Annotated in this window: 77 protein-coding genes and 2 tRNA genes; 18 read left to right on the top strand and 61 right to left on the bottom strand. The window is 69.9% G+C overall.

Annotation, left to right across the window (positions count from 1 at the left end; all coding sequences use genetic code 11):
- Nucleotides 1-143 precede the first annotated feature (143 nt).
- Nucleotides 144-413, bottom strand: coding sequence for a DUF6243 family protein (locus ACFVYE_RS26120; RefSeq protein WP_383971266.1), 270 nt, complete (start codon nucleotides 411-413; stop codon nucleotides 144-146).
- Nucleotides 414-704: 291 nt separating this feature from the next.
- Between ACFVYE_RS26120 and ACFVYE_RS26115 the strand changes: the two genes are divergently transcribed.
- Entirely contained in the window at nucleotides 705-851 is a 147-nt protein-coding gene (locus ACFVYE_RS26115) for a hypothetical protein (protein WP_383971263.1), read from the top strand.
- A 40-nt stretch (nucleotides 852-891) separates the two neighbouring features.
- Here ACFVYE_RS26115 and ACFVYE_RS26110 read toward each other — a convergent pair whose 3' ends face one another.
- Nucleotides 892-1095 (bottom strand): hypothetical protein, encoded by a 204-nt coding sequence (locus ACFVYE_RS26110; RefSeq protein WP_030921017.1) that lies wholly within the window; start codon nucleotides 1093-1095, stop codon nucleotides 892-894.
- Between the two features lie 117 nt (nucleotides 1096-1212).
- A complete protein-coding gene (locus ACFVYE_RS26105) occupies nucleotides 1213-2595 on the bottom strand; it encodes a glycine--tRNA ligase (RefSeq protein ID WP_383971260.1) in 1383 nt (460 codons plus the stop codon).
- A 209-nt stretch (nucleotides 2596-2804) separates the two neighbouring features.
- Here ACFVYE_RS26105 and ACFVYE_RS26100 point away from each other — a divergent pair, with 209 nt between their 5' ends.
- The 4 genes from ACFVYE_RS26100 (at nucleotide 2805) to ACFVYE_RS26085 (ending at nucleotide 5975) form a co-directional block, all read left to right on the top strand.
- Nucleotides 2805-3758, top strand: a complete 954-nt coding sequence (locus ACFVYE_RS26100) for a metal ABC transporter substrate-binding protein (RefSeq protein WP_383971257.1) — start codon at nucleotides 2805-2807, stop codon at nucleotides 3756-3758.
- A gap of 38 nt (nucleotides 3759-3796) precedes the next feature.
- Complete coding sequence (locus tag ACFVYE_RS26095; protein ID WP_383971254.1) at nucleotides 3797-4579, top strand: metal ABC transporter ATP-binding protein; 783 nt, start codon at nucleotides 3797-3799, stop codon at nucleotides 4577-4579.
- 2 nt (nucleotides 4580-4581) lie between these two features.
- The gene (locus tag ACFVYE_RS26090) at nucleotides 4582-5475 is read left to right on the top strand and encodes a metal ABC transporter permease (RefSeq protein ID WP_383971251.1); all 894 of its coding nucleotides are present in this window, start codon (nucleotides 4582-4584) and stop codon (nucleotides 5473-5475) included.
- 65 nt (nucleotides 5476-5540) lie between these two features.
- On the top strand, nucleotides 5541-5975 hold the full coding sequence (locus tag ACFVYE_RS26085; RefSeq protein WP_383971248.1) for a Fur family transcriptional regulator: 435 nt from the start codon (nucleotides 5541-5543) through the stop codon (nucleotides 5973-5975).
- Nucleotides 5976-6009: 34 nt separating this feature from the next.
- Here the strand turns inward: ACFVYE_RS26085 and ACFVYE_RS26080 are convergent, their stop codons facing one another.
- The 7 genes from ACFVYE_RS26080 to leuA all read right to left on the bottom strand — a co-directional run bounded on the left by ACFVYE_RS26080 (nucleotide 6010) and on the right by leuA (nucleotide 14565).
- A complete protein-coding gene (locus ACFVYE_RS26080) occupies nucleotides 6010-6831 on the bottom strand; it encodes an isoprenyl transferase (RefSeq protein ID WP_383971245.1) in 822 nt (273 codons plus the stop codon).
- Between the two features lie 35 nt (nucleotides 6832-6866).
- Nucleotides 6867-7613: a DNA repair protein RecO gene (gene recO, locus ACFVYE_RS26075; RefSeq protein WP_093897111.1), complete on the bottom strand. Its 747-nt coding sequence runs from the start codon at nucleotides 7611-7613 to the stop codon at nucleotides 6867-6869.
- A gap of 58 nt (nucleotides 7614-7671) precedes the next feature.
- Complete coding sequence (locus ACFVYE_RS26070) at nucleotides 7672-8355, bottom strand: response regulator (protein WP_383971242.1); 684 nt, start codon at nucleotides 8353-8355, stop codon at nucleotides 7672-7674.
- Complete coding sequence (locus ACFVYE_RS26065) at nucleotides 8352-9596, bottom strand: sensor histidine kinase (protein ID WP_383971240.1); 1245 nt, start codon at nucleotides 9594-9596, stop codon at nucleotides 8352-8354. Before ACFVYE_RS26065 ends, ACFVYE_RS26070 begins: the two co-directional genes overlap by 4 nt.
- 24 nt (nucleotides 9597-9620) lie before the next feature.
- Entirely contained in the window at nucleotides 9621-11723 is a 2103-nt protein-coding gene (locus ACFVYE_RS26060; RefSeq protein ID WP_389607480.1) for an MMPL family transporter, read from the bottom strand.
- A 161-nt stretch (nucleotides 11724-11884) separates the two neighbouring features.
- Nucleotides 11885-12562, bottom strand: coding sequence for a TerB family tellurite resistance protein (locus tag ACFVYE_RS26055; RefSeq protein WP_383971278.1), 678 nt, complete (start codon nucleotides 12560-12562; stop codon nucleotides 11885-11887).
- Nucleotides 12563-12768: 206 nt separating this feature from the next.
- Entirely contained in the window at nucleotides 12769-14565 is a 1797-nt protein-coding gene (leuA, locus tag ACFVYE_RS26050) for a 2-isopropylmalate synthase (RefSeq protein ID WP_389607479.1), read from the bottom strand.
- A gap of 295 nt (nucleotides 14566-14860) precedes the next feature.
- On the opposite strand from leuA, the gene ACFVYE_RS26045 reads away from it, so the two are divergent.
- The gene (locus ACFVYE_RS26045) at nucleotides 14861-15937 is read left to right on the top strand and encodes a M4 family metallopeptidase (RefSeq protein ID WP_383971232.1); all 1077 of its coding nucleotides are present in this window, start codon (nucleotides 14861-14863) and stop codon (nucleotides 15935-15937) included.
- 36 nt (nucleotides 15938-15973) lie between these two features.
- Nucleotides 15974-16240: a protealysin inhibitor emfourin gene (locus ACFVYE_RS26040; RefSeq protein ID WP_383070294.1), complete on the top strand. Its 267-nt coding sequence runs from the start codon at nucleotides 15974-15976 to the stop codon at nucleotides 16238-16240.
- 163 nt (nucleotides 16241-16403) lie between these two features.
- On the opposite strand, the gene era is transcribed toward ACFVYE_RS26040, so the two are convergent.
- The 9 genes from era to ACFVYE_RS25995 form a co-directional block, all read right to left on the bottom strand.
- Nucleotides 16404-17369 (bottom strand): GTPase Era, encoded by a 966-nt coding sequence (gene era / locus ACFVYE_RS26035; RefSeq protein ID WP_383971228.1) that lies wholly within the window; start codon nucleotides 17367-17369, stop codon nucleotides 16404-16406.
- 70 nt (nucleotides 17370-17439) lie between these two features.
- Nucleotides 17440-18384 (bottom strand): WxL protein peptidoglycan domain-containing protein, encoded by a 945-nt coding sequence (locus ACFVYE_RS26030; protein WP_389607478.1) that lies wholly within the window; start codon nucleotides 18382-18384, stop codon nucleotides 17440-17442.
- Nucleotides 18385-18476: 92 nt separating this feature from the next.
- Nucleotides 18477-19859 (bottom strand): beta-xylosidase, encoded by a 1383-nt coding sequence (locus ACFVYE_RS26025; RefSeq protein WP_389607477.1) that lies wholly within the window; start codon nucleotides 19857-19859, stop codon nucleotides 18477-18479.
- A 216-nt stretch (nucleotides 19860-20075) separates the two neighbouring features.
- Nucleotides 20076-20429: a cytidine deaminase gene (locus ACFVYE_RS26020; protein WP_351198198.1), complete on the bottom strand. Its 354-nt coding sequence runs from the start codon at nucleotides 20427-20429 to the stop codon at nucleotides 20076-20078.
- 57 nt (nucleotides 20430-20486) lie between these two features.
- Nucleotides 20487-20840, bottom strand: coding sequence for an MmcQ/YjbR family DNA-binding protein (locus tag ACFVYE_RS26015; protein ID WP_383967632.1), 354 nt, complete (start codon nucleotides 20838-20840; stop codon nucleotides 20487-20489).
- Entirely contained in the window at nucleotides 20837-22129 is a 1293-nt protein-coding gene (locus tag ACFVYE_RS26010) for a hemolysin family protein (protein ID WP_383967634.1), read from the bottom strand. The genes ACFVYE_RS26015 and ACFVYE_RS26010 overlap by 4 nt, the downstream gene beginning before the upstream one ends.
- Nucleotides 22126-22623 carry an rRNA maturation RNase YbeY gene (ybeY, locus tag ACFVYE_RS26005; protein ID WP_030921061.1) on the bottom strand — a complete coding sequence of 166 codons (498 nt, stop codon included), beginning with the start codon at nucleotides 22621-22623 and terminating at the stop codon, nucleotides 22126-22128. The genes ACFVYE_RS26010 and ybeY overlap by 4 nt, the downstream gene beginning before the upstream one ends.
- A gap of 12 nt (nucleotides 22624-22635) precedes the next feature.
- Nucleotides 22636-23664, bottom strand: coding sequence for a PhoH family protein (locus tag ACFVYE_RS26000; protein WP_383967637.1), 1029 nt, complete (start codon nucleotides 23662-23664; stop codon nucleotides 22636-22638).
- A gap of 139 nt (nucleotides 23665-23803) precedes the next feature.
- Nucleotides 23804-24928, bottom strand: coding sequence for a carbohydrate kinase family protein (locus ACFVYE_RS25995; RefSeq protein WP_383967639.1), 1125 nt, complete (start codon nucleotides 24926-24928; stop codon nucleotides 23804-23806).
- Nucleotides 24929-25265: 337 nt separating this feature from the next.
- Between ACFVYE_RS25995 and ACFVYE_RS25990 the strand changes: the two genes are divergently transcribed.
- Nucleotides 25266-26624, top strand: coding sequence for an MFS transporter (locus ACFVYE_RS25990; RefSeq protein ID WP_383967642.1), 1359 nt, complete (start codon nucleotides 25266-25268; stop codon nucleotides 26622-26624).
- Here the strand turns inward: ACFVYE_RS25990 and ACFVYE_RS25985 are convergent.
- From ACFVYE_RS25985 to hrcA, 9 genes are all read right to left on the bottom strand, one after another.
- Nucleotides 26588-27580 carry an adenosine deaminase gene (locus ACFVYE_RS25985; protein WP_383967645.1) on the bottom strand — a complete coding sequence of 331 codons (993 nt, stop codon included), beginning with the start codon at nucleotides 27578-27580 and terminating at the stop codon, nucleotides 26588-26590. The genes ACFVYE_RS25990 and ACFVYE_RS25985 overlap by 37 nt on opposite strands.
- Nucleotides 27581-27618: 38 nt before the next feature.
- On the bottom strand, nucleotides 27619-28527 hold the full coding sequence (locus tag ACFVYE_RS25980; protein WP_383967648.1) for a ribonuclease Z: 909 nt from the start codon (nucleotides 28525-28527) through the stop codon (nucleotides 27619-27621).
- An 18-nt stretch (nucleotides 28528-28545) separates the two neighbouring features.
- Nucleotides 28546-28905 (bottom strand): histidine triad nucleotide-binding protein, encoded by a 360-nt coding sequence (locus ACFVYE_RS25975; protein WP_383967651.1) that lies wholly within the window; start codon nucleotides 28903-28905, stop codon nucleotides 28546-28548.
- 108 nt (nucleotides 28906-29013) lie between these two features.
- The gene (locus ACFVYE_RS25970; protein ID WP_389607476.1) at nucleotides 29014-32250 is read right to left on the bottom strand and encodes a S41 family peptidase; all 3237 of its coding nucleotides are present in this window, start codon (nucleotides 32248-32250) and stop codon (nucleotides 29014-29016) included.
- An 80-nt stretch (nucleotides 32251-32330) separates the two neighbouring features.
- Nucleotides 32331-32864, bottom strand: a complete 534-nt coding sequence (locus ACFVYE_RS25965; protein ID WP_389607475.1) for a hypothetical protein — start codon at nucleotides 32862-32864, stop codon at nucleotides 32331-32333.
- 83 nt (nucleotides 32865-32947) lie between these two features.
- Nucleotides 32948-33694, bottom strand: coding sequence for a 16S rRNA (uracil(1498)-N(3))-methyltransferase (locus tag ACFVYE_RS25960; protein ID WP_383967659.1), 747 nt, complete (start codon nucleotides 33692-33694; stop codon nucleotides 32948-32950).
- Nucleotides 33691-34767, bottom strand: coding sequence for a nitronate monooxygenase (locus ACFVYE_RS25955; protein ID WP_383967663.1), 1077 nt, complete (start codon nucleotides 34765-34767; stop codon nucleotides 33691-33693). The genes ACFVYE_RS25960 and ACFVYE_RS25955 overlap by 4 nt, the downstream gene beginning before the upstream one ends.
- 124 nt (nucleotides 34768-34891) lie before the next feature.
- On the bottom strand, nucleotides 34892-36028 hold the full coding sequence (dnaJ, locus tag ACFVYE_RS25950; RefSeq protein ID WP_383967666.1) for a molecular chaperone DnaJ: 1137 nt from the start codon (nucleotides 36026-36028) through the stop codon (nucleotides 34892-34894).
- Complete coding sequence (gene hrcA, locus ACFVYE_RS25945; RefSeq protein WP_383967669.1) at nucleotides 36029-37045, bottom strand: heat-inducible transcriptional repressor HrcA; 1017 nt, start codon at nucleotides 37043-37045, stop codon at nucleotides 36029-36031.
- A 197-nt stretch (nucleotides 37046-37242) separates the two neighbouring features.
- Between hrcA and ACFVYE_RS25940 the strand changes: the two genes are divergently transcribed.
- Nucleotides 37243-37965: an MBL fold metallo-hydrolase gene (locus ACFVYE_RS25940; RefSeq protein WP_389607474.1), complete on the top strand. Its 723-nt coding sequence runs from the start codon at nucleotides 37243-37245 to the stop codon at nucleotides 37963-37965.
- Between the two features lie 25 nt (nucleotides 37966-37990).
- A complete protein-coding gene (locus ACFVYE_RS25935) occupies nucleotides 37991-38812 on the top strand; it encodes a DUF3097 domain-containing protein (RefSeq protein WP_114244438.1) in 822 nt (273 codons plus the stop codon).
- 156 nt (nucleotides 38813-38968) lie between these two features.
- On the opposite strand, the gene hemW is transcribed toward ACFVYE_RS25935, so the two are convergent.
- The 4 genes from hemW to lepA form a co-directional block, all read right to left on the bottom strand.
- Nucleotides 38969-40210: a radical SAM family heme chaperone HemW gene (gene hemW, locus ACFVYE_RS25930; protein WP_383967674.1), complete on the bottom strand. Its 1242-nt coding sequence runs from the start codon at nucleotides 40208-40210 to the stop codon at nucleotides 38969-38971.
- Between the two features lie 117 nt (nucleotides 40211-40327).
- Nucleotides 40328-42262 (bottom strand): SpoIIE family protein phosphatase, encoded by a 1935-nt coding sequence (locus tag ACFVYE_RS25925; RefSeq protein WP_383967710.1) that lies wholly within the window; start codon nucleotides 42260-42262, stop codon nucleotides 40328-40330.
- Between the two features lie 206 nt (nucleotides 42263-42468).
- Nucleotides 42469-44358 carry an AMP-dependent synthetase/ligase gene (locus ACFVYE_RS25920; protein WP_383967677.1) on the bottom strand — a complete coding sequence of 630 codons (1890 nt, stop codon included), beginning with the start codon at nucleotides 44356-44358 and terminating at the stop codon, nucleotides 42469-42471.
- 349 nt (nucleotides 44359-44707) lie between these two features.
- Nucleotides 44708-46582 (bottom strand): translation elongation factor 4, encoded by a 1875-nt coding sequence (lepA, locus tag ACFVYE_RS25915; RefSeq protein ID WP_383967680.1) that lies wholly within the window; start codon nucleotides 46580-46582, stop codon nucleotides 44708-44710.
- Nucleotides 46583-46797: 215 nt separating this feature from the next.
- Between lepA and rpsT the strand changes: the two genes are divergently transcribed.
- A complete protein-coding gene (gene rpsT / locus ACFVYE_RS25910) occupies nucleotides 46798-47064 on the top strand; it encodes a 30S ribosomal protein S20 (RefSeq protein ID WP_389607473.1) in 267 nt (88 codons plus the stop codon).
- A gap of 276 nt (nucleotides 47065-47340) precedes the next feature.
- Here the strand turns inward: rpsT and holA are convergent, their stop codons facing one another.
- Nucleotides 47341-48327 (bottom strand): DNA polymerase III subunit delta, encoded by a 987-nt coding sequence (gene holA / locus ACFVYE_RS25905; RefSeq protein ID WP_389607472.1) that lies wholly within the window; start codon nucleotides 48325-48327, stop codon nucleotides 47341-47343.
- Nucleotides 48328-48404: 77 nt separating this feature from the next.
- On the opposite strand from holA, the gene ACFVYE_RS25900 reads away from it, so the two are divergent.
- Nucleotides 48405-48650, top strand: a complete 246-nt coding sequence (locus ACFVYE_RS25900; RefSeq protein ID WP_383967686.1) for a hypothetical protein — start codon at nucleotides 48405-48407, stop codon at nucleotides 48648-48650.
- A 24-nt stretch (nucleotides 48651-48674) separates the two neighbouring features.
- On the opposite strand, the gene ACFVYE_RS25895 is transcribed toward ACFVYE_RS25900, so the two are convergent.
- From ACFVYE_RS25895 to leuS, 6 genes are all read right to left on the bottom strand, one after another.
- Nucleotides 48675-49559, bottom strand: a complete 885-nt coding sequence (locus ACFVYE_RS25895; RefSeq protein WP_383967688.1) for a YceI family protein — start codon at nucleotides 49557-49559, stop codon at nucleotides 48675-48677.
- Nucleotides 49560-49783: 224 nt separating this feature from the next.
- Nucleotides 49784-52357, bottom strand: a complete 2574-nt coding sequence (locus ACFVYE_RS25890) for a ComEC/Rec2 family competence protein (RefSeq protein WP_389607471.1) — start codon at nucleotides 52355-52357, stop codon at nucleotides 49784-49786.
- On the bottom strand, nucleotides 52354-53004 hold the full coding sequence (locus ACFVYE_RS25885; protein WP_389607470.1) for a helix-hairpin-helix domain-containing protein: 651 nt from the start codon (nucleotides 53002-53004) through the stop codon (nucleotides 52354-52356). The genes ACFVYE_RS25890 and ACFVYE_RS25885 overlap by 4 nt, the downstream gene beginning before the upstream one ends.
- Before the next feature lie 554 nt (nucleotides 53005-53558).
- A complete protein-coding gene (locus ACFVYE_RS25880) occupies nucleotides 53559-54404 on the bottom strand; it encodes a DegV family protein (RefSeq protein ID WP_383967700.1) in 846 nt (281 codons plus the stop codon).
- A 130-nt stretch (nucleotides 54405-54534) separates the two neighbouring features.
- On the bottom strand, nucleotides 54535-55260 hold the full coding sequence (locus ACFVYE_RS25875; protein ID WP_383967703.1) for a hypothetical protein: 726 nt from the start codon (nucleotides 55258-55260) through the stop codon (nucleotides 54535-54537).
- Between the two features lie 198 nt (nucleotides 55261-55458).
- Complete coding sequence (gene leuS / locus ACFVYE_RS25870; RefSeq protein WP_383967705.1) at nucleotides 55459-58332, bottom strand: leucine--tRNA ligase; 2874 nt, start codon at nucleotides 58330-58332, stop codon at nucleotides 55459-55461.
- 442 nt (nucleotides 58333-58774) lie between these two features.
- Between leuS and ACFVYE_RS25865 the strand changes: the two genes are divergently transcribed.
- Together ACFVYE_RS25865 and ACFVYE_RS25860 are read left to right on the top strand one after the other, a co-directional pair.
- Nucleotides 58775-60001, top strand: a complete 1227-nt coding sequence (locus ACFVYE_RS25865; RefSeq protein WP_383967708.1) for a hypothetical protein — start codon at nucleotides 58775-58777, stop codon at nucleotides 59999-60001.
- Nucleotides 59998-61575: an NADH-ubiquinone oxidoreductase-F iron-sulfur binding region domain-containing protein gene (locus ACFVYE_RS25860; protein ID WP_389607469.1), complete on the top strand. Its 1578-nt coding sequence runs from the start codon at nucleotides 59998-60000 to the stop codon at nucleotides 61573-61575. The genes ACFVYE_RS25865 and ACFVYE_RS25860 overlap by 4 nt, the downstream gene beginning before the upstream one ends.
- 59 nt (nucleotides 61576-61634) lie before the next feature.
- Here ACFVYE_RS25860 and ACFVYE_RS25855 read toward each other — a convergent pair.
- The 3 genes from ACFVYE_RS25855 to ACFVYE_RS25845 form a co-directional block, all read right to left on the bottom strand.
- Nucleotides 61635-61707: transfer RNA gene (locus ACFVYE_RS25855), tRNA-Ala, on the bottom strand.
- A 135-nt stretch (nucleotides 61708-61842) separates the two neighbouring features.
- Complete coding sequence (locus tag ACFVYE_RS25850; protein ID WP_015608461.1) at nucleotides 61843-62076, bottom strand: hypothetical protein; 234 nt, start codon at nucleotides 62074-62076, stop codon at nucleotides 61843-61845.
- A 259-nt stretch (nucleotides 62077-62335) separates the two neighbouring features.
- Nucleotides 62336-63787 carry an MFS transporter gene (locus ACFVYE_RS25845; RefSeq protein WP_389607468.1) on the bottom strand — a complete coding sequence of 484 codons (1452 nt, stop codon included), beginning with the start codon at nucleotides 63785-63787 and terminating at the stop codon, nucleotides 62336-62338.
- A 108-nt stretch (nucleotides 63788-63895) separates the two neighbouring features.
- On the opposite strand from ACFVYE_RS25845, the gene ACFVYE_RS25840 reads away from it, so the two are divergent.
- Complete coding sequence (locus ACFVYE_RS25840) at nucleotides 63896-64753, top strand: helix-turn-helix transcriptional regulator (protein WP_389607467.1); 858 nt, start codon at nucleotides 63896-63898, stop codon at nucleotides 64751-64753.
- A gap of 105 nt (nucleotides 64754-64858) precedes the next feature.
- Here ACFVYE_RS25840 and ACFVYE_RS25835 read toward each other — a convergent pair.
- From ACFVYE_RS25835 to ACFVYE_RS25805, 7 genes are all read right to left on the bottom strand, one after another.
- Nucleotides 64859-64931, bottom strand: a tRNA-Ala gene (locus ACFVYE_RS25835).
- A 166-nt stretch (nucleotides 64932-65097) separates the two neighbouring features.
- A complete protein-coding gene (locus ACFVYE_RS25830) occupies nucleotides 65098-65751 on the bottom strand; it encodes a histidine phosphatase family protein (protein WP_383970917.1) in 654 nt (217 codons plus the stop codon).
- Nucleotides 65748-66179, bottom strand: a complete 432-nt coding sequence (rsfS, locus tag ACFVYE_RS25825; protein WP_266361561.1) for a ribosome silencing factor — start codon at nucleotides 66177-66179, stop codon at nucleotides 65748-65750. The genes ACFVYE_RS25830 and rsfS overlap by 4 nt, the downstream gene beginning before the upstream one ends.
- Before the next feature lie 114 nt (nucleotides 66180-66293).
- Nucleotides 66294-68012: an LCP family protein gene (locus tag ACFVYE_RS25820; RefSeq protein ID WP_389607466.1), complete on the bottom strand. Its 1719-nt coding sequence runs from the start codon at nucleotides 68010-68012 to the stop codon at nucleotides 66294-66296.
- A gap of 19 nt (nucleotides 68013-68031) precedes the next feature.
- Entirely contained in the window at nucleotides 68032-68649 is a 618-nt protein-coding gene (gene nadD / locus ACFVYE_RS25815) for a nicotinate-nucleotide adenylyltransferase (RefSeq protein ID WP_383970873.1), read from the bottom strand.
- Between the two features lie 38 nt (nucleotides 68650-68687).
- Complete coding sequence (locus tag ACFVYE_RS25810; protein WP_093897070.1) at nucleotides 68688-68852, bottom strand: hypothetical protein; 165 nt, start codon at nucleotides 68850-68852, stop codon at nucleotides 68688-68690.
- An 84-nt stretch (nucleotides 68853-68936) separates the two neighbouring features.
- Nucleotides 68937-69089, bottom strand: a complete 153-nt coding sequence (locus tag ACFVYE_RS25805; protein WP_176740246.1) for a hypothetical protein — start codon at nucleotides 69087-69089, stop codon at nucleotides 68937-68939.
- A gap of 110 nt (nucleotides 69090-69199) precedes the next feature.
- On the opposite strand from ACFVYE_RS25805, the gene ACFVYE_RS25800 reads away from it, so the two are divergent.
- Nucleotides 69200-70336, top strand: coding sequence for a M48 family metallopeptidase (locus ACFVYE_RS25800; protein ID WP_383970876.1), 1137 nt, complete (start codon nucleotides 69200-69202; stop codon nucleotides 70334-70336).
- Here the strand turns inward: ACFVYE_RS25800 and ACFVYE_RS25795 are convergent.
- The 5 genes from ACFVYE_RS25795 to proB all read right to left on the bottom strand — a co-directional run bounded on the left by ACFVYE_RS25795 (nucleotide 70260) and on the right by proB (nucleotide 75408).
- A complete protein-coding gene (locus ACFVYE_RS25795) occupies nucleotides 70260-71390 on the bottom strand; it encodes a hypothetical protein (RefSeq protein WP_383970879.1) in 1131 nt (376 codons plus the stop codon). The genes ACFVYE_RS25800 and ACFVYE_RS25795 overlap by 77 nt on opposite strands.
- Nucleotides 71391-71640: 250 nt before the next feature.
- On the bottom strand, nucleotides 71641-72246 hold the full coding sequence (locus ACFVYE_RS25790) for a hypothetical protein (RefSeq protein ID WP_383970881.1): 606 nt from the start codon (nucleotides 72244-72246) through the stop codon (nucleotides 71641-71643).
- A gap of 67 nt (nucleotides 72247-72313) precedes the next feature.
- The gene (locus tag ACFVYE_RS25785; protein ID WP_389607465.1) at nucleotides 72314-73597 is read right to left on the bottom strand and encodes a glutamate-5-semialdehyde dehydrogenase; all 1284 of its coding nucleotides are present in this window, start codon (nucleotides 73595-73597) and stop codon (nucleotides 72314-72316) included.
- Between the two features lie 80 nt (nucleotides 73598-73677).
- Nucleotides 73678-74178, bottom strand: a complete 501-nt coding sequence (locus ACFVYE_RS25780) for a hypothetical protein (RefSeq protein ID WP_383970887.1) — start codon at nucleotides 74176-74178, stop codon at nucleotides 73678-73680.
- A gap of 144 nt (nucleotides 74179-74322) precedes the next feature.
- Nucleotides 74323-75408, bottom strand: a complete 1086-nt coding sequence (proB, locus tag ACFVYE_RS25775) for a glutamate 5-kinase (protein WP_229845750.1) — start codon at nucleotides 75406-75408, stop codon at nucleotides 74323-74325.
- 427 nt (nucleotides 75409-75835) lie between these two features.
- Between proB and ACFVYE_RS25770 the strand changes: the two genes are divergently transcribed.
- A complete protein-coding gene (locus tag ACFVYE_RS25770; RefSeq protein WP_389607464.1) occupies nucleotides 75836-77875 on the top strand; it encodes a glycosyltransferase family 2 protein in 2040 nt (679 codons plus the stop codon).
- Between the two features lie 59 nt (nucleotides 77876-77934).
- Entirely contained in the window at nucleotides 77935-78534 is a 600-nt protein-coding gene (gene rfbC, locus ACFVYE_RS25765) for a dTDP-4-dehydrorhamnose 3,5-epimerase (RefSeq protein WP_389607463.1), read from the top strand.
- A gap of 69 nt (nucleotides 78535-78603) precedes the next feature.
- Here rfbC and ACFVYE_RS25760 read toward each other — a convergent pair whose 3' ends face one another.
- The 7 genes from ACFVYE_RS25760 to ACFVYE_RS25730 all read right to left on the bottom strand — a co-directional run bounded on the left by ACFVYE_RS25760 (nucleotide 78604) and on the right by ACFVYE_RS25730 (nucleotide 87686).
- Nucleotides 78604-79398 (bottom strand): class I SAM-dependent methyltransferase, encoded by a 795-nt coding sequence (locus ACFVYE_RS25760; protein WP_383970895.1) that lies wholly within the window; start codon nucleotides 79396-79398, stop codon nucleotides 78604-78606.
- Between the two features lie 156 nt (nucleotides 79399-79554).
- The gene (gene rfbD, locus ACFVYE_RS25755; RefSeq protein ID WP_383970898.1) at nucleotides 79555-80439 is read right to left on the bottom strand and encodes a dTDP-4-dehydrorhamnose reductase; all 885 of its coding nucleotides are present in this window, start codon (nucleotides 80437-80439) and stop codon (nucleotides 79555-79557) included.
- Nucleotides 80436-81422: a dTDP-glucose 4,6-dehydratase gene (rfbB, locus tag ACFVYE_RS25750; protein WP_383970900.1), complete on the bottom strand. Its 987-nt coding sequence runs from the start codon at nucleotides 81420-81422 to the stop codon at nucleotides 80436-80438. Before rfbB ends, rfbD begins: the two co-directional genes overlap by 4 nt.
- Complete coding sequence (locus tag ACFVYE_RS25745; RefSeq protein WP_383970903.1) at nucleotides 81419-82489, bottom strand: glucose-1-phosphate thymidylyltransferase; 1071 nt, start codon at nucleotides 82487-82489, stop codon at nucleotides 81419-81421. The genes rfbB and ACFVYE_RS25745 overlap by 4 nt, the downstream gene beginning before the upstream one ends.
- Nucleotides 82490-82638: 149 nt before the next feature.
- Nucleotides 82639-83865 (bottom strand): glycosyltransferase family 2 protein, encoded by a 1227-nt coding sequence (locus ACFVYE_RS25740; protein WP_383970906.1) that lies wholly within the window; start codon nucleotides 83863-83865, stop codon nucleotides 82639-82641.
- 143 nt (nucleotides 83866-84008) lie between these two features.
- Entirely contained in the window at nucleotides 84009-86033 is a 2025-nt protein-coding gene (locus ACFVYE_RS25735; RefSeq protein WP_383970909.1) for a hypothetical protein, read from the bottom strand.
- A gap of 153 nt (nucleotides 86034-86186) precedes the next feature.
- Nucleotides 86187-87686 (bottom strand): D-ribitol-5-phosphate cytidylyltransferase, encoded by a 1500-nt coding sequence (locus ACFVYE_RS25730; protein ID WP_383970912.1) that lies wholly within the window; start codon nucleotides 87684-87686, stop codon nucleotides 86187-86189.
- Nucleotides 87687-88036 lie beyond the last annotated feature (350 nt).

The following is an 88036-nucleotide window of genomic DNA, read 5'->3' as shown; positions in this document are numbered from 1 at the left end:
CGCGGCGCGCGGTGGGCCGCCCTTCGCCGCGCCGGCCGCCCCCGTTGCCTGTCCCGCGGCAGCGCAAGGGCCACCGTAAACGGGGGGGGGCCCGGATCACTCCAGGTGATCCGGGCCCACGGTCGTACGGGTGATGAGGGGCGTCAGCTCTGTGCCGAGGTGTCCTGCTCGGACGTACTCGGCTGCGCGGAGTCGTCCGACGACGGCCCGGTCTGCGTGGCGGACTCGGCCGACTGGGCGGAGTCCGGTCCCGACTGCGCGCGCTCACGCATCTTGCGCAGCAGTTCCTGCTTCTGGTCGGCAGCCGTCTTGCGGTCGGCATTGCGCGCAGGGCCCGCGCCCTGCTGCTCGGCGCGGGACAGCTTCTTGCGCTGTCCGCCCACACCGAGGAGGTTGTTGCGGCTCTTGGCCACGGCGTTCTCCGATTCGTGGTGAGAAGTGAGGTCTGAAACGACCTGGAATCGATCCGATGGGCGACGGGTGGTCGGACCCGCCGCGCTCTCACTCGTAGATCTGGAAGAACGAAGACATGCCGGAACCGTACCCCGGCCCTGTCGGCCACCGCACCCGGTTTTCGGCGCGGCCGGGTGAAGCGTCGCGATAGACGGCTGACAGATCACGAAGGCCACCCTGCGCGAGGCCGTGACCGGCCGCTGCCGGCTGCGGGAGATCGTCGAGGAGGGCGTGCGCGGCGGCAGTTCGCCGTGGACGATTCGGCGGCCGCCGCGCACGCGGTCCTCGACGCGACGGCACGCTTCCACGACCCGGCGTACGCGGCAAAGTGGCAGAGCCCTGCCGTCACGGCCGGGTTCACCGCTGTGTCGGACCTGCTGCGCGGTCTGCGCGCGTAACGGCACCGCGCACGACGGGGGTGGGCACGGGGCGGCCCGCTCAGGCGGTCGGGTCGACCGTCGCCTGGTGGGCCTCGGCGAGGTGTTCCTCGGCCTTGAGCCACGGCAGGAACTGCACACCCTTGCGCCAGTCGCAGGTGTCGCAGCTCAGCTGCCGCTGGATCCCCGACTTCCGTACATGGACGACATGTTCACGGCCGTGCTGATCCCATCTGCTGACCTTGCTGGTGGTCATGGACGGCATCCGAGCCTCCTGTTGACGCATTGACGCGTTGACGCAACTGCTCAGCGTGGACAGTGTGCAACGAAGCCCCCGGTTCCGTACCAGGAACCGGGGGCTTCGCCGGGAAACCGTGGTGCGTCAGCAGCCCAGCAGTCGAGCGCCGAGGTAGGCCTGGATCTGGTCCAGGGAGACGCGCTCCTGCTTCATGGTGTCGCGCTCGCGCACGGTCACCGCGTTGTCGTCGAGGGTGTCGAAGTCGACGGTGACGCAGAACGGCGTACCGATCTCGTCCTGACGGCGGTAGCGGCGGCCGATGGCGCCCGCGTCGTCGAACTCGATGTTCCAGTTCTTCCGCAGGTCGGTGGCGAGGCCCTTGGCCTTCGGCGACAGCTGCGGGTTGCGGGACAGCGGCAGGACGGCGACCTTGACCGGCGCGAGGCGCGGGTCGAGGCGCATCACGGTGCGCTTCTCCATGACGCCCTTGGCGTTGGGCGCCTCGTCCTCGATGTAGGCGTCGAGGAGGAAGGCCAGCATCGAACGGCCGACACCGGCTGCGGGCTCGATGACGTACGGAGTCCAGCGCTCGCCGGCCTCCTGGTCGAAGAACGACAGGTCCGTGCCGGAAGCGGCGGAGTGGGCCTTGAGGTCGTAGTCCGTGCGGTTGGCGACACCCTCCAGCTCGCCCCACTCGCTGCCGCCGAAGCGGAAGCGGTACTCGATGTCAGCGGTGCGCTTGGAGTAGTGGGAGAGCTTCTCCTTCGGGTGCTCGAACCACCGCATGTTCTCCTCGCGCAGGCCCAGGTCCGTGTACCAGTTCCAGCGCTGCTCCATCCAGTACTCCTGCCACTGCTCGTCCTCGCCCGGCTTGACGAAGAACTCCATCTCCATCTGCTCGAACTCGCGGGTGCGGAAGATGAAGTTGCCCGGAGTGATCTCGTTCCGGAAGGACTTGCCCATCTGGGCGATACCGAACGGCGGCTTCTTGCGCGAGGTCTGCTGCACCTGGCCGAAGTTGGTGAAGATGCCCTGGGCGGTCTCGGGACGCAGGTAGGCGACCGAGCCGGAGTCCTGGGTCGGGCCGAGGTGGGTGGAGAGCAGACCCGAGAACTGCTTGGGCTCGGTGAAGGTACCCTTGTTGCCGCAGTTGGGGCAGTTGAGCTCGGTCAGGCCGTTCGCGGGCGCGTGGCCGTGCTTCTCCTCGTACGCCTCCTCCAGGTGGTCGGCGCGGAAGCGCTTGTGACAGGAGGTGCACTCGGTCAGCGGGTCGGTGAACGTGGCGACATGGCCGGAGGCAACCCAGACCTCGGGGGCCAGGATGACCGACGAGTCGAGTCCGACCACGTCCTCGCGCGAGGTGACCATGTAGCGCCACCACTGGCGCTTGAGGTTCTCCTTCAGCTCGACGCCCAGCGGCCCGTAGTCCCAGGCGGCGCGCTGACCACCGTAGATCTCACTGCAGGGATAGACGAAGCCACGGCGCTTGCTCAGGCTGACGATGGAGTCGATCTTGTCGGCGGCCACGGTGCTCTCTTCATTACGACGACGAAATTGGACAGGGGCGGCGCGAAGCGCCTCGGTGGGGGGTGGTGGTCGGGAGACGGGCGGGCGAATGCTTCAGATTACCGGCGGGCACGCCCCTTGGATCAAATCGGTATCGGCGCAGTCGGCCGAGGGGGTCATCTCATCAGCCTTGTTGACAATCGTTTCCAGTTTTGTTGAAAATGACTGTCATGAACGTAAGCCGCCTCATACCCACCGCCGCCGTCGCCGGAGCAGTCGTCCTCGGCCTCACCGCCCTCACGGCCTGCTCCGCCTCGGACGCCGCCGACCACAAGAACGGCGACAAGCTGAACGTGGTGGCCTCGTTCTATCCGATGCAGTTCCTGGCCGAGCAGATCGGCGGGAAGCACGTCTCCGTCAGCACGCTGACCAAACCGGGCGCCGAGCCGCACGATCTCGAGCTCACCCCGCGGCAGATCGGCGGACTCGGCGACGCCGACTACATCCTGTACCTCAAGGGCGTCCAGCCCGCTGTCGACGACGCCATCAAGCAGTCCGGCTCGAAGGACAGCGTCGACGCCTCGACGCTCACCCGGCTGGAAGACCACGGCACCGAGACCGGCGGCGACGAGCACGGTCATGAGCACCACGGCGACGAGGCCGGAGCCGACCCCCACATCTGGCTGGACCCGGTGAAGTACGCCGAGGTCGCCAAGGGCGTCGGTAAGTCCCTGGAGAAGACCGACCCGGACCACGCCGCGGACTACCGCAAGAACACGGACGCGCTGGTAGACAAGCTCGACGCACTGAACACGGCGTACGAGACAGGCCTGAAGGACACCGCGACCAAGACCTTCATCACCACCCACTCCGCCTTCGGGTACCTCGCCGAGCGCTACGGCCTGACCCAGGAGGGCATCGCCGGCATCGACCCCGAGGCCGAGCCCACCCCCGCCCGGATCAGCGAGATTCACACCGTCGCGAAGAAGAACAAGGTCACCACCGTATTCTTCGAGACGCTCGCCAGCGACAAGACCGCGAAGACCCTCGCCAAGGACACCGGACTGAAGACCGGCGTCCTGGACCCGCTGGAGGGAATCACGGACAAGTCCAAGGGCGATGACTACTTCGAAGTCATGCAGTCCAATCTCGCCGCCCTGCAGAAGGCGCTCGGCGCGAAGTGACCCACGCAACACCCGCCACAGCAGCATCGGAGGCGCTCATGTCCGAGCCCGGGAGCACCACGACCGAACCCGTGATAGCCCTGCGCGGCGCCACGGCCACGCTCGGCGCGCGTCCGGTGCTGCGCGGCATCGACCTGACCGTGCACCGCGGCGAGGTCGTCGCCCTGCTCGGCGCCAACGGCTCGGGCAAGTCGACCGCCGTACGCTCCGTCATCGGCCAGGTCCCGCTCACCGGCGGCTCCATCGAGCTGTTCGGCACCCCGCTGCGCCGCTTCCGCGCCTGGGCGCGCATCGGTTACGTACCCCAGCGCACCACGGCGGCCGGCGGCGTCCCCGCCACGATCCGCGAGGTCGTCTCCTCCGGACGTCTCTCCCGTACGAAGCTGGGCCTGCTCCGCAAGGCCGACCGGGCCGCCGTCGACCGGGCCATCGACCTCGTGGGCCTCGCCGACCGGGCCAAGGACTCGGTGAACGCGCTCTCCGGCGGGCAGCACCAGCGGGTGCTGATCGCCCGGGCGCTGGCCGCCGAACCGGAGCTGCTGATCATGGACGAGCCGATGGCCGGCGTCGACCTGGCCAGCCAGGAGATCCTCGCCGCGACGCTCCGCGAACAGGTCGCGGCCGGCACGACGGTGCTGCTCGTGCTGCATGAGCTCGGCCCGCTGGAACCGCTGATCGACCGCGCGATCGTGCTGCGCGACGGCTGTGTGATGCACGACGGGCCGCCCCCGAAGGCACTGGGCCAGCACGCCCTGCCCGGACACGACCATGTACACCCCCACGCGGCCTCCGAGCCCGTCCGGACGGGACTGCTGAGCTGATCATGGAATTCCTCGAACCTCCGTTCATGCAGCGGGCACTGCTCGCCGCCGTACTGGTCGGCGTCATCGCGCCCGCCGTCGGCATCTACCTCGTCCAGCGCCGCCAGGCCCTGATGGGCGACGGCATCGGCCATATCGCGATGACCGGTGTCGGCCTCGGCTTCCTGCTCTCCACCAGCCCGGTGTGGATGGCCACGGCGGTCGCCGTCGTCGGCGCCGTCACGATGGAGCTGATCCGCTGGTACGGACGCACCCGCGGCGACATCGCGCTGGCCATGCTGTTCTACGGCGGTATGGCGGGTGGTGTCCTGCTGATCAGCCTCTCCGACACCGGCTCCAACGCCAACCTCACCTCGTATCTCTTCGGCTCCCTCTCCACGGTCTCCACCGAGGACATCACCGCGATCTGTCTGCTGGCCGCCTTCGTGCTGCTGGTGACGCTGGGGCTGCGCCGGCAGCTGTTCGCGGTCAGCCAGGACGAGGAGTTCGCCCGGGTCACCGGGCTGCCGGTGCGCGCGCTGAATCTGCTGGTCGCCGTGACGGCGGCGGTGACGGTCACCGTGGCGATGCGGGTCGTCGGGCTGCTGCTGGTCAGCGCGCTGATGGTGGTGCCGGTCGCGGCCGCGCAGCAGATCTCCAGGTCCTTCAGGGTGACGTTCGTGCTGTCGGTCGTCATCGGTACGGCGGTGACCCTGGCCGGCACGGTGACCTCGTACTACCGGGACGTCCCGCCCGGCGCGACGATCGTGCTGCTGGCCATCGCGGTCTTCATCGGCATGACGCTGCTCGCGACCCCGCTGGCCAGGAGGCGCGCCCGCCGGAGCGAAGCGGCGTCCGAGGAGTGCACTCTTGAGGTACCGGCCTCCCGCCCGGCCACGGACGAACTCCGGGTTTGACCGTGATGCCCGGACGGGCTGGCACAATGGCCCGACACAAGTACGGGCGACACGAGGAGGCTGCTGTGGCGACGGCGCCGATCAGTGGAACGAACGCGGCCCCGGTACGCGGCCGGTCGACCCGGCAGCGGGCGGCGGTGGCGGCGGCGCTCGACGAGGTGGATGAGTTCCGCAGCGCCCAGGAACTGCACGATGTGCTCAAGCACCGCGGCGACTCGGTCGGACTGACCACCGTCTACCGCACGCTTCAGTCCCTCGCCGATGCGGGCGAGGTCGATGTGCTGCGCACCACGGACGGCGAGTCCGTGTACCGGCGCTGCTCGACCGGCGACCACCACCACCATCTGGTGTGCCGGATGTGCGGCAAGGCCGTGGAGGTCGAGGGGCCCGCGGTGGAGCAGTGGGCGGAGACGATCGCCGCGCAGCACGGGTATGTGAACGTGGCCCACACGGTGGAGATCTTCGGAACGTGCGCGGAGTGCGCGAGCACGAAGGGATGACGGTCCGGGGGCGGCGCCCCCGGACACCCCTTCCTCAGCCCTTCGGCTCCTGGGCCGCCTCCACCGCACCGCCGAAGCGCCGGTCCCGCTGGGCGAACTCCAGGCATGCCCGCCACAGGTCGCGGCGGTCGAAGTCCGGCCAGAGCACGTCCTGGAAGACCATCTCGGCGTATGCGCTCTGCCAGATCAGGTAGTTGGACGTGCGCTGCTCGCCGCTGGGGCGGACGAAGAGGTCGACGTCCGGCATGTCCGGGTAGTAGATGTACTTCGCGAACGTCTTCTCATTGACCTTGGACGGGTCCAGCTTCCCGGCCGCGACGTCCTGCGCGATGCGCTGCGCGGCGTCGGCGATCTCGGCCCGGCCGCCGTAGTTGACGCAGAAGTACAGCGTCATCCTGTCGTTGTCCTTCGTCTGCTCCTGGGCGACCTGGAGCTCCTGGACGACGGACTTCCACAGCTTCGGCATGCGCCCCACCCAGCGGATGCGGATGCCCAGTTCGTCCATCTCGTCGCGGCGGCGGCGGATGACGTCCCGGTTGAAGTTCATCAGGAACTTCACTTCCTCCGGGGACCGCTTCCAGTTCTCGGTGGAGAACGCGTACAGCGAGAGGTTCTTGACGCCCATCTCGATGCAGCCCTTGAGGACGTCCATGACGACGCCCTCGCCGACCTTGTGGCCCTCGGTGCGCGGGAGGCCGCGCTCCTTGGCCCAGCGGCCGTTGCCGTCCATCACGACGGCGACGTGCTTGGGCACCAGCTCGCCGGGAATCTTCGGGGGCGTGGCACCGGAGGGGTGCGGCTCCGGGGTCTTGTAGTCGCGCCGGTTACGGCCGCCGAGAATCCCGCGTACTGCCATGAACTGTCTCGCTCCCTGTGCCTGATCTGCCTGTGTCACTTCTCTACGTACCGCAGTGAGCGCAGTCCGCGCTCCAGATGCCAGTGCAGGTAGGCGGACACCAGTCCGCTGCCCTCCCTGACATGACGCGCCTCGCACGCGTCCGCCGTCTCCCAGTCGCCGGTGAGCAGCGCGCTCAGCAGGGTGACGGCCTCAGCCGAGGGTACGACGCTGCCGGGTACCCGGCAGTCGCCGCATATGACGCCGCCTGCCGCGACGGAGAAGAACCGGTTCGGTCCGGGCATTCCGCACTTCGCGCAGTCCTCGAAGCTGGGTGCGTAGCCGTTGACGGCGAGCGAACGCAGCAGGAAGGCGTCGAGGACGAGATGCGGCTCGTGTTCGCCGCGGGCGAGGGTGCGCAGCCCTCCGACGAGCAGCAGGTACTGCTGGACCGCGGGCTCGCCCTCGTGGTCGGTGAACCGCTCGGCGGTCTCCAGCATCGCGGTGCCCGCGGTGTAGCGGGCGTAATCGGTGACGATGCCGCCGCCGTACGGGGCGATCGTCTCGCTCTGGGTGCAGAGCGGCAGACCGCGGCCGATCAGCTCGCTGCCCCGGGCGAAGAACTGCACATCGACGTGGGAGAAAGGTTCCAGCCGTGCCCCGAACTTGGACTTCGTACGCCGCACGCCGCGCGCGACGGCCCGCACCCGGCCGTGGCCGCGGGTCAGGATCGTGATGATCCGGTCGGCCTCGCCCAGCTTCTGCGTGCGCAGCACCACGCCGTCGTCCCGGAACAAGCTCATGCGTCCATTGTCCGGTACGGGAACGGCTCTTCGGGCCCGCCCCCGTGACCGGTGCCGCTCACTTTCCGTCCGCCCCACCGACGGCCGGTACGACCAGCCCCGATTCGTACGCGACGATCACCAGCTGGGCCCGGTCGCGGGCGCCGACCTTGCCCATGATCCGGCTGACATGGGTCTTCGCGGTGAGCGGGCTCAGGCCGAGGGTCTCGGCGATCTCGGCGTTGTTCAGCCCGCGGCCGACGAGGCGGAGCACCTGACGCTCCCGTTCGGAGAGGCGGTCCGGACCGCCCTGCACTCCGGCGGGCGGGGTCCGGGGGCTGCTCAGCACCCTGGCGATGAGCCGGGCGGTCGGCCCGGGCGAGAGCAGGGACTCGCCCGCCGCCACGGTCCTGATGGCGGCCAGGAGCTCGGCGGGCCTGGTGTCCTTGACCAGAAAGCCGCAGGCGCCCGCGCGCAGTGCGTCGACGATGTGTTCATCGGTGTCGTACGTGGTCAGGACCAGCACCTTCACTCCGGCGAGGTGTTCGTCGGCTGCGATGCGGCGGGTCGCCTCGATGCCGTCGAGCTCGGGCATCCGGATGTCCATGACGACGAGGTCGGGCCGCTGCGCGCGGGTCAGCTCGACGGCTTCGAGACCGTTGCCCGCCTGGCCGACGACCTCCATGTCCCGGTCGGACTCGACGAGCATCGCGAAGGCCGCCCGTACCAGGGTCTGGTCGTCGGCGAGCAGTACACGGATCATGGTGCGGCCTCCACCTCCTGGAACGGCAGCAGCGCCGAGACCTCGAAGCCGCCGCCGGGGCGGGGTCCCGCGTCCAGCGTGCCGCCCGTGCTGCGGGCCCGTTCCCGCATGCCCACAATGCCGAACCCTGGTGCGGAACCGTCCTTCGGGGGTCCTGTGCCGTCGTCGGTGACGGTGACCCGCAGCGCGTTGCCGCCGTCCGGTGCCACGGCGACCCTGACCTGAACACCGGCTCCCGCGTGCCGTACCGCGTTGGTCAGCGACTCCTGCACGATGCGGTACGCGGCCGCGCCGGTCGCCGGGGCGAGCCGGCCGGCCGGGGCGCGTACCGCGAGGTCGACGTGTGCCCCGGCTGCCTCGGCGGCCCGTACGAGACCGGGCAGCGCCGCCAGATCGGGCAGCGGGCCTTCCGCATCGTGCCGGCCATGACTGTCGTGCCGGCCGTCGCGCAAGACCTCCAGGGTGGTGCGCAGCTCGGCCCGGGCCTCCCGGCAGGTGTCGGCGATGTCCTCCAGCGATGCGGCGATCGCGCGCCGGTCGAGCCGGTCCGGGTCGACCGTCAGGATGTGCGACGCCACCGAGGTCTGGACGCCGATGAGGGTGATGCTGTGGGCCAGCAGATCGTGCAGATCGCGGGCGATCCGCAGCCGTTCCTCGGCGACCCGCCGCCGGGCCTCCTCCTCACGGGTGCGCTCGGCGCGTTCGGCGCGTTCCAGTACGGAGGCCATGTACTGGCGGTAGACGCGCATGTCGACGCCGCAGAACAGCACGGCGACGATCCAGCCCGAGATGCGCAGCAGCTGCATGCCCTCATGGGTGTTGATGGTGAGCACCACCGTCACCATGACGGACAGGACGCCGATCCCGGTCAGCACCGTGCGCAGCGGACGGCCGGTCACCGCCACGGTGTAGAGGGCGATCCAGGTCTGCGGCATCGGCGCCGTGTGGGCATTGTCGAGCGCGTGGTATGGGATGAGGAGCGGAATCATGGCGAGCAGCGCGAGCAGCGGGTTGCGCCGCCGCCAGACGATCGGCACGGCGCTCGCGATGAGCAGCACCCAGCCGAGTGCGTCGGGCGACCGGGCGGTGTCGGTGAGAAGGGCGAGTACGGCAGAGAGCGCACCGGCGCCCCCGGCTATGAGGGCGTCGGTGCGCGTCTTGTGCGGTGCTTCCATGGGGTCGCGGTTGACGACGGCCAGGATGCGCTCACGACGGCGCGCGGTTCGGGACACGCTTGCCATCCTCCGGTACGGGTGCGGAATCCGTCAGGCGGTTGTGAGGAGTTCGGGTTCGCGGGGGCCGTCCGGTGCGGCGGGGGTCCGGCTGAGCGCGCCCGGCCACCACATCTTCCGCTGGAGCGCCACACTCGCCGAGGTCACCAGATAGGTGCGGACGAGGAAGGTGTCGAGGAGTACGCCGACGGCGATGACGAAGCCCATCTGGACAAGGCTCACCATCGGCATGTTCATCAGGACCGCGAAGGTGGCCGCGAGCACCAGGCCCGCCGAGGCGATCACCCCGCCCGTGGTGCGCAGTGCGGTGAGTGCGGCGGCTGTCGGTGCGGCGCCGGAGAGGGTCTCCTCGCGGACCCGGTGCATCAGGAAGATGCCGTAGTCGACGCCGAGTGCCACCAGGAAGACGAAGGACAGCAGCGGCAGCCCGGGGTCGGTGCCCTTCATTCCGAGGAGCGGTTCGAAGACGAGTCCGCCGATGCCGAGCGAGGCGCCCCACACCGCGACGACGGCGACGACCAGCAGCAGCGGAGCGACGAGGCTGCGCAGCAGTGCGATCAGGATCAGCAGGACGGAGATCAGGACGAGCGGGACGACGATCCTGAGATCCCGGGCGTTGGCCGCCTCCACGTCCATCTGCTGGGCGCTGGGCCCGCCGACGTGGCTGCCGTCCAGGGAGTCACGCAGGGCCTCGATGGTCGCCCGCTCCCCCGCGGACTCGGGCCGGCCGGCGGCGACGACGGACAGTTCGGTCCAGCCGCCGCCGCTGCGGCCGCGCTCGACGGCGGCGACGCCCTCGGTGGCGCGGGCCTTCGCCAGAGCCGCTCCGGCCCGTTCGGTGCGGGTGATCACGGTGATCGGCTGGGTGGAGCGTCCCGGGTAGGCGGCGGCGAGGGTCTCCATGGCCACGATCGAGTCCGGCTTGCTGGAGAAGGAGTCCTCCTGCTTGAGATCGTCGGGCAGATTGAACGCACCGAGCGCCAGCGCGCCCAGCAGCACGCCCCCGCAGGCGAGCACGGCCGGCGGCCTGCGCCCGGCCGAGCCGCCCATCGCGGCGAACAGCGAACGACGCTGCTTGGGAGGGCTGCCGTACTCGGGGACGAGCGGCCAGAACACCCGGCGGCCGAGCAGCACCAGTAGCGCCGGAAGCAGCGTCGTCATGGCGAGCAGTGCGCAGAGCACCCCGACGGCGGCGATGGGGCCCATGCCCCGGCTGCTGGTCAGGTCGGCGGCGAGGAGGCACAGCAGACCGGCGGCGACGGTGCCGGAGGAGGCGATCACTGCGGGCCCGCAGCCGCGCAGGGCGGCCACCATGGCGTCGTGCGGCCGGTCGATGCGGGTCAGTTCCTCCCTGTAGCGGGAGACGAGCAGCAGCGCGTAGTCGGTGCCCGCGCCGAAGACGAGGATGGTCATCACGGCGGAGCTCTGACCGGTGACGGTGATGTCGAAGCCTCGGTTGAGTCCGTACACGACGGCCATGGACAGGGCATCGGCGACGCCCGCGACGACGAGCGGCACCAGCCACAGCAGCGGGCTGCGGTAGATGAGGATCAGCAGGATCGCCACGACGGCGACGGTCGTGTAGAGCAACGGGCCGCCGAGGGACTCGTAGACCTTCTGCGCATCGGCGTTCAGCGCCCCGGGGCCGCCGACGTCGACGCTCAGTCCGCCGCCGCCCTCGGCGACCGCGCGCACCTCGTCGACGAAGGCGGTCCTGGCGTCGTCGTCCTGTCCCGGCTCGGTGGAGGAGACCGGGTACATCAGGGTCGCGCCGTCCTCGGACGGGACGGGGCTCGGTGTCCTGGTGAGTGCGTGACCGCGGGCGACCTCGGCGGTCTGCTCGGCGGCCAGGGTGCGGTCGGCGGCGGTCAGTCCGCCGTCGCGGTGGTAGACGAGGACGAGTTCGGTGGCCTCGCCGCCGGGCAGCGCGTCCTGGATCTTCGCCACCTGGGTGGAGTCGGCGCTCGCCGGAAGGTAGTCGACGGCGCGGTTGGTCTGTTCACCGCCGAGCCTGGCCGCCGACGGCCCGGCGAGCGCGATCGCGGCGACCCAGAGGGCAAGGATCGCCCAGGGCAGCACGCGCCGCCGGTTGCGTGGCCGCGACCGCGTGCCACTTGGTTTCACTGCGGCCCTCATGACGGGCCCCCCTTTCCGCCGGGTGTCTGGTTCCTCTCCAGACTCCCGGCGGAAAGCGGACGGTACGTCGCGCCCGGGGCCGACTTCGCAGCTACTGCCGCAGTGGGCGAACGGGCCCGATTACTCCCGCGGGAGTACGCGCCCGGTGCAGACGGGGCCGTTCAGGAGGGGGTACGTGCCGCTGCGGCGAGCAGCCGGGCCGTGTCCTCGGCGCAGAGCTGCAGCGCCGCACCGACCGTGGTCAGCACCTCGCGCTCCGCCTGCCCGTACGGGCCGTCGGCGAGCGCGATCCTGGCGCCCTGCAGCAGGATCGACTCGCGTCCGGCGGGGGCCAGATGCGGGGCGAGGGGTTCCAGCGCCTCGTGCAGTTCGATGGCGAGGGCCGCTCCGCAGGCCTCGGCCGCCGGGTCGAAGGCGGAGCCGTTGCCGATGTCGGCGGAGAGGACCTCGACGACGGTGGAGAGCTGTTCCTCCGTGCAGTCGTCGAATCCGGCGTCGCGCACGGTGGCGGCCGCGGTCTCCAGAACCGTACGGGAGGTGGTGCCGCCGGCCGCGAGGACGCCGAGCGCGACCGTGTGGACGGCGTCCCGGAGCATGGCGGAGAACCGGGTGGTGGTGGGGTGGTCGAGCACATCGGTGTCGAAGTGCGCCCGGCAGGCGGCGCATTCGACGACGGGGCCCGCGGTGCCGCGCCGCAGCACCGGCACACCGAGCACCACGAAGCGGCGACGGCCGGTGAGCCGGCGGTAGTTGCGGTCGCCGCCGCAACCGGGGCAGAAGAACTCGCCGTCACCGACGGTGTCCCAGATGGTGCGGATGCCGCAGATACGCAGCTTCATGGCGCGTTGTCCCAGGGCTGACCGCACGTCGCACACCTCCGTAACGCTCCGGCAACATTGCCGTGTGGACGTGATGTTAACCACAGTCACGATGTGACGTCAGCACCTCGATCGTCACAACCGCCGGAGATGGCCGAACCCCGCCCCCCTGATACGGGTGGACGGGGTCTTCGGCCGTGCGACTTCATGCCCTTTCGGGCGCCGGGTCAGCGGGTGGCGCGGTTGACGGCGGAGACGACCGCCTTCAGCGAGGCACGCGTGGTGTTGGCGTCGATGCCGATGCCCCACAGGACCTTTCCGTCGATCGCGCACTCGATGTACGAGGCGGCCTGGGAGCTGGCGCCCTCGCTCATGGTGTGCTCGGTGTAGTCCAGCAGACGGGCATCGATGCCGATGGCCTGCAGCGCTTCGAAGAACGCGGAGATCGGGCCGTTGCCGGTACCGGTCAGTACGGTGTCCGTGCCGTCCACCGTCGCCTCGACGGTGATGGTGTCCTGGCCGTCGGAGCCGGTCGTGGTCTGGCCGGAGCGGATCTGTACGCGACCCCACTGGGCCGCGGCGTCGTCCGGGTTCGGCAGGTACTCGTCCTGGAACGTGGACCAGATCTGCGTCGGCGTGACCTCGCCGCCCTCGGCATCGGTCTTGGCCTGAATGATCCGGGAGAACTCGATCTGCATCCGGCGCGGCAGGTCCAGCTTGTGGTCGTTCTTCAGGACGTAGGCGATTCCGCCCTTGCCGGACTGCGAGTTGACCCGGATGACGGCCTCGTACGAGCGGCCGACGTCCTTCGGGTCGATCGGCAGGTACGGCACCGCCCACTCGATGTCGTCGACCGTCTTGCCCTGGGCGGCCGCGTCGGCCTCCATGGCGTCGAAGCCCTTCTTGATGGCGTCCTGGTGGGAGCCGGAGAAGGCGGTGTAGACCAGGTCGCCCGCGTAGGGGTGGCGCGGGTGGACCTCCATCTGATTGCAGTACTCGCTGGTGCGGCGGATCTCGTCGATCTGCGAGAAGTCGATCTGCGGGTCGACACCCTGCGAGAACAGGTTCATGCCCAGGGTGACCAGGTCGACGTTGCCGGTGCGCTCGCCCTGACCGAACAGGCAGCCCTCGATCCGGTCCGCACCGGCCATGATGGCCAGTTCGGCGGCGGCGACGGCGGTGCCTCGGTCGTTGTGCGGGTGGACCGACAGACAGACGAACTCGCGGCGCGACAGGTTGCGTGACATCCACTCGAACCGGTCCGCGTGCGTGGACGGGGTCGAACGCTCCACGGTGGCGGGCAGGTTGAGGATGATCTCGCGGCCCGCCTCCGGCTGCCAGACGTCACAGACCGCCTCGCAGACCTCCAGGGCGAAGTCCAGCTCGGTGTCGGTGAAGATCTCGGGGCTGTACTGGTAGCCGAAGACCGTCTCCGGGCCCAGCAGCTTCTCCGCGTACTCCATGACCAGCCGGGTGCCGTCCACGGCGATCTGCTTGATGTCGTCCTTCGAGCCGCGGAAGACGACCCTGCGGAAGGTGGGTGCCGTCGCGTTGTACAGGTGCACGGTCGCGCGGCGGGCGCCGACGATGGATTCGACGGTCCGCTCGATCAGGTCCTCGCGGGCCTGCGTCAGTACGGAGATCGTCACGTCCTCGGGGATCGCGCCCTCTTCGATGATGGAGCGGACGAACGCGAAGTCGGTCTCACCGGAGGACGGGAAGCCGACCTCGATCTCCTTGTAGCCCATGCGTACGAGCAGATCGAACATCTCGCGCTTGCGGGCCGGCGACATCGGGTCGATCAGCGCCTGGTTGCCGTCGCGCAGATCGGTCGACAGCCAGCGGGGCGCGACGGTGATCCGGTTGTCCGGCCAGGTGCGGTCGGGGATCTCGACGGCCTCGTAGCGGCCGTACTTGTGGATCGGCATCCCGGACGGCTTCTGCAGCTGAGTCGCGTTGGTGATCGGCGTGGGGCGGCCGACGGCGTTCTCGACTGGGCTCTGAGCGGGATTTGCGGCGGTCATGGCGTACGGCTCCTCGGGGGTCCAACCAATGGGACGGCCGACTGTGTCGCTGCAACACCAGACTCCGCGGGGAGGGGGTCGGCCTACGACTACAGGCCCTCGCCGCGGCAGCTAAGAAGAAGCAGCCCGAAACGCATGATGCGACGAGAGTAGCCGAGAGGCGCCTGATGCGTCCGTCCCGTATCAGTATGCGGGACCGAACGCCGGAAACGCCCAAGAGTGACCGATCACTCCATTTCGTCAATCCTGGTCGCAACCAGTGACATCGCGGTTACCCGGTGCCACAGTCGGCTCCATGCAGCCTCAGTCTCAGCACGGGTTCCATCCCGTCTTCTGCACCATCGTGCCGCCCCATGTCCTCGACAAGCTGTCGCAGTCCGACAACCCCGATCTCGCGGGCCCCGCCCGCCGCACCCTGGAGAGCGACGCCGCCCGCCGCACCCGCCGCCAGATGGCAACGGTCGTCACCGTGCCTGTCGCCCCCGCGAGCGAGGGGGAGACGTCCGACAAGCCCGACCGGACGCTGTACGACTGCCGTCACCGCACCCAGCTGCCCGGCACCGAGGTCCGCGCCGAGGGCCAGGAACCGACGAAGGACGCAAGCGTCAACCGCGCGTACGCGGGACTCGGCGCCACTTTCGAACTGCTGCTCAAGGCGTACGGCCGCCGTTCGATCGACGGCAACGGGCTGCCACTGATCGGCTCCGTGCACTACGATGAGAAGTACAACAACGCCTTCTTCGACGGCGAGCAGATGGTCTTCGGCGACGGGGACGGGGAGATCTTCCTGGACTTCACCGTCGCCATCGATGTGATCGCCCATGAGCTGGCGCACGGCCTGACCCAGTACACCGCCAATCTGAGCTACTACGGCCAGTCCGGCGCACTCAACGAATCGGTGTCCGACGTCTTCGGCTCCCTGGTCAAGCAGTACTCGCTGGGCCAGAGCGCCGACCAGGCGGACTGGCTGATCGGCGCCGGGCTGCTGGCGCCCCGGGTCCAGGGCGACGCCCTGCGCTCGATGAAGGCGCCGGGAACCGCGTACGACGACGATGTACTCGGCAAGGACCCGCAGCCCGCGTCGATGGAGGACTACGTCCACACCAGCGAGGACAACGGCGGAGTGCACCTCAACTCGGGCATCCCGAACCGCGCGTTCTATCTGCTGGCGACGGCACTCGGCGGCAATGCGTGGGAGCGGGCCGGGCAGCTCTGGTTCGATGTGCTCACAGGTGGTCAACTGGCCGTGGACGCGGACTTCGCGTCCTTCGCCCGGCTGACGGTGGCTGCGGCCCGCAGCCGCTTCGGGGAGGGCGACGAGGCGGAGGCGGTCCTGAAGGCATGGTCGGAGGTGGGCGTCCCGACCGCGTAGAACAGTTCCGGCCCGTCCGGCGATGGAGGACACCGTATGCGGATTCAGGTCAGCAGGACCGGCGGCTTCGCCGGCATCGCACGCCACCGCGAGGTCGACACCACCGGACGGGCCGACGCCTCGGAGTGGGAGGCCCTGGCCGAATCGGCGCTCGCCGCGGGCCACCACACCCCGCCCCAGGGCGTACCGGACGGCTTCCGCTACCGGATCACGGTCGGCGACCGGACGGTCCACTGCGCGGACCCGAGACTGACCGAAGCCCAGCGCGCACTGATCTCACGCGTCCTGAAGGAGGGCGCGTGAGACGGGCGTACCGCTGAATCCACCGGGGCGGCGGTCAGAACCCCAGCTTCCGCAGCTGCTTCGGGCCCCATCCACACGGCCGCCCTCGCACCCCTCGGCCCCGGGGGGCCTCAGCGGCTTCGGGCAGCTGCGGCGGCCTCCGGCCGCCGGACTCGGGCGGCGGTCAGAACCCCAGCTTCCGCAGCTGCTTCGGATCGCGCTGCCAGTCCTTGGCGACCTTCACATGCAGGTCCAGGAAGACGGGCGTGCCGAGCAGTGCCTCGATGTGCTTGCGCGACTTCGTTCCGACGTCCTTCAGCCGCTTGCCCTTCGGGCCGATGATGATGCCCTTCTGGCTGGGGCGCTCGATGTAGACGTTGGCGTGGATGTCGAGCAGCGGCTTGTCCGCCGGGCGATCCTCGCGCGGCAGCATCTCCTCGACGACGACCGCGATGGAGTGCGGCAGCTCGTCCCGTACGCCTTCGAGCGCGGCCTCGCGGATCAGCTCCGCGACCATGACCATCTCGGGCTCGTCGGTGAGGTCGCCCTCCGGGTAGAGCGGCGGGCTCTCCGGGAGCAGGGGGGCGATCAGATCGGCCAGCAGGCTGACCTGCGTGTCCTTGACCGCGGAGACCGGAATGATCTCGGCCCACTCGAAGCCGAGCTCCTCACCCAGGCGGGAGACGGCGAGCAGCTGTTCGGCGAGCTGCTTGGAGTCGACCAGGTCGGTCTTGGTGATGACGGCGATCTTCGGGGTCTTCTTGATGCCCGCGAGTTCCTTGACGATGTACTTGTCGCCGGGGCCGAGCTTCTGGTCGGCGGGCAGGCAGAAGCCGATGACGTCGACCTCGGCCCAGGTGGTCCGCACGACGTCGTTGAGACGCTCGCCCAGCAGCGTGCGCGGCTTGTGGAGGCCGGGGGTGTCGACGAGGATCAGCTGCGCGTCCTCGCGGTGCACGATGCCGCGCACGGTGTGCCGGGTGGTCTGGGGCCGGTTGGAGGTGATCGCCACCTTCTGGCCGACCAGAGCGTTCGTGAGGGTGGACTTGCCCGCGTTGGGGCGGCCCACGAAGCAGGCGAAGCCGGCCCGGTGGGGGGCGTTGTTCGCAGCCTGCTGTGCAGCGGCTTCTGTGTCAGGTCGAACGCTCATGGCGCCTATTGTCCCCGATCCTGGCGGCCCCGCCGTACCAAGGGCCACGGCGAGGCCTGTCGCGCCCGTCTCAGGCCCTGCGGCTACGGCTCCGCCGGGCCCGGATCCACAGCCCCGTACCCCCGCCGACGATCACCAGCAGGACCCCGGCCACCAGCCAGGGCAGTGCGAAATAGGAGACGGCGGCGGACTCGTGGGTGCCGCGGGCGCTCGCGGTCAGTTCGATCTCGCCCCATTCCAGCTGGGGCGCGTCGGTCCACTGTTCGGTCAGCCTGACCTGCTGGCGGGGCAGCAGTTCGGACGGGATCTTCTTGAGATCCCGGGCGAGCAGGGTGCGGCCGAAGAGGCCCTCGGCCTTGAGAGCGACCTTGGGGTTGAGGGTGACATTGCCCCGGTTGTGGAGCGTGTACGAGATGACGGCCCGGCTCCTGCCGGTGCCCGGGACCAGTGGCTGGGTGTGCTCGACCTCGATGTCGTCGACGGAGAGCGCCGGCATGGTCGGTCCGTTGATCCGCAGATAGATCCGGGCGCCGACCGCCTTCTGGATGCCGACGGCGACGGCTCCCGCGTCGGCGGGGTCGATGCGTTCGTCGAGGGCGACGAGTGCGCCGGGGTGATCGCCCGGCTCGGCGTCCTTCGGGACGGTGATGGTGACCGGGACGGTGACCGAGCCGTGCGGGCGGACCGTGACCCGTTCGCGGTCGGTCCTCGCCCAGGCGCCGACCGAGCGCTGTCTCTCGTTCTGGGCGCGGACGGCGAATCCGCCGTCGCGTGCGGTGTTGTAGGCGTCGGCCGCGTACAGCCGGAAGGTCTGCGGCCGGTCCGTCCTGTTGGTGACGGTGACCTTGTCGTCGAGCGTGGCGCCGGGGTCGGCGGAGAGGTAGAAGTACGGGCGCTGACCGGTCTGTGTGGCGGCCGGGTAGACCGACCAACTGCCGTTGTCCGCGGCGTGGACCGCAGGGGCTCCGATCAGCATGAGGGCGCCGGCCACGAGGAGTACGTACAGCTTGCGCACGGTGCAAGGCCTCCGGGTCGGTCGGTCGGTCTGGCTTCGGAGCGGTCCGGGCGGGTGCGCGCCCGGTCCACCGGTTGATCGGGGCTGCTCGGTCACGTGAGGGTGAGGGTGAGCACGCCGGAGTACGCGCCGGGGGCGGTGTACGCCGGTACGTTCAGCGCGAGCCGGGCGTCGACGGTGAACTCGCCGCCGGTGAAGTTCCCGTTCGGCGTGGACGCCAGCGTGGCGCCTGCGCTGCCGACCGGTCCGTCGGACCCGGCCGCGCAGGTGCTGGGGCTGCCGGCCTTCGTCGCGCAGACCGGGGTCCAGCCGAGTGCGGATGCGCCGATCGTCGCGCCGCCGGGACCCTTGAAGTCGGTGACCTTTCCGGTCAGGGACCAGCCTGCGGGGCCGCCGCGGTAGTCCTCGACCGTCACCGTCTGCAGGGAGCCGCGGGAGGCGCCGCCCCTCCCGAAGTCGACCGCCGACATCTCGACGGTGTCTCCGGCCTGGACCATGGACAGCGTGCCCGCCTTGACGGACGAGTTGAGCTGCTGGCTGCCGTCCGGGATCTCGCCGCCGCCACCGGTGACGGTGTAGGCCTGCGGGCCCGCGCCCTTGGCCGCGTCCCAGCTGCCGCCCTCGTAGGCGACGATGCCGGTGGTCGCCGGATCGTTGACGGTGAGCCGGCCGCTGAAGCCGCCGGAGCCGTCCGCCTTCACGGTGGCCGTGTCGGCGGTCTGGGTGTCACCGGCCCGGCCCGCGAGCGTGATGTCCGCACCCGCGGTGAACTTCGCCCCGGTCACGGTGACCGGGTCGCCCGCCTTGCCGGATGCGGTCCCGAGCTGGATGGCACGCTCGTTTACCTGGCCGCCGCCGTCCGTCGCGATGATCGTCTCGGAGACGGGGGCGGGCGGGTTCGTCACCGTGCAGGGGGTGTCCAGCTCCATGATGTAGCTGGTGTGGATGTTGTAGTCGCCGGGCGACAGCGTGATCTGACCGGGTGCGGTGACCGTGAAGGTGCCGGTCATCGAGAACGACGGGAAGTCGCCCTTGCCGGGTACGGGGTCGTTCTTCTTCGGGCCCGCGACGGTGACGCTCGCGGACTGCGCACCGCCGACGGTGACCTTGCCGGTCGGCGTCATGATGTCGGCGGGCAGCGCCAGATCGACCGGGTTGCCCGCGGCCGGTTTGACGACGGTGTACGTGACCGTGACCGTGTCGCCCACCTCCGGGGCGGCGTTGTCGACGGTGATCTCGGCCTTCGTGGGCCCGTCGATCGGCGGGATGCCCGCGATGGCCGGCGGAATGCAGTGGGTGGGGAAGTCCACCGGTACGGAGGCTGTCACCATGGCCTGCGCGGGGCCTGCGAGTCCCCCTCCTCCGGCGACGACGAGCGCGCCCACACCCAGCGTGGCGGCCCAGCGGCGGCCGCGCGCGGGACGTTTTCGGAAATCGGATCTTCGCAGGCTGATTCTTCGAACGGTCGGACGCATGGAACCCCCTCCTGCCGGATGCGGCGCAGAGGCTCTTCTGCGCCGACAGGGGGCCCATTGACGACTGCGGCCGAAAAGAAGTCAATGGAAGCGAAATGCGCCGACTGATGGACCATCAGATGCTGTCAAGATCCTCATTCTCCTCACACGGTGTGCGAACGCCCCGCACCGGTGGGGTGCGGGGCGTTCGTACACCGTGTGAGGATTCTGTCGGCGTCAGCCGGCCGTCACACTGACCCGCAGCGTGCCGTCGGGTCCGGCGAGCAGTACCGGTGTGTCCGGGCCACCCAGGTCCCGTACCGCGGCGCGGTCCGCGTCCGACGGGGTCTGCGCCTCGGAGACGACCGCGGCCGCCTCCAGCGAGGTGGCGCCGCTGGCCACGGCCATCGCCACGGCGGTCTGCAGCGCGCTGAGCTTCAGCGACTCCAGCCGCACGGTGCCCGCGACGTACGTACGTCCGGTCTCGTCCCGTACGGCCGCGCCCTCCGGGACACCGTTGCGGGCGCGGGCGCTGCGCGCCAGCGTGACGATCTTGCGGTCCTCGGGGCCGAGGTCGGTGCTCTCAGTCATGTGCCGAGCATACGAACCGGGGGGCTTGTTCCCCGCCCCGCCCCACCCCCGCGGGACCTACGCCCGGTCCAGCCGCAGCCGTTCCGCCTTCGGCAGCCCCGCGACCACCAGGTCGTAGGAGTCCTCGATCAGCTCTCGGAGCACCCGGTCCGGCACCCCGGACACCGTCACCGTGTTCCAGTGCCGCTTGTTCATGTGCCAGCCTGGCACCACCGCGTCGTACTCCTCCCGCAGCCGCACCGCCTCGTCCGGATCGCACTTGAGGTTCACCGTCAGCGGACGCGCATCCAGCGCGGTGAGCGCGAACATCTTGCCGAGCACCTTGAAGACGGACGCCTCCGGCCCGAACGGGAACTCCTCGACGCTCGCGTTGAACTCCAGGCAGAACGCCCTCAACTGCTGCGGAGTCACCCCGCGTCCACCCCCTCCGGCCCCACGGGCTCCACCAGCACCGTGACGATCTTGTTCCGGCGGCCCGCCGGGGACTCCGCGGTCAGCCGCAGCCGGCGGCCGTCCGGCAGGTCGACGACCGACGACGCCCCGGCGATCGGCACCCGGCCCAGCGCCTTCGCCAGCAGTCCGCCGACCGTCTCCACATCCTCGTCGTCGTACTCGTCGAGGCCGAACAGCTCCCCGAGGTCGCCGATGTCGAGGCGTGCGGTCACCCGGAAGCAGCCGTTCTCCAGCTCCTGGACGGGCGGGAGTTCACGGTCGTACTCGTCGGTGATCTCGCCGACGATCTCTTCGAGGATGTCCTCGATGGTGACGATGCCCGCCGTGCCGCCGTACTCGTCGATCACGACGGCGACATGGCTGCGGTCCTGCTGCATCTCGCGCAGCAGATCGCCGGCGTTCTTCGTGTCGGGCACGAACGCCGCCGGCCGCATCGCCGTGGAGACCGGATCGGCCTCCGACTCGCGGTTGATGTGCGTCTTGCGGACCAGGTCCTTGAGGTACACGATGCCGACGATGTCGTCCTCGTTCTCCCCGGTGACGGGGATCCGCGAGAAACCGGAACGCAGCGCCAGGGTCAGCGCCTGCCGGATCGTCTTGTAGCGCTCGATGCAGACCAGGTCGGTCCGCGGCACCATGACCTCGCGTACGAGCGTGTCACCGAGCTCGAAGACCGAGTGCACCATGCGGCGCTCCTCGTCCTCGATCAGTGACTCCTGCTCGGCGAGGTCGACCATCGCCCGCAGTTCGGCCTCGCTGGCGAACGGTCCCTTGCGGAACCCCTTGCCCGGCGTGAGCGCGTTGCCGATGAGGATCAGCAGCTGCGGGACGGGGCCCATGACCCTGGCCAGCGGCAGCAGGACGTACGCCGCCGCAGTGGCCGTGTTCAGCGGGTGCTGGCGGCCGATGGTGCGCGGCGACACACCGATGGCGACATAGGAGACGAGAACCATCACGGCCATGGCGACGGCCAGTGCCTCCCAGGTCTCCGGGAACTCCTTCAGACAGGCGTACGTGACGAGCACACCGGCCGACATCTCGCAGGCGACCCGCACCAGCAGGGCGACATTGAGATAGCGGGTCGGATCCGCCGCGACCTGTTCCAGCTTCTGGCTGCCGCGCCGGCCGGAACGGACCGCCTCGGCGGCCCGGAAGCTGGACGTACGGGCGATGCCCGCCTCCGCACAGGCCGCCAGCCAGCCGACGACGACCAGCAGGACGGCACCCAGGACGAGGGGAACGCTCACGACACGGTGGGCGCGGGCGACGGGCCGGTCAGACCGTGCTCGGCACGCCAGCCGTCGACGATGGCCGCCTGGAGACCGAACATCTCGGCCTTCTCGTCCGGCTCCTCGTGGTCGTACCCGAGAAGATGCAGCACCCCGTGGACGGTGAGGAGCTGGAGCTCCTCGTCCATGGAGTGCTGGGTCTCCGCGTCCTCGCCCTGCTTCTTGGCGACCTCCGGGCAGAGCACGATGTCACCGAGGAGCCCCTGCGGGGGCTCCTCGTCGTCCTTGGCCGGCGGACGCAGTTCGTCCATCGGGAAGGACATGACATCCGTCGGACCCGGCAGGTCCATCCACTGGATGTGGAGCTGCTCCATGGCGTCGGTGTCCACCACGATCACCGAGAGTTCGGAGAGCGGGTGAATCCGCATCCGCGCGAGCGCGTAGCGGGCGATGTCGAGGATCGCCTGCTCGTCGACCTCGGTTCCGGACTCGTTGTTGACGTCGATCGACATGGTGCGCTGCGACTACTTCCCGTTGTGGCTGTCTCGGTTGTCGTACTTCTCGTACGCGTCGACGATACGGCCGACCAGCTTGTGCCGGACGACATCCTGGGAGGTGAGCCGGGAGAAGTGCACATCCTGGACACCTTCGAGGATGTCCTGGACCTGGCGCAGGCCGCTCTTCGTGCCGTTCGGCAGGTCGACCTGGGTGACGTCACCGGTGACGACGATCTTCGAGTCGAAGCCGAGACGGGTCAGGAACATCTTCATCTGCTCGGCGCTGGTGTTCTGCGCCTCGTCGAGAATGATGAACGCGTCATTGAGCGTGCGGCCCCGCATGTACGCCAGCGGCGCCACCTCGATCGTGCCCGCCGCCATCAGCCGCGGGATCGAGTCGGGGTCGAGCATGTCGTGGAGCGCGTCGTAGAGCGGGCGCAGATATGGGTCGATCTTCTCGTAGAGCGTGCCCGGCAGGAAGCCGAGCCGCTCGCCCGCCTCGACGGCGGGACGGGTCAGGATGATCCGGTTGACCTGCTTGGACTGCAGGGCCTGGACCGCCTTCGCCATGGCGAGATAGGTCTTGCCGGTGCCCGCGGGGCCGATACCGAAGACGACCGTGTGCTTGTCGATGGCGTCGACGTACCGCTTCTGGTTGAGCGTCTTGGGGCGGATCGTGCGACCGCGGCTGGAGAGGATGTTCTGTGTGAGCACCTCGGCCGGTGTCTCCGGGCCGTCCCCCTCGCCGCTCTCACTCGCCCTGAGCATGGCGATCGAGCGTTCCACTGCGTCCTCCGTCATCGGCTGACCGGTGCGGAGCACCAGCATCATCTCGTCGAACAGGCGCTGGATCAGGGCGACTTCCGTCGCGTCTCCGGCGGCGCTGACCTCATTTCCCCGGACATGGATGTCGGCCGCCGGGAAGGCCGTCTCGATCACGCGCAGCAGGGCGTCACCTGAGCCCAGAACGGTCACCATCGGATGCTTGGCCGGAACGGTGAACTGGGCTCGTGCCTGCCCCGGCGCGGGGGTCTGGGCTGTGGGTGTCTGAGTCATGGGCCGGCTCTGTGGCCTGCACATACCTCCCGTTGCAAGGTTCTCGCCGATCGACAACCTCTGGATTACCAAGCGTACGACTCCGCACCGACAACACCGAGGGCTTTTTCGCACAGGCTGCGAACACATGTGCCCGGGGTTACGCCGGGCGGCGGAAGCCGATCGTCGGGACGGCCCGGCGCAGCGGCCACGGCCGGGCGGCGGCGGGCAGCAGTTCCTCCAGGAACGCATATCGCTGGAGCGCCGCCGGGTCCTGGTCGGCGAAGGTGCGGACCTGCTGCCACCAGGCAGCGATCTCCTCCCAGTCCGGCGCCGACAGCGATCCGCCGAACTCCTGCACCGAGAGCGCCGCGGTGAGTCCGGCGAAGGCCAGCCGGTCGGCCAGCGGCCAGTCCGCCAGGGTGCCGGTGACGAATCCGGCGACGAAGACATCGCCCGCCCCGGTCGGGTCCAGCGCCTCGACCTCGATCGCGGGTACCTCGGCGCTCGCCCCGGTCGCCGAATCCACCGCGTACGCGCCCTCCGCGCCCAGGGTGACCACGGCGAGCGGCACCCGCTCGGCCAGGGCGTGGGCGGCGGCGCGCGGGCAGTCGGTGCGGGTGTAGCGCATCGCCTCCTCGGCGTTGGGCAGGAAGGCCTGGCAGTGCTCCAGGTCGACGAGGGCGCCGAGGTCCCAGCGGCCGGTCTCGTCCCAGCCGACGTCGGCGAAGATCCGGGCGCCGTTCCTGGCCGCCTTGGCGACCCAGGGCTCGCTGCGGCCGGGGACGAGCGAGGCGATGGCGGCCCGGGCACGCGGCGGGCAGCTCGGGAACGCGGGCTCCTCGGCGGGGAGCGCGACGCCGGGGGTGCCCGCGGGGCCCGGGGCCTCATGGCCGTGCGAGACCATCGTCCGCTCGCCCTCGTACGCCATCGAGACGGTCACCGGCGAGTGCCAGCCGGGGACGGTGTGCGACATCGACAGATCGACGCCCTCGCCCTGCTCCAGGGCGTCCCAGCAGTACTCCCCGTAGTGGTCGTCGCCGAATGCCGCGGCCAGCGAGGTGTGCAGTCCCAGCCGGGCCAGCGCGGTGGCCATGTTGGCGACCCCGCCGGGGCTGGAACCCATGCCGCGTGCCCAGGACTCGGTGCCGCGCACCGGGGCGCTGTCCAGACCGGTGAAGATGATGTCGAGGAAGACCGCGCCGGTGAGGAAGACGTCGCAGTCCGGGTCCTGCGGGGCGCGCAGCCCGTCCAGTGGGTCGATGCCTGGAATGTCTGTGCTCACCTTGCACTCCCCGGTCGTGGCAGATCTGGCCAGTGTGCCCGATTCACCCCCGCAACCGGAGAGTCCGCGCCGCCGCTTCCGGAGGCTCGGCGACGACCCCGCACATACGGACGCTGACCTGCATAAACGACAGCTGCTACCCGGACGGTCGGAGGGTAAACACATATGTGGCCCAGATCACACAGGGGCGCCTTTCGGTCAGCCTGAAGCAGTTGATACAAATTGGCCCGCGAGCCCCGTCGGCAACAGTCGCCGCCGCGTGCCCCGTCTCCCCGTATTTCCCGCATTGCCCTCCCCTGCCTTCTCTGCCTCCTTCGGCATGTCTTCAGGAACGCCCATGTCCTCGCGCCCTCGCGCCGCGTGGCCCCTGGTCGCCGTGTTCACCGCCGGTTACCTCGCCGCCTATCTGCTCCCCACCATCGTCGGGCGGCTCTCCGTCTATCTGGGCCTCAGTACGGCCCAGGCCGGTCTGGTGGGCAGCGCCCTGCTGCTGAGCTCAGCCACCGCCGGGTTCACCCTGGCGGGCCGGGTCGAGACATACGGACCGCGAAGGGCGGCCCGCACCGGACTGGTGCTGGCCATGGTGGGGTACGGCTGCGCAGCGCTGGCGGGCTCCGTGCCGCTCGTGGTCATGGGCGCGATGATCGGCGGCTTCGGCTCCGGTACGGCGACCGCGGTGGCCGCGGCGGGCATCGCCGCCCAGCGCGATCCGCACCGGACCTCGTCGCTCGGTCTGCTCAGCGTCTCCGCGACGGCGGGCGCCCTCTATCTGACGATCCCGCACCTCGGTGGCGGCCACCGGCTGCCGTTCGCCTCGATCGCCCTGGCCGCCCTGCTCGTCTGGCCCGCCACCGCGCGGCTCGGCGGTGCCGCGCCCGGCGGTCCCGCCGCCCCCGTCGCCGGCCGGCTGCCGCACCGCCGTTCCGGTCTGGTGCTGGCGGGCGGAATGCTCGTCTGGTCCATGGCGCAGAACGCGCTGTGGGGCGTCAGCGGCCGGATCGGGGTGGTCCAGGTCGGGCTCTCCGAGGTCACCGTCGGTGCGGTGTTCGCCGCCGCGCTCGGTGCGGGTCTGCTCGGGGTGATGGGCGCCGGGGTGCTGGGCGCCAGGCTCGGCCGCGCGGTGCCGATCGGCCTGGGCACCGTGATCATCGCGGTGAGCATCGTGCTCAGCTCGTCGGCCGGGAATCTCGGTTCGTTCGCGACCGGCGAGGTCCTGTGGAACACCGTCTATCCGGTGGTCCTGTCGTATCTGATCGGCCTGGCCGCTTCCCTGGACGTACGAGGCCGCTGGGCGGTGCTCGCGGGCTCCGCCTCATCCGTCGGAGTGGCCTGCGGACCGGTCCTCGGCAGCGTGCTGTCCGAGCAGGCCGGCTACCCGGTCATGGGCCTGGTCCTGGGCGCCGTCACGCTCCTGGTCGCGGCCCCGGTCACGGCTGTCGCCCTGCACACCGGTGGCCGTCCGCTGGTGCCGGGATCGGTACGCCGCAGGGGCGGCGCACCGGCCGCGCTGCTCGCCGTCACCACCGGAGCGGTGCCCGGTGCCGTGCCCAAGCTGGGCGCGCCCGAGCAGGCCGTCACGGAGATCAGCCTGCCCGCGCTGCGTCGCAGGCGCCCGGTCAGGAACGCGTTCCGGACGGCCGGCCCGTCGGGTGCGGACGGTCAGTCGAACTCGTACGCCTCGACCTCGGCCAGATAGCGCGTCCTGCGCTCCTCGTCGTGGTCGAGGAAGGCCGCCTCGAAGGAGTTGCGTGCCAGCGTACGCAACTGCTCGTGGTCCAGGCCGAGCGCCTCGTGGACGGCATGGAAGGTGTCCCCGACGTATCCGCCGAAATAGGCGGGGTCGTCGGAGTTCACCGTGCAGAGCAGTCCGGCGGCCATCATGGCCCGCAGCGGGTGCTCCTCCAGCGTGTCGATGGCGCGCAGCCGCACGTTGGACAGCGGGCAGAGGGTGAGCGGCACCCGGTCGGCGGCCAGCCGCTTCACCAGGTCCGCGTCCTCCATGCAGCGCAGCCCGTGGTCGATGCGCTCGACCCCGAGGACGTCCAGGGCTTCCCGGATGTACTCGGGCGGGCCCTCCTCGCCGGCGTGGGCGACCTTGCGCAGCCCGAGCGCCCCGGCCGCCTCGTACACCTCACGGAACTTGACGGGCGGGTGCCCGACCTCCGCAGAGTCGAGGCCGACCGCGCTGATCCGGTGCAGATACGGCTTCGCGGCCTCCAGGGTCTCCAGCGCCGACTCGGCGGACTGGTCGCGCAGGAAGCACATGATCAGCTGGGTGGAGATGCCGTGCTTCTCCTCGCTGCGGTCCAGCGCCCGGCCGAGCCCGTCGACGACGGTGCCGATCGGGACGCCGCGCGCGGTGTGTGCCTGCGGGTCGAAGAAGATCTCCGCGTGCCGGACGCCCTGGGCGGCGGCGCGGGTGAGATACGCGTCGGCGAGCTCCTCGAAGTCCTCCTCGGTCCGGAGCACCGCCATCAGGGCGTAGTACAGATCGAGGAAGGTCTGCAGATCGTCGAAGAGATAGGCGGTGCGGAGCTCTTCGGTGTTCGCGTACGGCAACTGCACGCCGTTGCGTTCGGCGAGCGCGAAGGCCAGCTCGGGTTCGAGGGTTCCTTCGATGTGGAGGTGGAGTTCGGCTTTGGGGAGGTGCACGGGTTTTTCACGCTCACAAATGGTGGTGCTGATGTTTTTCAGAGATGTCGGGTGGGCACGGGAACCCGGCCGAGGTCCCGGGCGACGGTCAGTTCGCCCTCGAACCCTGCGGCGCGGGCCTGGGCCTCGAAGACGGCCGGGTCGTCGTACCGCTGCGAGAAGTGCGTCAGCACGAGGTGCCGTACGCCCGTGTCCCGAGCCACCCGGGCCGCCTGGCCGGCGGTCAGATGGCCGTGGTCGGTGGCGAGTCGTTCGTCCTCGTCGAGGAAGGTCGACTCGATGACCAGCAGGTCGCATCCCTCGGCGAGCACGTGCACGCCGTCGCAGAGCCTTGTGTCCATGATGAACGCGAACCGCTGCCCGCGCCTGCGCTCGGAGACGTCGTCGAGCGTCACGCCGCCGAGGGAGCCCTCCCGCTGGATCCGCCCGACGTCCGGCCCCTTGATGCCGTGCTCGGCGAGTTTCGCGGGCAGCATGCGGCGCCCGTCGGGCTCGACGAGCCGGTAGCCGTACGACTCGACGGGGTGCGAGAGCCGGTGGCTGCTGAGCGTGTACGCGTCCGTGGCGGCGAGCACCCCGTCGGCGGCGACCGGGGCCTCGGTCAGCTCGACGGACTCGCGGTAGGCGGTCGCGTACCGCAGCCGCTCGAAGAAGTGCTGTCCGCTCGCCGGGTAGTGCGCGGTGACCGGATGCGGGACCTGGTCGAGGTTGATCCGCTGGATCACCCCGGCCAGGCCGAGCGAGTGGTCACCGTGGAAGTGCGTGACGCAGATCCGGTTGATGTCGTGCGCGGCGACGCCGGCCCGCAGCATCTGGCGCTGAGTGCCCTCACCCGGGTCGAAGAGGATGCCCTCGCCGTCCCAGCGGAGCAGATAGCCGTTGTGATTGCGGTGCCTGGTCGGGACCTGGCTGGCGGTGCCGAGGACCACGAGTTCGCGTACGGACACGGTGTGCGATCGACCGTTCTAGCCGGGGGGCCACTGCAGTCCGCGGCCGCCCAGGACGTGGGCGTGCGCGTGGAAGACGGTCTGGCCGGCGCCGGAGCCGGTGTTGAAGACGACCCGGTAGCCGCTGTCCACGATCTTCTCGTCGGCGGCGACGTGTCCGGCCTCGCGCAGTATGTCGGCGGCGATGCCCGGCTCGGCGGCGGCGAGGGCGGCGGCGTCCGGGAGGTGGACGCGGGGGATGATGAGTACGTGGGTGGGGGCCTGCGGGTTGATGTCCCGGAAGGCGACGGTGGTTTCGGTCTCCCGGACGATGGTTGCCGGGATGTCACCCGAGACGATCTTGCAGAACAGGCAGTCGGGCTGCGGTTCTCCCGCCATGGGGTCGGCTCCTCGGTCGGTGGTGATCGTTGTACGGCATGGTATCGGGACGCCTGCGGCGGGCTCGTTCCCGGCTGGGGGGCAGCCCGCCGCAGGCGCACCCGCCCCCTACGCCCCCGGCCGCTCCGGTGCCCGCTTCGCCGGCGTCTGGGCCAGCGACGCGAGCGCGATCCGGATCGCCTCGTCCAGCTGCGGATCCCGCCCCGCGGCATGGTCCTGCGGCGCCATCACGACCTCGACATCGGGATCGACCCCGTGGTTCTCCACACCCCAGCCATAACCCTCGAACCAGAACGCGTACTTGGGCTGGGTGACCGACGTCCCGTCCACGAGCTTGTACCGGCTGTCGATGCCGACCACCCCGCCCCAGGTACGCGTGCCGACCACCGGCCCGATGCGCAGAGCCTTGATCGCGGCGTTCACGATGTCGCCGTCCGAGCCGGAGAACTCGTTGGCGACGGCCACCACGGGGCCGCGCGGTGCGTCCTCCGGGTAGCTGTACGGCTGCATCCCGCGCGGCATGTCCCAGCCGACGATGCGCCGGGCGAGTTTCTCCACGATCAGCTGCGAGGTGTGGCCGCCCCGGTTCTCCCGGACGTCCACCACCAGCCCCTCGCGGGCCACTTCGATCCGCAGGTCGCGGTGGAGCTGCGCCCAGCCCGAGCCGACCATGTCGGGGACATGGAGGTAGCCGAGGCGTCCGCCGGAGTGCTCGTGGACATAGGCCCGCCGGTCGGCGACCCACGCGTGGTAGCGCAGCGCCTCCTCGTCGGCGACCGGTACGACGACGACATGGCGCGGGTCACCGCCGTCCACCGGTGAGACGGTCAGCTCGACCGGTTTGCCGGCCGAGCCGGTGAGCAGCGGTCCGGGCCCGGCCACCGGGTCGACCGGGTGCCCGTCGACGGCGAGGATCGCGTCCCCGACGCGCACCGCCACCCCGGGTGCGGCGAGCGGCGAGCGGGCCGCCGGGTCGGAGGTCTCCGACGGCAGGATCCGGTCGATGCGCCAACTGCTCTCGTCCGTACGGGAGATGTCCGCACCGAGCAGCCCCTGCCGGGCCGAGTCGTCGCGCCATCCGCCGGGCGGCGTCACATAGGCGTGCGAGGTGCCGAGCTCGCCCTGCACCTCCCACAGCAGGTCGATCAGGTCGTCATGGGTGGCGACACGCTCCAGCACCGGGCGGTAGCGGTCCAGGACTCCGTCCCAGTCGATGCCGCCCATGTCGGGACGCCAGAAGTTGTCCCGCATGATGCGCCCGGCCTCGTCGTACATCTGACGCCACTCGGCGGCCGGGTCGAGGGTCCGGCGAATCCGGGAGAGGTCGACGGTGACACTGCTGTCGCTGCCGCCGTCGTGGTCGTCGTCGCCGGCCGGGACACGGCTGTCGGACGGTACGGCGCGCAGCTTGCCCCGGGTGTGCAGAACGATCCGCTTGCCGTCGCCGCTGACCGCGAAGCCGTGGACGTCCGAGGCGAGTTCCTCGCAGCGCAGCTTCTCCAGGTCGTACCGTTCGAGGACGGTCTCGGGCCGGCGGGCGTCGGGCGTGGCGCCGCTCGTGCCGAGCACCCCGGTCACCGGGTGGCTCAGCCACAGCAGCCCGTCCTTCGCGGCGCGCAGCGTGGAGTAACTGGCGGCCTCGACGGGCAGCGGCACGATCCGGTCGGCGAGTCCGTCGAGGTCGATCCGGGTGACGGGCAGCGCGGTCGGGTTGTCCTCGCCCTCGCCGCCGCTCTTCTCCTTCTCGGCCGGACGGCCGTGGCGCTGCGGCCCGAACGGGGAGGGCGTGGTGGCGGCGAGCGTCAGCAGATGCGGACGGCAGGCGCCGATGAACGCCAGATCGAAGACATGGGCGTCGTAGACCGGGTCGAAGGACCGCTCGGAGAGGAACGCGAGGTGCTTGCCGTCGGTGGTGAACGCGGGGGCGAAGTCCCGGAAACGCAGCGGGGTGGCCTCGGCTACCGACAGATCGGCAAGGTGGGCGAGCTTGAGCTGCCTGAGCGGATCGGGCCCGGGGTGCGACCAGGCGAGCCAGGAGGAGTCGGGCGAGAAGACCAGGCCCGAGGCGTCGCCGTGCTCGCTTCGGTCCACCTCGTGGACCTCGCCGCTCTCCCGCTCGACGATCAGTACCCGCCCGTCGTGCGCGGCGACGGCGAACCGGCTGCCGTCCGGGGCCGCCTCCAGGTCGAGGACCCTGCCGATACGGCCCGCGGCGAGGCGGCGCGGTACGGCGCCCGGCGCGGTGCCGGTGGCGGGTGCGCACTCCAGGGCGTCGTCGCCCTCGGCATCGGTGACCCAGACGACGTGCTGGTCGCCGTCGGCCTGGAAGGTGCGGGGCATCCTGGCCCGTACGCCCGGTTCGACGGCGAGCGCCCGGGCCGGGCCCTCGCGGTGGGTGACCCAGTGGACGGCGCCGCGCGTCCCGACGGCACTGCCGCGGCCCGTACGGTCCGGGGACGCGGAGTCGAGGTGGCTGCCGGCGTGCACCGAGTGGGGCTGGAGGTCGGCGCGCTGGCCGCCGAGCCGGATGTCGACACGACGGGGCTCGGAGCCTTCGAGGTCGTCCAGCAGCCAGAGTTCACCGGCCGAGGCGTAGCCGACGCGGGTTCCGTCGGTGGTCGCGTGGCGGGCGTAGAACCCCTCGATGCCGGTGTGCCGGCGCAGATCCGAGCCGTCGGGGAGCGAGGAGTAGAGCGCGCCCACACCTTCGTGGTCGGAGAGGAAGGCGACGCGGTCGCCCACCCACATAGGGGATTCGATGTTCCCGTCGAGGTCCTCGTGCAGCCGTACGAACTCCGCCGGGCCCTCGGTCGCAGCCTCTGCCGCGATCCACAACTTGCCCGCGGTGCCGCCCCGGTAGCGCTTCCAGGCGGCGGCCTCGCGCCCCATGGTGGCCGAGAGCAGCAGGACCCGTCCGCCGGGCCCGTAGGCGAGGGAGCCGACCGGCCCGTGAGGCAGGGTCCGCGCGGGCCCGCCGTCGACCGGGACGGCCCTGGCCCAGCTGCGCCGCAGCGACGCCTGCCCCTGGGTGCTGATGACCAGTACGTCGCCCTCGGGCGTCCAGCCGCGTACGGAGGTGCGTGCGTCGCCCCAGTAGGTGAGCCGCTTGGAGGGTCCGCCGTCGACCGGTGCGACGTGCACTTCGGGCGCCCCGTCCCGGGTGGACGTCCAGGCGACGCGGGCTCCGTCGGGAGATATCCGCGGGTTGGTGACAGGTCGGTTGTCGGCGCTGACGCGCCAGGCACGGCCGCCGTCCAGCGGCGCCAGCCAGACATCGTCCTCGGCGGTGAAGGCGATCAAATCGCCCTGGACATGGGGGTATCGGAGGTAGGCAGGCTGTGTCACACGGATCACCCTAGGCCGCTGGCGTGCTCCGCGGAACTGGGTTGGCCGGAGTCCGCCGGGTGGCCCGGTGCCGGTCACACTCACTTGCCCGGGGGCGGTTCGGTCACCGTGACCGTCACGGTGACCGTCGGCCGGGCGCCGCCACTGCCGCCGCCCCGGGGCGGATTCGCCCCGACGGCCGACGGGGCGGCGTTGCAGTTGCCGAGCACATCTGCTCGGAAGACGGCCTTCCCGCCGGTCCTGGCGGTCAGGTCGCCCCGCACACACCGCTCGTCGAGAGCCTGGGTCACCTTGCCGGTGATCGTGATGTCCTTGCCGCTCCCGGTCTTTCCGGTGCAGTCGACGTCCGCGATCCGACTCGCGGAGGCGGAGGGCGACGCACCCTGGAGCCGGTCCCCGTCGACGTCGGCCGTGCAGTTCAGCCACCGCACATCGACCCCGTTGCGCTCCAGGGCGCTGGTGCCGGTCAGGTCGGTGGTCACAGCGATGGATGTGGAGTTCAGGCTGCCCGTCGGCTCACAGGCCACGACACCTGCGACCGCCGCGCCCGCGAGTGCGGACGCGGCCAGAAAACGACGGGTTCTTCCCTGACCCCATGCCCTTGATGTCCCCATACGAGCAGCTTCCCACCGTTCCCCCACGACGCGGTAGACGGCTTGCGGCCAGAACGGGGCGGCTCCGGCGCACCGGCGGGGGCTTACGACCAGCGGCCGGTGCGCCCCAGCAGCAGTGCCGTCGCCGCCGTGCCCGCCGTCGAGGTGCGCAGAACGGACGTTCCGAGCCGGCAGGTACGGGCGCCCGCCGCGGCGAAGTCCGCCAGTTCGTCCGGCGACACACCGCCCTCGGGACCGACGACCAGCACGATCTCGCCCTGGGTGGGGAGCTGGACGGTGGCCAGCGGCTCACTGTCGTGGCCCCGGTCCTCGTGCAGGACGGCGGCGAAGTCCGCCGCGACCAGAAGTGCGGCAACCTGTTTGGTCGTCAGTGCGTCCGCCACCTCGGGGAATCGCACCCGGCGCGACTGCTTGCCCGCTTCCCGGGCGGTGTTGCGCCATTTCGCGAGGGACTTGAGGCCGCGGTCGCCCTTCCACTGCGTGATGCAGCGCGACGCCTGCCAGGGCACGATCGCGTCGACACCGGTCTCCGTCATCGTCTCGACGGCGACCTCGCCGCGGTCCCCCTTGGGCAGGGCCTGGACCACGGTGATACGGGGTTCGGGCCAAGGCTCCTCATGAACCGTCGCCAGGCCGGCGACCACGAGCCGGTCCTTGCCCTCGGCGGCTCTGACGACGCCTTCCGTCCAACGGCCGTGGCCGTCCGTCAGCACGACGTCCTCACCGGCGTGCAGCCGCTTCACCGATACGGCATGTCGACCCTCGGGTCCTTCCAGGACGAACTCCGGCCCATCGGGGACCTGTTCGACGACGAAGACCGGTGCGGTCACTGCGTACTCCCTGCGCTCACTGCCGCCCGCGCGGCGTCCAGTTCTTCGGCGAGCAGTCCGATCAGCCGGCCGGCGGGCAGCTCGCGTGCCATCCGGTGCCCCTGCCCCGCCCACAGTGCCATGCCCTGGGCGTCCCCGGCCTTTGCCGCCGCCGTGCGCAGGCCGGCCGTCAGATAGTGGACCTGTGGGTAGGCGGCGGGGGCGTACGGGCCGTGCTCGCGCATGAAGCGGTTGACCAGGCCGCGGGCCGGGCGGCCGGAGAACGCCCGGGTCAGGGCGGTCCGTACGAACAGCGGGTTGGTCAGTGCCTGCTTGTGCAGCAGATTCGCCCCGGACTCGGGGCAGACGAGGAACGCCGTGCCGAGCTGCGCCGCCTCCGCGCCCGCGGCGAGCACCGCGGCGATCTGGGACCCGCGCATCAGCCCGCCCGCGGCGATGATCGGCACCTGTACGGTCTCGCGGACCTGGGACACCAGGGAGAGCAGTCCGATCCCGGTGCCGTCGGCCTGCGGGTCGTCTCGGTGGGTGGACTGGTGGCCGCCCGCCTCCATGCCCTGGACACAGACCGCGTCGGCCCCCGCCCACTGGGCGGCCTGGGCCTCCTCGGGCGTGGTGACCGTCACGACGGTGTACGTGCCGACGCCGGCGAACGCGTCGAGGGTGTCGCGTGTCGGGCAGCCGAAGGTGAACGAGACTGCCGGGACCGGGTCCTCCAGGAGGATGGCCAGCTTGGCCTCGTAGCCGTCGTCGCCGCCGCTGGCGTCCGGGTCGCCGAGCGGGGTCTCGTACCAGGCGGCCTCACCGGCCAGCTGGTGCCGGTACACCTCGACGGCGCTCGGGTCGGCGAGACCCGGCTGCGGCATGAAGAGATTGACGCCGAAGGGCTGAGCGGTCAGCCCGCGCAGCTGTTTGATCTCGTTGTACATGCCGTCCGCCGTCTTGTACCCGGCGGCGAGGAAGCCCAGCCCGCCCGCTTCGGCGACGGCCGCGACGAGCTGCGGACAGGACGCACCACCCGCCATCGGGGCCTGCACGACCGGATACCGGCAGAGATCGGTCAACACGGATGACATGACCGCATCGTGTCATGTCATCCGTGCCTCGGCGTGCGCGGCCTGCGGTCCATTTTGTCCTCAAACGCCGGACGGGCTCGGCAGGCGAGCCCGTCCGGCGGCAGGGAACGGTGTGCGGGGGCCGTCAGCGCCCGTTGAAGGCATCCTTCAGCCGGGAGAACAGCCCCTGCTGCCCGGGCTGGAACTGGCCGGTCGGCCGCTCCTCGCCGCGCATCTTCGCCAGGTCCCGCAGCAGTCGCTCCTGCTCCGGGTCCAGCTTCGCCGGGGTCAAGACCTCGACGTGCACGATCAGATCGCCACGCCCGCCGCCCCGCAGATGCGTGATCCCGCGGCCGTGCAGCGGGACCGACTGGCCGGACTGGGTGCCGGGCCGGATGTCGACCTCCTCCAGGCCGTCGAGCGTCTCCAGCGGCACCTTGGTGCCGAGCGCGCCCGCCGTCATGGGGATGGTGACCGTGCAGTGCAGATCGTCGCCACGGCGCTGGAACACCGAGTGCGGCAGCTCATGGATCTCCACGTACAGATCCCCGGCCGGGCCGCCGCCGGGGCCGACCTCGCCCTCGCCCGCGAGCTGGATGCGGGTGCCGTTGTCGACACCTGCGGGGATCTTCACGGTGAGCGTGCGCCTCGACCGGATGCGGCCGTCACCGGCGCACTCCGGGCACGGGGTCGGCACGACCGTACCGAAGCCCTGGCACTGCGGGCAGGGCCGCGAGGTCATGACCTGGCCCAGGAAGGACCGGGTGACCTGCGAGACCTCGCCACGGCCGCGGCACATGTCACAGGTCTGGGCGGAGGTGCCGGGTGCGGCGCCCTCGCCGTTGCAGGTCGTACAGACGACGGCCGTATCGACCTGGATGTCCTTGGTGGTGCCGAACGCGGCCTCGGCGAGATCGATCTCCAGCCGGATCATCGCGTCCTGGCCGCGCCGGGTGCGCGAACGGGGTCCGCGCTGCGACGACGTACCGAAGAACGCGTCCATGATGTCGGAGAAGTTGCCGAAGCCACCCTGTCCGAATCCACCCGCGCCACCGCCGCCGGAGGCGGACAGCGGATCGCCGCCGAGGTCGTAGACCTGCTTCTTCTGCGGGTCCGACAGCACCTCGTAGGCGGCGTTGATCTCCTTGAACCGCTCCTGGGTCTTCGGATCGGGGTTCACATCCGGATGCAGCTCACGAGCGAGCCGACGGAATGCCTTCTTGATCTCGTCCTGAGATGCGTCGCGGCGCACGCCGAGTACGGCGTAGTAGTCCGTGGCCACTTACGACTCCGCCAGGATCTGTCCGACGTAACGTGCCACTGCGCGTACCGCTCCCATCGTTCCGGGGTAGTCCATGCGGGTCGGTCCGACCACGCCGAGTTTGGCGACTGCCTCGTCGCCCGAACCGTAGCCGACCGCGACGACGGACGTGGAGTTGAGCCCCTCGTGGGCGTTCTCGTGCCCGATCCGTACGGTCATGCCCGAGTCCTTGGCCTCGCCGAGCAGCTTCAGCAGCACGACCTGCTCCTCCAATGCCTCCAGCACCGGCCGGATCATCACAGGGAAGTCGTGCCCGAAGCGGGTGAGGTTGGAGGTGCCGCCGATCATCAGCCGCTCCTCCGTCTCCTCGACGAGGGTTTCGAGCAGGGTGGAGAGCACGGTGGACACGGTTCCCCGGTCCTCGCTCTCGAAGGAATCCGGCAGATCCTGCACCAGCTGCGGGACATCCGCGAAACGGCGTCCGACGACCCGGCTGTTGAGCCGGGCCCGCAGATCGGCGAGAGAGGTCTCACCGAACGGAGCGGGGCAGTCGATCATGCGCTGCTCGACCCGGCCGGTGTCCGTGATCAGCACGAGCATCAGCCGGGCGGCTGCCAGTGACAGCAACTCCACATGCCGAACCGTCGACCGGGTCAGCGAGGGGTACTGCACGATGGCGACCTGCCGGGTCAGCTGCGCGAGCAGCCGTACGGTGCGGCCCACGACATCGTCGAGGTCGACCGCGCCGTCGAGGAAATTGTGAATGGCACGACGTTCCGGCGACGAGAGGGGCTTGACGCCCGCAAGCTTGTCGACGAAGAGCCGGTAGCCCTTGTCCGTCGGGATGCGTCCCGCACTGGTGTGGGGCTGGGCGATGAAGCCCTCGTCCTCCAGCACCGCCATGTCGTTGCGGACGGTGGCCGGGGAGACCCCCAGCTTGTGCCGCTCCGTGAGCGCCTTGGAGCCCACGGGCTCCTCGGTGCCGACATAGTCCTGGACGATGGCGCGCAGCACTTCGAGTCTGCGTTCGCTGAGCATCGCGCACACCTCCAGCTGTGTTTCCTCGGTGGTTCTCGGGCCGTTCCTGCTTCATTCCCAGGAATCCCCCTGGCACTCTGTCCTCACGAGTGCCAGCAATCCCCCGGCCAGTGTACGGCGGCCGAGTGGGGGCCTAGCAAGGGCGACCGGTCACGCTACCGCGAGACCGCGCAGGTCGTTGCCGATAGCGTCGCGGTATGGACGCCTCTTGGGAAGAGTTCGGCTGGGAGCGACTGGGTCACGGTGTGGGCCGACGGCGCCTGACCGGATGGGATGCGACAGTCGCACTGGTGGTCGGAGCGGATGGAGTGCTGCTCTACGACACCGGATCAACACTCCGCGAAGGTGAGGAAATCCGGGCCCAGGCACAGGCCCTGCTCGGCCGGAAGGTGACGCATATCGCACTCAGCCACCCCCATTTCGACCATGTACTGGGCACTGCCGCGTTCTCCGGCACCCAGGTGTACGGAGCGGCCGGCATGGCCGGGCTGATGAAGCTCGGGGCGGACGATCTGCACGCCTCCGCGGTGCGCCACGGAGTGTCCGAAAACGATGCGTCCGAGGCCGTCGATGCGCTGGTGGCGCCGCACCATGAAGTACGCGGCGAGTGGACGCTCGATCTGGGCGGCGGCCGTCAGGTGCTGCTGGCGAATGTGGGCCCCGCCCACAGCAGCCACGATCTGGCGGTGCTCGTCCCCGGCTCCCCCGCGGTGGTGCTCTGCGGCGACCTGGTCGAGGAGTCCGGCGAACCGCAGGCGGGACGGGACGCCGTCCCGGGCCGCTGGCCGGCCGCGCTGGACCGGCTGCTGGCGCTGGGCGGCGAGGACGCGGTGTACGTTCCGGGGCACGGAGCGGTGGTGGACGCGGCGTTCGTCAGGGACCAGCGTGACCAACTGGCCGTCCTCTTCGGCGTGTCGTGACGTGTTGTCGTCTTATCGTCATCCGATGCGCAGCTACCAGCCGGACCTGACCCCGCCGTGGAAGAAGTCCGCCCCCGTTCCCGAGGTCCCCGCCGATCCCGATCTGGTCGTGGAGGAGGTCTCCACGGGATTCTGCGGTGCGGTGATCCGCTGCGAGAAGACGGCCCAGGGTCCGACGGTGACCCTGGAGGACCGCTTCGGCAAGCACCGGGTGTTCCCGATGGAGCCGCGCGGCTTCCTGCTGGAGGGCCGGGTGGTCACGCTCGTGCGCCCGTCGGCGGCCGGTCCCGTACGCCCCACGCGTACGGCATCGGGTTCGGTCGCAGTCCCCGGGGCGCGCGCCCGGGTCGCGCGGGCGGGCCGGATCTATGTGGAGGGGCGCCACGACGCGGAGCTGGTCGAGCGGGTCTGGGGCGACGACCTGCGGATCGAGGGCGTGGTCGTCGAATACCTCGAGGGCATCGACGACCTCCCGGCCATCGTGCGCGAGTTCTCCCCCGGCCCGGACGCCAGGCTGGGCGTTCTGGTCGACCACCTGGTCCCGGGCTCCAAGGAGTCCCGGATCGCCTCCCAGGTCTCGGACGCGAACGTGCTGGTGGTCGGCCACCCCTACATCGACGTGTGGGAGGCGGTGAAACCGTCGTCCGTGGGCATCGCCGCCTGGCCGGTGGTGCCGCGCGGCCAGGACTGGAAGACGGGCGTGTGCCGCGCTCTGGGCTGGCCGGAGAACACGGGCGCGGCCTGGCAGCGAATCCTGTCCACGGTGCGCTCGTACCGGGATCTGGAACCGGCCCTGCTGGGCTCCGTGGAGCACCTGATCGACTTCGTGACGGCGCCGCCTCAATAGCCCCCTTCGCCGGCCCCCAAGCCTCTCCGGCGCCCCTCCGGCGTCCGGGGAGCGGGGGAAGCGGGGGATCCGGGGCGGAGCCCCGGTTACGGGAAGGAGCGGGCAGGGGAACAGGTCCGCCGCGGGCGCACCCGAGCCCCGTCCGGCCCCGCCCCCTCAGTCCACCAGATCCCGCACCACCGCATCCGCCAGCAACCGCCCCCGCAACGTGAGCACCGCCCGCCCCTCGCCATACGGCACCCGCTCCAGCAGCCCGTCCTCCACCGCCCGCCCCGCCGCGGCCAGCCCCGCCGGTGCCAGCAGCGACAACGGACACCCGTCCGCGAGCCGCAGCTCCAGCAGGATCCGCTCGACCCGCCGGTCCTCGGCGGAGAGGATCTCGCGCCCGGCCCCCGGCGACCGCCCCTCGGCCAGAGCCTGCGCGTACGCCCCCGGATGCTTCACGTTCCACCAGCGCACCCCGCCGACATGGCTGTGCGCCCCGGGGCCGGCGCCCCACCAGTCGGCTCCGCGCCAGTACAGCTCGTTGTGCAGGCACCGGCCCTCGGGCGTGCGGGCCCAGTTCGACACCTCGTACCAGGAGAAGCCCGCCGCGGCCATCGCCTCGTCCGCGATCAGATACCGGTCCGCATGGGCGTCGTCATCGGTCATCGGGATCTCACCGCGCCGGATCCGCCGGGCCAGCTGCGTCCCCTCCTCGACGATCAGCGCGTACGCGGACACATGGTCCGGCCCCGCGCCGATCGCCGCGTCCAGCGAGGCCCGCCAGTCGTCGTCGGACTCCCCGGGCGTGCCGTAGATCAGATCGAGGTTGACGTGCTCGAAGCCCGCCTCCCGCGCCTCGGCGACGCACGCCTCGGGCCGCCCCGGCGTATGCGTACGGTCCAGGATCTTCAGCACATGCTGCCGCGCGCTCTGCATCCCGAACGAGATCCGGTTGAAGCCGCCCTCCCGCAGCTCGGCCAGATACGCCGGATCGACGGATTCCGGGTTGGCCTCGGTGGTGATCTCGGCATCGTCGGCGAGCCCGAACTCGTCGCGGATCGCCCCCAGCATCCGTACCAGGTCTCCGGCGGCCAGCAGGGTCGGTGTGCCGCCGCCGACGAAGACCGTACGGACCGGACGCGGATCGTCACCGAGGACCTTGCGGGCCTGGCGGACCTCGCCGATCAGATGGGCCGCGTAGTTGTCCCGGGAGGCCAGCGCACCGCCGGAGCCGCGCAGCTCGGTGGCGGTGTAGGTGTTGAAGTCGCAGTAGCCGCAGCGGGTCGCGCAGTAGGGCACATGCAGGTAGAAGCCGAGCGGCCGGCCGGCGGCGCCTTCCAGGGCATGGCGGGGCAGCGCCCCGTCGTCGGGTACGGGTTCACCATCGGGCAGTACGGAAGGCATACCGCCCATTGTCACTCGCCGCCGGGGACCTCCGAGCCATGTTCATGATCACGAAGGGTCACGCACCACGGTCCGCACCGCGGCACCCGGGCCGCAGCAAGAGCCCCCGGCCGCCCCGCCGCGCCCTCACCCCGCCTGCAGCACCAGCAGCGCCAGATCGTCGTCGGGCGGCCGCTCGGCGAATTCGTGCACGGCTCGCTTGATCCGGTCCGCGATCCCGTCCGCCGACAGCCCGGCACAGTCGGCCAGCGCCCGGGCCAGACCGTCCCCGTCGTCGAACATCAGCGTCCCGGTGCGCCGCTCCGTCACACCGTCCGTGACGCACAGCAGGCTGTCGCCGGGCGCCAGCTCGAAGCTCTGGCTCTCGTACGCGACGTCGTCGAAGATTCCGAGCAGCATCTGCGGCTCGGCGGCCGGGCGCACCTCGCCGTCGGGGCGCAGCAGCAATGGCAGCGGGTGGCCGGCGCTGGCGAGGGTGCAGCGCACGCCGCCGCCGGGCAGCGGCACGAGTTCCCCGTACAGCAGGGAGAGAAAGCGGGACTGCCCGGTGTCCGCCGTCTGCTGGCCGCCCGCCGCGGCCACCATGAGCGCGGCCGCCTCGGCAGCCTCCATCGCATCGTCGAGGAGCAGCCGGTTGAGCCGGTCCAGCACTTCGCCGACACCGAAACCCTCACGGGCCAGCAGCCGCAGCCAGGGCCGGGCGAGGCCGGTGACGACGGCGGCTTCGGGGCCGCTGCCCTGTACATCGCCGAGGACGAAGCACCAGCGGTCGCCGGGGCACGGGAAGATGTCGTAGAAGTCGCCGCCGACGACGCCGTCGTCGCTGGGTTCGTACACCAGTGAGCTGGTGACGCCGGGTATGTCGGCGACCTTGCTGGGCAGCAGCGCGCGCTGCAGGATGCGGCTGATGGTGGCCTGCCGGGTGTATGCGCGGGCGGCTCCGACGGCGAGGCCGACACGGCGTACGAAGTCCTCGATCAGGGCGGTCACTTCGTCGGGAACACGTGCCGTGCCCTCCCGGCCGAGGAGTACGGCGCCGAGTGTCCGGCCGCCCGATGTGATCCGGTAGGCGAGAGCGGATCCGGCATGCCCGTCGGATTCCCCGCCGTCCTCCTCGCCGCCGGGCCACGGCATGGAGACGGGCCCGGTGCCCACCCGCTCGGGCAGCCGGATCGGGTCCTGCTCCAGCACCGTACGCAGCTGCCCGGTCTCGGCCTCGTCCCGGTGCCAGGCGCTGGCGAGCCGGGGGACGGCCGCGGGGCCGCCGTTCTCGGGCTCCAGCCAGATCGCGCACCAGTCGGCGAGTCTGGGCACCAGTAACTGTCCGGCGAGGGCCGCGACGATGTCCTCGTCGAGCTGGCCTGCGAGCAGGTCCGAGGCCTCGGCGAGGAACGAGAGCGCGCCGCGGCCGGCCCAGTCCGCGTCGTCGCGCAGGGCCCGCCGTGCGGTGGGGGCGAGCAGTTCGGCCGCCCGCAGCCCCTGCTGGAATCCGGACTCGGCCGACGGTTCGGGGAACGGGTTCCAGTCGTCGACGGGAAGCCGGGCCCAGACGGTCTTGAGGCCGGTGCGGTAGGTGATGCCCCAGCGCTCGGCGAGGGTGCCGACGAGCTGGAGCCCGCGACCGTACTCGGCGGGCTCCTCGGGGCCGGTGGGGGCATCGCCCTCCGCCTTGTCCGCTGCGTCCGTCGCGCTGCCGGCCTCCGGGCGTTCGCTGCGTACGGCACGGGCCGGGTGGTGGTCGGAGACCTCCAGCACCAGGGCCGCGGCCTCGTCCTCGGCGGCCTCCTCGAGCCGGCAGAGCAGCTCGACATTGGTCCCGGCGTGCACGACCGCGTTGGTGACCAGCTCGCTGACGACGACCGCCGCATCATCGGCCAGACGTTCGCTGAAGCCCACGGCCGCCGGCAGTCCCAGCCCGGTCCACTCGGTGAGCGCTGCCCGGACGAACCGGCGGGCGGCGGAGGGCGCGAGGAGGTTTCCGGGCAGGGACGTACGGGCGACCGGCCGCGCATCCGCATGGCCGACGGTGATACCGGGACGCTGAACGATGTCCCGCTGCAAGGGAATAGGCCCCACGGTGCAGCTCCTGACCTGTTCTCGCTCTGTCTGTCTGTTCTCGTTCTGTTCTCGCTGGGCGCCGCTGACGACACCGACAGAGTGACAGATGGACCATGCTCATAAGCAACGAGTTGCCGAAGTGAGCAGAGAAAGTGAGCAGAGAAAAACGGAAGCAGCCGCACCGTGCGGCCGGTTGGCGAGGAAGCGTATTACGCCTCGCGGGTTCCCGCGTACATGTCGTCGATGAGGGCCTTGTACTCACGCTCGACGACCGGCCGCTTCAGCTTGAGACTGGGCGTCAGCTCGCCGTGCTCGATGTCGAGATCGCGGGGCAGCAGCCGGAACTTCTTGATGGTCTGCCAGCGCTGCAGCCCCTCGTTGAGCCGCTTCACATAGCCCTCGATGAGCGCGACGGCCTGCGGGGACGCCACCACTTCGGCGTACGGTTTCCCGCCCAGGCCGTTCTCGGCGGCCCAGCCGAGGATGGTCGGCTCGTCGAGTGCGATCAGGGCGGTGCAGAAGTTACGGTCCGCGCCGTGCACCAGGATGTTGGAGACGAACGGGCAGACCGCCTTGAACTGTCCCTCGACCTCCGCCGGGGCGATGTACTTGCCGCCGGAGGTCTTGATCAGGTCCTTCTTGCGGTCGGTGATCCGGAGGTAGCCGTCCACGGACAGCTCGCCGATGTCGCCGGTGTGGAACCAGCCGTCCGCCTCCAGCACCTCGGCGGTCTTCTCCGGGAGCCCTTGGTAGCCCTGCATCACGCCGGGGCCGCGCAGCAGGATCTCACCGTCGTCGGCGATCCGTACCTCGGTGCCGGGGAGCGGCTTGCCTACGGTGCCGGTGCGGTAGGCCTCGCCCGGGTTGACGAAGGAGGCGGCGCTGGTCTCGGTGAGGCCGTAGCCCTCCAGGATGTGGATACCGGCGCCCGCGAAGAAGTAGCCGATGTCGGGGGCGAGCGCCGCGGAGCCGGAGACACAGGCGCGCAGCCGGCCGCCGAAGGCCTCGCGGATCTTGGCGAAGACGAGGGCGTCGGCGACCTTGTGCTTGGCACCGAGCGCGAACGGGACGGAGGCCGTGCCGGTGCGCCGGAAGTTGTCCTGCGAGACCGTCGCGTACTCGCGGGCGACCCCGACCGCCCACTGGAAGATCTTGTACTTGGCCCCGCCACCGGCCCGCGCCTTGGCGGCGACACCGTTGTAGACCTTTTCGAAGATACGGGGGACGGCGGCCATGTACGTCGGCTGGACCACCGGAAGATTCTCGATGATCTTGTCGACCCGGCCGTCGACGGCGGTGACGTGGCCGACCTCGATCTGGCCGGAGGTGAGTACCTTGCCGAAGACGTGCGCGAGCGGCAGCCAGAGGTACTGGACGTCGTCCTCGGTGATCAGGCCGGTCGCCACGGTGGCCTTGGCCATGTACGACCAGTTGTCGTGCGGCAGGCGTACGCCCTTGGGGCGGCCGGTGGTGCCCGAGGTGTAGATCAGGGTGGCCAGCTGGTCGGCCGTGATGGCGGCGACCCGCTCCTTGACCGCGTCGGGGTTCTTCGCCAGGTGCTCGGCGCCGCGGGCCTCCAGATCGGCAAGGGTGAGCACCCAGCCCTCGGGGTCGCCCTCGGCGGGTCCGGCGCCCTCGGGGTCGATGACGACGACATGGGCGAGGTTCGGCAGCTCGGCGCGGCGCTCGCGGGCCTTGGCCAGCTGGCCGGCGTCCTCGGCGATCAGGACCCGGCTCTCGGAGTCCGAGAGGATGAACGCCGACTCCGCGGCGTTGGTCGACGGGTAGATGGTCGTGGTGGCGGCGCCCGCACACATCACACCGAGGTCGACGAGGATCCATTCCACTCGCGTGCCGGCGGCGAGCGCGATCCGCTCCTCCGGCTGCACACCCAGCCCGATCAGCCCTGCTGCGACGGAGTACACCCGCTCGGCGGCCTGTGCCCAGCTCAGCGACTTCCACTCATCGGGTCCCTCGCCGGTGGCCGCAGGGACGGGGTAGCGGTAGGCCTCCCCGTCCGGGGTGGCCGCCACGCGGTCGATGAAGAGGTTCGCCACGGAGGGCGGTCGGTTCTCGATCAAGGTCTGTGTGTCGCTCACGACATCCTCCGGGCCTGCGGCAGTGCTTCACGACCGGCTGCTGATTGCTGCTTGTTCCTACGTGTGTTCCCGCGCACCCCGTGCGCTTGGTCCTGCGGTGCTTGTCCTGTTGCTTGTCCTGCGGCGCCCGGTCCCGCTTGTTTAACTCGCGAGTAACTACGAGGCCGTGATCAGGGTAGAGCGCCTGCGTCCGCCGCGTAAGAGGCAATGGGCCGCCGCTTCATAACGAACGGGCCCCTGTGTCGCGGTGCGCTGCGACACAGGGGCCCGTTGGGCTACCACCGGGTAGGGGCGGACGGAGCCGGGTTGACGGCCGGGCGGGAGTTGCTTCTCGTCCCTGCGGCGGAAGCTACTTCTTGGCCTTGCCCTCCCCGCCCGACTCGTCCGTCGACAGCACGGCGATGAAGGCCTCCTGCGGCACCTCCACATTGCCGACCATCTTCATCCGCTTCTTGCCTTCCTTCTGCTTCTCCAGCAGCTTCCGCTTACGGGAGATGTCACCGCCGTAGCACTTGGCGAGGACGTCCTTGCGGATGGCGCGGACGGTCTCGCGGGCGATGACCCGGGAGCCGATGGCGGCCTGGATCGGCACCTCGAAGTTCTGCCGCGGGATCAGCTCGCGCAGCTTGGCGACGAGCCGCACGCCGTACGCGTACGCCTTGTCCTTGTGCGTGACCGCGGAGAACGCGTCGACCTTGTCGCCGTGCAGCAGGATGTCGACCTTGACGAGCTGGGCGGACTGCTCGCCGGTGGGCTCGTAGTCGAGGGAGGCGTAACCCCGCGTCTTGGACTTCAGCTGGTCGAAGAAGTCGAAGACGATCTCGGCGAGCGGCAGGGTGTAGCGGATCTCGACCCGGTCCTCGGAGAGGTAGTCCATGCCGAGCAGGGTGCCGCGCCGGTTCTGGCAGAGCTCCATGATCGCGCCGATGAACTCGCTGGGGGCCAGGACCGTGGCACGCACGACGGGCTCGTGCACCTTGTCGATCTTGCCCTCGGGGAATTCGCTCGGGTTGGTGACGGTGTGCTCGGTGCCGTCCTCCATCTCGACGCGGTAGACCACGTTGGGCGCGGTGGCGATGAGTTCGAGACCGAACTCGCGCTCCAGCCGCTCGCGGATCACATCGAGGTGGAGCAGACCGAGGAAGCCGACGCGGAAGCCGAAGCCGAGCGCGGCAGAGGTCTCCGGCTCGTAGACCAGGGCGGCGTCGTTGAGCTGAAGCTTGTCGAGCGCCTCGCGCAGGTCCGGGTAGTCCGAGCCGTCCAGCGGGTACAGGCCCGAGAACACCATCGGCTTGGGGTCCTTGTAGCCGCCCAGCGCCTCGGTCGCGCCCTTGTTCAGGGAGGTGATGGTGTCACCGACCTTGGACTGCCGGACGTCCTTCACACCGGTGATGATGTAGCCCACTTCGCCCACACCGAGGCCGTCGGCCGGGGTCATCTCCGGGGAGGAGACCCCGATCTCCAGCAGCTCGTGGGTGGCGCCGGTGGACATCATCCTGATGCGCTCGCGCTTGTTGAGCTGACCGTCGACGACACGGACGTACGTGACGACGCCCCGGTACGAGTCGTAGACCGAGTCGAAGATCATCGCGCGGGCGGGGGCGTCGGCCTGGCCGATCGGGGCCGGGACGTCCTTGACCACCCGGTCGAGCAGTGCATCCACGCCGACACCGGTCTTCGCGGAGACCTTGAGCACGTCCTCCGGCTGGCAGCCGATGAGGTTGGCGAGCTCCTCGGAGAACTTCTCGGGCTGTGCGGCCGGCAGGTCGATCTTGTTGAGCACCGGGACGATGGTGAGGTCGTTCTCCATCGCCAGGTAGAGGTTGGCCAGCGTCTGGGCCTCGATGCCCTGCGCGGCGTCGACCAGCAGGACCGTGCCCTCGCAGGCGGCGAGCGAGCGGGAGACCTCGTAGGTGAAGTCCACGTGGCCCGGGGTGTCGATCATGTTGAGGACATGGGTGCGGCCCTGGTCCTCGCCCGTGTTGGGCGCCCAGGGCAGACGTACCGCCTGGGACTTGATGGTGATGCCGCGCTCGCGCTCGATGTCCATCCGGTCGAGGTACTGAGCGCGCATCTGCCGCTGGTCGACCACGCCCGTCAGCTGAAGCATCCGGTCGGCAAGGGTCGACTTGCCGTGGTCGATGTGCGCGATGATGCAGAAGTTGCGGATCAGCGCCGGGTCGGTACGGCTCGGCTCGGGCACGTGGATAGGAGTCGCGGGCACGCAGGGTCCTGATTCTTGAGACGCCGAACGCCGTGTCTCGGGTCGATGTCGGGTCGGTCGGATCGATACGTAGCCTCCATCGTCCCATGGTTGCGGGGCGAAGACCGGTTTGGGCCGGTCGGAGTGGGGCTGGTACCGTTGACAGCTGTGCCTCGCGACTCTCTCAGGCCGTGGGGCGCACATCGAAGATCCAACGAACCTGAAAAGGCTCTTTCGTGGCGAACATCAAGTCCCAGATCAAGCGGAACAAGACGAACGAGAAGGCGCGCCTGCGCAACAAGGCCGTCAAGTCCTCGCTCAAGACCGCTATCCGCAAGGCCCGTGAGGCTGCCGTCGCCGGTGACGTCGAGAAGGCCACCACGGCCGCTCGCGACGCCTCCCGCGCGCTCGACAAGGCCGCCTCGAAGGGTGTCATCCACAAGAACGCCGCCGCCAACAAGAAGTCGGCGCTGGCCTCCAAGGTTGCCTCCCTCCAGGGCTGAGCCTTCTGATGTAACCGCCGGAACGGACCAGCGGGCCCTCTCTCCCGCCCCTGCCCGGCCCCCGCGCCGCACACCGAACCTGCGTTCGCCACGCGGGTGCGGCGCACCAAGCGTGAACCGAAGGCCCCGGCCCCGCTCTCCCCAGAGCGAGGCCGGGGCCTTCGGCGTACCCGCGCTTCGGGCCTGTCCGGTTTTGAGCTCGTCCGTCGTGTCAGCCCGTCCGGCACTTGAGGGCAGAGCAGCCGCCGGACGAACCCGGCGCCCTCGCCCGCCCGGCTACCGCCCCGACCGCGCCGCCCGCGCCACCGCGACCACGGCCTTCTCCAGCGCGTACTCCGGATCGTCGCCGCCCCCCTTGACGCCCGCGTCCGCATCCGCGACCGCCCGCAGCGCCACCGCCACGCCGTCCGGCGTCCACCCACGCATCTGCTGGCGCACCCGGTCGATCTTCCACGGCGGCATGCCCAGCTCGCGGGCGAGGTCCGCGGGCCGCCCTCCGCGCGCCGAGGACAGCTTTCCGATCGCCCGTACGCCCTGTGCCAGCGCGCTGGTGATCAGCACGGGCGCCACCCCGGTCGACAGCGACCAGCGCAACGCCTCGAGCGCCTCCGCAGCCCGTCCCTCCACTGCACGGTCGGCAACCGTGAAACTCGATGCCTCCGCACGGCCCGTGTAGTAGCGGGCGACGACCGCCTCGTCGATCGTGCCCTCGACGTCCGCGACGAGCTGCGAAGCCGCACTCGCCAGCTCCCGCAGATCGCTGCCGATGGAGTCGACCAGCGCCTGGCACGCCTCGGGCGTCGCCGAGCGCCCCAGCGCCCGGAACTCCGACCGCACGAACGAGAGCCGCTCGGCCGGCTTGGTCGTCCTGGGACACGCGACCTCCCGCGCCCCGGCCTTGCGCGCCGCATCCAGCAGGCCCTTGCCCTTGGCTCCGCCCGCATGCAGCAGAACGAGGGTGATCTCCTCGACCGGATCGCCGAGGTACGCCTTGACGTCCTTGATCGTGTCGGCGGAGAGATCCTGCGCATTGCGCACGATCACCACCTTGCGCTCGGCGAAGAGCGACGGGCTCGTCAGCTCGGCAAGGGTGCCGGGCTGGAGCTGATCGGAGGTGAGATCGCGGACATCCGTGTCGGGGTCGGAGGCACGGGCCGCCGCCACCACCTGTTGTACGGCGCGGTCGAGGAGCAGGTCCTCCTGGCCCACGGCGAGCGTGAGGGGGGCGAGCGGATCGTCGGTGGAATTCCTTCTGGTGGCCATCGCCGTCCAGCATCCCACGCGCCACTGACAACCCCGTCGCCGGAGCAACGGCGTACACCGTACGGGAGAATGGGCAGGTGAGCGATGTGAGACATGTGCTGGTGCTGCCGGACCGCGATGCCGCGGAGGAGGTGGCCGCGGAACTCGGCGACCGCTTCGGGGTCGCCGAGGAACCCCAGCTCGTACGCGATGCACTGGCCGGCGAGGACGATGCCGAGGACGCCCAGTGGCTGGTGGTCGTGGAGGACCCGTCGGGGCGGCTGGACTCCTCGGCGCTCGATGCGTTCGCCGCGGAGTACGAGGGGTGGCTCGAAGCGCCCTAGGAGGGCGCCAGGGCACCCAGGGGCTCACCCCTTGGGGACGATCTGGATGTCCATGTCGATGGAGATGCTGGAGCCGACGGCCGCGATGCCGCGGGCCAGCATGGTCTGCCAGGTGAGGGTGAAGTCCTCGCGGTGCAGCTCCGTGGTGGCCCGGCAGGCGGCGCGGGTCTCGCCCTCCAAGCCGTTGCCCACGCCGAGGTACTGGGTGTCCAGCGTGACCGTACGGCTGACGCCGTGCAGTGTGAGCGCGCCGGTCACACCCCAGCGGGTGCCGCCGCGGTGGACGAAGCGGTCGCTGTAGAACTCCAGCGTCGGATAGCGCCCGACGTCGAGGAAGTCGCTGGAGCGCAGATGGTCATCGCGCATCTGGACGTTCGTGTCGATCGACGCGGCATCGATGATCACATGCATGGCCGAGTCCTCCATGCGGTCGGCGATCCGGACAGCACCGGCGAAGGTGTTGAACCGGCCGTGGATGCGCGCCATGCCGATGTGCCGGGCCGTGAAGCCGATCTGCGAGTGCATCGGCTCGACCGCCCACTCGCCGGGGTCGGGCAGCTGCGGGGGCGCGGACAGTTGCAGGGTCACATCGCCGAGGCTCGCATGGCCTCCCTCGACGACCGTGGCCGCGCCGTGGAACGGGGTGAAGCCCTCAGCCGTGACGGCCAGTCGGTATTCGCCGGCCGGGACGGTCGCGAGGACATTGCCGTACGGGTCCGTCTCACCGCCGAAGACCTTACGGCCCACGCTGTCCGTGACAACGAACTCGGCCTGCTGCACGACCTCGTTGACGGGGTCGAGCACTCGGCAATTGAGCACTCCGGCAGTGCGCGGCACCTCGATTCCCGTGAGGGCGTTGCCGCGCGCGACACCCGTCGCTCCCCTGCTTCCCAGCCAACGGCCGAACATCTTCTACCTACCCCCCGGGGGCGATTCACCTTGGGGCCTGACGGCTGGACGTCCTCGTCGGAGCAGCGGCCCACCGACGAGCATGCATTCGATCACCATTGTGGCGTTCGAGGCAAACAGAGCAGCTCGCAATGGCTTGGGTAGAGGTGTTACCGAAGGTCCGAATTGGACGTTCCGCGTGTGCGCGACGCTCATTCCGTGCGCGTCACTCATTCGGACAGTGCTCATGACTGACCCACCGCCCGCAGCCCGGACCCGGCACCCGTCACGGCGATCGCGCCGTCCGTGTCCGTGCGCAGCACCACCGCGCCGCCGGCTCTGAGCGCATCGACGGTGCGCGCGGCCGGGTGACCGTACGGGTTGTCCCTGCCCACGCTCACCAGGGCGAGTCTCGGGTGCGCGCTGCGCAGCAGAGCGGGGTCCTGGTGAGCGGAGCCGTGATGGGCAACCTTGAGAACGTCCACCCGTGGCAGCGCGGGATACCTGCGCAACACCCCCTGCTGGGCCGGAGGTTCGAGGTCGCCCAGGAGCAACAGGGTCAGCCCGCCCGACCGGACGTACAGGGTGACACTGGCGTCATTCGGCTCCTGCGGTACGGGCCCGGCCCCGGGGACCGCCGATGCACCACCCGCCCCCGTGCCGCCCGCCGGCCAGAGGACCCGCCAGTCGAGCGGCCCGATCCGACGGCGTTCACCGGGGACGGCCCGCACCAGGGGGACGCCCGACGCGGCAGCCGCTCTCCGTACGAACGCGACCTGGTCCGACGGTTCGTCCAGGCTCGTCGTCTGGATCGCCCCCACCGCTCTGCCCCGCAGCACACCGGGCAACCCCCGTACATGGTCCGCGTGGAAGTGCGTGAGGATCAGGAGCGGTACCTCGGTGATGCCCAGGTCGCGCAGGCACCGGTCGGCGAGCCGGGGATCGGGACCGGTGTCGACGACCACACCCGCGCCGTCCCCCGCGGCCAGCACCAGGGCGTCGCCCTGCCCGACGTCGCACATCGCGAACGCCCAGTCCGGCGGCGGCCATCCGGTCAGCACCCGGGTGAGCGGCACCGGGCGCAGCACCGCAATGATCAGCAGCAGCGCGGCGGCCGAACAGACCCAGGGGTGGCGCACGATACGACGGGCGAACAGCACCACCAGAACTGTCAGCGCGGTCAGCAGCAGCGCGCCCTTCCCACCGTCGGGCCAGTCGATCTCTGCCCCGGGCAGGGCCGCCCCGGTTCGGGCCACCGAGGCGATCCACCCGGTCGGCCAACCCGCGATCCGGGCGAGCAGCTCTGCCACCGGCATGGCCACCGGTGCCAGGGCGAGCGCGGCGAACCCGAGGACCGTGGCCGGCGCCACCGCGAACTCGGCCAGCAGATTGCACGGGATCGCCACCAGACTGACCCGGGAGGCGAGCAGCACGACGACCGGTGCGCACACCGCCTGCGCCGCGGCGGCCGCGGCCAGTGCCTCCGCGAGCCTGGCCGGAACCCGGCGCCGTTGCAGCGCGTCGCTCCACTTCGGGGCGATGGTGAGCAGGGCGCCGGTGGCCAGGACGGAGAGGACGAAGCCGTAACTGCGCGCCATCCACGGGTCGTACAGCACCAGCAGCAGAACCGCGGCGGCCAGCGCGGGGATCAGTGATCTGCGGCGCCCCGTGCCGATGGCGAGCAGGGTGATCAGTCCGCAGGCCGCGGACCGCAGTACGCTCGGCTCGGGGCGGCAGACGATGACGAAGGCGAGTGTGAGCCCGCCGCCGAGCAACGCCGTCATTCTCAGCGAGATCCCCAACCGGGGCGCCAGACCGCGGCGTTCGACGCGCGACGCCGTGCCCGGTGGTCCGATCAGGATGACGAGCAGGATCGCGAGGTTGGCACCGGAGACCGCCATCAGGTGGGTGAGGTCGGCTGCCTGGAAGGCATCGTGCAGTTCGGGGGTGACCCGTGAGGTGTCGCCGACCACGAGGCCCGGCAGAAGCGCCCGCGCATCGGGATCCAGCCGCTCGGTCGCCTGCCGCAGACCGCCACGCAGAGCACCCGCCGTGCGCTGGAGACGGGAAGGTGGTCCGGTGATGCGGGGCGGGCCTTTGCCCTCGGGTCGCAGTACGGCGGCATGGCGCTCCCCTTCATGCATCGGTGGCGCCAGTCGGCCGCCGATGCGCAGTTGCGTGGAAGGAAGCAACCGCTGCCACCGGGCCATCGATCCGCCGGGCGAGACGATCAGCAGCACCGGCGTACGCAGCCGGGTGACCGTACCGTCGGGTCCGGTCAGCCACGTGATCTCGGCGTCCATGAGGAGCGAAGCGGGCGTGCTGTGATCGCCGCTCACCCGGGGCCGGGTCTGCCGGGCGTCGGACGTCACCGTCACCTCCGCCTCGACCCTCGCGAACCGCTGGGCCAGCCCATGGACCGGCCCCTGCCGTACGTCCGCGCCGTGCAACCCGGCCGACGCAGCCCCGGCCGCCGCACAGAGCAGCGCCGCAGCAGTGGCGGTCGCGGTGGTGTACGGCGATCGCCGGTTGCGCACCGCGCTCCCGTCGTCTGTCGCCCCTCCCACGGCGTCGGCCGACAGCCTGCGCCTCGCACGGGCCGCCGATACTCCCGGCATCGCCAGGAGCACCATGGCTGCGCCGATGCAGAGCATCACGCCAGCCGTCGTCCACCGCCCCGGCGCACTGAGCGCGAGCGCCGCTCCGGCGCAGGCCGCCATGGCCGGCGGGACCAGCCGGAGGTCGACCGGGCCTTCCTGCCGCGGGTCGGAGACACCCAGCCTCCGGCCCGAGGCCGCATGGACGTCCCGGGGGTTCACGGCCCCACCAGCGGTTGGAGGTCGGCGAACCGGCGGTCACCGATCCCGTTGACCTCGCGGAGCTCGTCGACGGAACGGAAACCGCCGTGCTGTGTGCGGTAGTCGACGATGTGCTGGGCGAGAACCGGGCCGACACCAGGCAGGGTGTCCAGTTGTTCGACGGTCGCGCGGTTGAGGCTGACCGGTCCGGTCGTGGGGCTGCCACTGCCGCCCGGAGCGGCTCCTCCCGCACTGCCGGCGACAGGAGGACCGGGCGGGGCGCCCACCACGATCTGCTCACCGTCCATGAGCAACCGCGCCCGGTTGATCCCGGTGAGGTCGACACCCGGCCGGGCTCCGCCCGCTGCACGCAGCGCATCGGCGACCCTTGCGCCGGACGGCAGTTGATGGATCCCCGGCCTTCGCACCTTCCCGCTCACATCGACCACGATGTGCCCGCCCGGCCCCGCAGCCGGTGGCGGCCCCGGTGACGGCTCGGGCACTCCGGCACCGTCCGCCACCGGGCCCGAAGTCCTGGCGTGTACAGCCTCGTTGACCGGATCAGGAGCGCGTACGGAGTGGGGGCGCGCGGACCAGAAATGCACCGCGGCGAAGACCGCGGCCGCGATCAGGACAACGGCCAGTGCGGCAAGGGTCCTTGGCTCCAAACCACATCTGAGCTGCAGCCACACCGGAATCCGCTCCCGCAGTGCAGGAACCAGCCTCTCCCACCGCCCCGGCACCCTGGATACCTGCGCCGGGGTCGAGGGCGAGGCCGGGGTCGGGGTCGAGGGCGAGGCCGGGGCCGGCGCAGGAGCGCTGGCCGGAGCGGCACTTGGCGTCGAGGGTGTGCCCGGGGCCGAGACCTGAACAGGAGCCGAGGCCACCCCCAGCACAGGCCGCGCGACCCGTCCGCCGTACGCACCTCCCATGAGGGCGTCCGCCCGACGGCGCGAAGCCGCCGCTACGACGTCAGCACGCCCGCGCGACGACCGTCGCCGTCCGGGTCCGAGGCCGGGACCGCCACGGGCGCGCCCGTCCGAGGCCGGGGCGCGGCCGGGGCCGCTGCCGCTTCCGCTGGTTGCACGATGTGATCGGGGAGCCATGTCTCACGACGGTAGGCACATCCGTCCGAACCCGCTGAGCAGGCCCAATTTCGGTGGACAACCGACCAGTTGTGGATAACTCGACCACCCCGAGGAATGACGTCGGTGAACCGGCTTCAGCGCGGCGAAACCACTGCCCCGAGCAGACCGGGCCCGGTGTGCGCACCGATCACCGCGCCCACCTCGCTGACATGCAGATCGACCAGACCCGGCACCCGCTCACGCAGTCTCTCGGCGAGCCGCTCGGCCCGCTCGGGTGCCGCCAGGTGATGCACGGCGATGTCCACCCGGCTGCTGCCCGCCCGTTCCGCGACGATCTCCTCCAGACGCGCGATCGCCTTCGAGGCGGTCCGTACCTTCTCCAGCAGTTCGATACGGCCGCCGTCCAGCTGGAGCAGCGGCTTCACGGCGAGCGCCGATCCCAGCAGAGCCTGCGCGGCACCGATACGACCGCCGCGGCGCAGATAGTCCAGCGTGTCGACGTAGAAGTACGCGGAGGTGCCCGCTGCCCGCTTCTCCGCGGCTGCGACGGCCTCGTCCAGGCTTCCGCCCGCCTCTGCCGTCTCCGCCGCCGCCAGGGCGCAGAATCCGAGGGCCATGGCGACCATCCCGGTGTCCACCACCCGTACGGGAACCGGTGCGTCCTTCGCTGCGAGCAGAGCCGCGTCGTACGTACCCGAGATCTCGGCCGAGAGGTGCAGCGAGACGATGCCGGTGGCTCCGGCCCCGGCCACCGCCCGGTACGCGGCGGCGAAGACCTCGGGGCTGGGCCGGGAAGTCGTGACGGGGCGACGCTTCTGGAGCGCCACCGCGAGGGAACGGGCCGAGATCTCGGTGCCGTCCTCCAGAGCCTGATCACCGAGGACGACGGTCAGCGGCACCGCGGTGATGCCGTGCCGCTCCATCGCCTCGGGCGGCAGGTAGGCCGTGGAATCGGTGATGATCGCGACATGGCGGGACATGAGCGGGAGGTTACCTGGCGAGCCTGCGGCTCGGCAGTCCGACCCCGACCGAATGATCGCTCCCGATCGCTTCGGACCGCTTCCTGTCACCGCCGGTCATCGGACGCCGCACCGCCGTTCACCGAACGCCTCAGTTCGTCGTTTCGGGCCGAGCTGCCTTCTGCCACGGGTATTCGGTCTGCCGTCGCGGGTCCGGAGCAGTGATCGCCTGTGCCACATCATCGGCCGGCCCACCCCCCTGACCTTGCCGCTGCCCCTGGCCGCGCCCGTCACCCTGCGGCTCACCCTGCCCGCGGACCGGCTCGTCCGGCTCCACCGTCCAGTGCCGCAGCGCCCCGGCCTCCACATCGATCTGCGCATTCAGCGCGTCCAGATCGTCGTCGGTGAACTGCCGCGCCCGGTCCCGCGCGGCCCACCGCAGCGAATCCGCAGAGTGTGTGATCCGCTCCGTACGCTGCTTCAGTCCCGGCAGCATCGAGGCGACCGTCGCCCGGTCGGGCTCGCGCTCCAGTTTCTTCAGCTCGTCGTCCAGCTCGCGCCCGTGCACACTCAGCCGCTGGAAGAGGCCCAGCGACTCCGAGAGCGACGCATCCTCGACGGCTCCCGACTGCAACGCCTCCTGCGTGGCCCGCATGGATGTGCGCAGCGCGAGCCGCAGCTGTGCCAGCTCTCCGCCCACACCTGCCTGGCCGTAGCTCTTCGCCCGCAGCGTGGTGTCCTCGACGGTGCGGCGCGCCTGGGTGATCGTACGGTCGACACCCCGCTTCGCCGCGCCGATGGCCTTGACGCCCGCGTACACGCCCAGGGCCACGAAGGCGAAAAAGAGCAACCCCAGAATCAGGATCACGGCTTCCATGAGCGCCCCTCGGATGTCGTTTCGGCTGCCGGGTGCCGGCCCCTCCACCGTAAACGGAAAGGGCAGGCCGAGGGTTCCTTCGGAACCCCCAACCTGCCCGTAGGGGAACGCCCCCACACCGCCGTACAGCAATCAGCGGTTACGCGACGACAGTCACACGGGGACGATGAGCACCCCCGCGCGGGACGATCAGCGGCGTCACGCCGGGACGATATTGACCAGCTTCGGCGCGCGCACGATGACCTTGCGGATGCCCGCGCCGTCCAGCGCCGCGACCACGGCCGGGTCGGCCAGGGCCAGTGCTTCCAGCTCCTCGTCCGCGATCGACGGGGAGATCTCCAGGCGTGCCTTGACCTTGCCCTTGACCTGAACGACGCAGGTCACGGTCTCGTCCACGACGTACGCCGGGTCGGCGACCGGGAAGTCCTGGTGCACGACCGACTCGGTGTGGCCCAGCCGGCGCCACAGCTCCTCGGCGATGTGCGGCGCCAGCGGCGCCACCAGCAGCACCAGCGACTCGGCGACACTCCGGGACAGCGGGCCGCCCGCCTTGGTCAGGTGGTTGTTCAGCTCGGTGACCTTGGCGATGGCCGTGTTGAAGCGCATCCCGGCCATGTCCTGGCCGACTCCGTCGATCGCCTTGTGCAGCGCCCGCAGCGCCTCCTCGTCCGGCTCCGTGTCGACGACGGTGACCTCACCGGTCTCCTCGTCCACGACGTTGCGCCACAGCCGCTGCAGCAGCCGGTACTGACCGACGACGGCACGCGTGTCCCACGGCCGCGACACGTCCAGGGGACCCATCGCCATCTCGTACAGGCGCAGCGTGTCGGCACCGTACTCGGCGCAGATCTCGTCCGGCGTGACAGCGTTCTTCAGGGACTTGCCCATCTTGCCCAGGACGCGGCTGACCTTCTCGCCCTGGTAGTAGAACTTTCCGTCCCGCTCCTCGACCTCGGCCGCCGGGACCGCGATGCCGCGGCTGTCCCGGTAGACGAACGCCTGGATCATGCCCTGGTTGTACAGCTTGTGGAACGGCTCGGCGGACGAGATGTGCCCCAGGTCATGCAGCACCTTGGACCAGAAGCGGGCGTACAGCAGGTGCAGTACGGCGTGCTCGGCACCGCCGACGTACAGGTCGACACCACCGGTCGGCTGCCCCTCGCGCGGGCCCATCCAGTACTGCTCGATCGCCGGGTCGACCAGCTGTCCGTCGTTGTTCGGGTCCAGGTAGCGCAGCTCGTACCAGCAGGAGCCCGCCCAGTTCGGCATGGTGTTGGTCTCGCGGCGGTACTTCTTCGGGCCGTTGCCGTCGCCCAGGTCCAGGGTGACGTTGACCCAGTCGGCGTTCCGGGACAGCGGGGTCTCGGGCTGGGTATCGGCGTCCTCGGGGTCGAAGGTGCGCGGCGAGTAGTCGTCGACCTCAGGCAGCTCCAGGGGCAGCATCGACTCGGGCAGCGGGTGGGCGATGCCGTCCTCGTCGTAGACGATCGGGAAGGGCTCGCCCCAGTAGCGCTGGCGGCTGAACAGCCAGTCGCGCAGCCGGAAGTTGACGGTGCCCTCACCGACGCCGTGCGCCTTCAGCCACTCGGTGATCTTCGCCTTGGCGTCGACGACGCCCAGACCGTCCAGCGAGATCTCGTCATTGGCGGAGTTGACCAGCTTCGCTTCGTACGAGCCGAAGGCGTCGTCCCACGTCGAGGGGTCCGTGCCGCGGTCGTCCGACGGCTCGACGACACAGCGCATCGGCAGCTCGAAGGCGCGCGCGAAGGCGAAGTCGCGCGCATCGTGCGCCGGTACGGCCATGATCGCGCCGGTGCCGTAACCCATCAGGACGTAGTCGGCGATGAAGACCGGCACCTTCTCGCCGCTGACCGGGTTGGTCGCGAACGCACCGGTGAAGACACCGGTCTTGTCCTTGGCCTCGGCCTGACGCTCCACGTCGGACTTGGCGGCGGCCAGCTTGCGGTACGCGGTGACGGCCTCGGCCGGGGACGCGTGCCCGCCGGTCCACACCGGGTGGGTGCCTTCGGGCCAGGCCGCCGGAATGATCCGCTCGACCAGCTCGTGCTCGGGCGCCAGCACCATGTAGGTGGCACCGAACAGGGTGTCCTGGCGGGTGGTGAAGACGGTGATGTCGCCCGCACCGTCGACCGGGAAGTCGACGCGTGCGCCTTCGGAACGCCCGATCCAGTTGCGCTGCTGCAGCTTGATGGCCTCGGGCCAGTCCAGCCCGTCCAGGTCGTTCAGCAGCCGGTCGGCGTAGGCGGTGATGCGCATGTTCCACTGGCGCAGCTTGGCCTTGAAGACGGGGAAGTTGCCGCGCTCGGAGCGGCCGTCGGCCGTCACCTCTTCATTGGCCAGTACGGTGCCCAGGCCCGGCGACCAGTTGACCGGCGCGTCGGAGGCGTACGCCAGGCGGTACTCACTCAGGACGTCCGCGCGCTCGGCGGCGCTCAGCGCGCTCCAGTCACGGCCGTCCGGGGTGGGACGCGAACCGCTCTCGAACTGTGCGACCAGCTCGGCGATCGGGCGGGCCCGGTCGGCCTCGGTGTCGTACCAGGAGTTGAAGATCTGCAGGAAGATCCACTGTGTCCACTTGTAGTACTCCGACTCGATCGTGGCGAACGAGCGGCGCTTGTCGTGGCCCAGGCCCAGCCGGCGCAGCTGGGCAGTCATGTTCTCGATGTTGGCCTCGGTGGAGACCCGCGGGTGCGTGCCGGTCTGCACGGCGTACTGCTCCGCGGGCAGGCCGAAGGCGTCGAAGCCCAGGGTGTGCAGCACGTTGTGCCCGGTCATCCGCTGGTGGCGGGCGAAGACATCGGTGGCGATGTAGCCCAGCGGGTGACCGACGTGCAGGCCCGCACCCGAGGGGTACGGGAACATGTCCATGATGAACTTCTTCGGCTTGGCGGCCAGTTCCGGATTGCCCGCCAGGTCACCGGTCGGATTCGGCGCCTCGTACGTGCCCTCGGCGTCCCAGAAGTCCTGCCAGCGTGCCTCGATGTCGGCGGCCATCGCCGCCGTGTAGCGGTGCGGCGCAGCCGTCTCGGCTGCGGAATTCGTCTCGCTCATGATCCTCAAAGCTCCATCGATCGTCATCTGCCGGCGCCCACGTCTACGGACACGCGTCTACGGAAACGAAAAATCCCCTCGCACAGGAGGGGACGCCGCGCCGATTCCGACCAGGCATTCTCACCGGTCGGGACTGATCAGCGCGGCTCGCTAAGCAGAAGGCGTACGGCACGCATGGCGTCAGGGTACCGCACGGGCCCGGAACCGGTCCGGGCACGGCCGGTCCGTGGACGGGACGGGGGAGCGACCGCACGACGGAACGTCCGGGAAGCGGGGGTTACTCCGCGTACCGCCCTGTACCGGGGCAACCGATCAAAGCCCGTACTGGCCGGTATGGAGCGACTTAGCATGCCGCAACGGGACCGCTTTGCCGAACTATTCGGAGTCGCCCCCCATGAACCCTCATCGCAAGATCCGCTCATCCCCCACCATGAGCCCGGGCATGAGCCGCCCCATGCAGGGCGGACTGACCGTCGCCGTGCTGGTTCTCATCCCTCTGCTCGCCGTCGCAGGGAGCGACGACTTGCGCGCCGCACTCGACTTCACGACCGGCGTCCTCTCACTGGTCTCGCTCACCGCCGCGGTGGGCTGGGGTCTGCTGGCCACCGACCGGCTGTTCCTTTCCTCGCGGCAGCGGCTGCTCGCTCAGGGCGTGCACCGGGCCGCCGCCGCTGCCTCGCTCGGCTTCCTGCTGCTCCATGTCGCCGTGAAGGTCGCGCTCGGGCATGTGGCGCTGATCGGTGCGCTCATACCGTTCGGCCTCGGTGTGCGCGGGACAGCTGGGCTGATCGGTTTCGGCTCGCTGGCCGGGCTGTTGATGGTGGTCGCCGCCGCGACCGGCGCACTGCGCAGTGCTTTTGCGGCCCCCGGCAGGATCGCGGGCCGCTGGCGTGCTCTGCATGCGCTGTCCTATCCGGCGTGGTGCGCGGCATTGGTGCACGGCCTGTACGCGGGCCGGCCGCCGGCGACCTGGGTCGTGGTGATGTACAGCCTTTGCCTCCTCGCGGTGGCCGTCGCCCTGTGCCTGCGCCTGCTCCCGCCCTCGGCCAAGCGCCGGATCACCGGCCTGATCACCGCTCTGATCAAGCCGGACACTTCCCCCGCCGTACCGGTACCGGTGGTACGTGCGGCAGCGCTTCCCGCAATGGAGGACGTACGTCCGCTCGTCGCAGGGGCGAGCCCGGAGGCGCCGGGCCGCGACGTGTTCGGCCGGGGGCTGCGCGGCACCCCGTTGCCATCGTCCTTCGAACGCCCCCGTACTGCCCTCTTTGCTCCTGCCCCGCCGTTGTACGAGGCCCCGCCACGCAGCTCCGACCGCCTCCCGACGGGCCCGGCCACCTGTACGGAAACGGATGCGGACACAGTTGCGGCAGGCTCCGGCGCATCCGCCGACCCCTGGGGTCCCGGACCCGGGATCGCCGCCGCCTACCGTGCGGTCTCACTGGCCGCCGAACCCCCGGTTCCGGCCCCCGGGCAGAGCCCGCAGCAATCGGCAGGCCGGTGGCCCACACCGTCCCCCGCACCCCCGGCACAGGCACTCCGCCCACCTCCCGGCTCCACGCCCGCACAGGCATCGCGCCCCGGCTACGAACCCGCACCCCCGCCGGGTCCGCTCTATCCGCCCCCGGCCGGAGAACCCTGGTACGCACCCGCTGGAGACCGACCGTGAACATCCCCCTCCCCGACGTCCCCGAAGTCCGCGTCGTCGGTCTCCCCCAGCTGACCACCGGCTTCGACCTGGTCGAGCGGCTGGACCTCGCCATGCACCTGAAGGTGCACGGACCGCTCGAACCGATGACCGGCGAGCGTCTCGCCGAGCTCGCCGAAACCATCTCGCTGCACGGCCGCGGCGGTGCCGGATTCCCGTTCGGAAGGAAGCTGCGGGCAGTCGCCAAGGCGTCCATCCGACGCGGCGTGCGCCCCGTCGTGGTGATCAACGGCAGCGAGGGCGAGCCCGCCTGCCGCAAGGACACCGTGCTGCTCAACCGCGCCCCGCACCTCATCCTGGACGGCGCGCTCCTGGCGGCCGAGGCGCTGGGTGCCCGTACGTTGATCGTCGCCGTCACCCGTAACTCCACGGAGATCTCCGTGCGCGCCGCCCTCGCCGAGCGGGGCCTGTCCGACCGGCGTGGCCAGCAGTTGCGTGCCCGCGTGGTGCGCACCCCCGAGCGAATGGTCTCCGGGGAGGCCTCGGCGGTCATCCGGGCGGCGGGCGGCGGCCCCGCCCTGCCGCCCGGCCGCCGCGAGCGCGCCGCCGAGTCGGGCGTCTCGGGCGCCCCGACCCTGCTGTCGAACGCGGAGACGTACGCACAGCTCGCCGTCGCCGCCCGGATCGGCGCCCGCCGCTACGGGCACACCGGACTGCCCGGCGAACCCGGCACCGTACTGCTCACCCTCTCCGGAGCCGTCTCGCGCCCGATGGTCATCGAGGTGCCCACGGGTGTGCCACTGCGGTACGTGCTCCAGCTGGCCGGCGCGCCGCCATTGCCGCAGGGTGTGCTGACCGGCGGCTATCACGGCAACTGGATCGACGCGATGACCTCGCACGACGCCGTGGTGTCCCGGGAGTCCCTGGCCGCGGCCGGCGGCGCGCTGGGAGCGGGAGCGATCCTGCCGATCGGGCCCGAGAGCTGCCCGCTCGGCGAGTCCCTGCGGGTGGCGAACTGGCTCGCCGCCGAGACCGCCGGCCAGTGCGGTCCCTGCAAGCTGGGGCTGCCGGCCGCGGCGGGCGGGCTGTCCGACGTGCTGAACGGCGGCGGGCCCGCGGCCCTGGAGGCCCTGCGCGAAGTGACCCGGGCAGTGAAGGGCCGGGGCGCGTGCAAGCATCCGGACGGCTCGGCGCGCTTTCTGACCTCAACGCTGTCCGCCTTCACGGACGACCTGGCGGCACATGTCCTGGACGGCGGCTGCGGCCGCGAGACGCTCGGGGTCCTGCCCCTTCCCGCGCCCGACCGGCAGGGCCTGGAGGAGTCCATTCCGAGTGGCGGGCGGCTGGCGGTGGACTGGACGCTCTGCCAGGGCCATGGGCTCTGCGCGGACATCGTCCCCGAGTTGATCGGGCTGGGCCCCGACGGTTACCCGGCGCTCGCGGACGCAGCGGTTCCGATGCATCTGAGGGGGCGCGCACAGCGCGCAGTGCGCCGGTGCCCCGCGCTGGCGCTCCGCATCGAGCAGGAGGCGGGGGGACGCCCCGCGCTGCCGCCGGTCATCGGCCGGAAGGCCCTTGGCAGCGGCCGCAATTGACGTCGTACACGAGAAGCGGGTCACCCTGTGAGGATGACCCGCTTCTCATTTCTTCACTGTGGAGCTAAGGAGAATTGAACTCCTGACCTCCTGCATGCCATGCAGGCGCTCTACCAACTGAGCTATAGCCCCGTGCCGCTTGTCTCCCGGTTCCCCGTGGCGACATCGAGAACATTACCGGTGACCCCGCCACTCCACCAAATCGTTTCCCGTCTGCTCGGCTTTGACCGATTTTGCGGCATCTTGGTCAAGTGATGGCGAGGGGGTTCACGCGGTGGCAAAGGAGTAGAAGCGCTTGAGCGTGCAGTGCTCCTCCAGCAGCCGCCCGTAGATCGGCTCCCCCTCCAGCTCCCGGTAGGTCTCGATCGGGTCGCCCTTTATGATCAGCGCCCGCGCACACTCCTCGCACCAGTACTGGTACTCCGGATTGATCGGATCCATGTCCCTGACGATGGGCGTACCGCTGCCGCACCAGTCGCACTTCCGCCTGTGTGCACCCATGGGTCAGCTCCGGCTTTGGCCGCGGGCGGTACACACGCAGGAGACTCCGCCGTTCCCGCCGAGCACTTGGACCGCATGGGACCGATCGTCAGCAGGACGACCGGCGCGGACGCGGCATTCGGGGACAAGGAGCAGGTCCGGGACCTCGTCGCGGCTCGCAGGCATCGCGCACTCCCTCCCGTTCGGTCCGTCGTCCCCTCCGGCGGTCCGATTCTGCCATGACGCCGCAAGGGGGTCAGCCCGCCGGACGCCCGGCCGGTCACCGACGCCTTACAAGACCCACCGACGCGCCTGCGATCGCGGCCACCGACAGTGCGAGAGCGCATTCCCACAGGGCCTGCCCCGACCCCTGCGCCCCTGATGTATCAAGGCGGTTGAGATAGAGCGTGCCGAATGTCGCGACGCCGATCAGCTGGCCGAGCTGGGTGACGGTCACCAGTACACCGCTTGCATCAGCCGCATCCTCCGGACGTACGTTCGCCAACGCCCCCGTAAGGGTGGGACTGAAGCCCAGCGCCATTCCGCTGCCCGTGATCGCGAAAGCGACGTACAGCCAGGGCCCGCCGTCGCCGCCGTCCCGCATCAGCAGCCCGATGGCCACGGAGGCGACGGCCACCAGGGCGAACCCACCCGGAACCAGGGCCCCTTGGAGCCTCGCGGGCCACCGGCGCCAGGTCAGCCCGACCGCACCGAATACCAGCGCGGTCGGTGCGAACATCAGCCCCGCGCGCAGCGCCGAGTAGCCCAGACCGCCCTGGACGTGCAGCGTCATCGCGAAGAGGAAGCCCGCGTTGATCGCCATCACCACAAGAATGCGCAGCGCCGCCCGCGTCATACCGGGGATGCGCAGCACCCTGGGCGCGATCAGGGGCGCACCACCGCGCGCGGCCAGCCGTGACTCATGACCGACGAACCCGGCGAAGAACCCTACGGAGGCGATCAGGCAGACCCAGGACCAGACCGGCCAGTCCAACTCCTGCCCGAGTACCAGGGGAACGGTGAGCAGCGTGACGGTTGCGGCGAGCAGCACCAGCCCCGGCAGATCCAGTCCGCGGGCGCGCGCCTGGGCCCTGGCGTCCCCCGTGCGCGGTTCGCCGGGCAGCACACGAATGCCGAGCACCAGCAGAACCAGCCCGATCGGCACATTCACCAGGAAGACCGGCCGCCAGCCCGCGCCGAACAGATCGGCGCTGACCAGCACCCCGCCGACCACCTGCCCGGCGGCCGCCCCGGTGGCGAGTACCGCACTGTAGGCACCGAGCGCACGGATCCGTGCCTCGCCGTCGAAGTGGCGCTGAATGAGGCTGAGCACCTGCGGAATCATCACCGCCGCACCCGCTCCCTGGATCAGCCGGAAAGCGATCAACTGCCCCGCTCCGGCGGCAAGTCCGCAGGCCAGCGAGGCGGCCGTGAAGACGGCGAGTCCGACCAGATGAGCCCGGCCGTGCCCGAGCAGACCGCCGAGCCTGGCACCGGTGATGAGAAGCACGGCGTACGTGATGGTGTAGCCGGCCACGATGAGCTGCAACCCGGCTCCGGAGGCGCCGAGTTCACTCCGGATCGTCGGGGCGGCGACATTGACGATGAAGATGTCGAGCAGCGCCATGAACTGAGCCGCGAGCACCAGGGCGAGCACTCTGCCGGGCCGTTTGGCAGTGGTGGCGTCTTTACTGGTTACGGAACGTGGAGTTGCCTCTGAGGCCGTCGTCATGGCATAGAGCCTGACCCCGGTCGAATACGGGTAACGAGAGCCCGCTGATGCTGGTACTGACAGCACCTGGCAACTCCCGTGCGGGGCACCGACGATGGGGGTAAGACAATGGTGACGGCGCATCAGCAGGGGCAAAGCCGACGGCGTTCGGAGCTCGCGGCCTTTCTGCGCAATCGCCGGGCGCGGGTGACACCCGCCGATGTGGGCATGGCGCCCGGGCTGCGCCGCCGCACCCCGGGCCTGCGCCGCGAGGAGGTCGCACAGCTCTCCGGCGTCGGTGTCACCTGGTACACCTGGCTGGAACAGGGCCGTCCGATCAACGCCTCACCACAGGTCCTGGACGCCGTGGCGCGCACCCTGCGACTGGACGCGCCGGAGCGCGAACACCTCTACCACCTGGCGGAGGTGGCCTACGCCCCGGGCAGACAGAGCGACGCGATAGAGGTGGGGCCCGAGATCCAGGGCATCATCGACGCGCTCGATCCGCACCCCGCCGTGGTCTACAACACTCGGTACGACGTCCTGGCCACCAATCCCGCCTACCGCGACCTGTTCGGCGTCCCCGAATTGGCTGGCACGGGCATACGCAATGTGCTGTGGACGCTGTTCACGGTGGCCGAGGAGGCCTGTCCCGTCGTCCACCGGACCCAGGAACTGCCGATCATGGTGGCGACGCTGCGGGGAGCCTACGGACGCCATACGGGCGAGCCCGCCTGGGAGTCGTTCGTCGAACAGCTCTCGGCCGCCAGCCCGTACTTCGCCGAGCTGTGGCGCAGCGGGGACGTCGCCCCGCCGGGACCGCGGGTGAAGACCTTCCGGCACTGGGCGGCGACCGCCGAGATTCGGATGACCTCGGTGTCGCTGTCCGTCAATGGGCTGCCGGAGTGCCGGATCGTGGCCTACACCCCGGCCGACGAGGAGAGCGGCGCGCAGGTTGCGGCGCTGCGGCGGCGCCGGGAGGCGTGACCGGACGCACGGTCAGGGCAGTCGGACGGCCAGAAGGGACCCCGGACCGGGCAGTCAGGGCGAACGCAAAGATCCCGCCCCCTGATGGGGACGGGATCTTGATTGTGGAGCTAAGGAGAATTGAACTCCTGACCTCCTGCATGCCATGCAGGCGCTCTACCAACTGAGCTATAGCCCCGCTGTTCGCCATGTTTCCCTGCGTTTCCGCGCTGCGAACAAGAAGAACTTTAGCCTGTGACCAGCCAGAAAGTGAAATCCGGCCGACGCCGCCCGGAGGCGGACTCCGAGCGCCGTCCGGACCCGCCCCGCAGGCAGGCCCATGGCACTCCCGGGCCCCGATGCTCCTACGTGTCGTCGCCGAGCACCGGCTCCGGCAGCGTGCCGGCATTGTGCTCCAGCAGGCGCCAGCCCCGCGCGCCCTCTCCCAGCACCGACCAGCAGCAGTTGGAGAGCCCGCCGAGCCCTTCCCAGTGGTGCGCCTCCAGCCCCAGCAGCCGACCGATGGTGGTGCGGATGGTGCCGCCATGGCTGACCACGACGAGCGTGCCGCTGTCGGGCAGCTTCTCGGCATGTCCGAGTACGACCGGGGCGGCCCGGTCGGCGACCTCGGTCTCCAGCTCACCGCCGCCGCGGCGCACGGGCTCGCCGCGCTTCCATGCGGCGTACTGCTCGCCGTACAGCTCGACGATCTCCTTGTGGGTGAGGCCCTGCCAGGCACCCGCGTAGGTCTCGCGCAGCCCCGCGTCGTGCGCCACTTCGAGGCCGGTGATCGCGGCGAGCTCGGCGGCCGTGGCCGCCGCCCGCTGCAGATCGGAGGCGACGATCGCAGCCGGCTTCAGCGAGGCGAGCAGCCGGGCGGCCCGCTGGGCCTGCCCGACGCCGGCCTCGGTGAGCGCGATGTCCGTGGAGCCCTGGAACCGGCGCTCCAGATTCCATGCCGTCTGGCCGTGTCGCCAGAGGACGATCCTGCGGCCCCTGCCGCTTCCGCTGCCGTTCAGCTCTGCTCACCTTCCGTGCTGCCGGTGAGCTGGGCGTGCTCCGCGGCCTTGCCCCGGGTCTTGACGGCGTCCTCGGGGAGCGCGATCTCGGGGCAGTCCTTCCAGAGGCGCTCCAGAGCGTAGAAGACCCGCTCCTCGCTGTGCTGGACATGGATGACGATGTCGACGTAGTCGAGGAGGATCCAGCGCGCGTCGCGGTCGCCCTCACGGCGTACCGGCTTGGCGCCGAGTTCCTTCTGGAGCCGCTCCTCGATCTCGTCGACGATCGACTTGACCTGGCGGTCGTTGGGGGCCGAAGCCAGCAGGAAGGCGTCTGTGATCGACAGCACGTCGCTGACGTCGTACGCGATGATGTCGTGCGCGAGCCGGTCGGCGGCCGCCTGAGCGGCGGCGTTGATGAGCTCGATGGAGCGGTCCGTGGCGGTCACAAGCAGGCTTTCGTCGGCGGTCAGATCAACCTCTAGGGTCTCACGGACCGCCGACAGCCCACGCAGCGAACGTTCGAAGATCGAACCGACATCATCCGGGCGGTGCGGCCCCGGTCATTTGATCTCGTAGTTCTGGCCGAGCACGACGGACACATCCGCGTTCGCGGCGGGCTTGCCCTGCTTCAACGCGCTTGTCGGCAGGCCCAGGGTCTTGGCGACCTGCGTCGCCTTGTCCTTGTCCGCCGCGGTCTTGTAGACGACCTCGGACAGCGCCGCGGTCTCGGCCGTTCCGCCGCCGACGAAGGCATAGCCGCCGTTGACCAGCTTGATCCGGGCGGACTCCGTGCCGTCCTTGTCACCGGTGCCGTTCTTGATCCCGACCCGCACCGCCGCACCGGCGTCCGGAGCCTTCACCGTGCCGCCCAGGATGTCCTTGACAACGCTCTCGGTGGCCGCGTCGGTGAGGGTGCCGTCGGCCTGCACCGGCAGCAGTGCCGTCTTGTAGTCACCGACCTTGGCATGCTGGGCGAGCTTCGCCAGCGAGGCACCGAGATCCTTCTCGGGGAGCGACGGGTCGAGGATCTGCGCCAGCGTCTGCACGGTGACCGTGGCGGTCTTCGGGTCGTCCGAGATCTTCCGCAGAACACCCCGCATGACCTCCCCGAACCGCATGAGCTGCTTCGCCTCGGCCTCACCCGGTGCCCGGTAGGTGGCGTATGCAACGGCCATCTGGCCGCTCAGGGTCTGCGCCTCACCCTTCTTCACCAGGGGGGAAGCGCCCTTCTTCGTGTCGGGCACTTCGATGTCGGTGTCGACCTCGATGGTGCCGACCAGATCGACGAGAGTCTCCAGATAGGGGGTGTCGAGCCGCCACGTGCCGCTGATCTTGGTGCCGAGCAGTGTGTCGATGGAGTCGCGGGTGCCCGTGGTGCCGTCGTCCTCCACGGACTTGCCGAGGGTGGTCGTGACGCCGTCGTCGTCGGCGACCGCGAGCGAGTTGGGGAGCAGGACCGTGGTCCCCTGTTCGGTCGTCACATTGTCGACGAGCAGCGCCGTGGAGGTGCCGCCCTTCTTGGTGTTGTGCAGATGGACCACGATGACGTCGCGCTGCTGCGGGCCCGTCGATGCGGTGTTGTCCTTCTCCGAGCCGGAGAGGCCGGGGATCTTGCCGGCGGACCAGAGGTAGCCGACACCGCCGACCACCATCAGGGCCACCACGACTATCAGCGCGACCATGCGGTTGCGGCCGCGACGCCGTGCCCCTTCGCGCCGCTCGCTGCGGCTCTCGGTGAACTTCAGCCAGTCGATGACGTCTTCGGAGTCCTCGTCGGGCTCCTCGATGAAGGAGAACTGCTCTGTGCGGTAGTCACGGTCGGCCCGGCGCTGCCCGGGGACGGCCGGTTCCGGGTCGGCCTCGAAGTCGGGCTCGGGCTCCTGCGGGGCCGGCGAGGGTGCGGGCGGGGACGGCTGTGCGGTGGCCTGCTGCGGGATGTTCCACTGCTGGGTGGTGTCCACCGCGGCGGGCTGCCGGCCGGTGTCGTAGCCATAGCCGTCGTAGCCGTCGTGGCCGCCGTATGCCTGCTGTTGGGGCTGCTGGGGGGCGGCGTACGGGTCGTACGGCTGCTGCGCGGGCTGCGGCTGCTGAGGCAGGGCGTACGGGTCGTATCCGTACCCCTGGTCGGCCTGCTGCGGCTCCTGCTGGGACTGCTGAGGCGCGTACGGGTCGTACGACTGCTGTCCGGGCTGCTGATACACCGGCTGCCCGTACTCGTCGTAGCCGATGATCTGCGGCTGCTGGTAGTACGGGTCGTACGGGTTCTGTCGGTCGTTCACCGGTGCCCCTCTGCGTGGCTCATTCGCCGCGGTACAGCTGGCGCTTGTCGATGTAGCGGACCACACCGTCCGGCACCAAGTACCAGACCGGCTCCCCCTGCGCGACCCTCTCACGGCAGTCCGTGGACGAGATCGCGAGCGCGGGCACCTCCACGAGGGAGACCCCGCCCTCCGGCAGCCCGGGGTCCGCGAGCACATGCCCCGGCCGCGTCACACCGATGAAGTGGGAGAGGGAGAACAGTTCGTCGGCGTCCCGCCAGGTGAGGATCTGGGAGAGTGCGTCGGCGCCGGTGATGAAGAAGAGGTCCGCGTCGCCATGGATCGCGCGCAGGTCCCGCAGTGTATCGATGGTGTACGTCGGCCCGCTGCGGTCGATGTCGCTCCGGCTGACCGAGAACTGCGGGTTGGACGCCGTCGCGATGACCGTCATCAGATAGCGGTCCTCGGCCGGGGAGACGTGCTTGTGGCTCTTCTGCCACGGCTGCCCGGTCGGCACGAAGATCACCTCGTCGAGGTGGAACTGGGCGGCCACTTCGCTGGCCGCCACCAGGTGTCCATGATGAATCGGGTCAAACGTCCCGCCCATCACGCCGATTCGGCGCTTTTTGCGGCCGGTAGGCACTTCCTGCTCTCCCATGCGTGCAGAGCCTACTGGCACAGCTGTACGCCTTCGCCTCAGCGGTCGCGGTTGAAGCGAGTGGTGATCCACAGCAGGAGCAGCAGCACGACGAATGCACCGCCCCCGGTGAGATACGGGCTGAGGCTTTCGTGGTTGCCACCGTGCTCGCCGCCCTCGGCGGCGAGAGTGACCAGCTGGTGCGCGGTGCTCGTGAGGCTCATCTTCGGCAGGACCTATCGATCGGGAGTCGGAAGGAAGACGTCGCGCACATCGTATGCGGGCGCCCCGGGCACGCTCACGCCGACTCAGTCGTTGTTGTCGTCGTTGCGGTATCCGCGGAGCAGGAACCAGCCGAGCAGGACGGCTCCGACGAGCGAGGCGAGCAGCACGATGCGGAGCGTGTTGCCGGGCCCCTGATCCTCGGATGCGGCAGCGAGCAGAGCAACGGTATGCGGCATGTCGGGCGTCTCCTCAGTTATCCACAGCCCCCCGCACACCGTAGCCCCAGCACCTACGCTGGGATTTGTCAGGGGGCGAGCGACGTCTCGTACGAACAGGGGGCCCATTCATGACCGAACGCAGCCACGAGAGCCACGAGAACGTGCCGAGCAGGCAGCGCCGGCGTTTCGCAGGAATCTCGTCCCGGGCCTACGAACACCCGGCGGACCGCTCGGCCCTGGTGGCCCTGCGCAAGCTGAGCGGTTTCGACACCGTGTTCAAGACACTGAGCGGTCTGCTGCCCGAGCGCAGCCTGCGACTGCTCTTCCTCTCCGACTCCGTCCGGGTGAGCGACGCGCAGTTCGTCCACCTCAACGACATGTTGCGGGACGCCTGTTACATCCTGGACCTGGAAAAGGTCCCGCCGATGTACGTCAGCCAGGACCCGCAGCCCAATGCCATGTGTATCGGTCTCGACGAGCCGATCATCGTGGTGACGACGGGGCTGGTGGAGCTGCTCGACGAGGAGGAGATGCGGGCCGTCATCGGCCACGAGGTGGGACACGCTCTCTCCGGCCACGCCGTGTACCGCACGATTCTGCTGTTCCTCACCAATATCGCGTTGAAGGTTGCCTGGATCCCGCTCGGCAATGTCGCGATCATGGCGATCGTGACGGCACTGCGCGAGTGGTTCCGCAAGTCGGAGCTGTCAGCAGACCGGGCGGGGCTGCTGGTCGGACAGGATCTGCAGGCATCGATGCGCGGCCTGATGAAGATCGCGGGCGGCAACCATCTGCACGAGATGAATGTGGACGCCTTCCTCGCCCAGGCCGACGAGTACGAGAAGGGCGGCGATCTGCGCGACTCAGTGCTCAAGATCCTCAATCTGCTGCCCCGCTCGCACCCCTTCACCACGGTGCGCGCGGCCGAGCTGAAGAAGTGGTCCGAGACGCGCGACTACCAGCGGATCATGGACGGCCACTACCCGCGGCGCGACGAGGACAAGGACACCTCGGTGACGGACTCCTTCCGGGAGTCCGCGGCGCACTACGCGGACACGGTGCGCACCAGCAAGGATCCGCTGATGAAGCTGGTCGGCGACATAGCGGGGGGCGCCGGGGACCTGGGCGGCAAGCTCCGCGACAAGTTCACCGGTCAAGGAGGCGGGGGCGCAGCCGGCAAGGGCGGTGCTACGGACGGCTCCGCGGGCTCTGCGGGGCCCCAGGAGCCTCGGAACCCTGATGAGCCCGGGGCTGCTGGGAGCTGACCGTCAGCGTCCCGCAGAGCGCCGCAGTGGGCCGGTCCGTCGCATACGGGTCGGTGCCCGCGGGGCCGCGGGAGACGGCGCGCTGCCCGGCGAGCAGCGGCCGCAGCGCACCGGTGGTGTCCGCCGGGCACGCCTGCGGCCCGGCCTGTACGTAGCTGGTGCGGAGCTCCAGCCGGTGCAGCCGCAGGTCTTCCCGGTCGAAGCGGAAGTGCAACTCGCGCCGTACGGTGAAGAGCGAGGCGCCGCCCGCGCGTTGAGGCCCTGAGACCGCCGGGCGGAGCGTGTAGGTGAAGGTGTGGTCCGACACCACCTCCAGGGTGTCGGACCCCGCCTCCGAGTAGCTCAGGGTGCCCCGGACCCGTATGTCCGGAGCGGCCAGTGCCACCTTCGCCGGGTCGAAGCGGACCAGCCAGCCGGTAGCGGCATGCTGTCCGTCGTCGTCCGAACGGCTCATGCTGCGGTCGAACTGGGCCATCTGGTCCGGGTCGAGCAGCAGTTCCACCGGCCGCACCGCGTGTCCGGTGAGGACGTCGGGGTCGAGCGAGGACGCCACCAGGTAGTCCCTGACCGTGCTCAGGGCCGTCGTCACCTGACTGTCCGAGAAGTTGTCCGTTCCTCGGATCGCCGGCAGATTGATGCCTGCGGCACCTGTTTCGAACTGTGCGGCGGGGCTCTTCGCGAGGAGTCCGGCGGCGGTTCCGCCGGGTACGGCACCCTGAGGAGCCAGGGGGACGACGGTCGACCTCAGAGGCTCGGCCCTTCTGCCGACGGGCGCCTGGTAGGGGTGGCGGAAGCCCATGTACACGGCCGTTCCGAAGGCCAGGGCGATCAGGAGGATCAGGGCGATGGCCGCCTTGGAGCCGGCGCGGAAGCCCCGGGCCGGGAGGCTGCGTACGGCACGGGCGTGGTCGCCCATGCGTTCCTGGGCGGAGAATTCCTTCAGCCGGGCAGCACGCACGAACGACTCGTCGAAGACGAGGGACCGGTACTCGTCCTCACCGCCGCCCGGCGCGCTCTCGGGCGGGCCTTCTGGTGGTTCTCCGCGGTCTGCCATGACTTCTCCCGACTCCACGTCACCGACCGGGGCCGAAACGCCTCGCTCTGCTTCGGCCGAATGGCTTCGGACAGGGCCTGCCAGCCATGAGTTCGCATGACGTCGCATGACTACGCATGTACGGACGAGTGAGAAGCCCCCTCGGAGAGAGAGGGGTCACACCTTCAGGGTAGGTCGATTACGACCGGGGTAAACGCCCAGCCGCGAGAGAACCGCCCGTGAGTTGCCCCGGGCCCCCGGCCGACCGCCCTCAGGACGGGCGCGGGACCGCTGAGACCGTGGGACGGGGGTAGCCGGCCGAGACCGACGGAACGGCGCTGGGGACGGGGCCGGGTGCACTGTCCACGCCGGTGGTGGCAGGCAGCGGGGCAGGGTCCTGGCGGTTGCCCGAGGTGTTGCGGTAGACGGCGCTGAAGGCCAGCGCAACCATTCCGATGCCCATCAGCACGGCGAGCAGCCAGGCCACCGGCCGGTGCCAGCGCGCCGCACCCCGGTAGGGGCGCAGGGCACCGCCGTGGCGCCCGTAAGGGCCGCTGCCGTACGCGTCGTCGCCATCGGGGTCCAGCGGGTCGCCGTAGGCACTCCCGCGGCCATATGCGCCGCCCGGACCGTATCCCTCGTCATAGAGCTCGTCATCCGGCGGACCGCCGCCCGCCCGCGCCTTGGACGCCTCGGCCTCGGCGCGCGCCTGCGCGGCTGCCAGCAGTCGCTCCACGGCGGTGGGTTCATGGATCTCGGCGGCCCGTACGAAGTCCTCGTCGAATACCACGGAGGCGAAGTCCTCGTCCGCGCCCCCGCGGTCGTCGTCGGGCTCCCAGCCGTCCGGGAACGGCCTGCCCCCCACGTCGTCCGGCACGGCTCCAGACTAGCCCCGCCGGGTCGTTCTGGGCAGGGAGCCCGCAACATTCACCGCAGCCGGACGGTCACCGCACGTGGCCGTCGCCCGTGACGATGTACTTCGTCGAGGTCAGCTCCGGCAGGCCCATCGGGCCCCTGGCATGCAGCTTCTGCGTGGAGATGCCGATCTCGGCACCGAAGCCGAACTGACCGCCGTCGGTGAAGCGCGTCGACGCGTTCACGGCCACCGTCGTGGAGTCCACCAACTGGGTGAAACGGCGGGCCGCGGCCTGGGAGGTGGTCACGATCGCCTCGGTGTGACCGGAGGACCAGAGCCGGATGTGCGCGACGGCCGCATCCAGCGACTCCACGACGGCCGCGGCGATGTCGTACGAGAGGTACTCGGTCTCCCAGTCCTCCGGCGTCGCCGCCACCACGGTGGCCTTGGACCCCTCGGCGTATTCGAGGACCCGCTCGTCGCCGTGCACGGTCACCCCGGCGCCGGCCAGCGCGTCCAGTGCCCGGGGCAGGAAGTGGGCGGCGATGTCCTTGTGGACCAGGAGCGTCTCGGCGGCGTTGCAGACGCTCGGGCGCTGCGCCTTGGAGTTGATCAGGATGTCGACGGCCATGTCGAGGTCGGTCTGCGCGTCCACGTACACATGGCAGTTGCCGGTGCCGGTCTCGATGACCGGAACGGTGGATTCCTCGACCACTGTGCGGATCAGCGAGGCGCCGCCGCGCGGGATGAGGACGTCGACGAGGCCGCGCGCCCGCATGAGTTCCCGTACCGAGTCGCGGTTCTCGCCCGGCACCAGCTGCACCGCGTCGGCCGGGAGGCCGGAGCCGCCGACCGCATCGCGCAGCACCCGTACGAGCGCGGCATTGGAGGCGTACGCGGAGGACGAGCCGCGCAGCAGGACGGCGTTGCCCGATTTCAGGCAGAGGACAGCGGCGTCGACCGTCACATTGGGCCGGGCCTCGTAGATGATCCCGACCACGCCGAGCGGTACCCGGACCTGTCGCAGGTCGATGCCGTTGGGCAGGGTCGAGCCGCGGACGACCTCGCCGACCGGGTCGGGCAGCGCCGCGACATCCCGCACATCGGCAGCGATGGCACGGATCCGTTCCGGGGTGAGGGTGAGCCGGTCGACGATCGACTCGCTGGTCCCGGCCTCACGGGCGCGGGCGACGTCCTCGGCGTTGGCCGCGACGATCTCGCCCGTCCGCACTTCCAGCGCGTCCGCGATCGCCAGCAGCGCGTCGTCCTTCGCCGCGCGCGGCAGTGGCGCGATGTCGGCGGCGGCGGAGCGTGCCCGGTAGGCGGCCTGGGCGACCGGGGACATGTTGTCGTACGGCGAGAGCGTGGTCATGCCCGCAGGGTAGTGCGCACACTGCGGGCATCCGTCACGTATCCCGTGATGCGAGACAACTGACCCGGGGGCCGCCGCGCTCAGTACGGGTGCACGCCGACCGGGGCGGCCGGGGGCGGCCCGTATCCCTCGGCGACGCGCTGGTGGTACGTCTCTCGGTCGATGACTTCCAGGCCGACGATCTCCCAGGGCGGAAGCCCGGCGGTGGAGCGGTGTTCCCCCCACAGCCGCAACGCGACGGCCGCCGCATCGTGCAGATCACGGGCCTCCTCCCAGTAGCGGATCTCCGCGTGATCGTTGGCGTACCGGCTGGTCAGCAGGAAGGGATGGTCGTGCGCGAGCTGTTCGAGACCCCGTCTGACCTCCTTCAGCGGAATCGCGGCGCCCGAGACGCTCAGCGTGATGTGCCAGAGTCTCGACGGGGTGCGCTCCTCCTTCGCCACCGTCGGCTCGGGCCCGGTCGTCGTGTCGTCCCTGCGGTCCGTGGACCGGCTCTCGTCGAAGCCGACACCTGCTCCGACACTGGTCAGGGCCCGGCCACCCGTTCCTCGGGGCGGCGCCCCCGGGCGCGCTCGTCTCACCGGCGGCCTCCTGTGAATGCGTTTGCTGTGCTGTACCCCGCTGTGCCCCCGTTACAAAGTTGACCAGTCCGCGGCCGACGATGGGGAGCTTTTCGGGAAGGTCCCTGCCCCGAAGCTGGACTTTCAGCCGTTTCAGGGGGTCTGTCAGGGGTGCAGGACGACGAGATCGTCCCTGTGTACGACCTCGCGCTCATATGCTGGACCGAGTTCACGTGCCAGATCGCGAGTGGACCGGCCGAGCAGCTGCGGAATCTCCTTGGCGTCGAAGTTGACGAGTCCGCGAGCCACGGGACGGCCTTCGAGGTCGCGCAGTTCCACCGGGTCGCCTGCGGTGAACTCGCCCTCGATCGCGGCGATTCCCGCGGGCAGCAGCGAGCTGTGCCGCTCGACGACCGCCTGTACGGCGCCGTCGTCGAGGGTCAGCGAGCCCTGCGGGGTGGAGGCGTGGGCGAGCCAGAGCAGTCGGTCCGCCGAGCGGCGTCCGGTGCGGTGGAAGTACGTGCCGGTGTCGCGTCCGGCCAGCGCGTCGGCGGCCCGGCTCGCGGAGGTGAGGACGACCGGGACTCCGGCGGCCGTGGCGATCCGGGCGGCCTCGACCTTGGTGACCATGCCGCCGGTGCCGACGCCCGCCTTCCCCGCACTGCCGATGGTGACACCCGCGAGATCCTCGGGGCCCGCCACTTCGGCGACCCGTGAGGTGCCCGGGGTGCTGGGGTCTCCGTCGTAGAGGCCGTCCACGTCCGAGAGGAGGACCAGCAGATCGGCGCGGACGAGATGGGCGACGAGCGCGGCGAGCCGGTCATTGTCGCCGAACCGGATCTCGTCGGTGGCGACGGTGTCGTTCTCGTTGACGATCGGGAGCGCACCCATGTCCAGGAGCTGGTCGAGGGTGCGGTAGGCGTTGCGGTAGTGGGCGCGGCGGCTGGTGTCGTTGCTGGTGAGCAGCACCTGGCCGACGCGTACGCCGTAACGCGCGAAGGAGGCGGTGTAGCGGGCGACGAGCAGTCCCTGTCCGACGCTGGCCGCGGCCTGCTGTCTGGCCAGGTCCTTGGGCCGGCGGTGCAGCCCGAGCGGGGCGAGCCCGGCCGCGATGGCGCCGCTGGAGACGAGCACGATCTCGCGCTCCCCGCCGCTCCTCACCTTGGCGAGTACGTCGACGAGCGCGTCGACGCGGTCCGCGTCGAGGCCGCCCGCCGCGGTGGTGAGGGATGAGGAACCGACCTTGACCACGATCCTGCGGGCCTCTGTGACGCCCTGCCTTGCCCCTGACACGTACATCCCCAATGGTTCGGCCTCGCCCAGCCCTGGCAATCTACGTGAGCGGCGGAATCGGCGCCTGTACATTCCGGCCCGTGGACGTCCGAGCGGCTCCACGGCCCGTGCGTCCGGCCCCACCGCCGAAGAGATCGACAGCGGCAACAACAGTCGAGCCCATTACTCACATCGAATGATCGGCATCTCGACGTGGTGCACCGGCACCGGGCGAACGGGCTGGGAAAATCGAAGCGCGTCAACCGGCGCAACCATCGCAATGTCTCGCTCATCTAACACCCGATAGGGTGCGTGGCGGCGGCCCTCCCCCGTTTTTCGGCAGTGTGCGTCGGCCCCGCATCCGCCACCATCTCCAGGGACCTCTACCAGACATGGGACAGCAGCGATGCCAGTCAAAGTAAGTGTCGTCATTCCGGTATACAACCCGGGCAAGTACATCGACCCCTGCATCGACTCACTTCTGCGACAGACCCTCCCTGCAGGGGAGTTCGAAGTTCTCTTCGTCAACGATGGATCCACGGACGACACTCCTGAACGGCTCGAAAAGCTGGCGGCGGAACACCCTCATTTCCGGGTGATCACCATCCCCAACTCCGGATGGCCCGGGAAGCCCCGCAACGTCGGTGTGGACGAAGCGAAGGGCGAGTACGTCCAGTTCGTGGACCAGGACGACCATCTCGCCTCCGACGCCCTGCGCCGGCTGTACGAGATGGGGAACCGCAACAACTCGGACATCGTCATCGGCAAGGTGGCCAGCAACTTCCGCGGTGTCCCGCACGGCGTGTTCAAGAAGAACCGCGAGAAGTGCACCCTGCGCGACGCGCCGCTGTACGACAGCCTCACGCCGCACAAGATGTTCCGGACGGAGTTCCTCCGCAAGAACGGCATCGCCTACCCCGAGGGCAAGCGCCGCCTCGAGGACCAGCTCTACATGATGCAGGCGTACTTCCCGGCCGAAGTCGTCTCGATCCTGGGCAATTACACCTGTTACTTCTATTCCCGGCGTGACGACGGCAAGAACGCCGGATCCACCAAGATCGTTCCGGCCCAGTACTACGGAAACCTCCGCGAAGTCCTGGACGTTGTCGTGGCCAACACCGAGCCGGGCGAGTTCCGGGATCTGCTGCTCCGCCGCTTCTACAGGGTCGAGATGCTGAGCCGGCTCAGCGAACCCGCGGTGGTCAAGTACCAGTCCGATTTCTTCGGCGAGATGTGCGACGCGATCAGGCCGCTGGCCATCGACTTCATGGGCGACGGCGTGCACGACGGCCTCGGCCCGCTGTTGCGGATCCGGTCCACACTCCTGCGCAGGGACGACCGGGAGGGGCTGCTCCGGATCGCCCGGTTCGCCGGGTCCGTCAAGGCGTCGGCGCGTCTGGAGGAGTTCGCCTGGCAGCCGGACGGCCGCGTCGCCGTCACCGTCACCGCTCGGCTGGTCCAGGGCGACGACGAGGCCCCCGTGAAACTGCTGCGCCGGGACGGCCGCTACTTCCTGCACCCGGACAACGGCGGCGGGCTGCTGGCCGAGGACGAACTCCTCGACGTCACCGACGACATGGACGGCTTCTCCGCCGAACTGTCCCTGCGCAATCGCGAGACGGCCGTCGAGTGGTCCTGCCCCGCGACGTTCACCACTCGGACCGTTGAACTCGGCGACGGAGCCTGCGAGATCGTCCTGAGCGGCAGTGGCCATGTGTCTTCGGAGGCGGTCAAGGGCCGCGGCCGGGTCTCCCGCGGCTTCTGGGACATCTGGGTGCCGCTGCGCGGCCTGGGCCTGGTCCGCAAGGCAAGGCTGGGTGCCGACCGCGCACCGGAGGTGGACGCCGCCTGCCTGCCTGCCTCGCTCGGCTCGCCGGCCCGTGCCGTCATCCCCTACTTCACCGACCCGCACGGCAACCTCACGCTCGATGTCGCCCGTCGCAGCAAGAAGCTCGCCGACTATCTGGACGGCCGGCCCGTTCTGCGGACCCCGGGCCGGCGGCCCGAGATCCGGCTGGAGCTCTTCACCGCCACCACGACCGTCGCCTCCGACGCCCAGCTGGTCCTGAGCCCGGCCGACGGAACCGGCTCGGCCGTGCACACGCTGCGTACCGTGCTGCAACCGACGGGGGGCAGGGCCCATCTCACCGTGCCCGGCCGCGCCCCCGGTGTCGCGGCGGGCGCCTGGAAGCTCTCCGTACGGCTCGACGGCGAGAAGGGCCCCGCACTCGGCCTCTGCGACGTCACCGTCGACAAGGGCGGCAGGATCCAGCTGGATCCCGAAATTCCCCAGGCCGCGGACACGATCATGGCCGGGGCGGCCTCGCAGCGCCGGAAGGCGACTCTGCGTCGCGCGCTGCGCACCGTCGGCGGCCCGATCGTGCGCAGGCTCCCGCCGCAGGGCCGGAAGCGCGCGCGACGTATCGCCGCCCGGCTCACCGGCTGATCCGCCGACGACGGCCCCACCAACCAGCATCAAACACATCGGAACAAGGACGTGATCGCATGCGGCAGCTCTCCATCACAGGGGCCTGGGTGCACGAGCCCAAGGTCTTCCCGGACAGCCGCGGCAGCTTCCACGAATGGTTCAAGGCATCGGAGCTCAGCGAGGCTGTCGGACACACTCTGCAGCTCGCGCAGGCCAACTTCTCCATCTCCGGCCGGGGAACACTGCGCGGCGTCCACTTCGCCGACGTGCCACCGAGCCAGGCGAAGTACGTCAAGTGCGTACGCGGCGCGGTGCTCGACGTCATCGTGGACATCCGGGTCGGCTCCCCCACGTACAAGCAGTGGGAAGCCGTCCGGCTCGACGATTCGGACCATCACGCCGTCTATCTCGCCGAGGGTCTCGGCCATGCCTTCATGGCCCTGACGGACGACGCGTCGGTCGTCTATCTGTGCTCCGAGGGCTACGCGCCCGGCCGCGAGCACGGCATCAACCCGCTCGACCCCGAGCTGGGCATCGAGTGGCCGGAGGGGATCACCCCGCTGCTGTCCGACAAGGACGCCGCGGCTCCCTCGCTGGCCGCGGCCGAGGAGCAGGGCCTGCTGCCGTCGTACGAGGCGTGCCAGGCGTACTACTCGCAGCTGCGCGCCCGCGGCTGAGCCCGGACAGGAACGCCGAAGCCCCCGTGGTCCGTACGGATCACGGGGGCTCGTACTGTCTCGGTCCGGTCAGCCCGTCACGGCCTCGATGCGCCCTCGCAGGGGTGCGAACGCCGAGCGGGGGCGGCGCAGGTTGCGGGCGCGGGCCAGGGCCGGCCAGAAGTCGGCGCCGAGCAGCGCCTCGGGCTGGACGGCGTTCTTCCGCACCAGCACCTCCTCCGGTACATCCTGCGGATCGGGTACGACGTACTCCTCGATGATCTTGTCGTACGCGTTCTTCAGGACGTCGCTCTCCGGGTTGGCGCCGAACACGGCGACCACACCCGTCGGCGCCGTGTCCACCTCTACGACCACCAGGTCGGGACGGTAGCGGCGCAGCACCTGCACCACCTTGTACACATCACCGGTCCAGAACTTGGTGTGCCGGTCGCGGGCCGCCTCGTCGACATCTCGCGGCAGCATGTCGTCCAGCACGATCACGCTCGACCAGCGGGCATGCTTCTCGACGTTCATGAAGTCACGCAGGGCGTACTCGAAGAGGTGCATGCCGTCGATGAAGGCGAGCTCCAGCTTCGGATCCCCGCCGAGCACGTTGAGAGGATCGCGGCGGGCGAGGGCGCGGAACGGGTTGCGGCCGTTGCGCAGGTGCAGCAGCGGGTCCTTGCGGGCGAAGAAGTCGTCGCTCGTCGCCTTGACCAGGTGGACGTCGCAGCTGATGTCCGTCACCACGCGGAAGGCGGGGTCGACGGCGACGGAGGGCACTCGCGAGAGGGCCAGGCTCCTGCCGTCGTTGACCCCGATCTCCAAATAGTTCCGAGGCCGGTAGACGCGGTGCAATTGACGCAGAAAGTCATGGCGGTTCACGTGGAGCAGCCCTTCGGAGGAAACCAACTGGTCTGGTCCCCGGCGAAGTTACCCCATGACCGCACTGTGATGTAAGCGTTCTCCCCTATGTAAACCCCCGTTGTTCCCATCTTTGAAATTCGACGGGAACGGACCATCGATACGATCATTTGACGATCACGACCGCTCCGCCGCGAGGAGTGCCGGGAATGCCTCTTCCAGCGCCGCCCGCCAGTCCCGGATCGGTTCGATCCCGGCCGCCGCCCAGCGGTCGTGTCCCAGCACGCTGAAAGCGGGACGGGGAGCCGGCCGTACGAAGGCCTCGCTGGTGGTGGGGCGGACGCGCGCAGGGTCGGTGCCGAGCAGCCGGAAGATTTCCCGGGTGAAGCCGAACCAGGTCGTCTCGCCGCCGCTGGTGCCGTGGTAGACACCCGCGGGGGCGGTGCCCGCGAGGGCGGCCTGTCCGAGCCGGACCAGCCGGTCGGCCAGATCGACGGTCCAGGTGGGCTGTCCGCGCTGGTCGTCCACCACGTCGACGGCCTCCTTGACGCCCTCCAGCTTGATCATCGTACGGACGAAGTTGCCGCCGCCCGCGCCGTACAGCCAGGCGGTACGGACCACGTAACCGGTGTCCGGCAGGGTTTCGAGCACGGCCTGCTCGCCGGCCAGTTTGGTGCGGCCGTAGGCGCTGCGCGGTCCGGTGGGGCCGTCCTCGGCGTACGGCTTCTCGCCGTCACCGGCGAAGACGTAGTCGGTCGAGACCTGGAGGAGGACGGCACCGTGTTCACGGCAGGCCGCGGCGAGGACCTCGGGGCCTGTGCCGTTGACCCGCAGCGCGGCGTCCTCCTGGGACTCGGCGTCGTCGACAGCGGTCCAGGCGGCGCAGTTCACCACGACGGCGGGGCGGTGCTCGCCGAAGCCTGCGCGCACCGATCCGGGGTCCGCGATGTCCATGGCCGCACGGTCCGCGGCAACCGCGGTGACGTCCTCACCGGCGAGCCTGGCCAGGACGTCCTGGCCCAGCATCCCGGCGGCTCCGGTGACCAGCCAGACGGCGCTCACAGAGCGGCCCGGTCCTTCAGCGGCTCCCACCAGGCGCGGTTGTCGCGGTACCACTGCACAGTCTCGGCGAGGCCGGTGCGGAAGTCCTTGCGGGGCTCGTAGCCGAGCTCCTCGCGGATCTTGGTGCAGTCGACCGAGTAGCGTCGGTCGTGGCCCTTGCGGTCCTCGACATGGGTGACGCTGGTGTCCCAGTCGGCCCCGCAGGCGTCCAGCAGCAGACCGGTCAGCTCCTTGTTGGAGAGCTCGGTGCCGCCGCCGATGTTGTAGACCTCACCGGGTCGGCCCTTCGTACGGACCAGTTCGATGCCCTGGACGTGGTCGTCGATGTGCAGCCAGTCGCGGACGTTGGCGCCGTCGCCGTACAGCGGGACCGTCCTGCCGTCCAGCAGGTTGGTGACGAACAGCGGGATGACCTTCTCGGGGAAGTGGTGGTGCCCGTAGTTGTTGGAGCAGCGGGTCACCCGCACGTCGAGACCGTGGGTGCGGTGGTACGAGAGCGCGATCAGGTCGCTGGACGCCTTGGCCGCGGAGTACGGCGAGTTGGGCGCGAGCGGGTCGGTCTCGGGCCAGGAGCCCTCGTCGATCGAGCCGTAGACCTCGTCGGTGGAGATGTGCACGAAGGTCTTGATGCCGGCCAGGTGCGCGGCGTGGATCAGGGTGTGGGTGCCCACGACGTTCGTACGGACGAATTCGGCGCCACCGTCGATGGAGCGGTCCACATGGGATTCGGCGGCGAAGTGCACCACCTGGTCGTGCTCGGCCATCAGCTTGGAGACCAGCTCGGGATCACAGATGTCGCCCTGCACGAACCTGAAACCGGGGTGGTCACGCACCTCGTCGAGGTTGGCCGGGTTGCCCGCGTAGGTGAGCTTGTCGAGCACGGTCACGGCGATGTCGCCGGGGCCCTCGGGGCCGAGCACCGTACGGACATAGTGCGAGCCGATGAAACCGGCGCCGCCGGTCACCAGGATGTTGGTGGTCATGAAGAGATCTGCACCTTGCTGTGGTCGCCGAGTACGAGTCGGTGGGCGGACGGGGAACGGGGTGCGGGGGTCACCTCGACGTCACGGCCGATGAGCGACGCCTCCACCCGGCGGACACCGGCGATGGAGGCGCCCCGCAGAACGATGGAGTACTCGATCTCGCTGTCCTCGATCCGGCAGTCCTCCGAGACCGAGGTGAACGGGCCCACGTACGCGCCGCTGATCACCGACCGGGCGCCGATGATCGCGGGCCCGACGATGCGGCTGCCGCTGACCTTGGCGCCCGCCTCGATCCGCACCCGGCCGATGATCTCGCTGTCCTCGTCGACCTCGGCCTCCTCGTGGGACGGCTCGATGGACTCCAGCACGGTCCGGTTGACCTCCAGCATGTCGGTGACATTGCCGGTGTCCTTCCAGTACCCGCGGATCGTGGTGGAGCGCACGTCGCGCTTCTGGTCGATCAGCCACTGGATGGCATGCGTGATTTCCAGCTCGCCCCGCCAGGACGGCTCGATCGAGCGGACGGCCTCGTGGATGGCGGGGGTGAAGAGGTAGACACCGACGAGCGCCAGATCGCTCTTGGGCTCCTTCGGTTTCTCCTCCAGGGCGGCCACCCGGCCGTCGGCGTCGAGCTCCGCGACACCGAAGGAGGTCGGGTTGGGCACCTGGGTCAGCAGGATCTGTGCATCGGGCCTGTCGGTGCGGAACTCCTCCACCAGACCGGTGATCCCGCCGACGATGAAGTTGTCACCGAGGTACATGACGAAGTCGTCGTCCGCCAGGAAGTCACGGGCGATCAGCACCGCGTGGGCGAGGCCGAGCGGCTCGTCCTGCGGGATGTACGTGACCTCGATGCCGAGCCGGGAGCCGTCGCCGACCGCCTCGCGGATCTCCTGGGCGGTGTCGCCCACGATGATGCCGACCTCGGTGATACCCGCTTCCGCGATGGCTTCCAGGCCGTAGAACAGCACGGGCTTGTTCGCCACGGGCACCAGTTGCTTGGCCGAGGTGTGTGTGATGGGACGCAGGCGGGTGCCAGCCCCTCCGGACAGTACGAGAGCCTTCACGTGACCAGTCCTCATGGTTGAGATATCGGTCTTGTCGCGGCTGCGACCTGCTGGGCGACTTTACTGAGAATTGCCGTGCGGTTCGTCGTGCGTCAACTCTGTGAACGAGACGCGGACACACACATCCGGAACAGGGCAGGAGCGGCTGCTCAGCCTGCGCTGATCCGCGACTTCCAGCGCCGCACATCCCGCCGCATACGCCGGACGACGCGCCGCGACAGTGACGCCCTGCGCGCTACGACCTCGGGCTTCTCGATGCGCTTGCCGTCGTGCCAGTCGGGCACGGTGACCTCGAAATCGGAGTCCGAGAGACCGCTCGAACGGTCCCGGAAGTGCGGATACGCGAGGAAGAGCTTGTCACCCTTTCGTGAACTGACCACATCCGGAACGGACTTCGCCCGCACGTACGTCAGCACGTCCACCAGCACATCGGCCCGGCCCCGCGCCACAGCGGCGAGCCGCAGCCTCTCGGCGACCTTGATCAGGCGCGCCACGCCGTCGTTCCAGTACATGTCCATGAGCGGCGCCGCGAGCTCCAGCTTGTGGCGGCGGACCTCCTGGGAGTCCCGGAGGAAATTGGGGCCGAACTGCTGCATCATGCCGACCGTGAAGGGCCGGACCATCAAGAAGTCCCGCTTCGGCCCGGCGGGTTCGAGCCGGTGGATCAGTGCCATCATGGCTCGCATGGAGTCGAAGCGCCATTCATAGGTGCCGCTCTTGGTGACGTGCTTTCCGTCGTCCCGGCCGACCAGGTAATAACAGGTGTAATTGGAGATGACGGATACCCCGGCACCCCGCAGATACGCCTCCATGGTGAAGAGCGCGTCCTCACCGGTCTTGAGACCCTCGTCGAATTTCAGGCCGATTCGCTCCAGCAGTTCACGCCGGAAGAGTTTCTGCGCACTCAGCGTGTAAATGACCTTTGAATTGTATACATTGACCCGGTCCTTGGTGGCTGTCCACATCGACCGGGGCGCTCCTCGATTGACCCCGACCACCTTGCCGAGCACCACGTCGGTTTTCGCCCGGTCGGCCGTAGCGACCATCCGTTCCAGAGCCTCTTCGCCGAAGTAGTCGTCCGCGTCGAGGAAGAAGACATAGCGGCCCCGCGCCATGCCGAGACCCACGTTGCGCGGCCCGCTGGGGCCGCCGGAATTCGCCTGCCTGACCACCCTGGTCGGAACCGCGGACCGGGCCGCGAACTCCTCCAGGTACTCGCCGGTGCCATCGGTCGAACCGTCATCGACCGCCACGATCTCGATCCGGTGGGCACCGATGGTCTGGGCCTCCACCGATTCGAGGCAGCGAATGAGGTAGGGCATCGCTTCGTATGCACCGATGATCACAGTTACGTCAGGGCTTGGCTTCTCGTTCACACCAACAGAAGACAGTCGTCCCCGAGCGTTGGTTGCCCCGACACCACACGCCCGAAGCGTGAGCCTTATCACAAAGGCCCGGCACAACCCTTTCAGGGGCTATGCCGGGCCAGGTGGATCGTGCTAACGAACCAGGCGGATTCTCAGCCGCTCACGCGTTCGCCGAGGTTTCTCGCCAGGCCCGCGTTCCGGGCCTCCGACTTGACTGCGAGCGCCTTCACGGCCGTGCCGAACTGCACGATCGATGTGGGCTCGTCCGGGCCGAGGAGGTACTCCTTCAGCTCACGCCGGTCGACCGCCAAGGTGTCCGCGGCAGGATCCACCACCGCAGCGAGCAGGGCGTCCAGCTCGGTCGCGGCATTGGACAGGATGACCGCGGCACGGACCGCGGTGTTCTGCCTACGGAATTCGTCCTCACCCAGCGCAGCCGAATCGGTGACCGCGTACGGCTTGCCGCTCGCGATGAAGTCCGACACCACGCTGGAGATGTCCGAGACCATGGCGTCCGACTCGTTGAAGCAGTCGTACAGACGCATCCGGGCGCCCGTGATGACCTTGTGCTCCCACCAGCCGAGCGCACGCCAGGAGGCAGCGTTCCACTCGTCCTTGAGCCGCGCGATCTCGGCCTCGCGCGCCGGGTCGGCCAGCGAGTCGCGGGACATCTCGGCCTCGTCCCCGGCGACGTGGCCGCCGCTCGACAGCGCCTCCAGCCGCGCTTCGATACGGGCCAGTTCGGCCCGCGCCTCGGCCTGCACCGGCTGGAGCGCGGCCGATTCCTTCGCCCAGCGGGGGTCGGTGGCGCGCTCGACGCCCGCCTTCTCGATCATCGCCGTGATCCGCTGGTGCACGGCCTTGGCCTTGGCGCTGCGGGTGCCCGTGAAGGGGTGCGGCTTGTAGAGCAGCCGGACCGGCTTCTCGGAGTGCAGCAGCCGCTTGACGATGTTCTCGCCGGCCAGCAGCAGCGAGGTGTTGCCCGGGTTGTCGTCCCAGCCTTCCCAGGTGGGGGCGTACAGCACGGTCGGGATCGGGTTCTTCGGCGCACCGGTCCACGACTGGATGGTGGCCAGCTGCGGGCGGCCCACCTCGACGATGTCCTCGTCGCGCACACCGACATCGGCCAGCGCGTAACGGTCCCGGCCGGCCCGGCCCGCGGTCCATACCTCGTCGTAGGCCTTGCTGTAGGGGTTGACGCTGGCGAGCTTGTCGCTGTCGCCGTGGCCGATGAATACGTGCTTCATCGTCGGCACCCGGAGCAGGTGGATGTTCTTGCCGACGTTGGCCGCGTAGAGCGCGACCCGAACCGACGAGAGGTCCAGATTCATCAGGTGCACGCCGCCGGGCACACAGATCATCGGCACCGATGTCGTGTTCAGTTGAGGAACTATCGTGCGCTCACGCAGCAGGATCAGCGGGCGTCCGTCGAGCTGCGCCATGGTCTCCAGCCACATGTTGACCTGGTAGGCCGAATCCTTGGAGCCGGAGAAGTAGAGAGCCACGGTCGGCTGGTACTCGCGCAGCCAGTTGTCCACCGCGCCCAGCACCTTGGCCTCGGGCGCCACGAGCCGCTTCGGACGGATGTACGGGAGGAGCGCCGCCAGGTAGCCGACCGCGAGAACCAGTGTGGTGGCGAGGCCCGCATAGGCGAAGCCGTTGGCGTCGGTCTCGACCGCGACCAGCACACCCACCATCGCGAAGATGTCCAGATGGAGCATCTTCTCCGCGGGGCGGTTCATCAGCAGCGCCGGCGGGGCGTCCGGGATCCGCACCTGCTCCAGATCGATGTTGAGCGTGACCACCGGGAGCTTGCGGCGGAGCTTGATGAGGGTGACCGTCGCACTCTGCGGTGCCTGGAGACCGTAGAAGGCCAGCAGGCAGGCAACCGTCACGTAGAACAGCGTCTGCTCTCCGTACCCCATACGGGAGAGCAGCAGGATCAGCAGCAGCTGGCGGACCAGGAAGCGGATCGAGAGCCCCGCGCGGACCGCGGCGAGCCGGTTGACCAGGTAGCTGCCGCAGTGGTGCAGATACTGGTCGGCGATATAGGTCACCGCGGCGGCGCCCGCGAAGAACCACAGATTGGGGATTATTGCCGCGAGCATTATGCACGGGAATCCCAGGGCCATGAGAAGAGCGGCGGCCAGCTCCGAACCACTGCCTACTCGAGCCATGCGAATGGCTTTCGAAATCACGAAGTACCGCTCCCGAGGATGCCGACTGATTACCTTGCGGGGAAAATGTGAAGCCTGAGCTTCACGAATTCGGACCCCTGCAGTTCGCACGCGGCGTCCACAGAGGTCCGAATAGTCGATTGTCAAGCAGTATTACACATCGGCCTGTCGGTCCAGGACATCGGCCAGCGCCTGTTCGAAGCCCGATGCCTCGGAGGCACCTCGGGTCGGGTCCTGCTGCCGCACGTCGATGACATGGCCGGTCATCTCGGAGAGCAGGACGTCGAGGGAAGTCCTGGCGACCGCCTCGGAGGAGAGCAGCGTGCCCGCGGGCTCGTCGCCGAACGCCTTGGTCCGCATCGGGGTGGCGGTGCGCTCGGGGTTCACACAGTTCACCCGCACTCCGTCGCCCGCCCACTCGTCCGAGAGCGCCTGGGTGAGGTTCACCATGGCGGCCTTGGTCGACGAGTAGAGGCTGTACTCGGCACGGCCCCGGGTATAGCTGCTGGAGGTGTAGAGCAGCAGCTGGCCCTTGGTCTCGGCGAGGTACTTGTACGAGGCACGGGCGATCTGCACGGGCGCCAGGTAGTTGACGTTCAGTGCTTCCTGGATGGTCGTGTTGTCCGTCTCGGCCAGCTTGCCGATGCGGAGCACGCCCGCGGTGTTGATCACGTAGTCGACGCGGCCGGTGTCCGCGTACGCCTTGGAGAGCGCGTCGTCGACGTGCTCCGGGTTCTCCACATGCGTACCGGTGGTGGAGCGGCCCAGGGCGTAGACGGAGGCGCCGTAGGACTCGGCGAGCGCCGCGATGTCCGCGCCGATGCCGTACGAGCCGCCGAAGACGACAAGGGTCTTACCGGTGAGCAGCTCACGGTAGGCGGCGTCGTCGGTCGGCTGCGGGACGGCCGTGGAGGCCAGCTGGAAGAGCTTGTCCGCGATGAAGACGTCGACCGGCTGGGTGACCTTCATGTTGTACTCGTCGCCCGCGACCACGTAGATCGGCACGTCGGGGAGGTACTTCAGGACGACCGAGCAGTCATCGGTGGCCTGGAAGTTCGGGTCGCCCGCGGCGACCTCGTACGCCCGGCGGATCGTGGAGAGCTTGAAGGCCTGCGGCGTCTGGCCGCGGCGCAGCCGGGAGCGGTCGGGCACATCGGTGATGAACTCGCCGTCGCCGCCGTGGGTGCGGGTCACGATGATCGTGTCCGCGGACGGGATGGCGACGTCGACCGCCTGGTAGCGGTCCAGGGCGTCGACGCAGTCCTTGATGACACGCTGCGAGAGCAGGGGGCGCACGGCGTCGTGGAAGAGAACGTTGCGGTCCTCTCCCTCGGCCAGGCCCTCGCCCAGCGCCGCGATGGCGCGCTCGGTGGTCTCGTTGCGGGTGGAGCCGCCCTCGATCACCTTGGTGACCTTGGTGAGTCCGGCCTTGGCCACGATCTTCTCCACGTCGGGCACATAGCCCGGAGCCATCAGCACGATGACGTCGTCGATGGAGTCGGCCTGCTGGAAGATCGACAGCGTGTGCTCGATGACAGCCTTGCCTGCGATCTTCAGCAGCTGCTTGGGAATGGACAGACCCACGCGCTGGCCGGTCCCGCCGGCGAGCACGACTGCTGTGGTTCGGGCTTTGGCTATGTGCTGAGCAGACACAGACGACCTACCTTGAGGGCTGGGAGATACAGCGATGGTTGCACTCTCCGTTACCGTCTCGCAAGGCGGACGTCGGCTGCCGCACGCCGTATCGACACCTTCTGTTGCCTTGCGATCAGGGCGAACACCGGAATTGACGCTTCCCTGCCGGGTGACCGACGCCACACGACTGAGCGGCATGAATCACCCTTGAGCGGGTTCGGTTACGCCGGTCACACGGCGCGGAGAACGCGCCCGGCGCCGGACGGACTCGCAGAACAATTCCGGCCCGCGCCGGTCCACCGTCAAAAACCGGGAGAATTCGTCGAACTAACGAAGAACCACGTCGCCGTACCACTAAACGTAGCGAA

It is taken from the genome of Streptomyces sp. NPDC058239 (genome assembly GCF_042882185.1).
Classification (GTDB): Bacteria; Actinomycetota; Actinomycetes; order Streptomycetales; family Streptomycetaceae; genus Streptomyces.
This window is presented reverse-complemented; position numbering and strand designations above follow the sequence as displayed.

Bases quoted from the DNA above. Each gene is read 5' to 3' on its own strand.
- ACFVYE_RS26110 (WP_030921017.1), bottom strand. From the start codon at position 1,095: ATGCCGTCCATGACCACCAGCAAGGTCAGCAGATGGGATCAGCACGGC.
- ACFVYE_RS26100 (WP_383971257.1), top strand. From the start codon at position 2,805: ATGAACGTAAGCCGCCTCATACCCACCGCCGCCGTCGCCGGAGCAGTC.
- ACFVYE_RS26095 (WP_383971254.1), top strand. From the start codon at position 3,797: ATGTCCGAGCCCGGGAGCACCACGACCGAACCCGTGATAGCCCTGCGC.
- ACFVYE_RS26090 (WP_383971251.1), top strand. From the start codon at position 4,582: ATGGAATTCCTCGAACCTCCGTTCATGCAGCGGGCACTGCTCGCCGCC.
- ACFVYE_RS26080 (WP_383971245.1), bottom strand. From the start codon at position 6,831: ATGGCAGTACGCGGGATTCTCGGCGGCCGTAACCGGCGCGACTACAAG.
- recO (WP_093897111.1), bottom strand. From the start codon at position 7,613: ATGAGCTTGTTCCGGGACGACGGCGTGGTGCTGCGCACGCAGAAGCTG.
- ACFVYE_RS26070 (WP_383971242.1), bottom strand. From the start codon at position 8,355: ATGATCCGTGTACTGCTCGCCGACGACCAGACCCTGGTACGGGCGGCC.
- ACFVYE_RS26065 (WP_383971240.1), bottom strand. From the start codon at position 9,596: ATGGCAAGCGTGTCCCGAACCGCGCGCCGTCGTGAGCGCATCCTGGCC.
- ACFVYE_RS26060 (WP_389607480.1), bottom strand. From the start codon at position 11,723: ATGAGGGCCGCAGTGAAACCAAGTGGCACGCGGTCGCGGCCACGCAAC.
- ACFVYE_RS26055 (WP_383971278.1), bottom strand. From the start codon at position 12,562: ATGAAGCTGCGTATCTGCGGCATCCGCACCATCTGGGACACCGTCGGT.
- leuA (WP_389607479.1), bottom strand. From the start codon at position 14,565: ATGACCGCCGCAAATCCCGCTCAGAGCCCAGTCGAGAACGCCGTCGGC.
- ACFVYE_RS26045 (WP_383971232.1), top strand. From the start codon at position 14,861: ATGCAGCCTCAGTCTCAGCACGGGTTCCATCCCGTCTTCTGCACCATC.
- ACFVYE_RS26040 (WP_383070294.1), top strand. From the start codon at position 15,974: ATGCGGATTCAGGTCAGCAGGACCGGCGGCTTCGCCGGCATCGCACGC.
- era (WP_383971228.1), bottom strand. From the start codon at position 17,369: ATGAGCGTTCGACCTGACACAGAAGCCGCTGCACAGCAGGCTGCGAAC.
- ACFVYE_RS26025 (WP_389607477.1), bottom strand. From the start codon at position 19,859: ATGCGTCCGACCGTTCGAAGAATCAGCCTGCGAAGATCCGATTTCCGA.
- ACFVYE_RS26020 (WP_351198198.1), bottom strand. From the start codon at position 20,429: ATGACTGAGAGCACCGACCTCGGCCCCGAGGACCGCAAGATCGTCACG.
- ybeY (WP_030921061.1), bottom strand. From the start codon at position 22,623: ATGTCGATCGACGTCAACAACGAGTCCGGAACCGAGGTCGACGAGCAG.
- ACFVYE_RS26000 (WP_383967637.1), bottom strand. From the start codon at position 23,664: ATGACTCAGACACCCACAGCCCAGACCCCCGCGCCGGGGCAGGCACGA.
- ACFVYE_RS25990 (WP_383967642.1), top strand. From the start codon at position 25,266: ATGTCCTCGCGCCCTCGCGCCGCGTGGCCCCTGGTCGCCGTGTTCACC.
- ACFVYE_RS25975 (WP_383967651.1), bottom strand. From the start codon at position 28,905: ATGGCGGGAGAACCGCAGCCCGACTGCCTGTTCTGCAAGATCGTCTCG.
- ACFVYE_RS25965 (WP_389607475.1), bottom strand. From the start codon at position 32,864: ATGGGGACATCAAGGGCATGGGGTCAGGGAAGAACCCGTCGTTTTCTG.
- ACFVYE_RS25955 (WP_383967663.1), bottom strand. From the start codon at position 34,767: ATGTCATCCGTGTTGACCGATCTCTGCCGGTATCCGGTCGTGCAGGCC.
- hrcA (WP_383967669.1), bottom strand. From the start codon at position 37,045: ATGCTCAGCGAACGCAGACTCGAAGTGCTGCGCGCCATCGTCCAGGAC.
- ACFVYE_RS25940 (WP_389607474.1), top strand. From the start codon at position 37,243: ATGGACGCCTCTTGGGAAGAGTTCGGCTGGGAGCGACTGGGTCACGGT.
- ACFVYE_RS25935 (WP_114244438.1), top strand. From the start codon at position 37,991: ATGCGCAGCTACCAGCCGGACCTGACCCCGCCGTGGAAGAAGTCCGCC.
- hemW (WP_383967674.1), bottom strand. From the start codon at position 40,210: ATGGGCGGTATGCCTTCCGTACTGCCCGATGGTGAACCCGTACCCGAC.
- holA (WP_389607472.1), bottom strand. From the start codon at position 48,327: ATGGCCACCAGAAGGAATTCCACCGACGATCCGCTCGCCCCCCTCACG.
- ACFVYE_RS25895 (WP_383967688.1), bottom strand. From the start codon at position 49,559: ATGTTCGGCCGTTGGCTGGGAAGCAGGGGAGCGACGGGTGTCGCGCGC.
- ACFVYE_RS25880 (WP_383967700.1), bottom strand. From the start codon at position 54,404: ATGTCCCGCCATGTCGCGATCATCACCGATTCCACGGCCTACCTGCCG.
- ACFVYE_RS25875 (WP_383967703.1), bottom strand. From the start codon at position 55,260: ATGGAAGCCGTGATCCTGATTCTGGGGTTGCTCTTTTTCGCCTTCGTG.
- leuS (WP_383967705.1), bottom strand. From the start codon at position 58,332: ATGAGCGAGACGAATTCCGCAGCCGAGACGGCTGCGCCGCACCGCTAC.
- ACFVYE_RS25865 (WP_383967708.1), top strand. From the start codon at position 58,775: ATGAGCCGCCCCATGCAGGGCGGACTGACCGTCGCCGTGCTGGTTCTC.
- ACFVYE_RS25850 (WP_015608461.1), bottom strand. From the start codon at position 62,076: ATGGGTGCACACAGGCGGAAGTGCGACTGGTGCGGCAGCGGTACGCCC.
- ACFVYE_RS25845 (WP_389607468.1), bottom strand. From the start codon at position 63,787: ATGACGACGGCCTCAGAGGCAACTCCACGTTCCGTAACCAGTAAAGAC.
- ACFVYE_RS25840 (WP_389607467.1), top strand. From the start codon at position 63,896: ATGGTGACGGCGCATCAGCAGGGGCAAAGCCGACGGCGTTCGGAGCTC.
- nadD (WP_383970873.1), bottom strand. From the start codon at position 68,649: ATGGGAGAGCAGGAAGTGCCTACCGGCCGCAAAAAGCGCCGAATCGGC.
- ACFVYE_RS25810 (WP_093897070.1), bottom strand. From the start codon at position 68,852: ATGAGCCTCACGAGCACCGCGCACCAGCTGGTCACTCTCGCCGCCGAG.
- ACFVYE_RS25805 (WP_176740246.1), bottom strand. From the start codon at position 69,089: ATGCCGCATACCGTTGCTCTGCTCGCTGCCGCATCCGAGGATCAGGGG.
- ACFVYE_RS25800 (WP_383970876.1), top strand. From the start codon at position 69,200: ATGACCGAACGCAGCCACGAGAGCCACGAGAACGTGCCGAGCAGGCAG.
- ACFVYE_RS25795 (WP_383970879.1), bottom strand. From the start codon at position 71,390: ATGGCAGACCGCGGAGAACCACCAGAAGGCCCGCCCGAGAGCGCGCCG.
- ACFVYE_RS25785 (WP_389607465.1), bottom strand. From the start codon at position 73,597: ATGACCACGCTCTCGCCGTACGACAACATGTCCCCGGTCGCCCAGGCC.
- ACFVYE_RS25770 (WP_389607464.1), top strand. From the start codon at position 75,836: ATGCCAGTCAAAGTAAGTGTCGTCATTCCGGTATACAACCCGGGCAAG.
- rfbC (WP_389607463.1), top strand. From the start codon at position 77,935: ATGCGGCAGCTCTCCATCACAGGGGCCTGGGTGCACGAGCCCAAGGTC.
- rfbB (WP_383970900.1), bottom strand. From the start codon at position 81,422: ATGACCACCAACATCCTGGTGACCGGCGGCGCCGGTTTCATCGGCTCG.
- ACFVYE_RS25735 (WP_383970909.1), bottom strand. From the start codon at position 86,033: ATGGCTCGAGTAGGCAGTGGTTCGGAGCTGGCCGCCGCTCTTCTCATG.